Raw genomic sequence first — 113,451 nt, forward strand, 5'->3', positions numbered from 1 at the left:
GTGACGATCGCGCCGCTGAGCAGCAGCAGTGTTCCCGGCGACGACAACCACGAGAAGGTGTAGACCGCGCTGCTCGACGCGTCGCCGTTGCCTGTGAGCAGATTGCCGTACAGGCCGGGCCACTCGATCTTGACATCGGTGGCGGCGAGACGCTCCGGCAGATCGACACCGACGGTCCACAGCTTCGCAATACCGAACACGGTGATGACCAGCAGGTACGGGAACAGGGCCATGACGACGCGCGAGGTGGTCAGCGACTCGTCGGCGACGGGACGCTGCGGAGCACGAGCGGCTCCGGGTCCCTCCGTGCCGGCCTGGACCGCGATGGTATCGGTGCGGGTGCGCGAGAGCTGGTCCTCGGGGGTCCGCGGCTTCCAGACCTGCAGCATCAGTACGGCGGCGGTGAGACCGGCGAGCGAGGCGACGACATCGGTGAGTTCGTACGAGAAGTGGCTCGAGCACCAGAACTGGGCGAGCGCGAAGGTCGTGCCGGTGACCAGTGCGATCGGCCAGGCCTGCCGGACACCGCGACGACCGTCGACGAGGAAGAGCAGCAACAACGGCACGAAGAGAGCCAGGATCGGTGTCTGACGGCCGACGACGGCGGCGATCTCGGTGGCGGGGATGTCGGTCAGGGCGCCGGCGGTGGTGATCGGGATGGCCATGGCGCCGAAGGCGACCGGTGCGGTGTTGGCGATCAGGACCGTGACCGCGGCCCGCAGGGCGGGCATGCCGAGGGTGACAAGCATGGCGCCGGTGATAGCGACGGGCGCGCCGAATCCGGCGAGTGCTTCGAGCATGCCGCCGAAGCAGAAAGCGATGAGCATCGCCTGGATCCGCATGTCGCCGTGACCGATCGAGTTGAAGATGCGCCGCAGATCCTCGAACCGGCCACTGACGACGGTGAGTTCGTAGAACCAGATCGCAGTGATCACGATCCACATCACCGGGAAGAGCCCGAAGGTAATACCCTGCAGGGCGGACAGGCCGGCCAGCGGCGCGGGCATGTCGAAACCGATGATCGCGACGACGAGCGCGACGACGAGGGCGCCGAGTCCGGAATACCAGGCCTTGAGTTTGAAGCCGGCGAGCAGGACGAAGAAGGTCAGCAGCGGCGCAAGGCCCACGAGAGCCGATGCGGTGAGGCTGCCTGCGATGGCGTCAGTGGCGGGTGTGAATGTCACCGCCGATATCCGGGTTGCCACACGAAACTCCTGTGGTTGCGCCGCTGTTCGCGGCGGATCTGATTTCGACCGATGTGGTCAGACCACGTGAAAGTACACCATGGTCCGCGTCACAGTCGACCCGTGACGGAATTTGCGGTCACTGTCCGAAAATGTGCGGCGCATCTCCGGAACGTGTGGTTCAATGTGGTCAGACCACACCCCCGATGCGGAGATCTCCATGCGAATCGCCCTGTTCGCGACGTGCCTCGGCGACACGATGTTCCCGAAGGCCGTTTCGGCCACCGCCCTGCTCCTCACCCGGCTCGGGCACGACGTCGTCTTCCCCGAACGTCAGACCTGCTGCGGCCAGATGCACGTCAACACCGGCTACCAACCCGACGCGCTGCCGCTCGTCGAGAACTACGTCGACGCCTTCGACGACACCAGTATCGACGCCGTCGTCGCCCCCTCCGGATCGTGCGTCGGATCCGTTCGCCACCAGCACGAAATCGTCGCCTCCCGTTACGGTTCCGCGTCGTTGTGCGGGCGGGTCGACACCGTCAAGGCCAAGACGTACGAGTTGTCCGAATTCCTCGTCGACGTCCTCGGCGTCACCGACGTCGGCGCCTACTTCCCCCACCGGGTGACCTATCACCCCACCTGCCACTCGTTGCGGATGCTGCGGGTGGGGGAGAAACCGCTCCAGCTGTTGCGTGCCGTGCGCGAGATCGACCTCGTCGAACTGCCCGAGGCCGACTCGTGCTGCGGATTCGGAGGCACCTTCGCGATCAAGAACGCCGAGACCTCCACTGCGATGCTCGCCGACAAGCTGAGCAATGTCGCCGCCACCGGCGCCGAATACTGCAGCGCCGGCGACTCGTCGTGCCTGATGCACATCGGCGGCGGTCTCACGCGCCTGCGCACCGGCACCCGCACCATCCACCTCGCCGAGATCCTCGCCTCCGTGGAACCGGCCGTCGCCCCCAAGGGAGTGCCCGCGTGACCGCACTCGGTATGCCCGTCGTCCCGCCACGAGGATCCGGAAATCTGCGCGGTCTCGAGAAGTTTCCCGACGCAGCGCGCCAGGAACTCGCGAACCCGCAGTTGCGGCGCAACATCGGCAAGGCCACCCACACCATCCGTGCCAAGCGACTGAACGTCACCGGGGAACTGCCCGACTGGGAGCAGCTGCGCGACGCCGGAGCTGCCGTCAAGACCGACGTGCTCAACCGCCTCCCGGAGTTGCTCGTCCAACTCGAGGAGGCGGTGACAGCGCGCGGCGGCGTGGTGCACTGGGCGGCAGACGCCGCCGAGGCCAACGCCATCGTCACCGACCTGATCCGGAAGACGGGATCCGACGAGGTCATCAAGGTCAAATCGATGGCCACCCAGGAGATCGGACTCAACGAGCACCTCGAGGAACAAGGGATCGCCGCCTACGAGACCGACCTCGCCGAGCTCATCGTCCAACTCGGCCACGACAAGCCCTCGCACATCCTCGTGCCAGCCATCCACCGCAATCGCGCCGAGATCCGCGAGATCTTCCTGCGTGAGATGCCGGACGTCGACCCCGACCTCGACGACAACCCCCGCCATCTCGCCGCCGCGGCACGAAAGTTCCTGCGACACAAGTTCATGACGGTGCCGGTGGCGGTGTCGGGCGCGAACTTCGGCATCGCCGAGACCGGCACCCTCGCCGTCGTCGAATCCGAGGGCAACGGCCGCATGTGCCTGACGCTGCCGCAGACACTCATCACCGTCATGGGCATCGAGAAGCTGTTGCCCACCTTCCGCGACCTCGAGGTGTTCCTGCAGCTGCTGCCGCGCTCGTCGACGGGGGAGCGCATGAATCCCTACACGTCGATGTGGACCGGTGTCACCCCCGGCGACGGTCCGCAGGAATTCCACCTCGTACTGCTGGACAACGGCCGCACCGCCGCGCTCGCCGACGAGATCGGACGTGAAGCACTGCACTGCATCCGGTGTTCGGCCTGCCTGAACGTGTGCCCGGTCTACGAGCGCACCGGAGGCCACGCCTACGGCTCGACCTATCCGGGCCCGATCGGCGCCGTCCTCAGCCCGCAACTGGCCGGGATGGACGAACCCGACGACCCCAACGCCAGCCTGCCGTTCGCATCGAGCCTGTGCGGTGCCTGCTACGACGCATGCCCCGTCAAGATCGACATCCCCTCGTTGCTGGTGGAACTGCGCCACCAGAAGGTCGAACACGCCCGCTTCGGACCCGAGGCCGCGGCGATGAAGGCCGCGTCGCTGGCCATGTCGTCCTCTCGACGCTGGACGGCCGCGCAGAAGGCCGCCGCACTCGGCCGCGTCCTCGCCGGCAAGAAGGGGAGAATCACCAATCTGCCCGGTCCGCTCGCCGGCTGGACAGACGCCCGCGACATGCCGGCCCCGCCGAAACAGACCTTCCGGCAATGGTGGGCCTCCGACGAAGGACGTGCCGCACTCGCGAAGGCACGCGAGGAAGGACAGCAGCGATGAGCAGCCGCGACGCGATTCTCGGCCGGATCCGTTCGGCGCAGACCCTGGCACCGCCGACACCGGTCGAGGTACCGCGCGACTACCGTCTCGGACGCACCCTGCCGGACGCCGAACGCCGTGAGCTGCTGGTCGACCGACTGGTCGACTACAAGGCCCACGTGCACCAGAGCACGCCGGAGGATCTACCCGTCGTGCTGGCGAAGATCCTCACGGATCGCGGAGTGCGCCGCGTCGGGATCCCGGAGGGCCTGGATCGGTCGTGGCTGGCGGAATTCGGTGGCGAGGTGGTGGTCGACTCCACCGACCGACCCGCAGCCGACCTCGGTGATCTCGACGGGGTCGTCACCGCTTCGGCCGTCACCTGCGCCGAGACGGGCACGATCTTCCTCGACGGCAGCCCCGACCAGGGGCGACGCGCGCTCACGCTGGTGCCCGACCTGCACGTGTGCGTCGTGGCGATGAGCGACGTCGAGGTGGGAGTGCCCGAAGCGCTGGCCCGGCTCGTCCCGGAACGGCCTATCACCATGATCAGTGGACCGTCCGCGACGTCGGACATCGAACTCGAACGCGTCGAGGGCGTGCACGGCCCCCGCACCCTGGAGGTGGTGATGATCGGATGACCCTGCTGACCGAGCGTGTCCGGCCGCGACTCGGATGGCAACAGCATGCCAACTGCCGGACCTCCGACGAGTACTTCTTCTTCGCCCCGGAGGGCGAACCACCGAACATCCGCAGGCGGCGCGAGGTCGTCGCGAAACGCATTTGCGCGAGCTGCCGAGTGCTGGCCGAGTGTCGCACCCACGCGATGCTCAGCGGCGAACTGCACGGAGTGTGGGGTGGACTGTCGGAACACGAACGGCTGCAACATCTCAACCACTGACCGCACACGATCTTCGGTGTTTCCGACCTCGCTCGGCTCGGTCCGAGTCACCGAATTCGAGAACGAGTACGCACCGGGGGCGTGACCCGTCCCGTCGAAATGGGGTAGTCGTCTACGCAGGCGCCGGTATCGGCCGGTTCCCATACTGATCCCGCGGGGTCCTCCCGCATCTCTTGTCACCCTTCGGATCAGAGGAACTCATCATGATGACGGACGATGCCGACGGCCCCGTCGAGGCCGAGACCACGGGCCGGCAGATCATCACTTTCACCGAGGACAGCACCCACGAGGAACGGGTCGCCGCACTCGAATCGATCAGCGGCGTGACCTCGATCGCGTCCAGCGACGAGACGGGACCGGAAGCGGTCCCCGCCGACGAACTCGAATCCGCCGACGCGACCATCTTCGAACGACTCGGGGTGGCTGTCGCCGCGGTCGACGCGTCGCAGGTCGAATCGCTCGAGGAGGTCGCACGGCAGGATCCGGCGATCGTGGCCGTGGAACCCGAACATGTCGTCCATACCCTGGCGGCACCGCTGGCCATGGAGACACATCTGGCGGACGGCCGCAGGCACACCTGGGGTCTGCAGGCCACCCGTGCGCTCACGTCGCAGTTCGATGGCTCCGGCGTTCGGGTGGCCGTGCTCGACACCGGATTCGACCTGAACCATCCCGACTTCGCGGGCCGGACGATCATCAGCAAATCGTTCGTCGCAGGCCAGGCGGTCCAGGACGGGAACGGACACGGCACCCACTGTGTCGGCACGTCCTGCGGACCGAGGAATCTACCGAACGCGCGAGGCTACGGCGTCGCACCGAAGGCGGCGATCTTCGTCGGGAAGGTGCTGAGCAATCAGGGCAGTGGGTCCGACTCCACAATCCTTGCCGGGATCGAGTGGGCGTTGGCCAACGGGTGCCAGGTCGTCTCGATGTCTCTGGGCGCCAACGTTCCTCAACCGGTGATGGCCTACGAGGCCGTCGGACAGCGCGCACTGGCTGCCGGGACGCTGATCATCGCTGCTGCGGGGAACAACGCTCGTCGGCCGGCGGACCCCGGATTCGTCGGAAGTCCCGCGAACTCGCCGTCGATCATGGCGGTCGCGGCACTGGCGTCCGACCTGAGGATGGCGGCGTTCTCGGCCAGGGCCACCGTGGTTCCGGGCGGTGCGATCGACATCGCCGCACCCGGTGTCGACGTGTACTCGTCGTGGCCGATGCCGGACCGCTACAACACGATCAGCGGCACGTCCATGGCCACGCCGCACGTGGCCGGATTGGCGGCGCTCATCGTGCAGAGCGCAGCGAAGACCGGGAAGGAACTCTGGAAGACGCTGGTCGACGGGGCCGAGGTGCTGCCGTTGCCACAGACCGACGCAGGCGCGGGGTTGGCCACCGCACCGTGAGTCGGTGCCCGATGCGCAGGATCTCCGTCGTCCTGGCGGTGTTGTCGGTCGTAGTCCTGGTGTCGGCGACGGCCTGCTCGCACGACGCGACGAATCCGCAACGGGGAAGCACCTCGGAGGGCGGGGAGACATCCATGGTCGAAACACCGCGAGAGCACCTGGTCGTCCTTGCCTCCGAGCAGGCCGACGCGGCGGTTGCCGACATCGAGGCGATGGCCTCGGTGACCCAGTTGCTCCGGCCACGGCTGCTCCTCGTCCTCGCGGATCCTGATGTGAGGGAGGGTATTCGAAGAACTCCAGGAGTCCTCGGCGTCTACGACACTGCTCCCGACGGCGAGCCACTCGGCCTGTCGCTCGAGGAGCAGTTGTTCGTGGACGCCTGGGTGGCCCGACACGCGCCGAAGACGCGCCCCGGCGAGGGCTCGAACTGGGACACTCCCGGATTCGAACCGCCGGACATCCCCGGCCGGTGACTCGCACCGGACCGGTTTGCACACATTCTCGACATCAGGAGCATGACATGACCGGCGACCTGAACATCACGGAACGCGTCGTACGTGCAGACGACGTACGCGCAGCCGATCCGAGCGACGAGGCACAGGAACGAACGATCCACCGCTACGGGCGGATCTCCATCCTTGCCGCTCCGGGGGAGTCCGCGGAGGAATCCGTCCCGGAGATCAGAGACATGCGGGACCTCGTCGACGACCCCACCGAGGTCGAGACACTGGGCCTCGCGGCGCAACGGTTGCGGCAATCCGCCGACTACCGGCGGGCGAAGGAGAACCGGCCCCGCGACGGTCGAGAGTGGGACATGGGGGACTGCACGTCGGTCGTGCCCGTCCCGCCCCAGGTGGCAGAGAGCGACAGCGAGCAGGAAGCGGGCCCGACGAGTTCCTATCTCGAGGGGTCGGTGGCGGTCGGCATCGTCATCGTTCAGGGACCGACTGCGGCATTGAGCTTCACCGAGGCCGAGGTGGTGAAGGTGATCGCCGAGGTCCAGAACGGTCTGGGATGGCTCGCCACCGCAAACCCCTTGGCGGGCATCTCCTTCTCGTACGACATCCAGAACGTGAACCTGAGTGTGCAGGCGGACCCGTCCGCTGCCGACCTCGAGGCGCTCTGGCGTGATCCGGCGATGGGCGCGCTGGGCTACAGTGCCGACTGGAACGGCGTGGGTGCCTACGTCGAGGACATCCGCAGCCGTTACGGAACCCGCTGGACGTACTGCGCCTTCTTCACGAAGTATCCGCTCGGTCACTTCGCGTACGCGGGTGCGCCACGGGTCGTCATGGACTACAACAACGACGGCTGGGGCCCGGACAACATCGACCGGGTGTTCGCGCACGAGACCGGACACATCTTCGGCTGCCCGGACGAGTACGCGGACAGCAGGTGCACGTGCGGCGGTGCCTTCGGACGATACGGACTCGCCAACGGCAACTGCGAGAACTGCGCGGCCGAAGGTGGCGTCCCGTGCCTGATGAAGGGCAACACGTTCACCGTCTGCGGCTTCACTCCCGGACACCTCGGATGGGCGCCGCAGCTCGCCGTCAACAACTTCGGGTACAACGCCGGATCGTGGCGCACCGATCGGCATCCGCGGTTCCTCGCCGACACCACGGGCAACCGCCGGGCGGACATCGTCGGATTCGGTGATGCCGGTGTCTACGTGTCGCGCTCTCAGCCCAACGGACGCTTCGAGACACCACGCCTCGTCGTCAAGGACTTCGCCTACCAGGCCGGTGGATGGCGGGTGGACCGGCATCCGCGGTTCCTGGCGGATACGACCGGGGACGGCCGGGCGGACATCGTCGGGTTCGGCGACGCCGGGGTGTATGTCTCGCGGGCGCAAACGGACGGGTCGTTCGGTCCGGTGACGAGGGTGGTCGCCGATTTCGGCTACGTTGCCGGTGGGTGGCGGGTCGAGCGGCATCCGCGGTTCCTGGCGGATACGACCGGGGACGGCCGGGCCGATATCGTCGGTTTCGGTGATGCAGGGGTGTACGTGTCTCGGGCGCAGGCCGATGGGTCGTTCGGTCCGGTGACGAGGGTGGTCGCCGATTTCGGCTACGTTGCCGGTGGATGGCGGGTGGAGCGGCATCCGCGGTTCCTGGCCGACACCACGGGTGACGGCCGGGCGGACATCGTCGGATTCGGTGATGCCGGGGTGTACGTGTCCCGAGCGCAGGCGGACGGGACGTTCGGACCGGTCACGCGCGTCGTCGACGACTTCGGGTACAACGCGGGTGGTTGGCGCGTGGAGCGGCATCTACGGTTCCTAGCGGACACCACCGGGGACGGCCGGGCTGACATCGTCGGATTCGGCGAGGCGGGTGTGTATGTCTCTCTGGCTCGAGCCGATGGGACGTACGGGCCGGTCACGCGCGTCGTCGACAACTTCGCCTACAGCGCCGGAGGATGGCGGATCGAGCGGCATCCGCGGTTCCTGGCGGACACCACCGGGGACGGTCGTGCGGACATCGTCGGATTCGGCAATGCCGGCGTCTACGTGTCGCGGGCACTGGGCAACGGCGGGTTCGACGCGCCCGGATTGATCGTCACCAACTTCGGTTACGACGCCGGTGGGTGGCGGGTCGACCAGCATCCGCGGTTCCTGGCGGACACCACCGGTGACGGTCGCGCCGACATCATCGGGTTCGGCAGCGCCGGCGTGTGGTTGCACAGATCGTGACCGTACTCGAACGAGGGGTTCCGGCCGGTGCGTCGCATCGGCCGGAAACCCTCATCTCAGGTTCATGGTTGCCCCGATTCGAACGCGAGGACCTCGTCGTCGACGGAGAGAACCGTGCGCACCTGGGGATGCGGTGCGCAGCCATCGTTCTGCAGACCTTGCGGGTCGACGGGGAGTCCAGGTCGGTCATGACGGATCCTTTCCTGCGCCGAAAAGTGCTTCGAACGAAGCTTCACGCTCGGGTGCTGCGAAATCATGCGTAGCGGACTACTCGAAGAGCCTCCTTTCGGACGTGACGATCACGTGCGGGTTGTCGAATCGACCTCCACCGCCGGCTGCGGGAGCGCACGACTGTCGACGAGTTCCTGCCTGTTCAGCACACCCGGCAGACCGCGACCGTTGCGGGTGAACAGAGCCGTCACCACCGCGACACCCGCGAAGATCGTGACCAGGATGCTCCACTCCTCGGGGAGAAGATCGAGCAGACCGTATCCGCCGATGCCGGCGAGGAACCGCAGGAGCCGCGAGACCGCCACGGGCATCGAGCCTCCCACGTACCGCAGTCGCACGACGTGATCACCGGGAGACCTGCCCGTGGTGAGGATGACGAGCAACCACACCGCGAGGGTGACGCTGCCGCCGATGATCGTCGACACCGGACCTTCGACGGCGGTCGCGCGATCGTCGGCGAGGTAGATCAGGTAGGCCCGCACCGCGACCGCCACGGCGAAGGTCGTCAACGTGTAGCCGAGCCAGTCGCACAACATCGCGAGCAACCGGCGTGGGACGGTGACCGGGCGCGGTGCTCCCGGGTCGACGTCAGCGGAAGGATCCGACAATCCGCGCGGAACCACAAGTGCCAACAGCGAACCCAGCGCCGCGCCGACCGTGTTGGTGAGCAGATCGTCGACGTCGAACACCCGATACGCGCAGTCGTACGCACCCCACATCCCGGTCAGTTGGGCGAGTTCGACGAACAGCGACGTCGCGAACCCGGCCGCGATCGCCACGAGGATTCCGCGGCCCCCGAGCGCGCGGACGAAGAATCCGAGCGGAACGAACAGCAGCACGTTCAGCGCCAGTTGCAGGACCGCCGTGTCGCGGAGGAATGCGGTGGGACTGCCGGTGTTCGACCACGCACCCCACAGGTCGTCGACGAAGGCGAGCGGATCGGTGTTGGTCCCGGCGCACACCAGCGTCTGTGGATCGGGGAGTGGCAGCAGGGTGTAGGCCCACAGTGCCCAGAAGTAGACGAGGGCTGCGACGAACAGCGCCAGCCGTCCGAGCGAGAGGCGGCCGCGGCGTCGATAGCTCAACGCGACGAACGGCACGAACAACACCGCCCCGACGAGTAGGCCGGCGAAGACTGCGATGACTCCGAGTTCGACGCGACTGTCCACGAGGGGAGTCTGCCACCCGGACGGTCCGATTCCGGGGACGCTCGAGCGTGCCGATGTCGACCGACCCGACCTGCTTGTCCGTCCGCTATTCCACGCCGTATATTCGGCGCCGACTATTCGAAGCGAACCAGTCGCAGAATCGCAACGCCTCCCGACGATCGAAGGAAATCGAGACCGGTGTCCGATCAGCCCCGCAGCCCCGTCCTGACGCCTATGGCCGTCGCGGTACTCGGGCTGCTCGAGGAACGGCCGATGCATCCCTACGAGATGCACCAGCTTCTGCTCAAGCGGCGCGAGGACAACCTGATCAAGCTCCGGCCGAGCTCGCTGTACCACACTGTTTCCCGCCTCGCGGAAAGCGGACTGATCCGGCAGGAAGGCACAGAACGCGCAGGCAACAGGCCCGAGCGCACCACTTACAGCATCACCGAGGCCGGCGCCGCGGCCGTGCGGGCCCGCCTCGCCGAGATCATCCGACGGCCCGTCCGTGAATATCCGATCTTTCCCCTCGGTCTCGCCGAATCGCACAACCTTCCGGCCGACGAGGTCGTCGTTCTCCTCGGCGAGCGCATCGACCGGCTCGAGGAAGAACTTGTCGAATTCGACGCGATCCGCATGTGGGCCGCGGACAACGGCGTGCCGCGTCGCTACTGGGTGGCCGTCGACTTTCTCCGGGACAGGACCGCCCACGAAGCGGACTGGCTTCGCGGGCTGATCGAGGAGATCCGCGACGGCTCCCTCGCGTGGCAGAGCTTCGATGCCGCCGATCTACAACTTCCGGACCCGCCCCATGATCTCGGCCGCGACTGGGGTGCGGCGCTGACGGACGAGACTCTCGCCGAACTGCGGAGGAGCGGTGCGGGAAGTAGTGGTCCCGGTCGGCCGTAGTACATCGACCGAACCGGGACACCTTGACCCAATAGATCGCCGGTCGTGCTCGACCGGTGCGAACAGGAACGAAATCGATGAAAACCGAACGTAATCCGTGGTGGGGCCTGTCGGCCCTGGTGGTCGGGTTCTTCATGATCCTGCTGGACTTGACCATCGTCGCGGTGGCCAACCCGGCGATCATGGCCGACCTGCAGGCCGACATCAATCAGGTCGTCTGGGTGACCAGCGCCTATCTGCTCACCTATGCGGTGCCTCTGCTGTTCACCGGTCGTCTCGGCGACCGGTTCGGCCCCAAGCACATCTACCTTGCGGGCCTGGTGGTGTTCACCGCAGCGTCGCTGTGGTGCGCGACCTCCGGCACCATCGAGATGCTCATCGCCGCCCGCGCCGTCCAGGGACTCGGCGCGGCGCTGATGACGCCGCAGACGATGGCGATCATCACCCGCACCTTCGCGCCCGACAAGCGCGGCGCGGCCATGGGTCTGTGGGGCGCGGTCGCCGGTCTGGCCTCGCTGCTCGGGCCCCTCGTCGGTGGTGTGCTGGTCGATTGGCAGGGCTGGAACTGGATCTTCTACATCAACGTCCCGGTCGGCATCATTGCGTTCGTGCTGGCGGCGTGCCTGGTGCCCAGCCTCGAGACCCAACCGCACAAGTTCGACGTCGTCGGCGTGATCCTCAGTGGCGTCGGACTGTTCCTGCTCGTTTTCGGAATCCAGGAAGGTTCCAGCCGCGACTGGGACGTATGGACCTGGACGATGATCGTCGCAGGTATCGCGGTGATGGTGCTGTTCGTCTTCAACCAGGCGCGCAACAAGGGTGAACCCCTCGTGCCGCTGGCCCTGTTCCGCGACCGGAACTTCTCGATGTCGAACATCGCGATCTCGTCGATGGGCGCAGCCATGACCGCCCTGATGGTTCCGGCGTACTTCTATCTCGAGACGGTCCGCGGATTCTCACCCACGCGCGCCGCCCTGATCTTCGCCCCGATGGCGATCGTCACCGGTCTGACGGCACCGCTCGTCGGCAAGTTCTCCGACCGGATGCCGCCGCGGGTGTTGCCCACCGTCGGCTTCACGCTCTTCTCCGCGTCGATCTTCGGGTTCGCGGTGCTCATGACGCCGGACAGCCCCATCGTGCTGTTCCTGCTCATCGCCGGTATCGCCGGCGTGTCCAATTCGTGCATCTGGGCACCGCTGGCCTCCACCGCCACGCACAACCTGCCCATTCACCAGGCGGGTGCTGGTGCCGGCATCTACAACACCACCCGTCAGGTCGGTTCGGTGCTGGGCAGCGCTGCGATCGGTGCCTTGATCTCGTCTTTGATGGCCGCGCAGGGACTCGGTGAGGTGCAGGCCGGTGAAGGCGGCGGAGCCGCGATGGGAACCGCTCTCCCGGAGCAGATCGCCGAGAAGTTCAGCACCGCGCTGAGCCAGTCGATGCTCCTGCCCGCGTCGGTCCTGATCATCGGGATCGTGGCGTCGGCGATGTTCGTCGGCCACGCCTCGTCGCAGCGGAAGGCGCAGGCCGGCACTTCGGCTGATCGGGCAGAGGTCACCGGCTGAGCCGGGTTCGCGTGTAGGGCCCGGTCGCCACGAACGGAAGAACGCTCCCACCGAGCAGGACTCGGTGGGAGCGTTCTCGTTCGCTCGGGAGTGTGGTCAGCCGTAATGGCAGACGTAGCTGACGGCCTCGGTCACCTCGATGTCGAAGGACGAGTCGCCGGGCACCGAGAAGGAGTCGCCTGCACCGTAGGAGGTCCAGTCCTCGCTGCCGGCCAACCGGACGCGGCACGCGCCGCTGTGCAGCTCCATGACCTCGGGAGCAGCAGTGCCGAAGTTCAGGGTCGCGGGCAGGATCACGCCGGCCGACTTGCGGGTTCCATCCGCCAGATGGAAGTTGTGGCTGACGCACTTGCCGTCGAAGTAGACGTTGGCACGCGGGTCGAGCGTCACGTTGGCGTAGGTCGAAGTCGGCTCACTCATGAGCTGGAGCGTAGCGAGGCGGGTGCAGGTCGCCGGTCGCCGGGGTCGGTGTGCTCCCGTCCGTCGCGAGGTGCATCTCAGGCGCCCTTCACCGAGTCGACGATGTCGAGATAGTGCTGGTTGTACATCACCGCGAGCACGTTGCCGAACGGGTCGACGACCGAGGCGGTGACGAACCCGGGACCGCGTTCGGTGATGCCCTCGTGCGTGGTGGCTCCGAGCGACAGGAGCCGCTCGTAGGTGGCCTCGACGTCGTCGACCGCCCAGTAGGTGAGCGTCGCGCCGGTGTCCGAACCGGTCCGGTGCGGCGGCGCGAACCGGCGCTCGATGAATCCGAGCTCGTGCTGGAAGTCGCCGATCCGGAACTCGACGTACGCCGGAGCTCCGTCGACCTCCCGTACGAAATACGGCTCGACACCGAGCAGTTCGGTGTACCAGTCGATGGCGGCACGCAGGTCGTCGACGATGTAGTTGGTGGTGGTGAGTCCTCGCAACATGACGGTCGTTCCTCTCGTTGGTCTTCTGGGAACAACTCTCGCAGTCAAAGTGCTCATCGACTGAGCACTTTTTTCGGAATACTCGAGGCATGCGCGCAGACCGGCTCGTCGCGGCCCTGTTGTTCCTCCAACAGCGGGGACGGGTGACCGCTGCCGATCTCGCGGAGGAGCTCGAGGTGTCGGTGGCGACGGCGCGCCGCGACCTCGAAGCGTTGTCGGCGGCAGGCATCCCCGTCTATCCGCAGCCGGGACGCGGAGGCGGGTGGTCGCTCGTCGGCGGTGCCCGGACCGACCTCAGCGGACTGTCGGCCACCGAGACCCGGGCGCTGTTCCTGCTCGTCGGACCGGCGGCGTCCGTGTCGGCGGAGGCGAAGACCGCACTTCGCAAGCTCGTCCGCGCCCTGCCGCAGACCTTCCGGGCCGACGCCGAAGCGGCCGCCGGTGCGGTGATGAACGACCGGACGGGGTGGAGCGGGCTCGACCGCCCGCGACCCGAGATCGTCGACCTTCTGCAGACGGCGGTGGTGCGTCGACGGAAGGTCCGGTTCACCTACACGAACGCCATGCGGGAGCGATCGGAGCGCGTCGTCGATCCGTGGGGACTCGTCGACAAGGACGGCACCTGGTATCTGATCGCCGGCACCGAGCGAGGGCAGCGCACCTTCCGCGTCGACCGGATCAGCGGGGCCGAACCGACCGATGACGCCGCAGAACGACCCGACGACTTCGCGCTCGAGCAGGCGTGGGACGAGGTGGTCGGCCAGGTCGAGCAGAAGCGCTCGCGCACGTGGGCGACGGTTCTCATCGGAAGCCGATACGTCCCGATCCTGCGGAACCATTTCGGTCGGCACTGCCACGTCGACGACGAACTCGACGACGGACACAGTCGGGTGCGGATCGCCGCGCCGACGCTGCTCGACATCGCCCGGAATCTCGCCGGATGGGGCGCGCTGGTCGAGGTGCTCGATCCGGTCTCGGTGCGGGAAGAACTGGCGCGTATCGGAACCGAGCTCGCCGACCGTTACGCCCGCTGAGCGCAGAGTGCGTTCGGCGGGAAGCTCACAACGCTGAAGTGAGGCTCACAACCCGGAGGGTCGACCACCAGGGTTGTGAGCCTCACTTTTCGGTTGTGAGCCTTCTGCGGGATAGGTCTTGCAACCGGAAACGGGGCCTGCTGGACTCACCTGAGTCAGTCCGGGCCGCGCACAGTGCTGTCCGTCCCCATGCGTCCTATGGGGTGCGTATGCGAGGCCGTAGTGGTACGTGAGCGTGCCAAGCGCTCGGTCCGAGCGGGTGACCGACCGCAGTGACGGGGTCGGGGGTCCGAAAGATCCGACGCTGTCGGACGGCGGGAAGGAATGCGGCGTCGGCCCCGAGGCGCTCGCGAAGGTAGGAGCGGCGCAGGGGGCTGTGCATCGATCAGTCGGCGGCGCGCTTACGTGGCCGACCACGCCGCGCCGTCTTCTTGACCGGGGCTCTCCGTCGCGGCTCGGCCTGCTGTGGCTCGTCCTCGACCTCGCCCTCGTCTTCATCCGGGTCCTCGTCCGAACCTTCGGCGGTGTCCGCTTCCTCGTCCGGCTCCTCGTCTTCGTCCTCGTCCGCATCGGCTTGTGGACTGTCGGATGGGGCGTCCCGCCAACTGAATTCGACCTCGATCTCGACCTGGTCGCCGTCCACCTCGATCTCGAGTTCCCATTCGAGCCGGTCGGCGACGACGAGCGAAATGGAATCACCGCCCGAGTCCAGTTCCACCTCGGATCCCGTCGCCAAGGCACGACCGAGTGCAATCAGCCGGTCGGACGCCTGCTTGCGGGTAAGTTGGGCCTTCTGCTTGATCTCCAGCTTGGGCACGGCAACTCCTGACCTCGATGAAGTATGCATCCACGGTATCCGTCGCGGGGTAGACCGGAGTCGTGAACGAGGAGCCGTGACGAATTCGACGTTCGTCGTCCGGGCGAGTTACATGCGCGCAACCGATCGCGGCGAAAAGTTGCTCCGGGCGGGATTAGACTCACCGGTGTCGCAGGCCTGCCGATGATGTCGGGCCCGGTGCCTTGCCGGTGCCGGTTCGTGTGGCGGTGGTTCTGTTCGTGTTGCGACGGTCGACGGCGTGGTCGGTGGTTCTTCTGTCAGGAGTTGTCATGGCCCGTTCCGTTCGAGATGAAGAAGGCCGTTCGTCGGTAGATGAGGTGACCCTGCGCGACCTCGAGATGGTGGTTCAGGCACTGACCGGCCGAGGTGCGGACGCAGAGGCCGTCGAGTTCGGGAGCAGTCGAGGAGCTGCAGAGCCGGCCGGGCGGTCCGATGTGCCGGATGGGAGGCGTCGTCGCCGCACGCAGCGGTGATGCCACTCTCGGCCCGCCGGAGTACGGCTGGATGCTGCGCAGAACAGTCATGAGTGCTTGCTCCGAGAGCATCGACATGTGACGCTGACCACATGGTGGAGTCGCCCGAGGTTCTCGACGATCTACGCGCCGGAGGTCATGCCCTCGACGATCTCTGCCGGCTCGAAGCTCGGCGGACAGGTTGCCCGGTGCGGGAGCGGATCGCGTGAACCGCGTCGTGCGAGTCGGCAACTGCTCCGGCTTCTACGGCGACCGTCTGTCGGCGATGCGCGAGATGCTCGAAGGCGGGGAACTCGACTACCTGACCGGCGACTACCTCGCCGAACTGACGATGCTCATCCTCGGTCGCGACCGTCTGAAGAATCCGGATCTCGGGTACGCCAGGACCTTCCTGCGGCAGGCCGAGGACTGCATGGGGCTCGCCCTCGACAATGGCGTGCGGATCGTCGCGAACGCGGGAGGTCTCAACCCCGCGGGTCTGGCCGCGGCGCTGCGCACAGTTGCAGATCGGCTCGGTCTGTCGCCGCGCATCGCCCACGTCGAGGGCGACGATCTTCTCGCTCGCATCGACGAATTCGGTTTCGGCGCCGACCCGCGCCCGCTCACCGCGAACGCATATCTCGGTGCGTGGGGTATTACGCGGTGCCTCGATGCCGGAGCCGACATCGTCGTGACCGGACGTGTCACCGACGCATCGGTGATCGTCGGTCCCGCCGCCGCCCACTTCGGTTGGACTCCTGAAGACTTCGATGCACTCGCGGGTGCTGTTGTCGCCGGGCACGTCATCGAATGCGGCACCCAGGCGACCGGCGGAAACTATGCGTTCTTCACCGAACTCGATGACCTCGTCCGCCCCGGATTCCCCGTCGCCGAGATCGAGGCCGACGGCGCGGCGACGATCACCAAGCACCCGGGCACGGGAGGAGCCGTCACCGTCGGCACGATCACCGCACAACTGCTGTACGAGGTGACGGGCGGACGCTACGCGAACCCCGACGTCACCGCGCGTATCGACACCGCTCGGCTGAGCGAGGAAGCGCCCGATCGTGTCCGCATCACCGGGGTGAAGGGCGAACCACCCCCACCGACCCTGAAGGTGTGCCTCAACGCGCTCGCCGGGTTCTACAACGAGGTCGTCTTCGTCCTGACCGGACTGGACATCGACGCGAAGGCCCAGTTGGTGCGAGCTCAGATGGAATCGAACCTGCCGAGACGACCTGCCGAACTCGAGTGGACCCTCGCGCGCACCGACCATGCCGATGCCGACACGGAGGAAACCGCGAGCGCTCTGCTGCACTGCGCTGCGCGCGATCCCGACCCCGACGTCGTCGGACGCGCATTCACCTCCACGGCAGTCGAGTTCGCCCTTGCCGGCTATCCCGGGTTCTTCGTCACCGCCCCGCCCGGCTCGGGCACCGCCTACGGTGTCTACACGGCCGAGTACGTCGAGGCGACCCGCGTGCAGCACATTGCAGTGCTGCCCGACGGCACCCGCGTCGACATCCCGGCCGCGGCGACCACCCGGGCCCTCGAACCGTTGCCGGACCCGAGTGTGCCCGTGCCGTTGCCGCCCGGACATACTCGTCGCGTTCCGCTCGGCACGATCGCCGGTGCCCGCAGCGGCGACAAGGGCGGTGACGCCAACATCGGAGTGTGGGTCCGATCCGACGACGAATGGCAATGGATTGCAAACACTCTCACCGTCGAGACGCTGAAGGATCTGCTTCCCGAGGTCGAACCCTTGTCCGTCACGCGTCATCTGCTTCCGAATCTGCGGGCGGTGAACTTCGTGATCGAGGGAATCCTCGGTCGCGGCGTCGCCTCCCGCGCTCGCTTCGACCCGCAGGCCAAGGGGCTCGGTGAATGGTTGCGAGCCCGATACATCGACATCCCCACCGTCCTGCTGGAGAAACACACGTGAGCACCTTGATCTCGACCCTCGATCCCGGCTCCACCGAATACGGCGCGGCCGCCGAGACGATGCGTGCTCGCCTGGCCGAACTCGACATCGAACACGGCAGGGCCCTTGCCGGCGGAGGAGAGAAATACGTTCGGCGACACCACGACCGCGGCAAGTTGCTTGCGCGGGAGAGGATCGAACTGCTCCTCGACCCCGACTCGCCGTTCCTCGAGCTCTCACCGCTCGCGGCCTGGGGCACCGAGTTTCCCGTCGGAGGCAGCGTCGTCACCGGCATCGGTGTGATCGAAGGCGTCGAATGTGTCATCGCGGCTCACGACCCCACCGTCCGCGGCGGCACCAGCAATCCGTGGACACTGCGCAAGACGCTGCGTGCCGACGACATCGCTCTACAGAACCGGATGCCGCTGATCACCCTCGTCGAATCCGGTGGCGCGGATCTGCCCACACAGAAGGAAGTGTTCATCCCCGGCGGCCGACTCTTCCGTGATCTGACCCGGTTGTCGGCGGCAGGTATCCCGGCGATCGCGTTGGTGTTCGGCAATTCGACCGCCGGAGGCGCGTACATCCCTGGAATGTCCGACCACGTGGTGATGATCGAGAAGCGGTCGAAGGTGTTCCTCGCCGGTCCGCCGCTGGTGAAGATGGCCACCGGTGAGGAATCGGACGACGAGTCACTCGGCGGCGCCGAGATGCACGCCCGTATCTCGGGTCTGGCCGACCACTTCGCGGTCGACGAACAGGACGCGGTGCGCATCGGTCGCAGCATCGTGCGGCGTCTCAACCACCGCAAGGCCGGCCCGGCACCCCGGACGGAGGTACGCGACCCCCGGTACGACGCCGAGGAGCTGCTCGGGATCGTCCCCGAGGATCTTCGGCGGCCCTTCGATCCGCGGGAAGTCATCGCCCGCGTGGTCGACGATTCCGACTTCGACGAGTTCAAACCGCTCTACGGGTTGTCGCTCGTGACCGGATGGGCACAGGTGCACGGCTATCCGATCGGGATTCTCGCCAACGCGCGCGGCGTGCTGTTCAACGAGGAGTCCCAGAAGGCGACGCAGTTCATCCAACTCGCGAACCGTGCCGATACGCCGTTGTTGTTCCTGCACAACACCACCGGATACATGGTGGGACGGGAATACGAGGAACGCGGCATGATCAAACACGGGGCGATGATGATCAACGCGGTCGCCAACTCCACAGTGCCGCACATCTCCATCCTCATCGGCGCGTCCTACGGCGCCGGCCACTACGGCATGTGCGGACGTGCCTTCGATCCGCGGTTCCTGTTCGCGTGGCCCAGCGCCAAGTCTGCGGTCATGGGAGGCGCCCAACTGGCCGGGGTCATCTCTCTCGTGGGCCGTGCGGCCGCGCAGGCACGCGGCCAGGCCTTCGACGAAGCCGCCGACGAGGCGATGCGCGCGGCCGTGGAGAACCAGATCGAAGCCGAATCGCTGCCGATGTTCCTGTCCGGTCGTCTCTACGACGACGGCATCATCGACCCCCGCGATACCCGCACCGTGCTGGGACTGTGCCTGTCGGCCGTTGCCACCGCCCCGATCAGAGGCGCCGAATCCTTCGGCGTCTTCCGGATGTGAGGTTCCCGTGACCGAATCGACCATCACCTCGGTGCTCGTGGCGAATCGTGGGGAGATCGCCCGCCGCGTGTTCGCTTCGTGCCGTCGGGCCGGACTCGGCGCGATCGCGGTGTTCTCCGATGCCGACGCGGACAGTCCGCACGTCGACGACGCCGATGCCGCCGTGCGACTTGCGGGAGTCACCCCTGCCGAGACCTACCTCGACGGGAAGAAGATCGTCGCCGCTGCGCTGGCGGCCGGTGCCGACGCGGTCCATCCGGGTTACGGGTTCCTGTCCGAGAACGCCGGATTCGCGCGTACTGTGCTCGACGCGGGGTTGAACTGGATCGGACCGCGCCCGGACTCGATCGAACGGATGGGTTCGAAGGTCGCAGCCAAGAAGATGATGGCCGACGCCGGTGTCCCGGTTCTCGCCGAACTCGACCCCGCCGACATCACCGACGCCGACCTCCCGGTGCTCGTCAAGGCATCCGCAGGCGGCGGAGGACGCGGAATGCGGGTGGTGCGAACGTTGGCCGACCTGCAGGGGCAACTCGATGCTTCCCGCCGGGAGGCCGCGTCGGCGTTCGGCGACCCGACGGTGTTCTGCGAGCGGTACCTCGAGAACGGACGGCACGTCGAGGTCCAGATCCTCGCGGACCGACACGGCACGGTATGGGCAGTGGGCGAACGTGAATGCTCGATCCAACGGCGCCACCAGAAGGTGATCGAGGAGGCACCCTCACCACTCGTCGATGCGATCGAGGGGATGCGCCCGCGCCTGTTCGACGCCGCCAGGCGTGCCGCACAGGCCATCGGATACGAAGGCGCCGGCACCGTCGAGTTCCTCGCGGACGGCTCGGGGCAGTTCCACTTCCTGGAGATGAACACGCGGCTGCAGGTCGAGCACCCCGTCACCGAATGCACGACCGGCCTCGATCTCGTCGACCTCCAGTTCCGCATTGCCGACGGGGACCGACTCGACCCCGAACCACCACCGGTACACGGCCATTCCGTGGAAGCCAGGCTCTACGCCGAGGACCCGGCCCGGGACTGGCAACCGCAGTCCGGCACCGTGCACCGTTTCGTGCTGCCACAGGAGGCTCGTGAGTTCGGCGTGCTCCGGCACACCGGTCTGCGCGTCGACTCCGGTGTCGTCGCGGGAACGGAGGTCGGCGTCCACTACGACGCGATGCTCGCCAAGGTCATCTCGTACGCGCCGACCCGCGACCGCGCGGTGCGTCTACTGGCGTCGACGCTGACGCGCACCGAGATCCACGGCATCGTCACCAACCGCGATCTCCTCGTCGCGGTGCTGCGACATTCCGCCTTCTGTGCGGGGGAGACCGACACGGCCTTCTTCGACACCCATGGACTTGCGGAACTGTCGGCGCCGATCGCCTCCGCGCAGGCGGAAGCGATCTCCGCAATCGCCGCCGCTCTGGCGGAGTCGGCCGCCAACCGTGCCGCTGCCACGGTGAATGCGGGTCTGCCCTCGGGATGGCGGAATCTGCCGTCGCAGCCGCAGGTCAAACGATTCACAGGCGTTCACGACGACCACGAGGTGCACTACCGGATCACGCGCGACGGTGTCCGCATCGACGGCCGGGACGACCTCGGCGTCGTGGGGGTCACCCCGGATCGCGTCGTTCTGGATGTCGACGGTGTCCGCCGAGTTTTCGCAGTTGCGCGGTACGGCGACGCGGTGCACGTCGACTCGTCGCTGGGACCGGTGCGATTGACCGCAGTACCGCGCTTCGTCGACCCCACCGCCCGGATCGCTGCAGGATCACTGCTCGCACCCATGCCGGGATCGGTGACCAGGCTCGGTGCTGCCGTCGGCGACGTGGTGGACGCGGGCAGGCCGCTCGTGTGGATCGAAGCGATGAAGATGGAGCACACCGTCACCGCACCCACCGCCGGCACCCTCACGACACTCGCCGTCGAGGTCGGCGATCAGGTCGCCGTCGGCGCCGTCCTCGCTGTCGTCACGCCACACGACGAGGCCGCACCGGACGAGAGCCCCGACAACGAAGGGGGCCACCACCTCGAGGAGTTGTCATGACCGAACCCGATCCGGTGGTGGTGCGTCACGCCGTCGACCACGGCACTGCGACACTGACCCTCGACTCACCGCACAACCGCAACGCCCTGTCCGTCCCGCTGCTGACGCAACTGAGCCGCGGACTCGACGACGCGGCTTCCGACCCCGGCGTCCGCGCGGTCGTCCTCACTCATACCGGTGGAACATTCTGTGCTGGAGCGGATCTGAGTAGTTCATCCGGGTCCGCGCAGGAGACGGTTGCCGCACGCACCCGTGACATGACCGCCTTGCTCCGGCAGATCCTGGAACTCCCCAAACCGGTCCTGGCCCGCATCGACGGGCACGTCCGCGCCGGCGGCATGGGTCTGATCGGGGCCTGCGACATCGTCGTCGCCGGGCCCGCCTCTACATTCGCGCTCACCGAGGCACGGCTCGGTCTGGCCGCCTCCATCATCTCCTTGACCGTGCTCCCGCGGTTGTCGTCGCGCGCGGCTGCACGCTATTTCCTGACCGGCGAACGGTTCGGCCCCGAGGAGGCGTGCTCCGAGGGGCTCGTCACCCTGTCGGTAGCCGATACCGGAGCGGTGCTAGTGGAGTTGCTCGCGGAGATCCGTGCATGCTCACCGCAAGGCCTGGCCGAATCGAAACGTCTCGTCACGCAGCGCATCCTCGAGGACTTCGATCGCTACGGAGACGACCTGGCAGCACGTTCGGCACAGATGTTCGGTTCCGAGGAAGCCGCGGAAGGGATGACGGCGTTTCTGCAGAAGCGGCGCCCGTGGTGGGATATTCGGTGACGGCGTGTCACTCGAGGATCCCGTGTTCCGTCCATCGGAACCAGGGTGCGAGTCGGTAGTCGAGGCACGATGGGAGACGGTGTGGACCAGGTGACGTTCGCCGATGTGCAGGAAGCAGCCGATCGAATCGGCAACAGTGTCCGCCGCGCTACGGTGGCGCGTATCGGCATGGACACGAATGTCGAAGGTGCCTCCTACGATCTGTATTTCGCACTGGAGTTCATGCAGCACACCGGATCGTTCAAGGCCCGCGGCGCACAGAACTTCCTGCGGGCGCATCGGGAGCAGGGATCCCTGCCCGACGCCGGCGTCACGATCGCGTCCGGCGGTAATGCGGGACTGGCGTGTGCATGGGCAGCGCAGGAACACCGGGTTCCCGCTACCATGTTCCTCCCCGAGACGGCCCCGCAGATCAAGGTGGATCGGTTGCGCAGTTACGGGGCGGATGTGCGACTCGTCGGAGTGGAATACGCCGAGGCACAGTTCGCCTGTAGCGAGTTCGGGGCCGGCAGCGGAGCTCTCATCTCCCATGCCTACGACCACCCGCTGATCGCCGCCGGTGCCGGAACGGTGATGACGGACATCCTCTCCCAGGTTCCCGACCTGAACACAGTGGTGGTCGCGGTCGGTGGTGGGGGACTGTTCTCAGGGGTCGCTGCAGTTGCACACCACCACGGTGTGCAGACCGTTGCTGTCGAACCGGAGAACTGTCGAGCGCTCAACGCCGCACTCGGGACGGGAAGTCCGGTCGATGTTCCCGTCGACTCGGTGGCGGCGGATTCACTCGGTGCCCGCCGCGTGTCCGCTATGGCGCTCGCAACCGCGCAGAACGCCCTGGTGCGGTCGGTTACCGTGTCCGATCAGGCGATCGTGCAGGCACGGCAATCACTGTGGGACGAGTACCGCCTGGTTGTCGAGCATGCAGCCTCGACTGCCCTGGCCGGCGCCCGCGGTGCAGGAGACCATCTCCCTGCGCCCGGGGAGAAGGTCTGCGTCATTCTGTGCGGAGCGAATACCGATCCTGCCGACCTCGTACCGGGCAGATGAGCGCTCTTCGTGGGGAATCGCTTGCTGTCAGGAGTACCGACGCTGTCACGGTTGTAGGCCCGAGCGGATCGCGAACACGACCAGCTGTGCCCGGTCACGAGCGCCGAGTTTGAGCATCGCGCGCGAGACGTGCGTGCGCACGGTGTCGGGGCTGACGACCAGCTCGTCGGCGATCTCCTTGTTCGAGCGTCCCGTCGCGACCCAGGCGACGACCTCGCGTTCCCGCGCCGTGAGGTCCCCGATACGAGGGTGCGGTTGCGCGGTGTCCTGCGTGTGGACGAAGTGCTCGATCACGCGCCGGGTGACCGACGGCGCGAGCAGCGATCCGCCGTCGGCGACGACGCGCACAGCATCGAGCAGAGCCGTCGGCTCCGCGTCCTTCAGCAGGAATCCGCTCGCGCCGGCATGCAATGCCTCGAAGACGTATTCGTCCAGTTCGAAGGTCGTGAGCATCACGACGCGGACATCTCGCAGCGCAGGGTCGGCGGTGATCCGGCGCAAGACCTCGAGGCCGTCGGGTGCCGGCATGCGGATGTCGCACAGAACGACGTCGGGGCGGGTGTGCGCCACGACTGCGAGCGCCTCGATGCCGCCGGCCGCCTCACCGACGACCTCGATATCCGGTGCGGAGGCGAACAACGTCCGCAGTCCTACCCGGACGAGGGCCTGATCGTCGACGAGCACCACCCGCACGGTCACAGCGAGTCCTCCACACGCTCGGACGCACCGACGGGGAGCACTGCCCGCACGACGAATCCGCGTTCGGGTCCGGGCTCGGCGATGAGCGTTCCACCGAGGGCCGCCGCCCGATCCTCCATCGCGCGAAGCCCGAGTCCGCCGGTGGAGGCGCTCGTGGTGCGGCCACGTCCGTCGTCGGCGACCCGCACGGTCACGGCCCGTCCTTCGTCAGCTATTTCGACGATCACCGTGTCTGCCTGCGCATGCCGCAGAACGTTGGTCATCGCCTCCGCCACGATCGCATACGCGACATGATCGACGTCGGTGGGCAGCGGGTGTGCCGGCACCTGCACGTCGACGACGAGTCCGGCAGCCCGGATCCGGTCGACGAGGACCGGAAGGTCGGCGAGACCGCGCTGCGGGCGGCGTTCGGCGGTGTCTCCGGTGAGGGTCGTGAGTTCTGCACGCAGTTCACCGAGCGCATCGCGACTCGTGTCGCGGATGGCGACCAGCGCGGCCCGCACCGCGTCGGGATCGCGGTCGAGCACGTGCAGTGCGACGCCGGCCTGCATCGCGATCACCGCAAGTCCGTGCCCGACCCCGTCGTGCAGGTCGCGGGCGATCCGTAATTGTTCCTCGGTCGCAGCGCGGCGGACCCGTTCGGCGTTCGCATCCCGCCGTGCCGACCGCCAGAGACCCACCGCAGCGGCAGCGACGGCGATGGCCGCGGTGCCGAGCGTCTGCCACATCGCGACCCACGCGGGATACCCGGTGACGACGACCCGTGCCGTCATCCCGACGGCCAGCACGAGACCTGCAACAAGGCCCGGGACAGCGAGCTCGCGGACCGGCCTCGCACTCGACGCACCGAACGCCGCCAGGGCGGGTAGGAGGTAGATCGGCCCGTCGGCGCCGCCGGTCGCGAAGTACACCCCCAGGAGTGCAGGTACCGCGACCAGGGCTGTTCGCGGCCATCGCGTTGCGGTCAGCGCGACTCCGACGCACGCCGCTGCGAGTACACCCGCGCCGATCATCGCGGGCAGCGGTCGCATGCTGTTCGCCCCGAGCGTCGCCACCGTGGCCAGGGCAGCGAGAGTGACCGCGAACCCCACGCGGAGCATCACCGGCTCGGCGACCGCACGGCTGTGATCGATTTCCACATCTTCCGACGCTAGCCGCGCCGGCCTGTCGACGCGGCACGCATTCCGTACGCAATTCTGCGTAGCTCGATCACGCCCGTCGGCGGACGACCACGGTGCCTTTCCGGACCACGATCGGAGCATGACCGAAGACACCCGAATCACCACCACCGACCCACCCGGCCGAGTGCCCTCCACCGGGACCGACACCGTCGTGGAGACCTCGGCCCTGACCAAACGCTACGGCGATCGCGCAGCCGTCGATGCCGTCGACATGACGGTCCGACGCGGCGAGATCTACGGATTCCTCGGCCCCAACGGTGCGGGGAAGACCACGACGCTCCGCATGATCCTCGGCCTGATCCGCCCGACCTCCGGAACCGTCCGCGTCCTCGGCAGGCCGGCCGGATCCCGCGAAGCATCAGCGTCCACGGGCGCACTCATCGAAGGACCCGGTTTCTTCCCGTACCTGTCGGGACGCGCGAACCTCCGCACCCTCGCACGCCATCGCGGGCTGAGCGACCGATCCGTCGAGGAGGTGCTGGCTCGGGTCGGCCTCGTCGATCGAGGCGGTGACGCGTACAAGTCGTACTCGCTCGGGATGAAGCAACGTCTCGGAGTTGCTGCGGCCCTGCTCGGCGACCCGGAGCTGATCGTGCTCGACGAACCCACCAACGGACTCGACCCGAGCGGCATGGCCGATATGCGAGCCCTCATCGTCGAACTCGCCCGGTCCGGGCACACAGTGATTCTGTCGAGTCACCTGCTCGGCGAGGTCCAGGAGATCTGCGACCGTGTCGGCGTGATCGCGAACGGGCGCCTGGTTCGCGAATCGACCGTCTCCACCCTCCTCGGCGATGCGGTGCTGAAGGTTCGAGGCACGCCCGTGCACCGGGTGGTCTCGATCGCGTCGGATCTCGCCGGTGAGAACGGGTTCGAGATCGACGGTGACTCGGTGCTGCTGGATCTGCCGCCCGATCGCGCCCCCGAGGTCGTTCGCGCGCTCGTCGCCGAGGACGTGGACGTGTCGTCGATCGGACCGGCCGAACGCACCCTCGAGGATGTGTTCTTCGAAATGACCACTGCTTCCACACCCATGAAGGGGGCGTGACATGTCCGCCTCGACACTCCGTTCGCATTCCGTCTCCGACTCACTTGTCCTGCGACACAACACCGTTGCTCGGAGCTTGCGTGCCGAGCTGTACCGGTTGCGTGCATGGCCGGCGATGTGGGCGACCGTCGGCACGTGGTTCCTGCTCGCGATGGTTTTCGGCTACGTGTTCCCGTACGTCTCCTACACGACCGGGACGGCCGGGTTCTCCACGGAAGGGGAGCCGACCGAGGCGTTGCTGCGCAGCGTCCTGCCCGAATCGATCCCCGACGTCCTGGTCCAGGGCACACCGTTGTTCGGTGGCGCGCTCGTGCTCGTCCTGGGTGCCCTCATCGCCGGGAACGGATACAGCTGGGGGACGTGGAAGACCGTGTTCACCCATGGCCGTCTGCGCCCGACGATCGGCGCCCTGCTCGCTCTTGCGGTGATCGTTGCCGCGATGGTGGTCGTCACCGCTGTGCTGTGCACGATCGTGTCCGTCTCGCTCGCCGCGATCGAATCGCAACCGCTCACGATGCCGTCGGCCGACGCACTTCTTCGCTCCGCGGGTACGGCGTACCTCGTGTTCATGATGTGGGGAACGATCGGCTTCGCGCTCTGCACCTACGCCCGCAGCGCGGCGCTGTCGGTCGGCCTGGGCCTGGTGTGGACTCTCGTCGTCGAGAATCTGCTTCGAGGGGTCGGCTCCGCGCTGCAGCTCGTCGAGGACGTCACCGCCTTCCTCCCAGGAACCGCCGCCGGATCGCTCGTCGGCGCGGTGACCGGAGGAGGGGACGGCACACCCGGGGTGGTGGACGTGATCTCGGGACCGAGGGCACTCATCACCGTCACCGCCTACATCGTCGTCGCGGTGGTGACCACGGGAGTCCTGGTCCGGAGCAGGGATGTGAACTGACCGCAGGGATTCTCGAAGGGATAACCGGAACAGGAGAGGGGTACTCCGTCGAGCATGACGACCAGCTCGCGGGGCCCCGGTGATCCGAACCCCGACTACTCGCCGCCCGCGCGGCGTAGCGATACTCCGGTCCCACCATCCGGCGCGACACCGGATCCGGACGCTCCCAGCAGGTTGCATCCCGATGTCGCCCGGGGCAAAGGCATCAAGGGCACCCGCACCGGGGCGTTGTGGACCGCACTGCTGGTCGGTGTATTGATCCTGTTGTTGCTGTTGGTGTTCATCCTTCAGAACCTGGACAGCGTCACCCTCGAATTGTTCGCGTGGGACTTCTCGCTGCCGTTGGGCGTGGCATTGCTGTTCGCTGCGATCGCCGGAGCGGTGATCGTCGGACTCGCCGGGGGTCTGCGGATCCTGCAGCTCCGCCTCGCTGCCAACCGGCAGCGCGCACGCACCGTCCGGTAAGACGGATCCCGACTGCGGTACACCCCCGCCGGCCGCTCTTCCTTCGTAGAGTGAAAGATCTCGAGTGGGGAGAACGCCATGGCCGCCACAGGACCGATCGACACCTCTCCTGTGCGCGGTGGGACGGCGGCCACGATCGGCGTCGAAGAGGAATTCGTCCTGGTCGATCCCCGCACCGGCGATCCCATCCTGCGCAGTCTCGATGTGGTCGAGGCCGGACGCGCACTCGGCATCGAGCTCGAGGTCGAGCTTTCCCCGTGTCAGGTCGAGACCGCCACTGCGGTGTGCACTCACCCGCAGGACCTACGCGAACAGCTGCGCCGCTCCCGCGCGACGGCGGTGGAGGCCGCGGCGCGCGCAGGATGCCGGCTCGTCGCGGTCGGAACACCGATCTTCGAACCTCCGAGCGGTGCGGTCACCGGCACGCCTCGTTACCAACGCATGGCACAGCACTATCGTGGTGTCGCCGACGGCGTGATCTGCGGATGCCACGTGCATATCGGTGTCGACGACCGTGATCGTGCTGCTCGGATCATCAACTACCTACGACCGTGGCTTCCCACCCTGCTGGCATTGACCGCGAACTCCCCGATCGCCGACGGTCGGGACACCGGCCATGCCAGCTGGCGCTATCTACGATGGGGGCGCTGGCCGAGCGCGGGGGTGCCTCCGCAGTGCGCTTCGGCCGCGGACTACGACGCGGCGGTCGAATCACTACTTACCACCGGAACGATCCTGGATCCCCGAATGATCTATTGGGATGTGCGCATTTCCGCGCATCATCCGACCCTCGAGATCCGCATCGCGGATGTCCCTGCGACCGTCGAGGAGACCGTCACGCTGGCCACCTTGGTGTATGCATTGGTCGCCGATGCGACAGCGTCGATCGAACGCGGTGAGGCGGCGCCGTCGGTCGACCAGGAGCTGCTGCGCGCGGCGTGCTGGAGAGCCGCGCGGGACGGTTTGGCCGGGCACGGCGTCGATCTCGGCTCTGCGCAGTTGGTTCCGGCTGTCGACCTGATCCGCCGACTGCTCGTGCAGGTCCGGCCGGTCCTGGAGGAACTCGACGCCTATCGTCCCGTGCACGACTCTCTCTCAGTGACCCTGGACCGAGGCAACGGGGCGATCAGTCAACGTCGCATCATCGAGAGTGGAGGGTCCTTCACCGATGTGGTGACCGACGCAGCGCGGCGCACCGTGGAGGGCTGCGGGCCCGATCTGCGTCCGTCGTGACCGCCACGACGGCCGGAGCGCACTGCTTGCGCGCCGACAGGCCCATCGAGGAGCAGACCGTCCTAAGAGCACGTCTCATTTGGTGAGTTTCTTGAAGCAGGTCAGCGCAGCGGCGAGTTGGAGAAAGGAAGCAAAGTTCTCACCGTGACGTTCGTAGCGCATCGTCAGCCGGCGATAGCCGCTCAGCCAAGCCAGGGTGCGTTCGATCTTCCACCGGTAACGGCCGAGGCGTTCGCTGCTGTCGACGCCGCGGCGGGCGATCCGCGGAACGATGCCCCGGGCCCGCAGCCACCGGCGGTGCACGGGATAGTCGTAACCCTTGTCCGCCCGCAACCGGCCGGGTCGGCGGCGCCGCGGACCGCGAGGTGAGCGCACCGCCGGAATCGCAGCGACCATGGGTTGCAGCATGACACTGTCGTGGGTGTTCGCCGAGGTCACCGCCGTGACGAGGGGAATGCCGTCGGCATCGGAGAGGATGTGGATCTTCGAGCCGTTCTTGCCTCGATCGACCGGGCTGGGACCGGTCAAAGAGCCCCTTTTCGCCCGCACGTGCGCTGCGTCCAGGATCGCGGCGGACCAGTCCAGGTCCCCACCGGCACCGAGCCGATCGAGGACCCGGCGGTGCAGCTCGTCGAACACCCCGGCCCGAACCCAGGTGGTGAAGCGGCGGTGTGCGGTCGGAACGCTGACCCCGAACGACGGTGGCAGGTGCCGCCAGGCACAGCCGCTGGTGAGCACGTAGACGATCGCGGTGAACACCGCCCGATCATCGATCGCCGCCCGGCCGCCGCCTTGGGGCCGCGCCCGGAATCCGGGCAGCAACGGTTCGACGATCTCCCACAACGCATCCGGTACCAGCCGGGAAGACAACGCATCGACCACGGCAGTGCATTATGCCGCACAAACGATCTAGGCCATAAGAGACATGCTCTTAGCCTCGAAAGAGGAAGATTCCGTGCAGTAACACCACCGTGCATGGGAGCAGAGATGCCCGATCACACCGTTTCCTCGACCCCGGTCGCACCGCCGAACGATGCCTCCCGGACGCAACTCGTGCAGTGGGCGATCGGGCGCATCAGCGCCCAGGATCTCGACAGTCTGCGCAACTTCTGGACCGCCGACACCACCGTGCATTTCCCTACCGGGACATGTCACGGCCGCGCCGAGGTCGTGGCCTACTTCGAAGAGGTCTTCGCCGCTCTCGCCGACTTCACCCTCGAGATCGTCTCGGCCGCCGAGTCCGGACATTGTGTCCTCGTCCACTGGCATCTGACCGGGCAGCACGTCGGTACCTTCATGGGCATCGCCGGCACAGGGCGACATATCGACCTCGAGGGATTCGACCACTTCGTCATCGAGAACGGACACGTCGTCACCAACACCGTGCGCTACGACCAAATGGAGTTCGCCCGACAGATCACGTTGCTACCGGCCGACGGATCGATTGCCGATCGCGCATTGAAGGCGGCCTTCAATGCCACGACTCGTGTCAGGCACCTCGCCCGCAAGCGGTAGACGCACCGACGGTTTCCACGGCGTCACGACCGCTACCTGCGTGTGCGATCCACTGCGTCGATCACGAGAGCAATCCCGATGCCGAACATCCACACGTCCTTGGCGACGGCGGTGCCGTCCTGGGTGGGTCGGATCGAGCCGCGCTCGTGCATACCGGGGGTTTTCCAGTACATGGTCAACAACCCGCCACTGAAGGCGGCGAGTGCGGTTCCGGCAAGCGCTGAGGGTACGAAGGGTGCGAGGAGTGCTGCGCCGAGGGCGGTTTCGGCTGCAGAGATCGTCTTTCCGAAAGTTTCGGGACGCATCGTCCGTACAGCGGGAACAGCGTTGGCGGCCATGCCCTGTAACCCGGCGGCAGCCTCGGACGGCAGTGCTCGCTTACCGAGTCCCGAATTGAGAATGAACGCGCCGGTGGTCAGGCGCAGGGGAAGATGACTCACTCTCATAGCTTTCTCCTCTGTGCGTGAGGTCGAACGTCGGCTGAAGCATCGGAGCACTTCGATCATCTCGCGCTCGACCGGCAGCCGCCACCCTGTCGGTACCAGGACGTCGACGGCGGGTCGGGCTCCGGCCGCGCGACGAATACATTGGCGTCCACGTCGGTCTCGGCCACGATATCGACCCCGTCCACGTGGGGAACACTCCCCGGAACCAACGAACAGAGGATCGAGAATTGAACGCGAAGTTCGACAGCGAGATCCGTCAGCGCTACCTCGCTGTGGATACAGCCAACGTCGCCGACGTGCTCGACACACTGGGACTGACGAACCAGGGACTCGCCGCAGAATTCGCTGCCGTGTCGGGCACACGTCTGGCGGGCTGGGCCTACACCATCGCCGGCCGGATGCAGTACTACGAAGGCGGCGGTGACCCGATGAAGATGGAAGCCTGCAATGGCATCGGGCCTGACGAGATCTCGGTGTGGAGTGGAAACGGTGAGGGAATCTGCTACTTCGGTGAACTCATCGCGGTTGGTATGAAGGAGCAGGGATCTGTGGGGGCACTCGTCGACGGCGGTGTGCGCGATGTCCGGTGGTTGAACGAACATGAGATCCCCGTGTTCGCCCGGTATCACACGTCGGTGCAGTCGATCGGACGCTGGAAGGTCACTTCATATCAGGAATCCGTTTCGTTGAGGGGCGCGACCTCGACCTGGGTCACGGTCGATCCCGGTGACTTCGTCGTTGCAGACGAGGACGGAGCTGTGGTGATTCCGCAGCAATACATCGGACGGGTCCTCGAGGAGGCCGAGCGTTTGACGGCGACCGAAGTGAAGATCCGGGAGGCGTTGGCGGCAGGCGACTCGCTGAGCGAATGCCTGGCGAAGTTCGGCCACGTCTGATTCCCTGGCTCCTCTTTACCTGCTACTACCGTTGGTCAGGAGCCGAGCATTTCCTCGAGGTCATCGAGCACGAGCATCGCGCCTGTCGGACCCAGTGCGAGGAACCATGTTTCGTCGCTCACGCGCGTCGCCCGCCCGTCTTCGACCGCTGCGAGTTCATTCCAGAGTGGGCCTGCGATGACCGCCGCTTCGCCGGTGTCCTCAGGTCGGCCGTAACTGGTGTAGAAGATGCGGTCGCCCTCTGCCTGGGTGATGGTCTCGGGGCTGACCTCGACGGCCAGCTCGTCGACATCCTGCAGAGGCGGCCTGGGCAACCCCACGTCCTGAAGGATGACGCCGATGAACGAGAGGTTTCCGTACAGCCGGATCTTCCCGGACATGAACCGGACGAGGGAGATTGTCGGCGGCGTCCCGTCGAGCGAGGCACGGATGTCGTCGGCGCGTCGTTGGTAGTTGTTGAGCACCTCGACGGCTTCGTTCTCCTCGCCGACCGCGTCGGCGACGAGCAGGAAGTTCTCCTTCCACGGAAACCCGGGTCGGATGGCGAAGACGGTCGGTGCGATCTGCGAAAGTTGGGGGTAGAGCTGGTCCGCTCGGAGCTTCGAACCCAGGATCAGATCCGGCTCGAGCGCCGCGATCGCTTCGAGATCGAGGTTGTTGATCGTGCCGACATCGGCAACGCCATCGAGCTTGTCGGCCAGGTACGACGGTTGTCCGGCCGCGCTTTCGGGGTTCGCAAGACCGACCGGGGTGATACCGAGCGACAGAACATCGTCGAGTTCGCCACCATCGAGCACGACCACCCGGGTGGGTTTGCTCTCGAGAACCGTCTCGCCGAGCGCGTGGGTGACGGTGCGGGGGAAGACACCCGGATCGGCGTCGCTGCCGAGCTTTGCTGTTTCGGTGTCGGCCGTAGCGAAGAGTGCACCTCCCGTGGCCACGTCTGCGTTTCCGGCAGGTTGATTCTGGGGCTCCGACGTGCCGCAGGAGGCGAGAAACGTGATCGCTAGAGCTGCGGCACTCACACGGCGCCAGATCTTGTGCATGAGGGGAGGCTACCCTGTGTGCTTCGGCGGAGATAGCTCTCCACGGTCCCGTGATGGTGAACCCGTGCCTCTGGTAGAAGGCCGGCGCTGAGGGATTCTGCTCGTTGACATCCAAGGTGAGATCCGGTCATTCGCTGAGGCTGGGCTCAACATATGCGACAAGCAGGGCATCAGCACTCCGCTTCACGAGGCCGCAGGTACTGTCACGACGTGACCGATCGCCGAAAGATCCTCTACGTCGACCTCGACAACACGCTGGTCCACTTCAAGTCCGGAATCGATCGGCTCGGCGCTGACGACTTCCAGGAATACCAGGACCGCTATGACGAGGCGCCCGGGATCTTTGCGCTGATGGATCCCATCGACGGTGCCGTCGAAGCATTCACACTCCTGGCCGAACACTTCGATGCGTACATACTCTCGACTGCTCCGTGGAAGAACCCGTCGGCGTGGTCGGACAAGCTGCTGTGGGTGCAGAAGCATTTCGGCATCGAGCCCACCTCCGTCGCCTACAAGCGGTTGATCCTGTCGCACCATAAGAACCTCAATCACGGAGACTTCCTGGTCGACGACCGCGATCACAATGGCGCGAAGGATTTCACAGGTGAACTGGTCAAATTCGGCAGCGCCGAATTTCCCGACTGGGATTCGGTAACCGCCCATCTGCTGGCTGCAGTCGGAAACTAGCACGGTGAAAGTCACGAATGCGACCTCGGGGACGGCCAGGTGTCAGCTGTCCGTTCATGACGTGTCCGAGGCGGGCCGGCTCGAGCTGCGGGCGGCCGCGGTCAATGCACTCCTCGACATCGGTAGCGCGTCGAATGAGCTCGACAACGCTCGCGCCGAGGCAGCCGAGGGTGCCTCGAAGATCCTGTGGACCGACCACTCGATCGACAGGGACGGCTCGGTCCGGCTGTCAACGGCCGTGCACAGGTGTACACGGTGATCGGCTCGGGCAAGGGGCCCACCATGCTTGACCCCTCGGGTCCGAGCGTCGGCAGCGTCGAGAGTCTGTTGGGCCGCCTTGGGAATCTGCAGGGCGGTTCGTTCTCGAGCTGACGCCCGGTGTCGCCGAGACCCACCTCTCCGGGAGGCCCGTTCGATCACTCGGCGGACGTGAACCTCGTGAATCGCCGGCCGGGGAGAGTCCTGCCGGAAGTGGCATTGTCTCTGTCGGGAGTAAGCCGCGGGCGCGTATCGCCTACCGGGCGTCGACCCGTGAGAGCTCTTTCATATGCTTGGCGGTACGCACGCCGTAATCGGCGTCGGTCGCGTACGGTTCCACCGATCCGGACACCGACCGGCGAGTGACGTGCGTCTCGTCTGGGCTGCACCCAACAGCCTGCGACGTGTCAGACGAGCCGGAAAGGCAGAGGAGCGCAGTGAGCACCCCGGAATTGGCACAGTGGAACTCGCAAGAGGCTATTGCGGAAGCAATGATCCCGATCATCGGCGGTCTGCACCGTCGGCATTCGGTCACGATCTTGCTTCACAGCCGCTCCCTCGTGAACAAGTCGGTGATCGGCATTCTGCGGACGCACCGTTTCGCACGTCAGATCCGCGGCGACGAGCTGTCGGTCGAGGCAACCTTCCCGTTCCTCGAGGCGCTGACCGATCTCGACCTGCAGCCGTCGAAGATCGATCTCGGTCTACTGGTGACGGCTTATCAGGCCGAGGGCGCCGGACGGTCCATCCCGGAGTTCGTCGCCGAGACCCTCTCGGACCTGGTCGGTGGCGCTCAGACGAGCCCCGCGAAGCCGCAGGACGTCGTCCTCTACGGCTTCGGTCGGATCGGCCGCCTCGTCGCCCGTTTGCTCATCGAGAAGGCCGGCTCGGGCAACGGCCTGAACCTGCGCGCTGTGGTGGTGCGGAAGGGCAGTGGTGACGACCTGACCAAGCGTGCGTCTCTGCTGCGTCGCGACTCGGTCCACGGGCAGTTCAACGGCACGATCAAGGTCGACGCCGAGAACAATGCCCTGATCGCCAACGGCAACGTCATCAAGTTCATCTACAGCAACGATCCGGCGAGCGTCGACTACACCGAGTACGGCATCGACAACGCCATCCTGATCGACAACACCGGCATCTGGCGCGACCGCGACGGGCTGTCGAACCACCTTCGCCCCGGTATCGCCAAGGTGGTGCTCACCGCACCGGGTAAGGGCGACCTTCCGAACATCGTGCACGGCGTCAACCACCGCGCCATCGACCCGGACGAGAAGATCGTCTCGTGCGCGTCCTGCACCACCAATGCGATCGTGCCGCCGCTGAAGACCATGGACGACAAGTTCGGTGTGCTGCGTGGCCACGTCGAGACGGTGCACTCGTTCACCAACGACCAGAACCTGCTGGACAACTACCACAAGGCCGACCGTCGCGGTCGTTCCGCGCCGTTCAACCTGGTGCTCACCGAGACCGGCGCAGCTTCGGCGGTCGCGAAGGCGCTTCCCGATCTGAAGGCGAAGATCACCGGCAACTCGATCCGCGTTCCTACGCCGGATGTGTCCGTCGCGATCCTGCACCTGCAGCTGACTCGTGAGACCACCAAGGAAGAGGTGCTCGAGCACCTGCACCAGGAGTCGCTGACCGGTGCGCTGCGCCGCAACCTCGACTACACCTCGGCCACCGACGCAGTGTCGAGCGACTTCATCGGATCGCGCGCGGCGTGCATCATCGACGCCAACGCAGCGATCGTCGACGGCGACACCGCCATCCTCTACGTCTGGTACGACAACGAGTTCGGCTACTCGTGCCAGGTGGTGCGTACCGTCCAGTACCTGTCGGGTGTGGAGTACCCCGTCTATCCCATCACGGAAGCCGGCCCCGTGGAGCATGTCGAGGCGCCTGCCGCTGCACAGGCATAGCAGTCCTGTACGGATCGGACCAACGACAGTCCTCCAGCGACTCGTCGACGAGAGAACCCATCCTCACCTGAGGGTGGGTTCTCTCGTGCGTAGGGCCATTGGTGGCGTCGAGGAGGAGTAGCGGCCGTCGAAATCAGGGGAGGTTGTGTGCGGTTCCGGTGAAGAACTCGCACACAACCTCCCCTGGGTTCGCCACTCCGGCCCTGCTGTGCACCGACCCTCGCGGTCGGGGAACCGTCCGGCCCGACTCGGTCAGGGCTGGTAGTCGGGGTACTTCGTGTGCAGCTGGAAATACCCGGTCACGTTCTCCCGAAGCCAGTCCTTGCCGTCCTCGGGCGTACGACCGTCGCAGATCGCGTCGCCTTCGATGCAGACTCGTTCGACGTGGATCTCGCCGAAGTCGTTGCGGCCGCCGCCGAGCGTCACGCCGGGAACCACGGGACCCGGGAACAGGGTCTCGACGCCGCGGTCGTCGCGGGGGTCGGAGTAGAGAATGCCCGAGATCCGCTCGGGGGGAACGGATCCGTCGGCGGCGACCTCGGCGAGAACGTCGCCGGCGATCGAGGCGCCCTGCGAGTAGCCGAGAACCAGCAGGTCCGAGTCGGGGCAGGTGCTGTGCCGGACGGTGATGGTCTGGCGGAGTCGCTGATGCCCGATCTGCTTCGACCTGTCGTATGCGATGGTGCCGTCGTCGTCGATGCCGTCGAAATCGTCGTGCGAGCCGGTCCCCGGCAGCGGCACGACCACTGCGGGGTAGCGGATGTGTTCGACCACGGTGCCGGGAGCCTCGAACCGAGCGGAGATCTTCGCCAAGGGGGACTCGGGATCGATCGAGTCGAGGGTCTCGAAGCCTCGGGTTCCGTCGACGGCGAGGACATACCGTTCGGGGCAGTTGCGAACCGGGTCGGCGGACGCGGAACCGACGGGACCCGCGACGCTCAGTCCTGCAGTGAGCAGACCTGCGACGAGCAGGCCGACGGTACGTGTGCGTCTGCGATCGATCCGGGACATGCGCGATTCTCCTCGTGTGCCCCCGACAGACAACAATTGAGGTCGATGATATCGACGTCTCGTTTGTTCGGCATGTTAAAGATGCGCGCTTTCCGGTGATCATGCTCACCCCCGGTGGGGGAGTTCGGTGGCCATTCCGTCAGGCCTGCACAGCTGGGGTACGGGCGGCCAATTCGGTGATGAAGGCGGCAATCTCCCCGGGGTTCTCTTCGGCCATGAAGTGGCCGCTGGTAGTGGCCTGATAGGTGAAGTCGGGAGCCCACGCTTGCCAGAGGGCCGAGGCGTCGAAGCCCAGTTGCGAGCCCCAGTCCTGGGAGATGACCGCGACGGGCATGGTGAGCCGAGCGCCGCGTTCGCGGTCGGCGAGGTCCATGTCGAGGTCGATGCCGGCGGTGGCGCGGTAGTCGGCCACGATCGAGTCGATGGAGTTGATCGAGCGGGTGACGTAGTGGTCGCGCTCCTCGGGAGCGAAGGTGGATCCGGTGGGGTCCCACGCGTCGAGGAACGAGCCGAAGAATTCCGGGGCGACGGCGGCGATCATCTTCTCGGGCATCCCTGCGGGCTGGGCCATGAGGTAGAGGTGCCAGGCCACCTTCGCGTTCACGCCCTGGAGTACGGCCCAGGTGTCCATCGTGGGAAGGACATCGAGGATGCCGAGGTAATCGACGGCGTCGGGGTGGTCGAGTCCCGCGCGAACGGCGACGAGCGCGCCGCGGTCGTGACCGACGAGCCCGAAGTGGTCGAAACCGATCTCTCGGGCGACCGCGACGATGTCGTTCGCCATGATGCGCTTGGAATACGTCCCGGGGTTGTCGGCCGGGGGCTGGTCGCTGGCACCGTAACCGCGCAGGTCGGGGACGATCACGGTGTGGTCGTCGGCGAGTATGTGGGCGACGTGGCGCCACATGTAGTGGGTCTGCGGAAAACCGTGCAGCAGGACGACGGCCGGTCCCTGCCCGCCTACAGCGACGTTGAGATTCACCCCGCCGTCCCCGGTGATCGTGCGGTAGGCGAAGTCTTCGATGGTGCAGTCGGTCATGGGGTCTCCGTAGTCATAGGCGGGGTGGAGGTTTCGGGGTGGCCGGAGAAGATGCCGGCAGGCAGGTCCGTTCGGCCGGCCGACGCGGTGAGCGCGGGAATGATGACGGTGTCGACGAGGGCTTCGAGGTAGGTGTCGTCGACGGTGAGACCGTTCGCTCGTCGCAGGAGCAGGACGGTGCCCACGACTTCCTCGTACGCGAATGGTTGAGCGCCCGAAGGGAGTTCGCCTCGAGCAACGGCATCGTCGAGGACCGCATGGGGGAGACGTGCGCCGGTCGGGCCGACGGTCTCCTCGATGGCGTCGCACAACTCCGGGTCTTCGAGGCCCGCGTGGAGCAGCATGAAGGCGGCATTGCTGTCGGTTGCGGACATGGTGTGGCTGAGGCGTTGCGCAAGCAGGAGCAGATCGTCGCGGAGTGTCCCGCCGCGTCGGAGTGGAACCGCCGAGGGATGCGCAGGGGCGTCCTTCACGGCTGCGAGCACCATGTCGCGCTTGGACGGCCATCGTCGATACAGCGTTGCCTTCGACGCCTGGCATCGTCGAGCGACCGCCTCGAATGTCACGCCTTCGTAGCCCTCCTCGGCCAGAAGCTCGAGAACGGTTGTGGTGATCCGACGCTCCAGTTCGGCGTCGCGTGGACGACCGCGCTGCGCAGGTGACTCATTGAGATACGGCACGTTCCGTATCGTAAACTACGTTCCGCCTGTTCGGTCAATTCCGCGGTCGGCACCCGCGTCCTGCCGACCTCGACAGATTGTGATGCACTATCTCGGTGTCGACATAACGGACATCGGCGAGGAGATCGGTATGGGATTGAGGTATCACCATCTGGCGTTCGGCCCGGAGGCGGTCGCTCGTCAGGAAGCTGCGGGCAGCATCGTTGCCTATGGTGCCGACCTCGACGAACCCGACCGAGGACCTCAGCCGTTGGGCGACCGGGAACTCGCTCTCGTACGCGAAAGCTTCCAGTTCCACATGGCGACGGTGACCCCGAGCGGATGGCCCTATGTCCAGTACCGCAGCGGACCCGTCGGGTTCCTGCACCACCTCGGTGGGCAGACGATCGGGTTCGCGGACCACCGAGGCAATCAACAATTCGTCTCGGTCGGGAACATCGCGGACAACGGAAGGGTCGCGCTGTTCCTCGCGGACCTTCCGCTGAAGAGGCGGTTGAAGGTCTTCGGTACCGCGCGGGTGGTCGATGCGGACGACGACCCGCAGCTTCTCGACCGGCTGCGCGATCTCGGTGACGGTCGGAGAATCTCGGCGCGATGCGAGCGAAGCATCGTCATCGAGGTCGAGGCCTTCGACTGGAACTGCTCGCGGAGCTTGATCCCGCAGTACACCGACGAAGCGGTCCGCGCCCGGATCAGTCCCTACATCGACGAGATCAACGACCTCCGAGCCGAAGTGGATTCTCTTCGGGCACAGCTGAAGGCGGCGGGGGAGAACTGACAACGACCGGCGGTACGTGCCGGCTCAAGCCCGTTCGAGCTGTGCGACAACCAGATGCAGTGCCGCCGTGGTGGTGAGAGTCCGGACCCGTTCTCGGTCTCCGGGGAAGCGGCGGGTGACCGTGTACGTCGGTCGTCCCTCGATTGCGACGCCGAAGCACACCGTGCCCACCGGCTTGGCCTCGGTGCCGCCGTCGGGGCCGGCGATCCCCGTGGTGGAGACCGCGACGTCGACCTTCAGGCGACGTCGAGCACCCTCGGCCATGGCTGCGGCGACCTGTTCGCTCACTGCCCCGTGCTCCGCGATCATCTCCGCCGGGACGTCGATGAGATCGGACTTCGCATCGTTGGAATACGAGACGACGCCTCCCATGACATAGGCCGACGACCCGGGGCGGTCGGTGAGACGCGCGGCGACGAGCCCGCCGGTGCACGACTCCGCAGTCGCGATCGTACGGCCGTCGAGGGCGGCGATCAGATGATCGTCGATGGTGGAACCGTCGGTCGAGAAGATCTGGCGGCCATGGTGTTCGGTGAGGACATCGAGAAGGCGGTGATAGATGTCCGCGTCACCGGAGGCAACTCGCGTCACCATGTCGAGTTCGCCGTGACGAAGGCATGTGGTGATCTCGAGGCGTTCGAGGCCGGCGATCTCTGCTTCGGCCCGGCGCAGCGTCTCGGCGAGCTGTGCCTCGTGCAATCCGTAGGCGCGCACGGTGTGCTGCTGCAGGTCGTCGGCTCGCGCCAACACGTCGGCGACCGCGGGGGAGGCGACCGCGCTCGGCCACATCGCCTGCAGCTCACCGGGCGGGCCGGGCAGGATGACGATGGTCGGTACCGGCCGATCGCCGGCGACCGCGGGGATGACCACGCCCGGCGCTGTACCGGTGGGCGGCAGGGCGGTGGCACCGGCGGGCACGTGCGCCTGCTTCCGGATCCCGATACGCGTCGGCCCGGCGTCGAGATCGGGGGTGTCCGGGCGGAACCGGCGGATGACACCTGCGATGTGTTCTTCGAGTTCGGGGTCGAGCAGCAGTTCGCGATCGCAGTACTCGGCGACGGTGGGGACGGTGAGGTCGTCGGCGGTGGGACCGAGACCCCCGCTGGTGACGATGAGATCGACGCGCTGCTCGGTGAGGAAACGCAACTGTGCGGTCAGGTCGGCGGGCCGGTCACCGCAGATCGTGATGTGGGCGACGTCGACGCCGAGTTTCAGGAGTTGGTCGGACAACCACGGTCCGTTCAGGTCGGAGATCCTCCCGGTCAGCACTTCGGTCCCGGTCACGATGATTCCTGCACGCACGCTCACGGAGCCGAGCCTAGTCGGCGACGATCATCGTGGACGCCTCGCTGCTCTGTTGCGACGGTCTGCGAGGCGGGCGAGCTCACGAAGCATGCCGGGAGCCCGGCGCGCCATGGTCAATACTGCCCGGTCCGAGACGGTCGGGCGTGGCGGCAGCGGAGGCTGTGCAGGCCGGGCCCCGACCGTCGCCCTGAACACCTGCACTTGACCGGGCACACCTTTGAGTCGATGCCTGCCCAGGTCGGTGAAATCGAAATCTCCGCCGACCGCAAGGTCGCGCACCGCCTGTGAGCATCGCACCTCGCCAGGCCCGGCGGAGGCAGCGATCCGCGCGCCGATGTGGACCGTCATTCCGGTCAACCCGGGCCCGGCGCGGGTCACCGACCCGACATGCACGCCGGAGCGCACGGAAAATCCGAGAGTCGATGTCGATCGGATGATCCGGTGCGCGCACTGCAGTGCGGCCACCGGACCGTCGAACACACTGAGGGTCCCATCGCCCGCGATGCCCACCAGCGTGCCTCCGCCGGCCTCGACCTCCGCACGCACGAGTCGGTCGTGCGCGCCCAGCAACCTCGCGAACCGGTTGTCACCGACCTCCGCGAGCAGATCGGTGGAGCGGACGACATCGGTGAACAGAACCGCGCCCAGGAACCGATCGGCGTCGACCGGATGGTCCGTGCCGCTGACGAGTTCCTCCACGTGGTCGAGAACAGGGATCAGCACTTCACCCAGCGTTGCACCGAGGGGGATCGGTGGCAGTTCGTAGAAGCGGCCGTTCGGAATCTGCGCGGCCATCCTGCGGCCGGCCTCTCGAGCGAACAGAGTCTCCGGCTGATGCAGCACCTTCGTCGGGCATTGGATTGCCGGCAGAATCAAGGAGTAGTTCGCGCGGAGAGCCCACTCGAGATGTTTCTGGGCAGTTCTCGGTGTGGCGGAGCAGCGTTCGAGCAGCGCCATGATGCGTCGATTGTGCGGGACATCGAGGGTCGGGTGCGTCAGAGGTGTGAGTTTCCCGTGACCCCAGCATGCGTACGCATCCCGATACGACTCGACGAACCGGTCTCGCTCGTCGGCAGTCCATCCCGGTGGCAGATCGCCGTCCTCGGGCAACAGGGTGTCGGACCAGGCTTGGGCGAGGACCAGTCCGGAAACACGGTCGGGATACCGAGCGGCCACCAAGGCGAGGGGCCCGCAGGTGCTGGCCACGCCGACGAGCGCGGCGTGAGCGACCTCGGCGTCGTCGAGCACCGCGACGACGTCGTCGGCCTGCTCCTCGAGCGTGGGGACGTGGTCGACGGGATCGGAGAGTCCGAATCCGCGGCGCTGGAAGAACAGCGAACGCGCGAAGCCGGCGCAACGTTCGAAGTTGTAGTGGAGATGCGGATCGGTCCACATCAGGTCCGGATGCATCATGTCTTCGCAGAACCATGCGATCGGATGAGGCCCCTCGCCCACGGCCTGATACGCCAGTGCGTTGCCGTCGCGCTGGATGTACCGCGTCACGGGCGGATCCATGGGAACAACGATAGGCGCCGGGTCGACAGCGCGACGAGTGTCGACACTGTCGAAACCGACCGGCGTCGGAAACCGGCCTCTATCGTGAGGTTGGTGAGGAACGCGTGGTCTTCACGGCGCGTCTCGCGGGAGACGGGTGGACGCCGGAGCAGGGGTGCGCTGCTTTCTGTGGTCGCTGCAGCGCTGCTCCTGGGTATCTTCGCATCCGGGTGCGCTTCGATGCGCGGCGGGGTGGAAGGCGATTTCGGTCGGGCAGCGCAGCAGCTCGGTTCGGCGGCAGTCTCGGCTCAACTGAGCCTGCAGGTTTTCGCCGCCGGTCGCAACACCACCGCCGCCACGGACACCGCCCTGTCGGACATGCTCGAGGAGGTCGACCAGGCGGTCTCGGCAACCGCGGATCGTGAGGTGGACAACCCCGACCAGGGAGCCCTACGCGCCGAGGTCCTGCAGGCGGCCAACACGGTTACCGGACAGATCATCCGGGGTCGAGACATCGTTGCGGGGGTCGGCGAGCAGACCGAGCTGACTGCGGTTGCGGCCGAGCTCGGACGTACGGGTACGGAGTTGCTCGATCTCGGAGACCGTCTCGACGTGGGCGGATGAAAAGTCTCTTCGCCGTCGCTCTCGGCATCCTCACCGCGATCGGTGGGTTTCTCGACATCGGTGATCTGGTCACCAATGCAGTGGTGGGCGCGCGTTTCGGGTTGTCGTTGGCCTGGGTTGTGCCGGTAGGGGTGCTGGGAATCTGCGTGTTCGCGCAGATGTCCGGTCGTGTCGCTGCGGTCAGCGGCCGAGCCACCTTCGAGATCATTCGCGAACGCCTCGGGCCGCGCATGGCAGTGGCGAATCTGTGCGCGTCGTTTCTGATCAACCTGTTGACGTTGACCGCCGAGGTCGGCGGTATCGCGCTGGCGTTGCAATTGGCGAGCAGTGTGAACCCGAAGCTGTGGATTCCGGTAGCCGCTCTGGCGGTGTGGTTGGTGATCTGGCGGGTGAAGTTCTCGGTGATGGAGAACGTCACCGGGGTGGTCGGACTGTGCCAGGTCATGTTCGCGGTGGCGGTGTTCCTTCTCGGCCCGGATTGGGGGCAGCTCGCAGACCAGGTGTTCACCCCGTCGCTGTCGGACGGTGAAAACCTGGCGGCGTACTGGTATTACGCGATCGCGCTGTTCGGTGCGGCAATGACTCCGTACGAGGTGTTCTTCTTCTCCTCCGGTGCCGTGGAAGAGAAGTGGACGGTGCGGGATCTGGCGAAGTCCCGGCTCAACGTTCTGGTCGGATTTCCCCTCGGCGGCATCCTCTCGGTGGCAATCGCCGCACTGTCGGCGATCGTGCTGATGCCGGGTGGGGTAGAGGTGTCCAGCCTGTCGCAGGTGCTGATTCCGGTGGCCGAGGCGGGAGGGAAACTGGCGGTGGCGGTGATCATCCTCGGGATCGTGGCGGCCACGTTCGGCGCGGCGCTCGAAACCGCACTGTCCGGGGGCTACACCCTGGCGCAGTTCCTGGGGTGGTCGTGGGGCAAGTTCCGACGCCCGGTGGAGGCGGCACGCTTCCACCTGACCATGCTGGTGTTGTTGATCGTCGCGGTCGGTGTGCTGATGACGGGGGTGGACCCGATCCTGGTCACCGAGTACTCGGTCGTGTTCTCCGCAATCGCCCTGCCCTTGACGTATCTACCGGTTCTGATCATCTCCAACGACCCGCAGTACATGGGCGAGCATGTCAACGGCCCGGTCGTCAACGCGATCGGTACCGTCTACCTGATCATCATCGTCGCCGCCTCGGCAGCGGCGATACCGTTGATGATCGTCACCGGAGCAGGACAATGAGCACATCTGAACACCCATCCACTGGCACCGACCGAGGCGGTCGGTTGATCGATGCCCGCCTGCACCTGTTGGATCGGCAGATCCTCGACTGCGACGGCGTACCGGTCGCCACGGTCGACGACATCGAACTCGGCGGCATCGAATCCGACGGCGACACCTCGTCAGCACCGCGCATCGAAGCGATCCTCACCGGATCGACCTTGATGACCCGGATCTTCGGGGGCCGTCTGCCCCGAAGCCGCTTGCATCGCATCACGTGGGACGATGTCGCCGAGGTCGGTATCACCCTCGTGCTACGAGTGCGGTCCGAGGCCTTGGATGCGACGTGGCCCGAGCGATGGGTGCGGGATCAGATCATCGGCCGCATTCCCGGAGGCCGTCATGCTCCTGACTGATCTGCTCGACCTGCCCGTCCACGATCACAACGGCGACCGCGTCGGATGGGTGTCCGATATGCGCTTCCGCATCCCTGCCCGTCCCACCGCGTCGGACGATGGGGGAGTGCCGTCGCCGGAGGTGGTCGGCATCCTCCTCGGTCCGCGTCGTCGCGGGTCGTACCTCGGATTCGAACGCACCGACGTGCACGCCCCGGTGTTGCTCGCGAGGTGGATCCGGTGGCGGCACCGCGGCACCTGTCTGGTGCCGTGGTCCGATGTCGATCACGTCGAGGACGAGGCAGTCGTCCTGGACGCGCACTATCGTCGGGAATCGCCGCTACTGAGTCGCTGACCGATCACGCCGCAGCCTCGACGATGCGGGGCGGAGTCACCACGCTCCGACGGAAGCACGCCGCTGCTGCCGACGCCCACCTTTTCCCTCGTGACGTCGCCGCCCCGGTATCCGCTGCGCGCGCCGACGCAGCGCGAGCTCGTGCTGCAAGCGCTCCGCAGAAAGCTTGCCCGGACCGTGAATGCTCGTACCGTCCGGTCGTTCGATCGTGGTGGCCATCGCCGTGTTTCTCCCTCGAAGATCTCGAAATGCGCCGGCGATCAGTAGTACTCCTCGGCGAGTATCGGGGCAACGGAGTTTTCGCCTCACCGCTTGAGGACGCACGAACACCGAGCCGACGATCGCCGGATCATCACGAGTGCCGGCGCACCACATCGTCGACGATCGCAGCCAGCTCCGCAGGATGAGTCATCGGCACGTTGTGGTTGGCTGAAATCTCCACCAGTTCTCGGTTCGCAGCGGCGTCGACCAGCGTCTGCACCTCGTCGCGGCGCTGTGCGTAGAACCCTCTGTCGGGCAGGACGAACGTGATCGGGCACCGAAGGTGCGTATACAAGTCCACACTCGGATAGATGGCTGCGTGTGAGTCGGGAGCACTGACGACGGCGATCTCGTCGAGGCTCGGCCGTCGCTCGTAGAGCGTATCGCTACAGCGGAGGAAGGTCCGTCGCATCACCGCACGGACGAGCTCCGGGCGGGATCCGGCGTTGAGCCAGTCGGTTTCCGCCTCGCGCACACACTGCTCGATGTACGAGAGCAACTGCTGTTCGGTCGCCCGCCAGCCGTAGCGAAACGTCTCCTTCACTTGCTCGATGGCCCGAGGGTTCTGCCACTGTGCCTGGGCAGCTACTGCTGCAGCTCGATCGTCCAGAACCATGCCGTCGACCACGCACAATGCCGCCGCATCCACCAGTCCGGCTGCGACCGTTGCCGTGACCGCGTACCCACCTGTGGAATGCCCCACCAGCACCGGCCGGTCCCAGCCGAGTGCCTCGATGACAGCGCCGAGATCACGCCAGTACTGCTCGGCTGTACTCGAGGTGAGCGCGCTCTGCCCGTGTCCACGCAGATCCACCGCCACCGGATGGCAGTGCGCCACCAGATGCGCTGCCACGTCGGTCCATACCGCGGCGTTGTGTCCGCTGCCATGGACCAACAGCACATCCGGCCCACGGCCATCGAAAACGAGTCCCGACAGCACGCCGTCGTCGACGGGCACTTCGATAGGGATTCCGGACACCGTCACCATCCCTCGCCGTCGATAGCTCAGCGAGACTGTCTACCGCAGAACATCACCTACCTCTCATGAGACAACCGATCCGTCCGATCGGTCAACGGAATTCGGCTGAGGCCCGCCGCAGTGGATCTCAGGCCGCAACCGGCGCGCGACACCCGCACCGCACGGCCCGCCCGTGCTCGTCGTCGGGAAGCCACCCGTACTCGTCGCAATCGCCGCACTTCGGTTGGAGGACACGGGGCGTCGACAGCGACCGCCACAACGGCAACCATCCGTGCGCCAGTCGCATCGGATTGCCCGGTCTGTGCACGGATTTCGCTGCCGCAACCAGAGCCGGCACGCCGTGTGTAGCGACGAGTGCTTCGATCGCCGCTGCCGCATCGGGTTTGAGGTAGACGAAGGTCGCGGTGAGCCCGGCCTTCCTGCAGGCTGCCGCAAGCTCGACCACCGCCGGACCGAGCGGTGCTGTCGCGACGCGCGGTGTGCGGTTGGTTTCCGTCCTTGGTGTATCGGTACTTGAAAGAGCGCCTGAGTCTGCGATGTCCGCGCTGCCGTGGGTCGGGTTCTCAGGCGCCGGGTCGGTGACGGGACGTTCGTAGATGGTCTGGATGGTGATCCACTGGCCGAGCTCGTTCTGGATCTTCTCGCGCACCAGATAGCCGAGGTCGGCGAGCTCGCGCAATGCGGACCGGATCGCGTCGCGACCTTCTTTCGGTGACTGCGCTGCGATCGAGTCGGCGCGGGTGCGCCAGTCGTCGGGCTTGGACAGCAACCAGACGAGCACGCCCCGCGCGCGGAAGGACAGCCGCTCGTCGGTGATGACGGCGTTGCTGAGGACGGTGAAGTTGGCGGCAAGGCGCGGTCCACGACGCACGCCGCCGGCCAGGGTATTCTGACCCACGTTCGACTCCTACTCAGTCGGACATCCGGCCCGTCGGGAGTTGCAGCTCCTGGCGGGCCTTATTCGATTGTGGCCGCGCGGTTCGGCGGCGTGCTGGCATCGTGCCACCGTCTGTACGAGGCGCGCAAGGAATCGAACGGGGGTCCGCGAAGTTCGGTGTTCCGGACCTCGCTGAGCGGGATCCGGAACACCGAAGTTTCACAGGCGTATGAGGGCAGGACGTCGGCAACGCCTTCGCGCAAGACGTAACGCCGGCGGGTGACCGCTGTCAGGGCTCGATCTCTTCGATGAGCGATGCGTGCGTCGCGGTCGGGCTCAGGTGAGTCACGCGATGCGTTCGGCGGTGTGGTCGCCCGTGTCGGCCCGCATGCTCTCGAAGACTCGGGCGAAGCCTTCGGAGCCGTGACCAGCGGCAATCTCCCGAGTGATAAGTCCCTGCAGGGCAACGAGTGTCGCCGGATCGACACACTGTTCCTCGCTGGCGCTCACAATGTGGCCGAGGTCGGAGAACTCCAAGCTCTGTTGCCCGGGAGCGGTGTAGTCGCCGGCATCGATGACTGCCGCAAATTCTCTCAATCCGCTGGTCATTGCGCTGAGGAATGGGGTTGCGCGGCGCGCGAGTTCGTCGGCGGTCATGCCTTCGGATCCCACCATGGCAGCGCCGTGGAAGAATCCCGCGAACATCTGGTACATGCCCGAAAGCATCGCCAAGTCGATCAGCGATGCCATCCCAGGGTCCGCGCCGTCGTACGTGCTGGTCGCCCATGTGTCGAGGAGTTCGTGGTGCTGCTCGTAAACGGACTGCGGGCCGCTGTAGAAGATCTGTGCTGCGGGGGTGCCGATCATGGCCGGGACTGCCAAGATTGCGCCGTCCAGGTAGGCGATGCCGTGCCGATCGGCCCAATCGGCGAGTTCGCGGGCCTCATTCGGAGTGGTGGTCGTGAGATTGATCAAGGTGCGACCCCGCAACTGCTCGACCACCGGGGTGAGGGTCTCGTAAACCGACGCCGCCCGGAGCAGGCAGACGACGATGAGTGGGTTCGCCCCAGCCGCATCGGCCACGGTCTCGGCGGGGTGGGCGCCGCTCTCGACCAGAACGGTGTCGCGACCAGGGGTCCGATTCCAGACCGTCACGTCGTAGCCGATGTCGAGGAGTCGTGCGGCGAGGGCACTGCCCATGGCGCCCAGACCGAGGACCGTGACATCTGTGCGTGGGTACGAGGTTGCGAAATGTGTTGTCATACATCCATGCTGGACAACGACCTACGGACATGAAAGTACCCACTATCTACTGCGGTACTTACCGAGATGTAAGTGAGGAGTCCGAGATGGCGAAGAGACCGCGCTCCGGACCGTACATCTGCGGAATCGACGCCGCACTGGATGTCGTCAGCGGTAAGTGGAAGGGCCTGATCCTGTGGGAGCTCCATGACCATGGCAAACGTCGATTCGCTGAGCTTCGCAGGGCACTCCCTGGTGTCAGCGAGAAGATGCTCACCCAACATCTGCGGCAGATGGAAGAAGACGGTCTCATCTATCGCAAGGTCTACGCGGAGGTGCCCCCGAGGGTCGAGTACTCCCTCACCGACGAAGGTATCTCCCTCAACGCGGCACTGGAGCCACTCGGCGAGTGGGGACGACACCGACTCGAGCGCGAGGGTCTCACGGTCGACGCGACCCCACCGCACGCGTCAACAATCGCCTGACCCGCAACAGCCAGGACATGTCCGACAATCTCGTCGAGCCGTGTCGAGGGCCTCGATACCGGAAGCACGCTCGGCATTTGTCGGACACGCCCTACAGGGAAGCTTCGAACCGCGCCTCGACGTCGGCGGTGAGGGTGACGCGGTCGGGTTCGAAGACCAGCTCGGGTTCCGCCGACTCGGACGCGGTCATCGCATCCGAGCGCAGCATCGCGGTGCGCATCATGGGAGCGCCGCCCGCGTGGACAGGGGAGGGCTGGGAGCCGAGCATGCCCGGATCGGCGATGGCCACCGCACGAACGGTCTCGAGACCCAGTGACGTCGTGTACGCCTTCGCCTTGCCGAGAGCATCACGGACGGCGAGGTCGCGGACCTGAGCGAGTCGCTTCTTCCTGGCCTTGCGCGTGATCCACCACTGGAGATCGGCGACGGTGACCGCCTCGAGTTCCGCGACCTGCTCGACGAACGCACCCACAGCGTCGAACTCGTGGAAGGTGACGGTGATCGATGCCGACGAGTTGTACACCCACGGCCGGTTCTTGCCCTCGCGATTGAACGGGCGACGCCGACTGTGGCGCACCCGATCGAAGGTCCACCGCTTCACCGGGCTCCGGGTGCGCTTGCGCAGTTCGGTCACGAGATCGGTGATGGTGGCGACGGCCGCGGTCACCGGTTCGGCGGCCTGCTTGCGCGACGAGCCGTCCGCATGCACCCGCAGGACCACGGTGCACCGATTGGGTGCGACCGTGCGCTCGGCGTGACCGGTGACGGTGATCGTGACGGGAGGCTGGGTCATGCGCACGAGTGTGCCAGTGCGAGCCGTCCCCGTCGGGCAGACGGCACGTGCCGCGGAACCGCCGAATCCGACCTTCCGGACGTCGCAAACGTGCCACTCTGAACTTGTCAGAAGTGAGAGGTGTGGCTGGTGGGACGACTGGGTATCTGAGTTGAGTCGAACTAGCCAGTGTTCACGAAAGGACTGCACATGCTCGGACTCGGAATCCTCGGTTGGATCATCATCGGTGGTCTCGCCGGTTGGATCGGCAGCAAGATCATGGGCACCGACGCCCAGCAGGGCATTCTCCTCAACATCGTCGTCGGCGTCATCGGCGGCCTCATCGGTGGTTTCCTGCTGAAGGTCTTCGGCGTGGACGTCGAAGGCGGCGGACTGATCTTCAGCTTCCTGACCTGCCTCCTCGGCGCGGTCATCCTGCTGTTCCTCGTCAAGGCCGTCACCGGCCGGGGCGCGCGCCGCTGACCGCTCTGCATCAACGAGGTCCCGGATCCACACGGATCCGGGACCTCGTTCGTGTCGGAGTCGGTTCGTCAGACGAGTTGACCGCGGAGCCAACGGGGGTCGGGATTGGTATGCGACACATCGCCGACGAACACCGTCGGCACCGTCTCGTTCCCGCCGTTGACTTCCCGCACCCGAGCGGCCGCGGCCGGATCCCGCCAGATGTTCACCCAGACCGCGCGACGCGCGCGGGTGCGCACAGTGGCGCGCAACCGGATGCAGAACGTGCACCCGGGGCGCCAGTAAACCACCGGAACACCGCGGGCAGCGGCGTCGCGACGCGCGGTCGCGTCGTCGACGTGATGAGGGAAGAACAGGGGAGAGACGACCCAGGCGAGGGCGAGCAGCAGTACTGCCGTCACCACCGAGGTCACGTCGAATGCACCGGTGAGCAGAACGACGGCCGCGACGGCCACCATCGCTGCGGAGAGGATCCAGGTTCGCCACACGCCTGCGAGCCTATCGCCCGGTGGGGAGGCAGAGGCCGCTTCATCCGCCGGCCTGCAGTCGTCTCGGAACGGGAAGCGCCGCAGGCTCGAAGCTCCTCGTCACCCCGCCCTACCTGCCGGTCTGCAGCCGGTGAAGGTGGCGCGATAGCGTATTCGGTCATGGTCGTCACCGAGAGTTCACCTCCTGTATCCCCGCGGTTGGTCCGCTCGATGTTCATCCCTGCCGTAGGGGTGGCGCTCGTGCTGACTCTGCTCGCGGCGGCGACGGTGCCGATGCGCGACCGCCTGTACCTGACCGTCGCCCAGACCGTCGAGGGATCCTTCCTCGGACCGCTTGCAGGTCTCGTCGCCGACAAGGGACTGCTCGTCCTCGTCGCCTTCACCGGCGTGCTCGCGGCGTGGCTGTGGCGGAACGATCGACGCAGCTTCGGCACCCTCGCCGTCGGCGGTATCGGTGTCGTGGGTGCCTACCTGTCGAGCGAACTCGTCAAACTCGTGGTGACGGAACCGCGACCGTGCCGCGCACTCGGCATCGAGACGGTGCTGGAATGCCCCGAGGTGGGTGACTGGTCCTGGCCGTCGAACCACTCCGTCATCGCAGCGTCGTTCGCCACGGCGTGTGTCCTCGCGGCTCCGCGTCTGATCTGGCTGGTCGCGCCGCTCGCCGCGGTGCTCGCCTTCTCCCGGGTCACGGTGGGCGTGCATTACGTCCACGACGTGCTGTCGGGCATGGCGCTCGGTGTATTGGTGGTCGCGCTGGTCGTCGTGGTGCTTCTGCCGTTCGCGTCGCGGCTTCCCATCCTTGCGCGCGAGGCACCGGCCGTCCCGCCCACCGCGTAGGCGAACCGAATACAGCACACCGAATCCGGCTGTCGGCAGAGCGAATCTGCAGGCAGCCGGATTTTCTGTTCGCGGGGCGGGCGTGGTTCCTTACCGAGGTCCCTCGACCGCTGCAGGGGGACCCGGTTGGAACGCGACCTTCGGCACTACATCGACAGGCGCGCACGATCGACACTCGGGAAAGGAGTTCGATGTCCGGAGAGTGCGATGATCCGCGAAGACACCCTGGCGGCGCGGTGGTGGCGTCTGCGGCCGTGGAGCGCGAATCCGCTCATGCGCGGAATCGACCGCGTCGAAGCTGTCGCGTTCATGCTCCTGGTGGGTCTGATGCTCCTGGTGGTGCCCGTTGCCGGTGTCGTCGGGACCGTGTCGTATGCGCAGTTCAGCGAACAGTCACATCAGCAGGTGACCGAAGGGCGGCAGGTGCAGGCGGTCGTTCTCGACGACGATCCGGACGACGCGCCGGTCCCCAACCCGTTGGCCGAGTCCTCGTCGTCGCCCGGCCCGGCACTCGCCCGGTGGGAGGTCGACGGCGTCGAGCACATCGGCCGCGTGGGGCTCGAAACACGCGGGCACACAGGGGAGACGGTACGCATCTGGGTCGACGCGACCGGCAACTACATGCCGGTTCCCCGCAGCGGAACCGAGAACGCGCTCGCGGCCCTCGGTGCGGCTCTGGCGATTGTCGTCCTCGGAACCGTGACATGCGCGCTCACGCTGTTCGGCATCCACGTCGTGATGAACAGGCAGAGATTCTCCCGGTGGGACCGCAAGTGGCAGGAAACGGGGCGACTCCCGGGGTGGCCCATCGCTTGATCATCGCGCGGCACTCGCCGCAGTGATCATCGCTGTAGACCTCCACATCAGGGATACTCGATGAGTATGAAGGATCAGGCCTGGGATCTTGCGTACGCCGCCGGTTGGTGGACGGTATGCGCGCTACCGGAAAAGCCGGCGAGGCGCCTGTTCGAGATGGCTGCGGATCGAGCGGCCCGAAACGGCGGGCCGATCCAATTACGACGCAACCTCGCTCGGGTGTTGTCCACCTCTCCCTCTGAGGTGCCCGACGAACTCGTGCGCGCGAGTCTACGTTCGTACGCGCGGTATTGGTGCGAAGCGTTCCGGTTGCCGTCGATGGATCCCCTACGGCTGGCCGAGACCATCGACTCCGCGGCCACCGGTCTCGAACACATCCACGAGGCCGTCGCGCGTGGGCGCGGCGCAGTGCTGGCGCTTCCGCACAGCGGGAACTGGGACCTGGCGGGAGTGTGGATCGTACAGCGGATCGGCACACCGACCGTCGTCGCCGAGCGGCTGCAACCGGAATCGTTGTTCCGCCGCTTCGTCCGGTTCCGGGAAGGCCTGGGTTTCGAGATCATCCCGCTCACCGGTGGCACAGTTCCACCGTTCGAACAGCTGACCGCCCGGATCCGGGAGGGACGGTTCGTCGGACTCCTCGGTGAGCGTGACCTGACCGGAGCGGGCGTGCCGGTAACCTTCTTCGGCGAACCGGCCTGCATGCCTGCCGGCCCGGCCAAACTCGCGATCGATACGGGTGCGCCGCTGCTGCCGGTGCACTGCTGGTTCACTCCGGGCGGTTGGGGGTTCCACATCGACGCCCCGATCGATACCACAGGCGGCGTAGAAGCCACGACCCAGTTACTGGCCGACCGGTTCGCCGCCGGTATCGCCGCGCATCCCGCCGACTGGCACATGCTGCAATCGGTGTGGACGGCCGACCGGCGGGACCGCACACAGACACCCGGCAGACAGTGACGACGTCGGTTTCCGCGGCAGGCCTCGTGGACCGTCAGAAGAAGTCGGCAGAGGTGATCTCGGCGCGGAAGAACTCGCCGTCCGTGCCGGTGCCCGTGTCCCAGCTCGCGCGGATCCGTGAGGCGATGGTCATGCCACCGAACCGGTGTTCGGCCTCGACCGCGACGATGAACGGATACCGGCCGAACTCGTGATTGTCGGGGTTGCCCCACCGCAGCATCCGCATACCGCACAACGCCCCGTCCTCGGCGACATCCAGACGCACGGTTTCCTTGCGGCCGGCCACCGTCCAGGTCGCCGCGGCGACGAATTCGTCGCCGCGCCACCGTGCGAGGGGAAACGACGTCGGCACGAAGATGCTCTCCCCGGCCAGGCGGCCGGCCGCGCTGTCGCTGACATCAGGGCCGTCCGCGGACATCACCGGAATGATTCCCCCTATCCGCCAACGCATCTCACCACAACCGTCGGTGAAGCGGTCGTACCCCGACACTGATACCGGGCCGATCCGAGTGGTCGCAGCCCACACGAATCCCGACGTCGGGGCGAGGAGTTGGACAGCGGTGAACGGTCGCCAGGATCCGAGCCGGATCTGCCCGGACATCTCGAGTCGTGCGGCTGCGGCCATCGGCGTGCCCTCGGCCACCGCATGGTTGATCCAACGCCGCGCAGCAGGCGGCAGGGGTTCGGTCAGGGCCGGGACGAACCGCTCACCGGTGCCCCTGATCTCGGACAGAGCACGCCAGTGTGCGCCGACATGATGAGCGGCGCGCGGAATAATCGGTGCACGGCCCATGCGCACGAATCCTCCACCGGTCGATTCGGCCCTTCACGATGCTTCGCTCGGACTCGGTGCTTCATCGATGGGGTGGGCCGATACTCGCTGATTCGAGCAAATTATGCCTGGGCACCGTGTCCTTGCCGACGGAATCGTCGATCATCGCGTTATAGGTAACCCTGCCGAGTCGGTCGGTGGTGACGTCCCTGGGTACCCGGTCGCCGGGACGGAAGAGGTACACATGAGCGTAACGAGTAGAGGACGGTGCCGACGCGGGGGTTCGGTTCGATGTTGACGGCCCTGTGGTACGGACTGGGGACCGCCGTGCCCTTGTTCCTCGGAGCTGCGATCGGCCTGCTCTACAACCTGCCCCGCCCGGTGCTCGCGGGGTTGATGGCCTTCGGCGCCGGTGCCATGGTGGCGGCGGTCTCCACAGAACTGTTCGCCCCGGCCTTCGCCGACCAGGGGTTGTGGGCGGCCGGCGGGGCCTTGATGCTGGGAACCGTCGTCTATGTCGTTGCCGATCGCGTGATCGAGAACATGCTCGGCCCTGCAGCCCTGGGTTGGGCGCTGATGCTCGGGGCCCTCCTCGACGGCGTTCCGGAGAATGCTGCGTTGGGGACCACTCTCGCAGCCGGCAGCGGTGGAATCGTGTTGCTGGTGGCCGTGGCGGTTGGCAACATCCCCGAGGCGGTGGCGGGTGCGGCGTCGATGCGGTCGGCTCTGTCGCATCGCTCTGCTCTGCTCATCTGGGGCGTGACGGCCGTTCTGCTGGTGGCGGTGGTTGTGGTGGTCACTGCGTTCGCCGATTCTCTGCCGGAAGCGGGAATTCCGCTGATCCAGGCATTCGCCGGAGGCGCCACCATTGCGGTGATCGCCGACTCGTTGATGCCGGAAGCCTATCGAGAAGGCGGATGGTGGGTCGGTATCTGCACTTCGCTGGGATTCCTGGTCGCCTTCGCTCTCGGTGCATGAGAAGCCCACCCTCATCGGATCCGGCCGAAAGTTCGGACCCCCGATACTCTTCAGAACGGATTTGCCGTTGACCCAACGAGATCCGCAACGGAATTGATGACGCGGGTCGGGCGGTAGGGGAACCGCTCGACGGACTCGCGGGTCGAAATGCCGGTCAGGACCAGCAGTGTCTGCAGACCGGCCTCGAGGCCGCAGACGATGTCGGTGTCCATGCGATCACCGATCATCAGCGTGTGTGCGGAGTGCGCACCGATCGCACGCAGGGCCGACCGCATCATCAGGGCGTTCGGCTTGCCCACGAAATACGGCTCACGGCCGGTCGCGCGGGTGATGAGCGCTGCGACTGCCCCGGTGGCAGGAAGCGAACCCTCTCGTGACGGGCCGGTCGGGTCCGGATTGGTCGCGATGAACCGGGCGCCGCGTTCGACCAGTCGGATCGCGGTGGTGATCGCCTCGAAGGAATACGTGCGTGTCTCACCGAGGACGACGTAGTCCGGGTCGCTGTCCGTGAGGACGTAGCCGATGTCGTGCAGCGCGGTGGTCAATCCGGATTCACCCACCACGTAAGCGCTGCCACCGGGACGTTGATTGGCGAGGAACGTCGCCGTCGCCAGCGCGGAGGTCCAGATCGATCTCTCGGGCACGTCGAGGCCGGAGCGCAGCAGGCGCGCCCGCAGGTCTCGGGGTGTGCGGATGGAATTGTTGGTGAGCACCATGAACGGCGTACCGGTGTCGCGGAGCTCGGTCAGGAACGCGTCGGCACCGGGGATCAGGTGATCCTCGTGCACGAGAACACCATCCATGTCCATCAGGTAGTTCCAGACCGGCGCGGATGTGGGTTCTTCGCTCATTCTCCGAGTGTGTCACCTACTGTTCCGGTCGGCAGCCGATACAAGGCGATCACCCGCCGAGGTTCGCGACGGTCGAGCCGAGCACGCCCGCCTGTAGCTCCAGATCGCTCTCGTCGTGGTCCCGATCCTGCGGTAGCTGCTTGCGGAGGTCTTCCCTGGTGACCACGAGGAACGCTCGGTTCTCATCCGTGAGCTCCTGACCTCCGACCACGCGGAAGCGTCCCTCCTCCAGAACGAGTGCCGGGTCATCGAGCGTCGAATCGAGGAGTTCTCGAAGGTCGGTGGCGGTCAAGTTGGTGGGCACATGTCCTCCTGCACTTGCTGTTCTTTCGAACCTGTCGGTGTCTCCCGGAGGTACCCGGTGGAGCGGTGGCCGAACCCGGTGGTATTCGGTCGCCGGGGCGGGTCGGCCACATCCGTGCGGGAAGCGCATCCGGTGGCGAAGGCTCGCGTGGCGGAGTGCGCCGACTCGCGTTACGAAATGTGAAGGGATCGGGTGCGTTCGGTCGCCTCTCGGCGAAAGGCGCAACACGGCTCCAGTCGAACGGAACTTCCGTGAAGGCAAAGGGTTGAGCCCGGGGGACACGAATATGCACCCGATCCGCCCAGCACAACGCGACCAGATCCCCGTCTATTCCCCGCGGGAGGTAAGCGCGTGCGGAAGCCGATTGCGTGCGCGACAGGCTGTGACGAACGATACGCCGGTTGATGCTTCAACCGGCGTACGCTCGACACCACTCATGTACACAGACTTCGCCACACTCGGCGGAACTCTCATCTGGTTCGCCGCCCTCATCGCTCTCACCCACATCCTCGGCCACACCCTCTGATCTCCGGACCTGGTCGGCACCCCCTAGTCCTGAGATCTCCGCAGGACGCCCAGCAGGTGTTCCTCACCCCACGTCGGCAATCACGAGTAGCGTGGGCGGTACGGGCATCTTGCCCGACACTTTCTCGCCTTGACACGCGGCATCGTGAAACAGGCGGAAGAGGCTGCATTTCATGGCCGAATCGATCGAAATCTTGATCAAGGCCCTTGGAGATCTATGAAGACCGCCGAGCGGACGGCACGATTTCGGCGAAGCGTTGCGCGCAGTAACCGCGGCTGCGGCTGCCACGATCGCGGGGGTCGAGTGCGCCGACATCGTCCTCATCGGCAAGGACACATTCGAATCCCACGGAGCGACCTCGTCGTTGTCCCGGGAACTCGGTCGGATCCAACGCGACGCCGGTGGCCCCTGTATCGATGCGGCCGGAGTTACGAGCGTGGTCTACAGCAGCGACCTCCGATCCGAGATGCGCTGGCCGCAGTTCACGGAAGAAGCCCTGATGGTCGGGGTCGGCAGCGTGTTGTCCTTCCAACTCCACACCCGCACCGACATTGCCGGTTCGCTGAACCTGTTCGCATCGAAACCGCAGGCCTTCGACGGTGCCGCGGTAGCGCTGGGCATCGCACTGGCGGCGCAGGCGGCCGCCGAGCGCACGGCTGCACGCGCGGAGCTGCATCTGCGCTCGGCGTTGGGCACCCGAGACACCATCGGCCAGGCCAAAGGTCTTCTGATGCAGCGCTGCGGTGTCGATGCCGCCCGCGCCTTCGTGATGCTGCGGACGCTGTCGCAGGATCTCAACGTCACCGTCGCTCGAATTGCCGAGCGAATCGTGGAGGACCACACCGCTTCTCTGTGATCGTTTGTCCGATCACGCACAGTCCGTCCGTCGGGCGGTCCACAGCGGTTCCCTCGAGATCGATGTAGGCACAAGAGGTGCATTCGACTGCCTACGAACCGTGGGGGTGTCTATCGCCCTCGAGTGCTGCGACGACGCTTCTGGCATGCGAAACCCATGCAGCGACCGTCGCGCCGGTGCTCCGAAGCGGGAGTTGAGCCAGACGCAAAGTCGAGGTGCAGCGGCCTTCCGGATCGCGTACAGGGAAGACGAGGGACCCGACATCGTAGCGACCGTCAGAATCGAGCTCCTCAACGCGATAGTCGACGTCCGACCCAGGGATCACGGTCCGGATGTCACGTTCCTCCATGGGTGTGAGCAGACCTGATTCGTAGCGTCGCGTCGCTTCGCACATCGTCTCGTAGGCGGTGCGGCCTTCTCGAGGAAGAAGCGAGAGCGCGTATCCGTGGGCGCGTACGAAACCGAGTCGCCGGCGGTAGACCCCCTTCGTGTCCTCGTCGATTCCGATGGCCCTGGACAGCCAGCGTTCCTGTTCGTCCTCGGACAGGTCGAAGACGATACTGTCGCCGATCGGAGGCACGATCGGGATACGTCGTGCGAGTCCGTTCGTCTGTTCCACGCCGGGACCGAAGGCCGACAGCACTCGGACCATCTCGTCCCGGCCGATCGTCGTATACAGCGCGATCTCGCAACCGATCGAGTGGGCGAGCGCTTCCACCTCCGGGCGGAGGGCCTCCGCCGCGCTGATCGAATCGGTGATCTCGTGCTGCAGCCGAGCGATCAGCGACGTACTCACGAAGCTGCCGTAACCGCCCTGGAAGTAGATCAGAGGCGCCACGGGGTTGGTGACCGCCAGATCGCTCACGGCGCAGAGTACGATCCAATGGTCGCCGGCATCGACCGTGTTCGTCACGCGTGCGTCGATCCAGGCGACCGATTGTTCGAGAACCGGGTTGCCGGACGGAGAGGTGGACCATTCGATGCCGTCGAGCTTGTTCTCCCAGCGCCGGGCGATCGTGGCGACAAGATCCTCCTGCTCGCCCCCGATGACATTGATGCATATCGACTCGCACCGCCGGAGTTTGTCGAAGGTCTGGGACGTCTTCATCGGCATGAACGAGACCAGGGGAGGATCGAGGGACACCGAACTGAAGGTCCCGACGACGAGGGCGAGCAGTTCGCCGTCGGCCGCGCGTCCGGTGATCACTGCAACGCCCGTGGGATAGTGGCCCATCACCTCGCGGAACAGGCCCTTGTTGATACTGGCGGTGTCGAGGGACATAAGCACTCCTTGGTCGGAACGACGATCGATCCGGCTCGGTTCAGCCTTTGCGGTGACGCGCCTGGAGGGTGCGTCCGAGGGCTTCGGGGCGGAGGAAGAGGATGCACAGCACGCCGCCGACGAGCAGGACGACACCGGTGATCGTGAAGGCTTGATGTACGCCTACGGCCATGTTGTTCGCCATCTCGGGGGTGAGGGGCGTGCCCGAGGGCGGCGAGACGTACCCCGCGCGCGTCATCAGCCATCCGACGAGGGTGGGGGAGATGATTGCGCCGATCGACGCGACACCGCCCAGCGTGGCCATCATGATCGGACGCTGCCGTGCGCCAACCGCGAATGCCAGCGCTGAGGCGGTCATCGGGTAGGCGAGGCTGCAACCTGCGGCGATGCAGAGCAACGCGACGGCGGCGACACCGGAGGCCGCCTGGACCAGGATGAAGCACACACCGGCAACGAGTGCTGCGATACCGAAGGGGATCGCGATGGACCGATGCGCGTTGTATCCCCGCTGCATCAGTCGGTGACCGAGGAATCCGAGGAAGAGAAGCACGAGCGCTCCCAGGATCCAGGGAATCGTGGTGACCGTCCCGACCTGGGACAACGAAAGTCCGACCACGGTCCCCAGGTACTGGGGTAGCCAGGTGGTCACGAACCCCTGCACCCAGAAGTTCGAACCTCCGCCGATGACCGCCGCGAGGAAAGTCAAGCTCGCGAATGCCCGCCAGAGCGAGACGGCCGGTTGTTTGTCGACATCATCCGTGGCGATTTCGTGAGCGGACTCGGCATCCGCCTCGGGGGCATCCTTGCCAGCGGAATCCTTCTTCCCGTGGCCCGCGTAGGGTCCGTCGCCGGCCAGGATCAACCAGGCGATCACCCAGACCAGACCGACGATACCGAGGACACCGAACGCCCAGCGCCATCCCCAAGCACCGATGACCCAGGCCAGGGCAGGTGCGGCGAGGACCGGACCGAGGGTCGAGCCCGCAGCGACAAGATTGGAGGGAAGCGCGCGACGTCGGGGTTCGAACCAGGAGTGGGCGGAGGTCAGTGACATCGCGGTGGCCGGGCCCTCGGCGCCGCCGAGAACGATGCGGGTGACCAGAAGAATCGCGGCGCCGCCACCGAGCAGCATGGGGAACTGCATCACGGCCCACACGACGCCCATCGTCAGGATGATCCACCGCACCGAGAACCGCGCTGCGAGAAATCCGGTAACGACCGAGACCACGGCGTAGAGGAAGAAGAACGCACTGCCGATGAAACCGAACTCGACGGCCGAGATTCCCAGGTCCGGGATCGCCTCTGACGCAACGAGTCCGAGTACGGCCTTGTCGGCGAACGCGACGATCTGAAAAAGAACGAGGAGTGCAGTGATCAACCAGGCCTTGCGGTTCATTCTGCCGAAGTCGATCTTCTTCGATGCCTTCGGATCGGAAGGATCGATGATCTTGTCCGGCGCCACGGTCGAAGCCATGAGAGGCCGCCTTTCTTGTGGGCTGGGAATGGGGCTGGAGTGAGCGGCGAGTGCTCCGTTGGTGATCGGAAGCCCAACGGTGTGGAAAACCTATGTCGCCTTGCGTCACTCGGGTAGGAGGGAAACCTTTACTGTCGGTACGTCCTTTTCCTGGGCAGAATGGGGAGGTCAGCGACTGCAGGAGGATGATGTGAACGCGCCCGTGGTTGACGTGTCCATCGAAGATCAGGTGAGGTCGGTCCGGACCGGTTCGACGACGGCGACGGAACTCGTGTCCCGAGCCAGAACGGCAATCGACGCTCAGGAACCCGTACTGCAGGCGTGGGTGCAAATGTCGAGCACTACTGCCGAGGACGTCGCGACGATCGATGCCGACCGCCGAGACCTGCCTTTGCGAGGGATTTCCGTCGGTGTGAAGGACCTGATCGACGTCGCCGGCATGCCGACCCGTGCGGGATCGCCGGTCACATCCGCCGCGGCAGCTGTCGCGGACGCGCCCTGCGTGGAACGATTGCGTTCGCTCGGCGCCGTCGTCCAAGGTAAGACCGTCACGACCGAGTTCGGTTACTTCCGTCCGGGTCCCACACGCAATCCTCATGCACCCGAGCACACGCCCGGAGGATCGTCGAGCGGGTCCGCCGCCGCGGTCGGTGCTGGCACCGTGCCGTTGGCGCTCGGTACCCAGACCGCGGGTTCCCTGACCCGACCGGCGTCCTATTGCGGCACGGCCGGACTGGTTCTCGCCCACGGCAGTACCGAGATGGCAGGAATTGTCGGCCTGAGCGACTCCCTCGATTCCCTGGGGCTGCTCACCCGCACCGTCGCCGATCTGCGTTACGTCCACGATGCGTTCCTCGGCTCAGCCGCCGCTGTTCAGTCCGGTCTTCCGGAATGTGCGTTCGTCTGGGGCGGAAGCTATCTCGGATATCTCGACCCTCCGATGATCGCTCTGCTGGGCCGTCTTCCGTCTGTTCTGGCCGGACTGGGCCTGCATTCGGAAATGCTCGACTGGGACGACCACGTGCAGACTCTCGCCGAGGACCACGCGACGATCATGGCCTTCGAGGCCGCACGCACCCGAGCTCGTGAGTTCGAACGGCAGCGGGACGATCTGAGCCCGCAGATCCGAGATCTGCTGCAGCAGGGACAGACAATCTCGGTCTCCGACCACACGGCTGCGTTGATCCGACGGGATCGCTCGCGGGAGTTGTTGGGCGAGATACTCGACGGATCATCCCTCATCGTCGGTCCTGCCGCGACCGGACCTGCACCGAAGGGATTGTCGGCGACCGGTTCGCCGATCCTCAGCCGCCCGTGGCAGTTGCTGGGCCTACCCGTGGTGATTGTGCCCGGAGCGCGCACCACTGCGGGACTGCCGCTCGGAATACAGCTCGTCGGCCTGCCGGGTAGGGAGGATGACCTGTTCGAGGTCGGGGAGAGACTCGAAGCAATTCTCCGCGAAAGTCCCCCGCTGGACGAGTAATTCGAAGACCATGCCCCTGATGACGACTGGAGAATTCTCGATGCTGAAACCGCGCCCGGTCAATCACCATCGGATGTTCCTCACCTGCTACGAGGACACCTTCAACTACGGATGGCATCACGTCGACCTGTTCGTCCACGACGAGTACGGACGCGAGGTCAACTGGGTGCATTGGACCGTGGATGCGGATGGACCGGAAGCGGCCGACGTATCGATCCGTCGTGAAGAACCCCTGCTCCGCCGCACCACCGACTGGGAGCCGAAGACAAGCGCAGTCGGGGCTCCGTACTGGACTGCCGAAGCAGCGTGGGATGCGGACAGCTGACATGGCCGAGCATGTGACCGGCAACGATGCGCCGGCGTCCGAGGCCACCGTGTACGTCGTCGACGACGATCCAGCGTTGTGCGATTCCGTCGACTGGATTCTGGAGAGCATCGGCATCCGACCGGTCATCTGCCACAGTGCCGATGTCTTCCTCGATGCCTACGACGGCACGCATCCCGCTTGCATCGTGCTCGATGTGCGCATGCCGGGCATGAGCGGCACGAGGTTGCAGGAGCGGATCAACGAGTTCGCGCCGCATGTGGTGATCATCTTCGTCTCGGCGCACGGCGACATCAGGATGTCCGTCTCGACGCTACAGAAGGGCGCCATGGATTTCCTGGAGAAGCCGTACGATCCGCAACGGCTGCTCGACGCGGTTCAGTCCGGCGTCGAGCGCGCTCGGACGCGTTTCGCGGAGCATGCTGCACGCGTAGCGCTGCGGGAGAAACTCCAGGGGCTGACGCCGCGTGAGCGGCAGATCCTGGCCTTGGTCGTCGAAGGCCTGCCGAGCCAGAATATCGCCCGCAAGCTGGGGATGAGCGTGAAGACCGTCGATGTCCATCGGGCTCGGATCAAGAGCAAGACCGACTCCGACAGCATCGGCACCTTCGTTCGGGACCTCCTCCGCTACGGCGTAGAGGTCCCGAACGAAGCCTGACCACGGTCGATCAGTAGTAGTCGAGGACGAGTCGCTGCCCTCTCGTGCGCGACACGCACACTGCCATGACTTCCCCGGATTCCTTCTCGGCACGGGTGAGCACGTTGTCGCGGTGTTCGGGCGAACCCTCCAGGACCTGCATGATGCACGTTCCGCAGATGCCTTCCTGGCAGGAGGTGTCGACGTCGCAACCGTTGTCCTGGAGGACCTCGACGATGCTCTTATCGGCCGGAATCCGATAGGTCTCTCCGTCCAGCTCGACTTCGAATGCGGCGTTCGCCGACGCGTCGGGTTGCTCCGAGGCGTGGAAGTTCTCGATGTGGATGGCGTCGGGGGAGACGTGCTCACGCGCGACGGCAACGACCTTGTCCATGAACCCCGCCGGTCCGCACGTATAGATGTGAGTGTGTGGAGGCAATTCGGCGAATTCGTCCTTCAGGACATGCTCCTGGGCCTCGCGCGTCACTCCGAGATGCTGATGCAGCTTGTCCGGGCAGCGGTCGTTCAGCAGCGGCAGGAATGCCGCTTCGGATTCGGTGCGGGCGAAGTAGTGCAGTTCGAAGCTGATGCCGTGAACGTCCATGTAGCGGGCCATACTCAGCATCGGAGTGATGCCGATGCCGGCGGCGACGAGCACGTGGTGCTGTGCCTCTTCGGCGATGGCGAGCAGGTTCCGAGGTGTGCTGATGCGGAGGGTGTCGCCGACAGAGAGTTCGTGCAGGGCAGCGGATCCACCGCGTGAGTTCGCCTCCTTCTTGACGGCGAAGACGAACGAGTCCGGTGCGTCCGGGGTGCTGCACAGCGAGTACTGACGTGTGATCGCTGTCGGGCCCTCGACGTCGATGTGTGCGCCCGGCAGGTACGGACCCAGCGGTGACCCGTCCGCCTTCACGAGCGTGATCGACTTGACGGTCGGTGTTTCCTGGGTGATGTCGGAGACGATGACGTCGATGAGTGTCATGTCAGGTTCTCCTCGTGTAGCGACGGGTGCGGGCCGATAGGGATGGAACGCTCAGCGCAGGTACAGGCCGCCGTTGATGTCCCAGCAGGCACCGGTGACGAAGAAAGCGTCGTCGGAGATCAACAGCGCGACGGTGTCAGCGACGAACGATGCACTGCCGAGTCGCCCGACCGGAATGCCGGCAACGATGCCGTCGAGTTTGTCGGCCGGAACCGTCTTGCGGACGACCGGCAGATCGTGTGGGCCCGGGGAGATCGCGTTGACCGTCACGCCTCGCGCGGCGAGTTCTCGCGCGAAGATCTTGGTGGCGGTCAGGATCGCGCCCTTCGACGCCGCGTAGTGCCCGCCGGTGGCGGTGCCGCCGTTCTGGCCCGCGAGCGAAGCCATGTTGACGATGCGACCGAATCCCTTGTCGGCCATCGCCGCTCCGAACACCTGACAGCCGAAGAAGACGCTGTTGACGTTCGTGGTGAGCACGTCCGTGAACTCGTCTTCACCGAGTGTCATCAGGTCGGCCGCGCGGGTGACCGCTGCGTTGTTGACGACGATGGTGGGCGTGCCCCACAGGTCTTCACAGACTGCGAGGCCTTCCTCGAAGGCCGCCTTGCGGCCGACGTCCAACTTGATGCCGCGGGCTGTGGACCCGTCGGGGGACAGTTCCGCCGCGAGGGCGTCGACCGCGGCGGTGTCGAGGTCGGCGAGGAGCACCCGCCGGCCGTCGGTATGCAGTTTACGGGCGATGGCGGTGCCCATTCCGCCGGCGGCTCCGGTGACGACCGCGATACGCGGGGCATGAGGATTCATGGTGGCCTCTCAGAGCAGATAACCGGACGCACTGACCGCGTCCTCACTGTCGATCAGACGGACCACCTTGAGCGCGATCTTGTCGTCGCCCTCGTCGTCGAACACGATCGTGTGCGTCAGATCCGCGCCGAGGGTCAAGAACTCGTTGCGTTTGAAGGCATTGACGATCTGCGCCGAGCGGAGGGTGACCGAGGTATCGGTGCGCTCCTGCACGGTGAAGCGGGAGATCACGCGGACGGTGCGTGCTGCGGCGACCGCGGACGGCGAGTAACCCTGGAGCATGCGTTGGACGCGCAGTCGGCGCATCCGTGCATCGTCGTAGACCATGTTGAGCGAGGACGCGAAGTCATCCGTGTCCGGGTCGATGGGGATCACGTAGATGCCATCATCGGTGTACATCTGTTCCCAGGACTTGTAGTCCTTCGCGTCGAGGGCTTCGGCCTCCTTCCACACCAGTTCTATGGCACGCAACACGCGGGGATCGGTCAGGCTCAGGTCAGTCATCGCTCATCAGCTTCTTCCACATTGCGTAGGCCTCGCGCATTCCTGTCTCGTCGGTGACATGTGAAGTGGGCCAACCTTCTTCGGTGAGGTATTCGCGCCCCTCGCCGCGGTTGACGAGGATGGGCATGTCGGGATTGCCACCGGCGCCGATCTGGACCCGGGTCCAACCCTCCGCATCGTCGGGGCTGCCGAAGCCGAACGGGCCCTGGAAGTGCTCGTGAATACGCAGACGCTCCCGGTTGACGGATTCAGGGCCGCCGTCCATGCCGATGGCCATGTGCCAGATCTCGGTCTCGTCGACGGAGATGGGAATCAAGACCCGGAAGAACGACGAGGACATCGCCACATTCGGAAAAGTGTTGAGGTTGAACCCGCAGCCGTGCATCGAGCGCATGTAGCGACGGATCCGCTCCGGACTCTCCCCGGCCTCGGTGAGTTCGTCGACGAGATGCTGGAAGCGCGGCTGGATTTCCTCGGTGCCGTCGTCGATATCGAGGTCGACGTGGGCAGCGGCCATGATCGCGACGCTGTGTCCGTTGCCGAGCGAATGTGTCTCGGCGGCCGGATCGTCCATGAACGACATCATGTCGGCGGTTTCCGCGTCGACGGAGGCCATCCATGACTTGTGCACCATCGGGAAGTGGTAGCCGTCCGTGGTGTTCTCCAGTTGGATCTTCCAGTTGCCTTTGAAGCGGAACTTGTGGACGCCGAGCACCTTGGTCGGCAGTCCGTTGCTCTGCTTGAAGAAACGCTCCATCCAGAGCTTGGCGTCACCGAGGAAATCCTCGAGGGGTTCGGCGTCCTGGTTGAAGGTCGCCCAGATCATGCCCAGGTAGCTCTCGGTGCGCAGCGTCTGGAGGGGGAAGTCCTTCTTGTCGATGACTCCCTCGTAGCCGTCCGGATAGGGGATACCGCGCAATCGACCGTCGAGAGCGTAGGACCAGTTGTGGTACGGGCACGTGAAGCCGTTGGCCTTGCCGCTGCGCTGGTCGCAGACGGTCGCGCCGCGGTGCCGGCAGCGGTTCAGGAGAGTGTTGAAGTTTCCCTTGCGGTCACGAGTGACGATCACCGGCTGATCCCCGACCTGAGTGGTCTTGAACGAACCGGGCTCGGGGATCTCGCTCTCGTGCGCGACCCACACCCACGTGCGGTAGAAGATCTTCTCCATCTCGACACGGAAGATCTCCGGGTCCGTGTAGAGCCGTCCGGCGACCCGATCGGTGCCGACGAGATCCCCGTAATTGTTCTGGATCGAATGTTCGATCGTCGTCATGTGTTTGCTTCCTTCGAACTCGTCACGTGCGGGTATCCGCATCAGTGCAGATGACTCATCGCGTCGATGGGCAGGGGTGCCGCGAACATGCGCTGGGTGCGGAATCGGTGTATGCGGGCCGTGATGTCCGCCGAGCGGGTGATCTCGAAATCGATCTCGAGTCGGGCACACAGCAGTTCGGCCGTGCCGTCCGTGTACAGCGACAGTTGTTGCATGATCCATCGACCGTGAGCAGTGTCGCGCTCGGCCCGGATCCGTTCGCTGCCGAGCAGATGCGTGTTGCGAACGAAATGTTCGGCTGGTGGAAGATATCGAGAGACCAGAGCGACGATGTCCTCGCGCCCGTGAGCGATCCCGAACTTGTCTGTGTACTCCGATCCGATGCCTTCCCAAGTCGCATCGCCGGTGAACAGCGAGCCGATCTGTTCGGGATGCTCCAGGGAACCGGGGACGTCGCACAGGTCCATGTAGCGCATCAGGCATGACCGGGCGGCGTCCTTGACTTCGAGCGCGGAAAGTCGGTCCGACATGTCGGTCACGTCTACACGTCCACGTCGTCCCGAATGGTCAGCTCACGACCCATACGAGCTTCGATCTTGAAATACCTCCACAATGCAAACTCACCGATCATGGTGGTGCGTAACAGGTTGCACGCGTTCTTCACTGTCTCCTGGTCTTTGACGTCCGCGAGGACGTAGCACGTCCACGGCCACCCATCGGACGGTCCGACCATGTGGGCGTCGTCGTCGAAGGTGCCGATGATGTCGACGCCGTCCATGCGCTTGAGATCGGAGAGCATAGTGGAGATGCCGACCCAGACCGGGCCGATCTCCGCCTTGGGGAGATCGAAGAAGTTCTGGTTGTTGCCGATGCAGAACAAGGTGCGCAATGGTTCGGGCACGACAGGTGTCCTTTCGGTCGGGTGAGCCTTGCGGGCTCGCACGGTCGGAGAGGCGATCAGGGGAAGCTGGGGATACCGGAGTCGAGACCGAGCAGAATCGAACCGGCGGCCTCGAACGTGTTGGTCTGCAACATGGCGTGCTGGGCAGGAACGAGCGCATCCTGCAGATATCGCTGGAGAGGATGACTGTCGTAGATCGCGCCGGTGCCGGCGAGATCGAAGGCCGACAGCACCACGGTGCGACCGACATGCGCGGCATGTGTCGCTGCCAAGCGGAGCATCGCCCTGTGTTCGTCGGAGATCGGATCGCCCGCAAGCGCAAGACTCCACACTTCGTCGGTGACCTCGTAGAAGAATGCACGTGCCGACCGCAGATCGGCCTCGGCCCTGGCCAGACCGATCTTGTAGGCGGGACGGTTGCCCTTGGCGGCACCGCCGGTGATGCTGGAGCGCGCTGCACCGACCTCCTGCACGTAGTCGAGGGCACCGCGCGCTGCTCCGAGCGTGACCACCGCGAGCACCTGCGCGGCGTAGGGAAGCATCGGATAGCGGGTGATCGGTTCGTCGACTTTCGGTGCGCCGCCGCGGACGAAGGTCATCTCCTCGGGCACGAAGAGTTGGTCAGCGCGTATCGAGTGGGAGCCGGTGGCTGCCATGCCCGCCACGTCCCAGTTCTCGACGATCTCGACGTCCGCTGGATTCACCAGCGCGGTGAGAGGCATGCCGTTGGTGTCCGGGCCGCCGGCGAGACCGATCCCGAGGATGTCGGCGCCTCGGCAGCCGCTCGCGAACTGCCACAGCCCGCTGCACAGATAGCCACCGTCGACCTTCTCGGCTTCCTGCATGGGGAACAAGCCGCCGGCGTAGGCGATGTCGGGGCCGTCGGCGTAAATCTTCGCCTGGGTCGCGACCGGGAGAGCGGAGAAGTACACCAGCGACGATCCGAAGCTGGCGACCCAGCCCGTGGCCGGATCGATCGCAGAGATCCGTTCGACGAGGTGCATGAAGGACGACGGCGCCATCGGTTCGCCACCGAACTGTGCCGGCGTGGATGCCCGGTACAGTCCGGCCCGTTTGAGCAATGCGATGTAGTCGGGGGGTACGAAGCGTTGCTGGTCGAACTCGTCGCGCCGGTCGCGGAGCACTTCGAGCGCGTGCTCGAACGCGCGATCCCGCGCCGGACCCGCCGGCGCTGCCTCGATCCGTTCGGTCGTGCTGGGGATGGTCATGCCGTCTCCGTTTCGGTACGTGTTCGCGCTGATGAACACGCTATGGACGAGCCGGTTACGGCGGTATCGGGACTTTCTCCCGAGGCCATAAAGTAATTCCCAATGGCGGTGACGACGTTGCGCGTCGGACGATGGACCGTCCTGCTCCCGGAGGTGTTGATCGATGTTCCCTACCCGACGTGACTTCCAGGCGATGGCGGAGCGAACGCAGACCGGCATCCTGATCCACGAGGCTGCGTCGAAGAACATCCTGTGGGCCAATCCCGCTGCGTGCCGGATGTTCGGTTTCACGCTCGAGGAGTTGCGGCCGCTCAAAGCGCACCACATGAGCAGTCAGGAACGTCAGTATCGCCGGGCACTGGGAGTGGCGTGGCTGCAGTCCGCGGTCGTACATGGATCGAGTCGGCGGCAGTGGAAATATCGAACCAAGGACGGAGTGGACTTCCTCACCGACGCCAACGCGTCCCTGGTGCAGTTCCAGGACGGTCCGGTGGTGATGGTCGAGTTCCGCAACATTTCCGAGGAGGTGGAGATCCAGCAGGAACTCAGCTGGGTGTCGCAGTCGTTGCAGCGGATCATGACGCACACCTCGGCCGGCATCCTGGTGCTCGACGACGGCAACTGCATCGACGACATCTCACCACTCGCGGCGCGGTTGTTCGGCTCGACCACCGAACGGTTGATGGGGGCCCACCTCGAGGACCTGGGTCGATGCGATCCGTCGCTGGATTCCGAGCAGGTGGTGTCGAAGCTGGCGTCGGGCACCGGATCGGTGAAGATCCGGCAGAAGATCGAGAGGCCGGACGGCCGCGTCACCTGGCTCGCCGGTGAGCTCGAGGACGTGGTGCACGACGGCATGGTCTCGCGGGTGCTCGTGATCCGGGACGTGACCGACCGCGTCGAGTTGGAGCAGCGCCACGAATACCAGGTAGCGAACCTGCAGTATCTGAGCCGCTACAACGCGATGGGTGACATGGCGATGATCCTGGCCCATGAACTCGGGCAACCGCTGGCGGCGTCGTCGAACTACCTGCGTGGTCTCCAAAGGCGCGTTGCCGGTGGCACTCTCGACCGCGATCAACTCTCCTACGGTCTGGACATGGCGGAGAAGCAGTTGAGCCGTGCTGCGGAAATCGTGGCGTCGGTCAAACGGTATGTGCGGCGCATCGAATCGACGTCGTCGGCCATCGATCTCAACGACGTGATGGAGGAGAGCCTGTATTTCGTTCGGTTGCGCGCGGCTGAACGGGGCGTGCGGGTGGTGGTCGATCGGACCGTCGAGAGCTTGCCTGTGCAGGGGGAGAGCGTGTTGATCGGTCAGGTCATCATCAATCTGTGCTTCAACGCGATCGACGAGATCGTCCTGCCCACAACGGAGACGAAGGAATTGAGGGTCACGACCTGCCGCGATGGGGACTGGGCATGCATCCGGGTGGCCGACGAGGGCCGAGGCATGGAACGAGCCCCGCGAAATCAACTCGTCTCAGGGGCGTTCTCCGCGAAGCAGGACGGCTCCGGGCTCGGCTTGATCGTGTCGGAGCACATCGTCGAGCGTCACGGCGGCGACATCGAGTTCTCTCCGAACGAGCCGCAGGGAACCGAGGTTCGTCTGCGGCTTCCGATCGCCGGTGGCACGCGGTTGGTAGGTGTGTAGCGCCGTTCCTCGATCGCGACAAGCACCGGTTTGCCACGCGTTCTTCAGTCCAGACAGAACTCGTTGCCTTCGATGTCCTGCATGACGATGCAGGACTCGTCGACGCCATCGGCGTGCAGAACCTTCACCTGCGCAGCGCCGAGCGCCACCAGTCGGTCGGACTCCGCTTGTAGAGCAGACAGTCGCTCGTCACCCTCCAAGTCTGTGCCGACGCGCACATCGAGATGCACCCGATTCTTCACAACCTTCTCCTCGGATACCCGCTGGAAGTGCAACCGCGGACCGGCGCCGGTCGGATCGGCGCACACGAACGCGCGGCCCTGCGACTCTGCGGGCAGGCTTGCGTCGTAGTCGGTCCATGGCGCGAACCCGTCGGGTGGCGTGGGCACCTCGTAGCCGAGAACCTCGCACCAGAAATACGCGAGTCGCTCGGGTTCGACGGAATCGAAGGTGACCTGTACCTGCCTGACCGACGCCATGCGGGTCACCCTAGGGAGCAGCATCGGACCGAGCAACCGCATTCTCGGACGCGAAATCGCACTCGGTCGTCGAATCCGAAGGGTGATGGTGAGCCTCGGTTGTCACCATCACGGGTGTGGACACCGGAAACCGACGTACGTCTTTGCAGTCTCAGCGCTCGTTCACCGGGTAGGCGAGGGTCTCGCGAGTCAGATGGAACAAGCCGGGCAGCAAGAGCGCAACAACTACTACCACGACCACCTTGTCCATGGTCGGCAGGAGCATGATCGCCAGACTCGGAGCTCCGACGACCAGCCCGACGACCGCAACATTTCGGCCGGTTTTCAACCGGGTACGCCCCGTGGCCGAGAGCGGGCCCTCGGATCGGCGCACGACACTTCGATGAGCCCGGTACACCACCGAGGCGCCCCATCCGAACGCGGCCGCAGCCACGATCGACACCGCCAGCAGCAGCGCAGTCACTTCGAATCCTCCACGTGTCGTCGGTTGGTAGGGAACCGCCCGCAGGCTACCCACTGCAGTTCGGGTATTCGCGGTTGGACCGTCCGAGGCGCTGACGACACGGCCGGGATCCGTGCGAGCGGATCGACCCATTCCATTACAGGCCCGCAACGGAGCTGCAACAGTCCTTTCCGATACTCGAGAAACGAACAGACACCCTGTTCGCCCGGGAGGATGCTGGATCATCCGAGTTACACGGCTGCACTACATCTCGTTGCGCGATCCTCCACGAGCCCCCGGGGGGGGAGCTCATGAACACCGGCAGCGGCTCGCGTGACGTTCCACCACCTCGGCAGCGTGACGCCGCCGTACGAACCGATCGCCTCAGGGAGACGGAATGTCAGTCGTAGAACCATCGAAGAGTTCGAGGACCCGTAAGCACCATGACGGCGCCGACTTCCACGCTGAGAAGAGCGAATACCTCGAAAAACGTTCACTTCGTAGAGGAACCGCAGGGTGGGTGCTCCTTGCGGGACTCGGTGTCAGTTACGTCATCTCCGGTGACTACGCGGGATGGAACAACGGACTCGCCGAAGGTGGATTCGGCGGCCTGCTGATCGCAGGCGTGGTCATCGCGGGCATGTACTTCGCGATGGTGCTCGGAATGGCGGAATTGTCGTCGGCCCTTCCGGCCGCAGGGGGCGGATACACCTTCGCTCGCCGGGCGCTCGGACCATGGGGTGGATTCGCGACCGGCACGGCCATTCTCATCGAGTACGCTATCGCACCTGCGGCCATCGCGACGTTCATCGGCAGTTATGTCGAATCGTTGAACATCTTCGGGATCACCGACGGATGGTGGATCTACCTCGCTGTCTATGCCATTTTCATCGGCATCCACCTCACCGGTGCGGGCGAAGCGCTCAAGGCGATGTTCGTCATCACCGCCATCGCACTCGTCGGAGTCGTGATCTTCGCAATCTCCGCGGTGGGACTGTTCGAGTCCGACAATCTCACGGACATCACGCCGACCGATGCCGTCGGTGCCTCGGGCTTCCTGCCGTTCGGCTACTTCGGTATCTGGGCCGCAGTTCCGTTCGCGATCTGGTTCTTCCTGGCGATCGAGGGCGTTCCTCTCGCTGCGGAGGAAGCGCGCGAGCCGGAGAAGAACGTGCCCCGCGGCATCATCTCCAGCATGCTGGTGCTCCTGGTGACCGGAGCGACCGTGCTGTTCCTGGCGACCGGTGCGTTGGGTGCCGAGGGATTGTCGACCTCGGGCAACCCCCTCGTCGAGGCGCTGGGCGACGGGACCTCGGCCAAGGTCGTCAACTACATCGGGCTCGCCGGGCTGATCGCCAGCTTCTTCTCCATCATGTACGCGTATTCGCGGCAGACCTTCGCGTTGTCCCGCGCCGGCTACCTGCCGACGAGCCTGTCGGTGACGAATTCGCGCAAGGCCCCCATACTCGCGTTGATCGTGCCCGGCGTGATCGGCTTCGTCCTGTCGCTGACCGGTGAGGGCGCGATGCTCCTCAACATGGCGGTCTTCGGTGCCGCCGTCAGCTACGTGCTCATGATGGTCAGCCACATCGTGCTGCGCGTGCGTGAGCCCGAGATGCCGCGTCCGTACCGCACGCCCGGTGGTGTCGTCACGACATCGTTCGCGTTGGTGATCGCTGCCGCCGCTGTGGTGGCGACCTTCCTCGTCGATCCCGTCGCGGCTCTGTGGACGTTCGCCGCGTTTGCGGCATTCATGGCCTACTTCGGTCTCTACAGCCGTCACCACCTCGTCGCGAACTCCCCGGACGAGGAGTTCGCGGCCCTCGCGAAGGCAGAGGAAGAGCTGGGGTGACGATCTGAAGCCGTCCGCGCGGCCGTGTGCTCACAGCGTGCGGACCGAGGTGGGTTCATAGACCATGACCGAAGCCGTCGGCGCTCCACGGCAGGTCAATCGGCACGGGGGAGTGCGATGGGCCCGCAGTTCGACGTCGACACGCTCCGGGTGTGGTGCACGACCGGCGAGCCGGATCCGCCAGAGATCACCCTCGCGGACACTCTCGGCGACCGTGTAATCACTGCGCCCGGCCGGACCGAAGCGTCGGAGCGTGGCAGCGAGCGCGGCCTGCTGAGGCGGAGACATGTCGGTGTAGCCGCGTAGATGGTGGTGGTGGATCCGGTCGAAGAAGTGTTCTTCGATCGTGAGGACGGACGATGCGGCGTCGAGACCGCCGTAGTAGACACCGTCGGGTACGACGACGACGTTGGCGGCGAACCGGTCTCCGCCTACGTGCGAGCATTCCCACACCTGGTCGGGCCAGCGCTCGGCCAGGGCGCGCGCGACCGGCCGTCCACGCACGGCGCAGCACGGATCGTGGTGACCGTGAGCGCAGACCAGGAGGATGGAGGGGCCGCCGAGGTCGCCGGGAGTCTCGAGGGCGGTGACGATCTGTGTCAGATCCTCCTCGCGATCCCACGTTCCCCATTGCTGACGCACCGTGCCCGAGGTCTCGCGGCGGAGCACCGCCCAATGGTCGTGTCCTCCGCGGCGACGACGGCCCGGGCGCTTGACCAGCAGTATGCGTGCGCGGGCCGCCTGCGCGGCGGAGAACACGGCCGTCTTGGTCGCGGCGTCGAGATCGAGCCCCTCGAACCCGTTCACCGGCCATCTGCCCCGGTATTCGACGAGGACCCAGACGAATCCGCGCGGGGCCGTGCCGGCCATCGGATCACCCCGCAGGCGGGCACTGTCTGCGCAGAAGAAGCGTTCGGCTGAGGCCACAGTGCACCGTCACTGTTCCGCGGGGACGAGGATCCCTGCGCGCAACAGCCGTTCGACCAGGTCGGTCCCGAGAGTTTTCGTCGGGTGGGATCCGCCGTCGAGCAGGCGCGTGACAGACGGCAGTTCCTCGTCCGCCACGGCGACACGGCCGACACGCGTGACCAGGTGTGAACCTTCCAGGCGCGCATACAGTGCGCTGCGGAGTTTCACCGTGGTGTCGGGGCCGAGATAGTGGACGGCGGCGAATTGGGCGAGCGGCCCCAGCGGTGCCGGACGGGCCTGCTCCCGCCGGGCACGACGGAACATGGAGGTGACGTCCGCCTCGGCCAGTGCGGCGATGAGATGCTCACGGACAGAAGCGATCTCGGCTTCCGGGTCATCGATTCCCATGGGCAGCGCGCCGCGCATCTCGGGATCGTCGCCGAGCGTAGCGAGCGCTGCTCGGGTCAGATGCTCGGCAAGTGCATGGCGCGTCCACGTATGGATGCCGACGGTGAGGTGGATGGAGATTTCCCCTCGGGCCTCGGCGGCATGGATCCAACCGCGCGGCAGATAGAGGCAGTCGCCGGGTTCGAGCACCGTGTCGATGCACGCCGGCTCCGCCGCGGCTCGGGCGACAGCGGCGCGGTGATCGGTCCAGGGTTGATTGCGCAGCGGCGCCGGGTGGACGGGCTCGTGGATCACCCACCTCTTGGTTCCCTCGATCTGCACGACGAAGACGTCGTGGACGTCGTAGTGGTGGCGGAACCCTTGGTTCCGAGGTGGTGTGATGTACGCGTTGACCTGGACGGGATGTCCGAGTTCGTCGCTCAGAGCGGTGCCGAACTGCGAGATCGGTTCCCATGTGCGGTGCAGTGCCTGCAGGACGAGGGTGGCGCCGTCGGCGAGGTTGCGCCAGAGCATCGTGTCGTCGAGTTGGTCGGAGATGGTCGCTCCGACCCCGCCGGGGGAGGTGAACGACGAGTCCGGCAGTGTCGTCCCGTCCTTGGCGACGCGAAGGAAGGGCGTGCGGAGTCCTCGGCGCGAGATGAGTTCGTCGACCGCCTCGGCGGAGAACAGGTCGGTGAATGTGCCGGTGCGACGCGTCAGCAGTGGTGCACGTCCCCAGATTTCGGACGCGAACTTCTCCCGACCGATGTCGATCAGGCGTGTTTCCAGGACTCCGGCGTCCGCTTCGACGCCGGAGTCCTGGATGCGATATGAGGAGTCCTCACCCTCAACTGCCTCCGTCGGCTCCGCCATCGGCACCTCCATCAGCCCCGCCGTCGGCTCCACCATCGGCGCCGCCGTCGCCACCGCTGTCGGCACCTCCGTCGGCACCTCCGTCGGCGCCGCCATCGTGAACGCCCGGGACGCCGACTGCACCGCCGTCCGCCGGGCCTTCCTGGCCTTCGTCCTTGTTCGGATCCTGCTGTGGGTCGGTCATGATTCCTCCCGAGGTCAAAAGGCTTGGGAGCAGCGGTGTTACCGGCTCCCGGAGCCTGCAGCGGTGTATTGTTCGGCCGTTGTCAGCTTATCCCGGCGTATCGGCGGCCACGTCGATTCCGGGATCATCGAACCGTTGTCCCAGTCGTTGTACCCCGCGCACTCGCAGGTGCGGCGCTGCGAAGAAGAAAAGTCGAGGCGTTGCTCGTCGATAATCGGGTACAGGAGAGTATGGCTGACGAGAATCCCGACGCGTCCAAGTTCGACCCGCAGAACCCTGATCCCGCGAACACTCCTGGTCTCGAACCCGGAGGCGGGATGGCGCCCGGAGATACTCCGCCCGCCGAGACTGCTGTGGGCGGTCCGCAACACGAACCGCCGCAGCGCCGCAGTGCCGGGGCCCTCATCGCCATCGCGATCGTGGTGATCGTGGTCCTGGTGGTGGCTGTCGGTCTGATCATCCGAGCAGTCGGGCTGTTCTGAGCGCGCGACGAAATGAAGGTGAAGAGGTAACGGAAAAGCGAACTGCCTCGCGGTAGTAGAGAGGGGCGTGGACCGGTCGCACCACGCCACGAAGGCGATATGACGCCGCCGTATCAGTCGCCTCGATGCGACGGCGGGTTCGGCGCAACCCATGTTCCGAGCCAGACCGTCTTCACGTTGGCCAGCATCCGTCTCGACTCGGCTTCGGACGGCCTGAGTGATCGGTCCTTGAAGAAGGCCATGACGATCATGTCGGTCAGGGTCGTGACGAGGCCTTCGTGGTCGTCCGACAGCGGAGTGATCTCCCCGGCGTCGGCGTCCCTACTCATCTGCGCGGCCAGTCGGCCGTTGAGATCGGTGACCAGCGCTGTCCACCGCGCGCTGAGCTTGTCGTCGTAGTTGACCGCCTGCAGGCCGGCGACCATCACGCGGTCGCGCTCGACCCAGGCGCGATAGGACGTGCCGAAGAGCCGGTCGAAATAGTCGGCGTGGGACTCGCCGGCGCTGGATCGTCACAGCCGCACGCGCAGCGGGACTGTCGTCGCCGATCCAGAGTGTCTGGACCGCCGTGAGCGACCTGGACGGGCTCGCGGAATCGTCCCGAGCCGGCCGCATCCAAGGATTCTTCGGACGCTCCGTCGTCCACCCGAAGCAGATCGACATTGTCAACGAGGCCTACACGCCCTCGGCCGAGGAACGAGAGCGCGCGCAGCGCATCGTCGACGACGCGTCCGCGTCCTCGGCAGCGGGGGAGTCCGCGGTTCTCGACGAGAACGGCAGATTCATCGACCCGGCGGTCGTTGCGAATGCTCGCGTCGTACTCGACCGGGCCCAGGCCATCACAGTACGAGGAGCCACATCATGACCGAACAAACCATCGCCGGTCCCGACGCACTGCTGAATGCGGTCGTCGACACCGACGTCGACATCGTCGAGCTGGGACATCCCCACACGACCGGTATGCCTTGCTCACCGAACCACCCCGGATTCCGGATGACGCTCATCCGCCGGCACGGCGACATGGTGCGACCCGACGGCGGATCGGCATCGAACGAGATCATCGTGACCGGCGGACACGTCGGCACCCACGTCGACGCGCTCTCCCACGTCAGCCACGAGGGCAAGCTGCACGGCGGCATCGACGCCGAGGAAGCCCAGCGCGGTGGAAAATTCTCCCAGCTCGGCGCGGAGTCCATTCCCTTCATGCTTCGCCGTGGACTGCTCCTCGATGTCGCACGGGTCCGCGGCGTCGACTCCCTCGACGCGGGGCAGGCGGTCACCGAACAGGACCTGCGCGACGCGGCCGACGCCGCCGGTGTGACACCGCGCCGCGGTGATGTCGTGCTGATCCGTACGGGATGGGCCCGGTACTTCGACGATCCGCAACGCTATCTCGGCCAGCAGGACGGTGTTCCGGGCGCCGATGTCGGTGCGGGCCGGTGGCTCGCGGCCAGCGGCATCGCGGCCGCCGGCGCAGACACGACCGCCTTCGAACACATCCCGGCGGGCAAGGGGCACAGTGTTCTTCCGGTTCACCGAGTGCTGCTGGTGGAGAACGGAATCCACATCATCGAGCACCTCGACCTCGAGGATGCAAGCGCCCGCGGCCTGACCGAATTCACGTTCGTCATGGCACCGCTGCGCATCACCGGCGGCACCGGTTCGCCCGTGCGCCCCGTCGCGGTGGTGGCTTCGTGACCAGCACCGAGACCCGACATGACCTGACCGGAACGGTCGTCGGCCGGCTCGCCGCCCTCGCCGCCGAGATCCGCACCACGGGACTGCCCGCAGAACTGCGCAAGGACGTCGCGCGCCGGGTGCTCGACCTGCTCGGAAACTCCCTCGCGGCGCACGACCAGCCGTCCGCTCGCGCCGTCACGGAGGTGGCACGCAACTGGTCGGGCGCAGCCGCGGCCACCGGCATCGGCACCGGAGAGCGGTTCCCGGCGGCCACCGCCGCGCTCGTCAACGGAACACTCGCCCATTCGATGGATTCCGACGACACCCATCTGCCGTCGGTGCTGCACCCGTCCGCTTCGGTGATCCCGGCGGCGCTCGCCGTCGGTGAAGCAGTGGGAGGCTCCGGTGCAGCCGTTCTCGACGCTGCGGGTGTGGGTATCGAGATCGTGGTCCGCCTGGGAATGGGCGGCTACGACGAGGAACTCGGCAACTCCGAATTCTTCGAACGTGGCCAGCACGCAACTTCCATCTGCGGTGCCGTCGGTTCGGCTGCCGCCGCAGCGGTGCTCTACGGACTCGAGGCCGAAGGCATCGCGGACGCCATGGGCATCGCCGCGAGCTTCGGTGCCGGATTGCTCGAAGCCAACCGCACCGGCGGCACGGTCAAGCGGACGCACTGCGGATGGGCCGCACATTCCGGTGTCACCTCGGCAGAATTCGCTCGCGCCGGGCTCACCGGACCGCCGACCGTGATCGAAGGACGCTTCGGATTCCTGCACGCGTTCTGCGGCGATCGGGCCGACACCGCGAAGGTGCTGGACGGACTGGGCGAGCACTGGGAACTGCCGGGCATCTTCTTCAAGCCCTACCCGTGCAACCACTTCACCCACGCCGGCATCGACGCCGCGCGGGCGCTCGTCCGCGACGGTCTGGACCCGGCCGACATCGTGGAGATCCAACTCGGCGTACCGAAGCCGGTACTGCGCACGATCGCCGAGCCCCCGGCGTCGAAGGCTGCTCCCGAATCCGGTTACCACGCGGCCTTCTCGGGCCCGTTCACCGTCGCACGGGCACTGCTCGGTGGCTCGGGACTCGGTGTGGGGCATGCCGATTTCACCGACGCTGCCGCGAAGGATCCGCGCACACTCGAACTCGCGCGGCTGGTCACGAGTTACAGCGACGACCGCTGCGACGAGATCTACCCCCACCAGTTCCCGGCGGTCCTCCGGGTACGTACCCGGGACGGTTCCTGGCACGAAGCTCGCGTCGACCACAACCGAGGTGGTCCGGCGAACCCGCTCTCCGACGACGAGCTCACGATGAAGTTCGATCTCAACGTCGAAGGACGGTTGTCACCGGAGAGTGCCGCAGAGGTCGCGGGAACCGCGCTCGCACTTCCTGCCGCCGAGTCACTCGATGCCCTGATGGCGACCGTGCGCGGTTGATCCGCGCACTGTGCGGGTCGTGATGGTGTGCCGTCCGGTCGCACGCGAGAAGGCGGGTCTTCTCCGGTAGCTCTGTACCGAAGAAGACCCGCCTTCGTCGCAGCGCCTACGGAGTGCGCATGCGGGCGAGAAACTCTGCGACCATCGTCAGGACTGGGTCGCCGTTCGTAGCTCGCGGCGCAGCAGTTTGCCCGTCGCCGTCTTGGGGATGTCGGAGATGATCTCGACGAAGCGTGGGCACTTGTAGGCCGCCAGTCGCTTCTTCGTGAACGCGATCAGCTCATCGGGCGTGACCGTGGCTCCGGGGCGGAGGCTGACGAAAGCTTTGACAGTCTCCCCTCGGTACTCGTCGGGTACACCCACCACCGCTGCTTCGCGAACGGCGTCGTGTTCGTAGAGCACGTCCTCGACCTCGCGAGGCCAGACCTTGTAGCCACTGGCGTTGATCTGGTCCTTCTTGCGGTCGATGATGTAGAACCAGCCGTCGCTGTCCATGTAGCCGACATCGCCGGTGTGCAGCACGCCGTTCGGGATCGAGTTCGCCGTGGCCTCGGGGTTGTTCCAGTACCCCGCCACCACCTGCGGTCCCGCCGTCACGAGCTCCCCGACCTCGCCCGGGGGAAGATCGTTGCCGTTGTCGTCGACGATCCGCACGACGGTGTCGTAGACCGGCACGCCCACGGAGGTCGCTCCGGTCAGCTCGTCGACCGGAGCCCGCCTGCCGAGCGGCACCCCGTGTGACGGGGAGGTCGTCTCGGTGAGGCCGTAGATGTTGTGGATGTAGTGACCGAACCTCTCCTCGAACGCCGCGATGGTGCTCGGCGGGATCGGCGCGCCACCCGAATAGATCTTGGTCAGGCTCGCCAGGGCCTCCTTGCTCGCGTTCGGAGCGTTCATCAACGCGATGAACACCGTGATCGACCCCACGGTGAACGTGGCGCGTTGCTTCTCGATGGTGTCGATGGTGTCGGCCGCATCCATGCGGTACATCAGCACCAGCGGTGCACCGGTCAGCAGCGACAGGGCGATGTGGCCGACGAGCCCGGTGATGTGGAACAGCGGTGCGACGCCGAGGACGACGTCGTCTGGACCGATGTCGATCCAGTCCCGGTAGGTCTGCGCGTTGAACGCCACGTTGCGGTGGGTGGTCATCGCGCCCTTCGGTGGGCCGGTGGTCCCGGAGGTGTACGTCAGGAAAGCGACCGTGTCGGGGCCGATCTCAGCAGGCGGCACGGTCCGGCCACGGAAGGCCATGAGCATCTCCGTCATGTCCGTGGTGCCCGCGCACTCGATGCGTTCGACACCGCCGAGGGTGCCGCTGTTCGCACTCTGGTACTCGAGTTCCGACGTCGTGATCACGGTGCGCACGGCGGTCGACTCGACGACCTTCGCTGCTACATCGGTGTAGAGGGATTGCAGCGCGACCAGGACCGTGGCACCGGAGTCGCGCAGGATCTCCTCGAGTTCGCGTTCGCGGTACATCGGATTGGCGGACACGGCGATGCCGCCGGCCTTCCACGTTCCGAGTTGGGCGATGACGAACTGGGGCACGTTCTGTGCATAGATCGCGACCCGTTCACCCGGCCGGAACCCTGCGTCGAGGATTCCGGCGGCGAATGCGTCGCTCAGTTCGTCGAGTTCACCTGCGGTGATCCGGCCGTCGAAGTAGCGGATGATGTCGGCGTCCGGATCGCGTTCGACGGTCGCCCGGAACATCGCCAGCGCGTCGTCGAATTCGATCGTGCGTGGTTGCCGCTGCGCAGCGTCGTACTGCGACAACCACACCTTGTCGTCATAGATGGTCATGGTTCGCCTCAGCGGATGACGATGGGATTCACCGGGGCGCCGGTGCCGTTGACGATCTTCAGCGGGGCGGCGGTGTAGAGGAAACTCCAGCGGCCGTCCGCGGCGCAGGCGTCGGCGAGGTCGTCGAGCCAGGCGATCTCCGTCAGCGTGACACCGAGATTGCGCATCAGGGCGCAGTGCAACGGCAGCGCGACGCCGCTCTGCGGGTCGTAGGTCACCTCGTTGGCGATCGTGTCGGTCACCAGGTTCGGAATCTCCTTGTCCTGGAACCACTCGACGAGCTCGGGCGAATAGGTGAGGCCGGGCTCGCAGAATCCGTCGTAGAACTGTTCGGGGTTGTTCAACTCGTACCAGTACTTGAGCCACCCGGTGCGGATGATCAGGATGTCGTGCGGCTCGATGGTCACGCCCTGGGCGGTCGCAGCTTCCTCGAGATCGCGGTGGTCGAACGTTTCACCCTTGTCGAGATAGGGCTTCCCGCGATGGCGGGCCATGTCGATGAGGACGCCGCGGCCGACGATGCCCTTCTCTGCGATCGGGAGGACGGAGGCCTTGTCCATTCCTCCGACGGTGCTGCGGGCGTCGTACCCGTTCCAGAGTTTGCCGTCGTACCAGACGTGTCCGAGTGCGTCGTACTGGGTCGATCCCTGGAGAAAGACCAAGGCGGTGTCGTCGGCGTAGTGCAGGCCGCCCGGGAAGGCCGGAGCCCCGTCGCCGTCCCAGGAACTCTCATCGAGCACGTTCTGCCGCTTGATCCCCTCACGACCCGGCCACAGCGGGTCGCCGGGGCTCTCGGCGCGTCCCATGTGGATCTGGAGCGTGAAGGTCTCGCCCGACTTGACGTGCTGGACGCCGCGCAGAACCTCCGCTGCGTCGAGGTAGTTCAGTGCACCCAGCTCGTCGTCGGGTCCCCACTTGCCCCAATTGCTCGGCGCGTTCTCTCCGAGCAGTTCGCGCATTGCGGGAGCGTCGACCTCGGTCATGTTGTCCTCCATCGGGTAAACAGCGGAAGCGAGCACACGCTCGGTGTCCACTATGGTGCACGTCACACCTGTCGACGTCAACGGTTCGATATTCTCGCGAAAATCCCTGCGAGACAGCCGTGCAAGTGGATACGCTGCCCGGAACGGTCGAGGGCCGGATGGTCAGTGTTCAGCTATTTCAAACACAGGAGTTGTCGGTGAGTGCGGTTTCGGTCGACAGGTCGGCGTCGGTCGGGGCCGGTTTGCGCCAGGTACGGATCGCGCGCGGCATGACGCTGCGAGGCCTGGCCCGGTGCATCGACGTCAGCCCGGCCACCCTGAGCCAGATCGAGAACGACAAGACCGGACTGACCGTCGATCGCTTGAACCGCATCGCCGATGCACTCGGGGTGAGGCCGGCGGAGATCCTCGAAGCCGGTCGGGCGGCGCTCACGGCACCCGCAGAGGAACCGGAAACCCTCGTTGCGACCCGGTCCGACCCACCCGGGCAGGTCGAAGCGTGTCGGCAGTGGCGGGAGTACGAACCGTTGTCGCTGGCACCCGTGCTCCAGGCCGCGCTCGAGGAGATCCTCGCCGTGGGGTATCACGGCACGAGCATGCGCGAGATCTCCAAGCGATGCGGCCTGTCGGTTCCCGGGATATACAACTACTTCACCAGCAAGCAGGACATCCTGATGACGATCTATCAGGCGACGATGGACGATCTGGAGCAGCGCACACGCGGCGCACTCGCCGAAGGGGCCGGCCGGGATCCCGTCACGGTCTTCACGTTGCTGATCGAGAACCTGGCGCTGTACCACACGCACCGCCGCGAACTCGGGTTCATCGGTGCCAGTGAGATGCGTTCTCTCACAACGGAGAACCGGCGGATCATCGCTAACAAGAGGAACTGGCAGCAGGCGGTCGTCGACGAGAAGGTGCTGGCCGCCGTGCGCGCCGGATCGTTCCGGGTCCGAAACCCCGAAGACGCCGCTCGCGCCGTGGTCTCGATGTGTACCGCTCTCCCCACCTGGTGGCGACCGGGCGGGCGGATGAGCCCGGAAGAAGTCGCGAACCTCTACGTGGAGTACGCCCTCGATCTCATGCAGTACCGAGGCACAGACCTCGACCGCGGTCCCTGACCGAACCTCGACCCCATGTCACGACGTCCCCGACCGAACCTTCGAGGGAGAAACCGTATGACCGACGTAGCCAACAGCATGCTCACCGCGCAGACGAACACCGGATCACTGGATCTTCGACCGTCTCCCAGGGCGCTCGAACTCGAACAGGCGCTCGTGGAGTTCATGCACAGCCACGTGTTCCCCGCCGAACACGAATACGAGGCCTACCGGCGCAACGTCGGTCCCGACGACCACACCGTCCCACCCGTCATCGAGACCCTCAAGCAGGAGGCCCGCAAGCGCGGTCTGTGGAATCTGTTCCTCCCCTCCGAATCCGGTATCGGGCAGCTCGACTACGCCGGGCTCGCCGAGATCACCGGCTGGAGCCTGCATCTCGCGCCGGAAGCCACCAACGGGCAGGCTCCCGATACCGGCAACATGGAACTGCTCCACCTGTTCGGCACCGATGACCAGAAGAAGCGGTGGCTCGATCCTCTACTGAACGGGGAGATCCGGTCCGCCTTCTCGATGACCGAGATCGCCGTGGCCAGCTCCGACGCCACCAACATCGAGACCAGGATCGAGCGCGACGGCGACAGCTACATCATCAACGGTCGCAAGTGGTGGACCAGCGGCGCCGCGGATCCTCGCTGCAAGTTGCTGATCGTCATGGGCAAGACCGACCCCGCCGCCGACACCCACCGTCAGCAGTCCATGATCCTGGTGCCGATCGACACTCCGGGTGTCACGATCGTCCGCGACCTGCCGGTGTTCGGACGACACGACCAGCACGGTCACTGCGAAGTCGTCTACGACGACGTCCGCGTGCCCGCCGAGAACCTCCTCGGGGAGGAAGGTGGTGGATTCGCCATGGCGCAGGCACGTCTCGGCCCCGGCCGCATCCACCACTGCATGCGCGCACTCGGTGCCGCCGAACGGGCCCTGGCGCTGATGACCACGCGCGCGCAAGGGCGTGTCGCCTTCGGCAAGACACTGGCCGAGCAGGGTGTCGTGCAGCATCAGATCGCCGAATCGCGCGTCGCGATCGAACAGGCCCGGCTGCTGTGTCGTCTTGCGGCCAAGACCATCGACGAACACGGCAACAAGGCCGCCGCCCCGTACGTGTCCGCCGCGAAGGTCGCAGTGCCGCGCATGACCCTCGAGGTCATCGACCGGGCGATCCAGGTGCACGGCGGAGCGGGTATGAGCGACGACGTTCCCTTGGCCGCGATGTACGGCTGGCACCGCGCCATGCGTATCTACGACGGCCCGGACGAAGTGCACCTGCGCACGATCGCCAAGAACGAACTGCGCAAGTACCCGAAGTGACCGCGTTCCTCATGCGAGGGGTGACTCGACCGAGCGTAGGAAGCGGCGCAACTCGCGGGTGACGTCGTTCGGGGCCTCGACGGTGCTGACGTGACCGGGTCCGGCGAGTACGACAAGTTCCGACCCGGGCACTTCGCGGTGGATGTCCTCACCGAGGGAGACGGGAGCGCGTACATCGCGGTCGGAGTACACCAGGAGCGTCGGAACATCGACCTCGGCCAGGACATACCGCTGGTCGGCGTAGCTGGCGCGCGCCATCGCCCGGAAGCCGTCGGGATGGAACGCGCGGACGCTGTCGAGGAACGGCGCCACGAGTCGACTGTCTGCGGAGTCGGAGAACATCGACGGCGCCATCGTGGCAACGAACTCGTCGGGATGCAGCCGTGATGCCTCCAGCGATCGGGTCAGCCTCTGCTCCGACTCCTCGAGGCCGAGCGATCCGAGCCATCCGGCATACCCGCCCACCAGGGTGAGCGACGAGATGAGCCTGCGGTGCCGGTGGAACACTAGGGCCTCGATCTGGTGACCCCACGTCGAGCGGGCATCACCGACGAAGCCGTGCGCCAGGACTACCGCCGGCCCGGTCCCAGTGCGTTCGAAAGCGATGTCGAGCCCACACACGTCGACGTGCACGGTCCGATCGTAAGCCGGGCACCGTAGGCCGATCACGACCGTGCGTCGGACTTTCCCTCCACTCGACATACTGTCTGCCTATGGCCGCCGGTTTCGATTTCTCCTGGGCTCAATTCCTGTGGATCGTGCTCATCCTCGTGGGCGTGCCGACCCTGATCGGCGTGAGCATGGTGTGGGTTGCCTGGCAGCGGGAGCGTGCCGGTGGCCGGAGACCGTCGAGCGACCACGAGCAGACCGGTGATCGACTCGTGGGTCTCGGCCGGCGCGGCCTGTGGGCGACCGGTGCAACCGCATTCGCACTCGGATTCTTGTCCTGCGCGGGATGGTTGACTTGGTCGGCCGAGTACGACGGCGAGTTCCGAGGTCCCGGCCTGCCCGCACCGAACGAGTTCCCCACCTGGCAGGTGATCGCCTGTGGAGTGACCGTCGTGCTGGCGTGCTTCCTTTCCGCTCGTCGATCCCGCTGGGTGGTGAGCGGCGGACTGGCCGCCGCAATCGGCACGGCGGCAGGGTTCACCACCGCATTCAGCGTGGTTGCCAGTACCGACGACACCGGCCAGGCGGGAGTGGGTGTGATGCTGTCGGAGATCGGATGGGGCATCGGACTGTGCCTGCTGATGCTCGTCAGGGCCGCTCGGATCAGAGGTGCGCGTCGCAGAGTGGTGGGAAGGTCGTAGCTCATCGATGCGGTGGTGGGGAACGATCGGCGTCGAACCGCTTCGCGTGCGCTGTCGAGGTCGCGCCGAGTCCGCGCAATGTCGAGATCCGCGCACCGGCTCCGTCCCAGTAGCAAACGGACGAGACAATATCGAAGGATGGATCCCATGGCACACGTACGACGTTTCGATCATGTCGGCCTGACCGTCTCGGACCTCGACGTCGCGACGGCGTTCTTCGTGGGCCTCGGCTTCGAGGTCGAAGGCACCGGCGCTGTGCAGGGCGACTTTCCCGCGACCGTCTGCGGCCTTCCCGGCACGCACTGCGACATCGTGATGCTCCGACCCCCGGACGGAGGAGCTCGGCTCGAACTCTCGAGGTTCATCGCACCCGACCACCTTCCCGGCTCGCCGACGGCGATGCCCAACGAGCTCGGGATCCGCAATGTGTCCTTCGAGGTCGGCGACCTCCACGCTGCCGTCGAGGCTGTCGCCGAGCGGGGATACGGCCTCGTCGGGGGCATCGGTGAGTACGAGAACAGTGTGCGAATGGCGTACGTACGGGGACCCGACGGGATCATCGTCTCGCTGTTCGAGCAGCTCGTTTGACACTCGTCCCCACCCGCGGAGATCGACACCGAAGGTCTGAGTACATGCGTGCGCAGACTGCTAGGGTGCCGGGGTGCAGATCGCTATCGTCGTCTTCCCGGGTCTGACCGCACTGGATGTCGTCGGACCGTACGAAGTGCTCCGGTATCTCCCCGAGGCGGACGTGCGCTTCGTCTGGCACGAGACCGGACCGGTCGTCACCGACAGCGGGATGCTCGCGCTCGGGGCGACGCACACTTTCGACGAGACGCCGTCCCCGGACATCGTGCTCGTACCCGGATCGGGGACAGCCATCGCCGTCGCCGCCGAGGACGAACTCCTCCGCAAATGGCTGCGCAGCGCACACCGGACCTCGACGTGGACCGTCTCCGTATGCGGCGGGGCGCTGGTTCTCGCCGCGGCGGGACTCCTCGAGGGCAGGCGCGCGGCGTCGCACTGGCAAGCGCTGACGGCGCTGCGCGCCTTCGGTGCCGTGCCGTGCGGTGACGAACGGGTGGTCTTCGACGGCAAAGTCGTCACCTGCGCCGGCGTCTCCGCCGGAATCGACCTGGCACTGTCGCTCGCGGCCCGGATCGCGGGGGAGGAACGCGCGAAGGCGATCCAGCTGATGATCGAGTACGACCCCGCCCCGCCGTTCGACAGCGGTCACACCAGTTCGGCGTCGCGGCATACGAAAGTGCTGGCCAACGCACTTCTCACCCGCGACGCCGTTCGCGTTTCCACTATGACTGCGGCAAGTCATTTGGCGTGGTCGACGGTGATCGACGGAGTGCGCGCTCGCCGATCGCGGACACGCGCTCGATGATCGGCCGGTCGGTTCAGCTCGTCCCGGCCGTTCTCGCTGCATCCAGTTCGGCGCGGAGAGAGGCCGATTCGGTTCTCAGCGTCAGATTCTCCGACTGAAGCGTCTTCGTCTCGTCGCGCAAGGCGATGATCTCCTCGCGCAGTGCCGACAGTTCGGCCCGGAGTTCGTCGCCGCGTGCTCGCGCCGCGGTCTCCGCTGCCTGGGCCGTCGCGGCGGTGATGCGGGATTCCTCGAGTCGGCTCCGTAGCTCGGAGGTGCGGTCGCGCTCGGTGGTGAGCTCGGTGTCGAGGCGCTCGCGGGTTGCGACCTCCCGGTCGAGTGCGGCCTGCAGGCGCGCGATCTCGGCTCGCAGGTCGGTGATCTCGACGGTCGCGCGCTCACGCTGGGTTGCTGCGTCGTCGAGTTCGCGTCGCTGTGCGGTGAGGGACTCGTCCTGCTGGACGATCGTCGCACGCAGGTCGCCGACTACCCGTGTGTGCTCGGCGGTCGCGGCCTCGAACTCGTCCTTCCACCGCTGCAGTGTTGCGGCGTGCTCGTCCTTCAGGCGCGTCAACTCGGCGTGATGCGCCTCGTCGAGTCGGCGCACCTGTTCGGTGTGTGCGGTGCGAGCGTCGGCGAGTTCGGCGTCGACGGCGGCCACTGCCGCGTCGGCGTTGTCGCGGTCCTCGAGTGCCTGGGCGAGCTGTTCGCGTAGCCGGACGATCTTCGCGTCGGCGTCGGCTTTGACCTTCGCGAGTTCGGCGGCGGACCGCGTCATCTGCGCCTCGAGAGCCTCGGCGTCGGTGAGCTTGTCGACCGCGGTGGTGATCCGTTCGGCGATCGCCGAGTACTGCTCGACGCTGTTGGTGGCGAGGGCACGTAGGGCAGTGGTGGCGGCCGTGAGCGCGGAGACCGCATCGTCCGGGCTCTCGACGACCGCCGGGGCCGTGCCGGCGGCTTCTTTCTTGGCGCGTTCGCGTTCGCGATAGGCGCGCACACGGTCGGCTGCCGTGGCGTACTTCCGAGGGCGTCCCACCCGGGGTTTGCTCGCGTCGTCCTCGTCGGTGGTCGCTTCGGGGGTGGGGGAGTGTGCGTCGGTCATGGAGGTCCTCGTCGTGGCGCGTCGAAATCCCGGGTCGCAGGTATCGTACCGCATTCAGTTACGTAATTAAGCAACAGTAATGTAATGAAACGAAACGATATGAAACGCTGTGAACTGGGTAAGAACCGCACGATGGGTCGTTTCGTAACGAAGGTCGCAGTAGAAACAACTCGATCTCATCCGTGATCGAGTGTGCGTACTGATCGTCATAATCCCCACTTATGACGATCATGTGCCGACACGGGTCGAAAACTGTGCACCCCTCCGATCCGGGGATCGGGGAGCCGGCAGAAAAGTGGGACCCTCGGCTCCGGCGCCGGTCGTCAGGTGCGCGGAACGCGAGTCGTCCACTGTGTGCCCGGGCCTGCGGAGGCGATGAAAGGCATTGCAGCGCTGGAATTCTGCGCTCGGTCGAGCGTGCATGTCGAGGAAGGAGGGATAGTCGAACGGGCTCTGCATACGAAGGGTGATCTCAGGTGCAGGACAAAGGGGGTACAGGGATGAGACATGTCGGAATCCTGGGCCACAGCTGGGAAGGTGCCTCGCTGTGCTGGCGCGAGGTGTGTCAGCACAGCACCCGTCTCGGGCATCCGGCACATCCGGACGTCACCATGGACTGCATCTCCTTCGAGCGCTGCATGCCCGCGTGGGAGCGCGGGGACCACGAGGCGGTGCGCGCCGTACTTGCGACCAGCGTCGATCGTCTGGCCAGGGCCGGATGCGACTTCTTCGTGTGTCCGGACAACACCGCCCATCTTGCGCTCGAAGCGCCCGGCGATCCCCTCGCGATTCCCGGGCTGCACCTGATCGACGTTGTCGCCGACGCGTCGCAGCGCGCCGGGCACCGACGCGTCGGCATCCTGGGAACGCGGTTCACCATGCAGGGCCCTCTGTACCCCCGCGAACTGGCGGCACGAGGAATCGAGGCCGTCATCCCGACGGACGACGATCAGGCCCTGGTGCACGCGGCGATCTTCGACGAATTGGTGCACGGCGTCTTCCGGGACGAGACCCGGGCGTCCTTCATGGACCTCATCGGCAGACTCGCGGACTCCGGGTGCGACGCGGTCGCGCTGGTGTGCACCGAGATCCCGCTGCTGGTCTCCCCGGACGACTCGCCGTTACCGGTACTGGACTCGACACGGCTGTCCGGACGAGCGGCCCTCGAGGTGGCACTGGGAACGCGCGACCTGCCGACCTGGCGCGGCGGACAGTTCCGGTGATAACAGGCAGGTAGCCACAGCGGGTCGTAGCATCGACCACATGGTCCTCTTCTACGAGATCGCCCTCGTGATCGCGTCGGTGCTCATCGCGTGGTTCGCGGTATACGTGCTGTATCGCCTCGTCACCGACGAGTCCGCCGACCGGCGCTGACAGGTCGCCGCCCGACCGGCCACATGCGGACATGTCGGCCACACTGCCCCGGCTCAGCGAGCCCGGGGTACGTCGGCTGTCGGCGTCCCGGCTTGTCGAGCACGGGCCGCGGGCCTTCGGGGTTGCGTGGCCGGGGTGGGGGCGGACGATGACCGACAGTTCGTTCCGCCCCGAGCGCACGTACCGACCGAGCCGGTGGCGGCACCTCGAGAACGCCGTGATGAGCGCTCTCACCCGCGCGGGGTTGGTGCCGCACTCCAATCTGTTGACCACGCGCGGCAGGCGCACCGGGAAGATCCGCCGCAACCCCGTGCTGATCGTCGATCTGCACGGAAAACGTTGGCTCGTGGCCCCGTACGGATCGGTGGGGTGGGTGCACAACGCGCGTGCTGCCGGTGAGGTCGAGCTCAGCAGGCGGCGGGACACGCACCGCTACTCGATCCGTGAGGTGTCGGCGGAGGAGGCCGGGCCGGTCCTGCAGCGGTACGTCGAGTTGGCGTCCGCCACCCGACGGTATTTCGAGGCGAGCAGGAACGACCCGGTGGAGCGGTTCGTCGCGGAGGCCGATCATCATCCGGTCTTCGAACTGCTGCCACCGACGTAGTCGACGGACATCTCTCGTACGAGATTCGGGTAGCGCACTACGCGTGTGCCTGGTGCCGACGGTGAGCACCATGATCCTCGTCGATTCGATTCGAATCGACGACCCTCCACACCACCGAGGCACGGTCATGGTTACGAAATACGAAGTCGTCGCAGGCGACACCCTCTCGAAGCTGGCACAGAGGTTCTACGGTGACGCGACGTTGTACCCCGTCATCGCTGTTCCGAACGGCATCGTCGACCCGGACGACATCACCGTCGGACAGGAACTGCTCATCCCGTACGTCACCGACCGGCACACCGTTGCGCCCGGCGAGACACTGTCGGGATTGGCGCAACACTTCTACGGCGACGGGACCCTGTTCCCGGTGCTCGCGGCGGCCAACCACATCACCGACCCGAACGTCGTCCGGGTCGGCCGCTCACTGCTGGTTCCCGAACTCGGGGACGTGGGGCACCACACCGTGGTCACCGGTGAGACCCTCTCGGGGCTCGCACGTCGCTGGTACGGCGAGGCGCAACTGTATCCGGTGATCTCGTTTCCGAACCACATCACCGACCCCGACCACGTCGAGGTCGGACGGGTGCTGATCCGTCCCGGGCTCAACTACCGGCACACCGTCGTCGCCGGCGATACCCTGCGGGCTCTGGCGGAGGACCACTACGGGAACGCGGAGATGTTCGCCATGATCGCGGCTGCCAACCACATCGCCGATCCGGACAGGATCACCGTCGGGCAGGTGTTGTTCTTCCCGAACCTCACCGACTTCTGAGGAGGGATGCCGTGGGGCCGGTGCGGGTCAGGGGCCGACGGGGTAGTGGCTCCGGACGGCGATGCGGTTCCACGCGTTCATGACGATCGCAAGCCACGTGACGGCGGAAACCTGCTCGTCGCTGAGCGAACCGTTGTCCCACTCGTGCCGACCGGGTTCCATGGGGTGCGTGACCTCTTCCGCCAGGGCGAGCGCGGCCCGCTCCTGGTCGGAGAAGTACTGCGACTCCCACCAGGCCGCGAGGACCGCGAGACGATCGGTGGTCTCGCCCTTCTCCAGGGCGTCCCGCGTGTGCATGCGCAGGCAGAACGCGCACCCGTTGAGCTGCGACGTGCGGATCTTCACCAGTTCGGCGAGCTTCGCATCGAGACCGGCCTGCGCGACGGCCTCCTCGACCTCCTTGTTCAATGCCAGCACGCTCTTGTAGGCGGCCGGGTGCTGCTTACCGAGATTGACGTGCGCCATCGTGGATGTCCTTCCGGCGAGCGACACCGGCCGGAACGACCGGCCGCTCCATTCTGTCAGCCGCATCCGGGCCGGTGGGGGCGGTTCGCACTGCCGGATCAGTGGCCGCGGTCGTACTCGTTCTGCGCGGCGACGATCTCGGGCATCGACTCCTCCACGACGTCGATGAGCGTCAGGAGGGGCGCGGTGATGCGGCGTCCGAGGTCGGTGAGCGAGTACTCGACGTGCGGAGGGATCGTCCCCAGGACGGCTCGGTGGATCAGGCCGTCGCGTTCGAGGGTCTGCAGGGTCTGCGACAGCATGCGTTCGCTCACGCCGTCGACCCGGCGACGCAGTTCCGAGAACCGACGCGTGTCGTCGACGAGGGCCGCCAGCACCAGCACACCCCAACGCCCGGTGATGCTCTGCAGCACCGGACGCGACGGGCACTCGCGCGCGAAGACATCGGCTTCGGGGAGGCGATCGGTGCTCATGAATGCCGAGTATACGGCGGCTATGCGAACGATGGGTACCGACTCGAACGGTTGCACTTACTAAAAGTAAGTGATGAGATGGTGGGGTTCCCGAGCCCGCTCGACCACTTCGAGGAGTCCCATGACCATCGCTGTCACCGGCGCCGCCGGCCACCTCGGCCGCCTGACCATCACCGCCCTCCGCGCCCGCGGAATCGCCGCAGGCGACATCGTCGCCATCGTGCGCGACGCGGCGAAGGCCGCAGACCTGGCCGCCGACGGGGTGCAGGTCCGTGTCGCGGACTACGCCGATGCGGCGGCCCTGCGCGAGGCGCTGGCCGGTGTCGACAAGCTGCTCCTCATCTCCGGCAGCGAAGTGGGACAGCGACTGCCCCAGCACACCAACATCATCGACGCCGCCAAGGCCGGCGGCGTCGCGTTCATCGCCTACACCTCGATCCTGCGCGCGGCCACGAGCCCGCTGATCCTCGCCGGCGAACACAAGGCCACCGAGCAACTGCTCGCCGCCTCCGGCATCGAGCACACCCTCCTGCGCAACGGCTGGTACTGGGAGAACTACGACAACTCGGTCACCGCAGCCGCTGCCACCGGGGCGCTGTTCGGCTCGGCCGGCACAGGCCGCGTCGCCGGAGCGGCCCGCAAGGACTTCGCCGAAGCCGCCGCCGCGGTCGTCACGACCGAGGGACACGCCGGTGCCGTCTACGAACTCGGCGGTCAGCGACTGACCTACGCCGACCTGGCGGAGGTCCTCTCCGGCATCGTCGGCGTACCCGTGACCTACAAGGATCTGCCGAAGGAGGAGTACGCGACGATCCTCGAGAACGCCGGTGTGCCCGCACAGTTCGCGGCAGTGCTCGCCGACTCCGACGCGGGCATCGCCGTCGGCGCGCTCGACACCGACAGTGGAGATCTCGAACGCCTCATCGGACGCCCCGCCACGTCGGCAGCCGAAGCGATCGGTGCCTGACACCCGCTAATCCCGTCGAGTCCGGGCGCGTGATGGCAGGATCGGGACTCGTGAGCTCCGCGAATCTGACCCGTGCCGAAACCGCCGCGCGCGCCCGCGCACTCGACGTGCACTCCTACCGCGTCGAACTAGACCTTCGGGGTGCCGTCGACGCCCGACGCACCGGATTCCCCACGGTCACGACGCTCGAATTCACCGCCTCCACCGACGAGGCCTGGCTCGATTTCATCGGCGATTCCGTCGAGTCGGTGACGATCAACGGCGAACTCGTGCCCGTCGTCTACGACGGCGCGGGAATCACCATCGGTGGTCTGAAGGAGATCAACGTCGTCACCGTCGTCGCGACCGGCCGGTACAGCCGGTCGGGGGAGGGGCTGCATCGCTTCGTCGACCCCGTCGACGGCGAAACCTACCTCTACACCCAGTACGAACCGGCCGATGCCCGACGCGTGTTCGCGTGCTTCGAACAGCCGGATCTCAAGGCGCCGTTCACCTTCGTGGTCACCGCCCCGCGGCGCTGGCAGGTGCTCTCGAACGAGGCCGCCGAGCGCACGGTGCAGCGCGACGACACCCAGACCGTGACGTTCGCGCCGACCCAGCCGATCTCCACCTACATCACCGCGATCGTCGCCGGCCCGTACCACCGGGTCGACGCGTCGTGGAGCCGCGACGAGCTGACGGTGCCGCTGGGGGTGCTGTGCCGCGGCTCGCTCGCCGAGCATCTCGACGCCGACGAGATCGTTGAGGTGACCCGGCAGGGCATGGACTTCTACGCCGAACACTTCGACTATCCGTATCCGTTCGGCAAGTACGACCAGGTGTTCGTGCCCGAATACAACCTCGGCGCCATGGAGAACCCCGGCTGCGTCACCTTCACCGAGGCGTACGTCTTCCGCGGTGCCGCGACCGCCGCCCAGCATCAGGGTCGCGCGAACACGATCCTCCACGAGATGGCCCACATGTGGTTCGGCGATCTGGTGACCATGAAGTGGTGGGACGACCTGTGGCTGAAGGAGTCGTTCGCCGACTTCATGGGTGCCTTCACCAGCGCCGAGGCCACCAAGTTCACCGACGCGTGGGTGGCCTTCGCGAACCGCCGCAAGGCCTGGGCGTATCTGCAGGACCAGCTGCCGACGACGCATCCGATCGTCGCCGACATCGTCGACCTCGAGGCCGCGAAGCTGAACTTCGACGGCATCACCTACGCCAAGGGCGCGAGCGTGCTCAAGCAGCTCGTCGCCTATGTCGGCCGCGACGCCTTCTTCGAAGGTGCCCGCCGGTACTTCCGCAAGCACGCCTTCGGCAACACCACCCTCGACGATCTGCTCGTCGAACTGTCGAGCACCTCCGGCCGCGACCTGTCGTCCTGGGCGCAGGCCTGGCTGCAGACCACCGGCGTGTCCACCCTGCATCTCGACGAGAGCGAGGACGGGTACGAGATCGTCCAGAGCGATCCGCGCCCGCACCGCCTCGCTGTCGGTTGTTACGACCCCGACGACTCCGGCGACCTCGTCCGTGCTCACCGCGTCGAGGTCGACCTCGCCGACGAACGCACCCCCGTCGACCTGCCCGAGGCGGCGCTGGTGTTGCTCAACGACGACGACCTCACCTACGCGAAGATCCGTCTCGACGCGCGGTCGCTCGCCACGGTCGAGTCGTCGCTGGACCGGGTCCGCGAACCGCTCGCGCGCGGCCTGCTGTGGTCGGCGCTGTGGAACGCGACCCGCGACGGGGAACTCGCCGTCGACCGCTATCTGTCGATGGCCGCCCGATTCGCCCCGCACGAGGCGGACGTCGCGCTGCTCACCGCGGTGCTCGCCAACGCCGCCCAGGCCGTCGAACACTATGTGCCCGACTCGGCGCGCACCGATGCGCGGCGTCGCTGGCTCGACGCGGTCTGGGACGGGATGCACGGTGCCGCACCCGGCAGCGACGCCCAGTTGGCGTTCGCCCGCGCCGTCGGTGTCGCGGCGGGCGTCGACGACCGGCACGCAGCCGACCTCCGGTCGATCCTGTGCGGCACCGTCGCACCGCCGGAGGGCCTGCGTCTCGACCCCGACCTGCGGTGGAGTTGGTGGGCGGCGTTGACGACCACCGGCGACGCCGACGAGGCCGACCTCGACGAGGAACTGCGCAACGACGACACCGCCTCGGGACGCACCGCTCATCTGCGCGCGCTCGCCTCTCGTCCTCGCGCGGAGGTCAAGGCGCATGCGTGGGCGACGATCCTCGCCGACCACACCCTCACCAACGACCATCTCGACGCGACCATCGCCGGGTTCCGCGCCGGGGCGCGCCGCGACCTGATCTCCGCCTACGACGCGGACTACTTCGCGGTACTCCACGGGACCTGGACAAGCCGCAGCATCGAGATCGCCCGCCGCATCGTCGTCGGGTTGTTCCCCGCGGCCGACAGCCTCGAACCCGTCGACACCTGGCTCGAGGCCCACACCGACGCCCCGGCCGCGCTGCGGCGGCTGGTGATCGAACAACGCGACCATCTCGCCCGCGACCTGCGTGTCCAGAGGATCAACACGCCGTGACCAGCCCGGATCTGCCCCGTCCCGAGGTGCCCGCGGTACCGGACACGGTCGCCACCGCGATGCGGCGGCTGCGGGAGAAGGCGACCTCGGAGAACACCCGCGCCGCCCAGATCGGCGACTGGACGATCTTCACCCGCTGGTGCGAACGCACCGGGCACAGTCCGATGCCGGCCACCGCCGAGCAACTGAGCTGGTTCCTCACCGAGAAGGCCGCCGAAGTGCGCCCCGACGGACGCTGGGCGTACGCGCCGTCGACGCTGTCGCGGTGGGTGTCGACCATCAACAAGATGCACGCCCTGGCGGGCCTACCGAAACCCGGTGGGCACGAATCGGTCCGGGACCTGCTGCGGGGCATCCGACGCGATCGGGCCACCCCGCCGGCGCGCCGGACCCCGCTGCTCACCGACGACATCCGCACCATCCTCACCGCGATGCGCGCCGAGGCGGCCGACGGCGGGTGGGCCGAACGCGTCGCCGAACGTCGCGACGCGGCGCTGCTGCTCATGGGATTGGCCGGGGCGCTGCGTCGCTCGGAGCTCACCGGTCTCGTCGTCTCCGACGTCGTCCCGCACCGCGCCGACGGGCTCTACGTGACGGTCCGCCGGTCCAAGACCGACCGCAGTGCGCGCGGCCGCACGGTCACCCTGCCGTACGGATCCGATCCGCACACCTGCCCGGTGTGCGCCTATCGACGCTGGCGGGAGGTGCTCGACGCCTGGGACGAATCCGGACGCGAGGCCGTCGTCGACCTGCTCGGTACCGGCACCGCCGACCCGGCCGAGCACTGCTGCCGTGGTCTGGCGGCCGGGCGCACACAGGACGGCGACCGCCCCCTGTTCCGGCCCGTGCACCACAGCGGCACGGTGGGAACGACCGCGCTGTCGGGGCAGTCCGTGCACTCGATGATCCAGCGCCGCGCCCGCCGCGCCGGATTCAGCGACGACCTCGTCGCCACCCTGGGCGGGCACAGCCTGCGGGCCGGGTTCGTCACCCAGGCGGTGCGCGGCGGCGCGACCACGCAGACGATCATGACGCAGACCGGGCACGCGGACGAACGGATGGTCGCGCTGTACAGCCGCCACCACGCCGGTCTCGTCGGCAACGCGGTCACCCAACTCGGCTTGTGAACGGCCCAGGCCGTCGCCCGACGCTCGTAGGCTGAGGCGCGACCGACACACGGACAGGAGATCGCGGTGGCACAGACGAAAACGGACGCTCCGACCGTCGACGAGTTGCTCACCGAACTCGCCGCACTCGACGACCCGAAGATCCGCGCGGTGAACGAGAAACACGGCGACGACCACGGCGTGAACCTCAGCGCCCTGCGCACCGTCGCCAAGCGGGTGAAGACGCAGCACGATCTCGCGCTGCAACTGTGGGCCACCGGCGACACCGCCGCCCGGCTGCTCGCGCTGCTGATCTGCCGCCCCAAGGCGTTCACCGCCGACGAACTCGACACGATGGTCCGGGAGACCGGCACCCCGAAGGTGCACGACTGGTTCGTGAACTACGTCGTGAAGAAGAACCCGCACGCGGAGGAGCTGCGCGGGCGATGGATGAGCGATCCCGATCCGATCGTCGCGAGCGCGGGATGGGCGCTCACCGCCGAGCGCGTCGTCAAGAACGCCGACGGACTCGACCTGCCCGGACTGCTCGACACCATCGACGCGCAGATGCGCGATGCCCCCGAGCGTCTGCAGTGGGCGATGAACACCTGCCTGGCGCAGATCGGCATCGAACACCCCGACCACCGCGCCCGGGCGCTCGACATCGGCGAACGCCTCGAAGTGCTGAAGGACTATCCGACGTCCCCGGGCTGCACGTCACCGTACGCACCGGCCTGGATCGGCGAGATGGTGCGACGGAAGAACGAGGCGACGGCCACCCGCTCGTAGCTCACGCCACGTCGAGTGTGCGGATCTCCTGCTAGATCTCGTTCCACCCGGTGGTCCGTCCCGTCAGCAACCACACCCGGGCGTCGATGTCGTCGCCCATAGGTCCGCGCACCTCACGGACGTCGGTGAAATACGGTTCGAGGTCGGACGGATCGGTACCGGTGAACAGCACATCGGTGCTCGACTCGTCGGGAAGTGGGAAATAGCCGTACGCGCGGTTGGGGCTGTGCGCGGGCGGAAGATCGAAGCGCTCGGAGTAGCCGTCGAGGTAGGCCGCGAGAATGTACGACTCGCCGAACAGCACCGTGCGGCGCTGCTCGTCCGCCGACAGATCCCCGTACGCGCCCGCGGTGCTCGCGGCGATGCGTTCCCCGACATCGCTGTTGGATATCGGCACCGCGACGGACAGCACGAGCGCGGCGAGCACCACACCGAGCGCGAGGCCGGGCCACACCGCGGCACCCCACCGCCGGACGCCGCCTTCGCGCCGGAGCTGGAATCCCACGGTGCCGGCCGCGACGAGCGCACCGTGGAAACCCGCCAGATAGTAGGGCCGGCTCCCGGTGAGCACGAACACCACCAGCACGACCAGGAACGCAACCGCCACGAACCGATACGGCCGAAGCTCCTCGGCGCGCAGCAGACACCACAATCCGTATGCCATCAGCAGCGTGCCCAGCACCCCTGCCCACAGGAGCATCTGCAGCGACGCCCCGAGACGACCGCCGTAGAGCACCTCCATCTCCGCGACCACCACCTCCGACATCGCCCACTGGGGCCGGCCGTGCGCCGCCTGCCAGATCAGTGTCGGCACCGCGAGCAACGCGGCGACCACCGCACCCACCCACAACAGGGAACGACCGAAGATCTGCCGCGGACCGCACACCACGAGACCGATCACCACCCCGGCGCACAGCAGCGCCACCTGGAACTTCGTCTCGGCCGCGATTCCCACGACCAGGCCGGCGAGCAGCAGCAACCGGTCGTCGCGCACCCGCACCCACCGCACCAGCAACCACAGCAGCACGAGCCACTGCACGGGCTCGAGCGCGTACGGCGTGAGCCAGTGCCCGAACAGCGCCGCCGACACCGAGGTGGCCTGCGCAGCCGCGGCGATCCACTGGGCGCGCCCATCACCGCCCAACTCGCGGGCGATCAGCGCGACCACCACGACCGCAGCCACCGTCGCCACGATCGCCGGTAGCCGCAGCGCGACGATCGATCCGGGCGCGACCGCGTCGGCCGTCCACGCGATCAGCGGCGCGACCGGCGGCTGGTCGGCCGATCCCCAATCGAGGTGATTACGGCCGACGGCCAGCATGTACATCTCGTCGAACCAGTAGCCGCGGCCACCGGCCACGGCCGCGACCAGGTGCGCGACCGCCACGAGCGTCGCGATCACCCCCACCGCGCGGCCCGCGAACGGATGGATCACCCGCCGCTGCGGTGCTTCGTGATCGACTGTGCGTTCCTGTGCGGTCCTGGCCCAGGCCATACGCATTCGACTTCCGACGTCGGATCGTTCCGGTCGGTACCGGGAGTGGGTACCTCCCCGAATGGGTACCGTTCCGAGCGAGGGTACGCGGCAGGCCGGGCCCCGCATGCGCATTCGCGGGAAAGCCCTGGCCGGCGCCGGATATCAGCGACGACGAGGAGAACGATGCAGCTCCCCACCACCGACACCGACTTCGACACCCTCGACGCGTGGTGGCGGGCCGCGAACTATCTGTCCGTCGGCCAGATCTATCTCATGGACAATCCGCTGCTTCGCGAACCGCTGCGGCCCGAACACATCAAACCGCGGCTGCTCGGACACTGGGGCACCACACCGGGATTGAACTTCGTCTACGCGCACCTCAACCGCGCCATCACCACCCGCGACCTGGACATGATGTACGTCATGGGTCCCGGTCACGGCGGACCCGGACCGGTGGCCGCGGCGTGGCTCGAAGGCACCTACAGCGAGGTCTACCCGGACATCTCCCGCGACGAGGACGGCATGCGGCGCCTGTTCCGCCAGTTCTCGTTCCCCGGCGGCATTCCCAGCCACGTCGCCCCCGAGACCCCCGGATCGATCCACGAGGGCGGTGAACTCGGCTACTCCCTCTCGCACGCCTACGGCGCCGCCTTCGACAATCCCGATCTGATCGTCGCCGCGGTCGTCGGCGACGGCGAAGCCGAGACGGGGCCGTTGGCCGCGAGCTGGCATTCGACGAAATTCGTCGACCCGCGCCGCGACGGGGCGGTACTGCCGATCCTGCACCTCAACGGCTTCAAGATCGCCAACCCGACGGTGCTCGCCCGCATCGACGAGGACGAACTCATCTCGCTGCTGCGCGGCTACGGGCACGAACCGATCGTCGTCGCCGGTGACGATCCCGCCGACATGCACCGGCGCTTCGCCGCCGCCCTCGACGCGGCGCTCGACCGCATCTCCGAGATCCAGCAGACCGCCCGCAGCACCGGAAACGCGACCCGCCCGGCCTGGCCGATGATCGTGCTGCGCTCCCCGAAGGGCTGGACCGGCCCGGTCGAGGTCGACGACATCCCGGTCGAGGGCACCTGGCGCGCCCACCAGGTGCCGATCGGCGATCCGCGCGGCGACGACGAGCACCGCCGACTCCTCGAGGAGTGGCTGCGCAGCTACCGGCCCGAGGAACTGTTCGACGACGACGGCGTTCCCGTCGCCTCCCTGCGCGATCTCGCGCCCCGCGGCACCCGGCGGATGAGCGCCAACCCGCACGCCAACGGGGGAGCAGTACTGCGCGACCTGATCCTGCCGGACTTCCGCGACTACGCCGTCGACGTACCCGAACCGGCCACCACCACCGGCGAGGCCACCCGCATCCTCGGCGCCTTCCTGCGCGACGTCATGCGGAACAACGCCACGAACTTCCGGGTGTTCGCGCCCGACGAGAACAACTCCAACCGTCTCGACGCGATCCTCGACGCCACCGACCGCACCTGGAACGCGCGCATCGACCCGGGCGACGACCGGGTCGCCCCCGACGGGCGGGTCATGGAGATCCTGTCCGAACACACCTGCCAGGGCTGGCTCGAGGGCTACCTGCTCACCGGCCGGCACGGATTGTTCTCCAGCTACGAGGCTTTCGCGCACCTCGTCGACTCGATGGTCAACCAGCACGCCAAATGGCTGCTCACCACGAACCGGATCCGCTGGCGCCGCCCCGTCCCGTCGCTGAACTACCTGCTCACCTCCCACGTGTGGCGGCAGGACCACAATGGCTTCTCGCACCAGGACCCCGGATTCATCGACCACGTCGTCAACAAGAAACCCGAGGTCGTGCGCGTCTACCTGCCGCCGGACGCCAACACCCTGCTCTCGGTGGCCGACCACTGCCTGCGCACCCGCCAGTACATCAACGTGATCGTCGCCGGAAAGCAACCCGCCGTGCAGTTCCTGGACATCGACGACGCAATGACACACTGCCGCAAGGGTATCGGGATCTGGCAATGGGCCTCGACCGACCGCGACACCGAACCGGATGTGGTGCTCGCCTGCGCCGGCGACATCCCCACGATGGAGACCCTCGCGGCCGTCGACATCCTGCACCGCCGCTTCCCCGACCTGCGGATCCGGGTGGTCAACGTCGTCGACCTCATGCGACTGCAGGACGACCGGGCGCATCCGCACGGGCTGCCGGACGCGCACTTCGACGCGCTGTTCACCACCGACACGCCGGTGGTCTTCGCCTACCACGGCTATCCGTGGCTGATCCACCGTCTCGTCTACCGGCGCACCAACCACGAGAACTTCCACGTCCACGGCTACATCGAGGAGGGCACGACCACCACACCGTTCGACATGTGCGTGCTCAACCGCATCGACCGCTACCACCTCGCGCTCGACGTCCTCGACCGCGTCGATCGGATCCGGCCGATCGCCGGGCATGCCCGCGAGGAACTCGAGAACATCCTCGCCGAACACACCCGCTACGTGCGCGCCCACGGCGAGGACATGCCGGTGATCACCGACTGGCACTGGCAGGGCGTCGGAATCGACTGAGGGTCACACCGATCCGCGGCGGGCCAGTCGCCCGGCGGTGAAGGCGTCGACGTCGACCTCGTCGAGGGAGGTCACCACCAGATCGGCGCCCGCGTCCTCGAGGTCGGCGGCGTCGTCGAACCGGGCGACACCGAGCGCCCACATGCCGCCGGCCTTCGCCGCCCGGATCCCGCTGATCGCGTCCTCGACGACCACGCACGCCTGCGCGGGCACCCCGAGTTCGTCGGCGGCGGTGAGGAACAGTTCCGGGTCGGGTTTGCCGTGGGCGACCGGGCGGCCGGACAGATCCGCGTCGAACCGGTCGAGCAGCGTCTCGCCGGGACGATCGTGGGCGGGGATCGCCCGCAGGAACAGCCCGGCGTTCTTCGACGAGGACGCCGCGGCCACCGCGATCCCCGCCGCCTGCACGGCCGCGACGAAGCGCACCCCGTCGTCGTAGGCGCGGAACCGGCGCTCGTCGATCAACCGCAGCAACCGGGCCTGCTTGCGCTCGGCGTAGTCGACCGCGCGACGCTCGGCGTCGGGCACCGCGAAGTATTCGAGGGCGGCGCGGGCACCGTCCATCCGCGGCCGGCCCGACAGCACCTGCCGGTACACCTCCGCGGTGAACGTGTCCTCCTGCCAGGAGGTCTCGGGCTGCAGGTCGCGCCAGTCACCGGTCATCAACTCCGCCAGCGCCTCCCGCCACGCCGTATCGTGCGGTGAATCGACGAGCACCCCGTCGACGTCGAAGATCACCGCCCGGAACCGCGACTGCGTTTCGGCCACGATGTCCTCCTCGCGGTCAGGCCGGGACGGCGGCGAGCCGGAACTCGTGCGAGTCGCCGGCACCGAGTTCGACGAGTTCGCCGTCGACCGCGACCTGCACCGGCACCCGGAAGCCTTCGGTCTCGGCGCGCACCGACAGCTTGTGGCCGTCGATCCGCACCCGCAGGGGAGTGCCGCGGTACCGCATGGAGAACGACACCCCGTCGAGGTGCGAGACCAGCTTGGGCCGGAAGACGAGCACGTCGCCGTACGCGCGGGCACCGACGTAGTAGCGCTGCAGCAGATCGAGGGTGCCGCCCATGACCCCCATGTGGATGCCTTCCTTGGTGGTGCCGCCCTGCAGGTCGCTGACATCGCTCTCGAGCGCGAGCTTGAACCGCAGCCACGACGATTGCGGGTCGAAGGTGGCGAGCACACCGGCGAACGTCACGTGACTGAGCGTCGACCCGTGCGAGGTGCGCTGGTCGTAGTAGTCGACGGTGCGGCGCACGAGGTCGCGATCGTAGGGATAACCGAGCTGCTCGAACACCTGGCGCAACTCGGCATCGTCGAACAGGAAGAACAACATCACGGTGTCGGCCTGCTTGGCGACCTTGTAGGCATCCGGGTCGCGGCCCTCGGCACGCAGGATGCGGTCCATCCGACCGATGTTGCCGTACTTCGTGCGGTAGTGCTCCCAGTCGAGTTCCTCGAGATCCTCGTAGCCCTCGAACTGGCTGATCACCCCGTCGTGGTAGGGCACGAACATCTTCCGGCTCATCTCCGACCAGGTCCGCAGTTCCTCGTCGGTGACGCGCAACCGGGCCCGCAGGGCCGTCCGCCGGCTCTTCGACAGCACCTCGAAGACGTCCAGGGCGCGCGCGGAGATCCACGCGACCATCACGTTCGTGTATGCGTTGTTGCGCAGCCCGGCCTCGGTGGACCCCGGATACCGTTCGTGGAACTCGTCCGGACCCATCACCCCGTGGATCTCGTAGCGGTCCCGCTCGGGGTTGTAGTGCGCGATCGACGCCCAGAACCGCGCGATCTCGAGCATCATCTCGGCGCCGTAGTCGGCCAGGAAGTCGACGTCGTCGGTGGCCTGGTAGTAGTGCCACACGTTGTAGAAGATCGCGGCGCTGACATGGCGCTGGTTCCGGCTCAGGTCCGGATCCCATTGCCCCGACATCGGGTTGAGATGGACCGTCTGGGTCTCCTCGGTGCCGTCGCTGCCGCTCTGCCAGGGGAACATCGCGCCGCGGTAACCGGCCTCGCTCGCCGCGGCCTGCGCCTCGCCCAATCGGCGGTAGCGGTAGAGGATCAGTCCCTTGGTGATCTCGGGGACCCGCATGTTCAGGAAGGGATAGACGAACAACTCGTCCCAGAACACGTGCCCGCGATAGGCCTCGCCGTTGAGTCCGCGTGCCGGCACGCCGGCGTCGAGGCGCGCGGTGTGCCGGGAACAGACCTGCAGCACATGCGAGACGTGCAGACGCAACAGCAACTGCGCGCGCGGCTCCCGCGGCAGCCGGATGTCGCAGATGTCCCACAACTCGTCCCACGCCGCGACGTGCTCGTCGTACGCCTCGGCGAAATCCGGATAGCGCAACACGTGCCGGCCCGCCGACGCGAGGGGCTCGGTGATCGCATCGTCGCGGGAGGTGAACATCGCCACCATCTTCTCGATGCGCACCGTCGAGCCTTCGGCGATGTCGAAGGAGAGGACCTGCTGGATGTAGTCCTCCATCTGGTACAGATCGCGGTCGACGAGCATCGCCCCGTCCGAGCCCTCCCGGAACACCCGGGTGCGGGCGGCCTGGGCGATGTAGGTGTCGGACTGACGGATCTGCACCTTCAGTGCGATCGTCTCGGGACCGTAGGTGCGCGGCGAGACCGGATCGAGGTGTCGCGCCTCGAGATCGCGGTAGCGGGCCACGGCGCGGTTGGAGACCCGGCCGTCGAGGGCGGTGACGATCTCGACCCGCCCCGACCAGTTCTCCGGGGTCAGCGACCATTCGAGCGCCCCCTGGTTCGGATGCTCCATGCTCACGAACCGTCTGCTGCGCAGCGACGTCTCGCGGCCGTGCCGATCCCGGAACCGCAGTTCGCGGACCACCGTGGCGGTGCGGATGTCGTAGACGTGCCGGTAGTCGAGGATCTCCACGTGCGCCAGGCGGATCGCCTCACCGCCGTCGATGCGCAACTTCAGCACGAGCCAGTTCGGGAGATTGACCAGATCCTCGTTCAGGACCGGGCTGCCGCCCATGATGGTGGTCTCGCGGTTGTAGCAGCGATGCGCGTAGGTCCCCGGATAGTGGACCTCGCCCATGTCCTCCCACTCGGCGGTGCCCCGCGAACAGAAGTAGCCGTTGCCCGTCGACGTCAGGGCCTCGCGCAGGGGTTCGTCGTCGGGGTCGAAACCGTCGTAGTCGAGGGTGAACTCCGGGTCGTACACGCGAACCTCCTGGCGGGTCGTAGGCGACACGAACTATCCGGCGGCGCTGTCACCTGGCGGCGCCGTCATCTGCCCAGGGCCGACAGAAAACGTTCGACGTCGTCGACCGACGCGAGGACGAACTCGGCGTCGGTGCGGCGCCCGGCCATCTCCGGGTCGTCGGGACTGCCGACCAGGATCCCGATGCCACGACCCCGCAACGCCCGGAAGGCATCCTCGTCGGTGATGTCGTCGCCGAGATAGAGCGGCACGACGTCGTCGGAGGCGAGACCGAGGACATCGATCAGGTGCAGGACCGCCTTGCCCTTGTTCCAGTCCACGGCCGGCTTGAGTTCGTAGACCATCTTTCCCGGCACCACGGCGAGTCGGTCGGCGTTCTCCTGCAGCAGGGTCTCGACGATCGCGCCCACCCGGTCGTGGACCTCGGGGGAGGCCTGCCGGTAGTGCACGGCGACCGACGCGCGCTTCGGTTCGATGCCGACGCCGTCGAGACCGTCCAGGCGGGTGCGCAAGGTCTCGGTGGTCTCGGCGATCAGATCGGTGAAGTCGGCGAGGACGTCGTGGGCGATCTGCCCGTCGGTGGGGCTCCAGATGTCGAAACCGTGGCTGCCGGCGACGACGAGATCGTCGACCCCCATGAGCTGTTGGACGACGTCGCGGTCGCGTCCGGTGACGATGCACACCGACACGCGGTCGGCGAGTTCACGGACGGTGCGGCGCATGGAATCCGACCACACCGCGTCCTCGGGGCGAGCGACGATCGGGGTGAGCACACCGTCGTAGTCGAGGAAGACCGCGGGCCGGCGACCGGCGAGACGGTCGGACAGGGCGGCGCCGTCGAGTGCCGACGGTAGGTCCTCCACGGTGCGCGGCGCGGTCATCTGATCGGTACTCCTGTCGTCGCGGCGACCCGTCATGGTTCGCACCGTACACAAAGATCGAAAGGCTCGGCCGAGGATCCGGGGAGGGGGATCGGCCGGATCCGGCGGTCAGCGGACCGGGCGCCGCCAATGCTCGTCCGCGGTGAGCCGGGAGCGGACGTGTTCGGCGGCATCGTCGTTGCGGAACGGGCCCGCCAGCAGGTCGGCGTAGACGTGCGAGGCGGCGGCATGGCGCAGTCCGCCGCGACGGTCCATCCGTTCGAAGACCACCGGTGACCAGGGGATCGCCACCACGACGTCGCCGCCGTGCTCGACCGGGCGCAGACCGAGACTGTCGGCGAAGTCGTCGGGGTCGTCGGCGTAGACCTCGAGCAGAGCCGGAGCCGCGTAGTCGGTGGCGCCGACCCCGGTGAGCGCGTAGGGAATGTCGATGCGTTCGGCCAGTCGCGCGCGGGTCGCGGTGACGCCCTCGGGGGCGGTGAACCGCCGGACCGCGCACACCTTCCGCTCGGCGGCCCAGGCCCGCAGCATCGGTTCCCAGCGCACCTCGACGATCGGGCCGCGCGGGACCCGGCGCACGAGCTCGCGTTCGACGAGCACCTCCACGACGCGGTAGGTCGCGCCGGTGGACGCGCCGGACAGCTTGATCAGTTCCGGGACGGAGATCTCCCCGACGTGATCGGCGAGCGCACGCACCACTCGGTCGGACGGTTCGCCGGTGAGCACCCCCGACGGTCGGCCCGGGCCGCGCCACGGGTCGGCGTCGGCGCCGCGGTCGCGTACCCACACCGCCGGGCGGTTCGCGACGAGCGAGAGGTTGCCGGTCGCGTCGGCGTAGGAGATGCCGTGCCGGTCGAGCTGGCGCCGCACCGGATCGGACAGATAGTGGGCGCACACGAAGCCGCGGTCGGAGTCGGACAGGTCGGCGGCGATGCGCGCGACGTCGCCGGAGAGTACGCCGCGGGAGGCGACCACGGAGAAGGACACGGTGTCGCCGTCGGGGGCGGTGACGAGCATCCGCGTGGGTGCCTCGGGGGAGCGGGGACGGTCGCTCGACAGCGACCAGCCGAGCGGCAGGCACGACTCGAGTCGGGCGGTGGCGCGGCGGTAGATGTCGATGTACCGCTCGGGGCGGGGACCGACGGTGTTCTCGGGGGCGGGAGCCGGTTGTGTCACATCCACCACCGTAGTCACTCTGTGCCTGACGGAAAAGAGAAATAAACGAAATCTCATAGGCCGGAACAACGCCCCTCCCGCACCGCAAACTATGACGGGGCATGCGCTAGTTTCGTGACCATGACCGACATCACCGGGCGCATCGCGTTCGTACAGGCGACCTGGCACCGCAACATCGTCGACCAGGCACGCACAGGCTTCACCGACGAGATCACCCGCCTCGGCGTCTCGCAGGACGCACTGGACTTCTTCGAGGTCCCCGGCGCCTTCGAGATCCCGCTGCACGCGAAGCAGCTGGCGAAGACCGGGCGCTACGACGCGATCGTGGCGGCGGGGCTGGTCGTCGACGGCGGCATCTACCGGCACGACTTCGTCGCCACCGCGGTGATCGACGGCCTCATGCGGGTCCAGCTCGACACCGATGTGCCGGTCTTCTCCGTCGTGCTCACCCCGCACAACTTCCACGAGCACGACGAGCACGTCGAGTACTTCACGCGGCACTTCGTCAAGAAGGGCGCCGAGGCGGCTCGTGCCGTCGACGCCACGGTGCGCTCGCTGCGCGCGCTGCCGACCGGAGACTGAGCCCCGACCGGCAGCGTGCGTGTCGGATCAGCGTGCGCTGCCGGAGGGATCCTTCGCCACCGAATTCTCGCCGGCCCCCACCGGGTTCGGAGCCTCGGTGCGCCGACGGTAGGCAGCCCGTGCGGTCTCGTCGGTGTTCAGTGCGAGCGACTGCAGGCCGAACGCCGCGGAGATGCGGTGACGGGTCGCCTCCGGCACCGCCTTCAGTGCTCCGAGGATCGCTCCCGCCGTGCGCGGCACGTACCGCAGGCCGGGACGGGCTGTCGCGATCACCTGCACGATCGCGGCAGCGACCTCCTCGGGGCCGACCATCGCGAGCTTCTCGATGAGTGCGTTCGGCTTCATACCCGCGATCAGTTCGGTGCGCACGAAGCCCGGGGCGATCGTGGAGACCACGATGTTCGAGCCGGCGAGCTCCTGGCGCAGCACCGATCCGAGGCCGATCACCGCGTGCTTGGTCGCGGAGTACACCGCGAGGCCGGGGGCGCCTTCGATGCCCACGACGGAGCCGAGATTGACGATGTGCCCGTAGCCCTGGTCGGTGAAGCGCGCGGCGGCCAGCTTCGACCCCAGGATCACGCCGCGGACATTGACGTCGATCTGCCGGTCGGTGACCGCGTCGGTCTCCTCGAGGAACGCGCCGGTGGGCATGATGCCGGCGTTGTTGACGAGCACGTCGATCCCGCCGAACTCCATGTTCGCCAGGCTGAGGAACTCGTCGAAGGATCCCCGGTCGGTGACGTCGAGGGGCAGTCCGAGCACCGTGGTGCCGAAGCGCGCACCGATCCGGGCGGCGGTGTCCTGCACGAGATCCTTGTCGATGTCGCCGATGGCCACGCGCGCGCCGGCCGCGACGAGGGCTTCGGCCGTCGCCTGTCCGATGCCGCGTGCTCCGCCGGTGATCACAACCCTCTTGCCGTGCACGTTCGGGCTCATGTCGTGTCGTCCTTTCCTCGCTGGGCTTGTGGGAACGACGCTACGAACGGAGAGCTCCGTGATCCATGCCACTATCGGCAAGTTCTTGTGAATTTCGGCCACGCTGCCGAGGATGGAGCCTCGTGAACCCCTGGACCTCCCGCCGTGCGGCGACGAGCGCGGCCCTGATGGTGGCGTTCGGACGTGAGCGCGGGATCGACGCTGCCACGCTGCTAGCGGGTACCGGGCTGGGGGAGGAGCAGATCACCGATCCGGGCGGGGAGATCACCGACGACCGGGAATTGGCCGTCATCGCGAATCTCGTGGCGGCGCTGGACGACCGGCCCGGGGAGGGGTTCGCCCTCGGCCTGCGGTACCAGGCGGCGGTGCACGGGATCTTCGGTTACGCCCTGATGAGCTGTGCGACGGTGCGCGACGGCATCGAGGTGGGTACCCGATTCTTCGACCTCACCTTTGCCTTCTCGCGCGCCGCCCTGGAATATGCGGGCGACGAGGTCCGCTTCTGCCTCGACGACCGGCACGTGCCGGCACAGCTCCGGGGCTTCCTGCTGGAACGGGACGTCTCGGGGATCCTCGCCCACTGGAGTGCGCTGTGGGGGCAGCCGTCGGAGGTGCGTCGCATCGAGGTGGCCGAATCGCTCGGTGAGCGGGTTGCGCCCGTGTTCCGCGACCGGGGTCTGCGGGTGGAGACGACGGCGTCGACGCATGCGGTGGTGGTGGACGCGCGGGCATTGGATCGGCCCATGCCGACCGCGAGCCCCGAGGCGGCCGCCGTGCTGCTGCGGGAGTGCGCGGATCTGCTGCAGCGCAGACAGAATCACGGCGAGCTCGGTGCCCGCGTGCGTGAGGTGTTGTTGCGCCGGGCCGCCGAGGGCCCCACCCAGGACCAGGTGGCGGCGGAGCTGGGGTCGAGCGTGCGTACCCTCCGGCGGCAGCTGGGGGAGGAGGGGACCTCGTACCGGGCGATCGTGGCCGAGACACTGGGGACGATGGCGGGGGAGCTGCTGGATGCGGGCCTGCCGGTGGAGAGGGCGGCGCACCGTCTGGGCTACGCCGACGCCTCGAGTTTCTCGGTGGCGTTCAAGCGGTGGACCGGCCGCACGCCGGGTGGGCGACGACGGGAGAGACGCTCGGTCTGATGTCACGACGCGACCGCTTCGAGAGCCTCTTGGAATTATTCTGAACAATACGGAAACCCTGGAAAAAACGAACTCATCCTCCTCCCAATGTGGTCACCACTCATCAAGGCATCAGCGATCGACAACATCCACCGCCAAGAAGGCCAGGGATCGGATCAGCCGCTCGATGGCTCCGGACGTCGAGTCATGGCCAGGGGAACGAGCACACCGAGCAGCGCAGCTGGCAGCAGGAACGCGAGAATCGGATCGGCGCCGTACACCGGTGTCAGCAGGAGAGGGGAGAAGGCCGCACCGCCGAAGCGGAAGGCCTGCACCACGGACACCGCGCCACCGCGGTTGCCGCCCGGCCCGCCGAGTACTGCGGCGTTGACCCCGACGAGGATGAACTGCGAAGCGATACCCGCCACGAACCACGCGACGCCGAGCACGACGAGCCACGGGACGGTACCGACGACCACGACCAGCGCTGCGCCGCTCACCGCACCGATGAGCACGATCGCCCGGGCACCGACGCGGTCGATGAGCATCCCGACCGGCCGGGAACTGAGGATGCCGGCGAGACCGAACACGGTGAGTACCACGCCGCGTTCGGACGGGGACAACCCGAAGTCGTCCTCGACCCGGAAGGCGAGGAGGAATCCGAGCCCACCGAGAGCACCCCAACCGAGCAACGCGACCAGCCCGATACGCAGGACACGCGGGGTCAGCGCGTCACGCAGACGGGCCCGGGTGGTACCGGACGGGTCGTCGCGCACCGATTCGGGTAGGCCGGCGAGCGCCAGGAGCAGCGCGGCGCCGGCGAGCACGACGAACGCCCATCGCCAGCTCACCTCGGCGGCGAGACCGCCGATCAGTGGGGCGACGGTCTGACCGGCGGCCTGCATCGCCCCGAACAATCCGAGCGCGCGGCCGAGCCTGTCCTTCGGCGTGATGACGGCCAGCGCCGCGAGCAGCAGTGGTGTGGTGAACGCATTGGCGGCGCCCTGCAGCATGCGGGTGCCGATGAGCACCGAGAAGGTCGGCGCCAGCGCCGCGGCGATCGAGACCGCCGCGTAGACGAGATAGGCGGTGCGCACGGTGCGGACGCGCCCCCACCTCGCACCGAGGGTGCCGGAGAACAGCATTGCGGCCGCGAACACACCGAGATAGGCGGTGACCGTCGTCGCGGCCGTGCCGGTGGACACACCGGTGTCGGCGCCGATCTCCGGCAGCATCGACACGACGACACTGCCGCCGAAGGGCCCGAGGAATCCTCCCGCGTACAGCGCCGTGCGCTGCAGCGGTTCGCGCAGATCCCTCACTTGTTGAAGCCGCCGGGGCCCCGTCGCCGCAGATAGCGTTCGAACTCGGCGGCGAGGGCGTCGCCGTCGATCTTGGCGATGACCTCGGAGATGTCCTCCTCGGCCTCGGCGTCGCCGCGCTCCTCGAGGGTGCGCACGTACTCGGCGATCTCCTCGTCGTCCTCGATCATGTCGGTGACGGTCTGTTCCCACTCCTCGGCGAGGAGGGGGAGTTCGCCGAGGGGTACCTCGAGGTCGAGGACGTCCTCGACCCGGCGCAGCAGCGCGACGGTGGCCTTGGGGTTCGGTGGGTTCGACACGTAGTGGGGGATCGCCGCCCAGAACGACACCGCGGGGATGCCCGCGCGCACGAAGGCGTCCTGCAGCACACCGGTGATGCCGGTGGGTCCTTCGTAGCGGGAGGTCTGCAGCTTGAACCGTTCGGCAGCCTCGGAGCTGTAGGCGGTGCCGGTCACCGGGACCGGGCGGGTGTGCGGGGTGTCGGCGAGCAGCGCGCCGAGGAGGACGACGGTGTGGACCTCGAACTCGTCGACGAGTTCGATGATGGCGTCGCAGAAGCTGCGCCAGCGCATGCTCGGCTCGATGCCGTGCAGCAGGACGACGTCGCGGTCGCTACCGGGCGGGGAGCACAGCGACAGTCTGGTGGTGGGCCAGTCGATCTCGCGGGTGACGCCGTCCACGAGTCGGACCTGTGGCCGGTTGACCTGGTAGTCGTAGTACTCCTCGGAGTCCAGCTCGGCGAAGGGCTCGGCGTCCCAGATCAGCTCGAGGTGCTCGACGGCGCCGCTGGCGGCGTCGCCGGCGTCGTTCCACCCCTCGAAGGCGGCGACGAGCACCGGATCTCGCAGGACGGGGACGTCCTGGTCCGGGGTCTCGGGATACTCGGGTGTACTCACTCGTCCAGCCTACGACCCGGGCCGATCCGGGCGCCCACTAGTCTGAAGGGCATGTCCACCCCACTTCATTCTGTCCTGCTCGATGCGCTGACCCAGCGCGTTGTCATCGGAGACGGGGCGATGGGCACCATGTTGCAGGCCGCGGATCTGTCGCTCGACGACTTCCGCGGTTTGGAGGGGTGCAACGAGATCCTCAACGAATCTCGTCCCGATGTGATCCGGGGGATCCACCGGGCGTACTTCGAGGCCGGCGCCGACGTCGTCTCGACGAACACCTTCGGCTGCAACCTGCCCAACCTCGCCGACTACGACATCGCCGACCGCATCCGTGAGCTGTCCGAGCTCGGTACCCGCCTCGCCCGCGAGGTCGCCGACGAGATGGGTCCCGGCGCCGACGGCATGGCCCGCATGGTGATCGGGTCGATGGGTCCGGGCACGAAGCTGCCCACCCTCGGGCACGCGCCGTTCGCTGCGCTGCGCGACGCCTACGGTGAGGCGGCGCTGGGCATGCTCGACGGGGGCGCCGACGCGATCCTCGTGGAGACCTGCCAGGACCTGCTACAGGCGAAGGCCGCGATCATCGGCAGCAAGCGGGCGATGGAGCAGGCCGGTCGCCGGATCCCGATCGTCACCCACGTGACGGTGGAGACCACCGGCACGATGCTGCTCGGCTCCGAGATCGGTGCCGCGCTGACCGCCCTCGAACCGCTCGGCATCGACCTGATCGGGTTGAACTGCGCGACCGGTCCGGCGGAGATGAGCGAGCACCTGCGGTACCTGTCGCAGCACGCCACGATCCCGGTGTCGGTGATGCCGAACGCCGGTCTGCCGGTGCTGGGCGCGAACGGCGCCGAGTACCCGCTGCAGCCGGAGGAACTCGCCGAGGCGCTGGCCGGCTTCGTCTCCGACTATGGACTGACTTTCGTCGGTGGCTGCTGCGGCACCACCCCCGAGCACATCCGGCAGGTCGCCGAGGCGGTGCGCGGGCTGCAGCCGGCGCCGCGCGCCGCGCATCCGGAGCCGGGTGTGTCGTCGCTGTACACCTCGGTGCCGTTCGAGCAGGACGCGTCGATCCTGATGATCGGTGAGCGCACCAACACGAACGGGTCCAAGGCGTTCCGCGAGGCGATGCTGGCCGCGGATTGGCAGAAGTGCCTGGACATCGCGAAGGATCAGATCCGCGACGGCGCACACATGCTGGACCTGAACGTCGACTATGTCGGGCGTGACGGGGCGGCGGACATGGCGGAGTTGGCGTCGCGGTTCGCGACGTCGTCGACGTTGCCGATCATGATCGACTCGACGGAGCCGGATGTGATCAAGGCGGGCCTCGAGCATCTCGGTGGCCGTTGCGCGGTGAACTCGGTGAACTACGAGGACGGTGACGGCCCGGGTTCGCGGTTCGAGCGGATCATGGAGCACGTCGTCGAGCACGGCGCGGCGGTGGTCGCGCTGACCATCGACGAGGAGGGCCAGGCCCGCACCGCCGAGCACAAGGTGCGCATCGCCGAGCGGCTGATCACCGATCTGACCGGCAAGTGGGGGCTGTCGCCGCAGGACATCATCGTCGATGCGTTGACCTTCCCGATCTCCACGGGCCAGGAGGAGGTGCGGCGCGATGCGATCGAGACGATCGAGGCGATCCGCCGCATCCACGAGGCGCACCCGGAGGTGCACTTCACCCTCGGTATCTCGAATGTGTCGTTCGGTCTGAATCCGGCGGCGCGGCAGGTGCTGAACTCGGTGTTCCTGCACGAGTGCACCGAGGCGGGGCTGGACACGGCGATCGTGCACGCGTCGAAGATCCTGCCGATGGCGCGGATCCCGGAGGAGCAGCGGCAGGTCGCGCTGGATCTGGTGTACGACCGGCGCCGCGAGGGGTACGACCCGCTGCAGAAGCTGATGGAGCTGTTCGAGGGTGTGTCGGCGGCGTCGGCACGCGAGTCGCGCGCGCAGGAACTGGCCGCGTTGCCGCTGTTCGAGCGGCTCGAGCGGCGCATCGTCGACGGGGAGCGCAACGGTCTCGAGGACGATCTGACCGAGGCGATGAAGACCACGCCGCCGCTGGCGATCATCAACGACACGCTGCTGTCGGGCATGAAGACGGTCGGTGAGCTGTTCGGGTCGGGACAGATGCAGTTGCCGTTCGTGCTGCAGTCCGCCGAGGTGATGAAGACCGCGGTGGCGTTCCTGGAGCCGCACATGGAGTCGACCGGCGACGAGGGCAAGGGCCGGATCGTGCTGGCGACGGTCAAGGGCGATGTGCACGACATCGGCAAGAATCTCGTGGACATCATCCTGTCGAACAACGGCTACGAGGTGGTCAACCTCGGTATCAAGCAGCCGATCGCGACGATCCTCGACGCGGCGGTGGACAAGCGCGCCGATGTGATCGGCATGTCGGGTCTGCTGGTGAAGTCGACCGTGGTGATGAAGGAGAACCTCGAGGAGCTCAACGCTCGCGGGGTCGCCGAGCAGTTCCCGGTGTTGCTCGGTGGTGCGGCGCTGACCCGCAGCTACGTCGAGAACGATCTGGCGGAGGTCTACGAGGGCAAGGTCTCCTACGCACGCGATGCGTTCGAGGGTCTGTCGTTGATGGACCGGGTCATGGCGGAGAAGCGTGGTGAGGGTCCGGCGCCGGACAGCCCGGAGGCGATCGAGGCTGCCCGCAAGGCCGCCGAGCGCAAGGAGCGGCACGAGCGCAGCAAGCGGATCGCGGAGAAGCGCAAGGCCGCGGAGACGCCGGTGGAGATCCCCGAGCGCAGTGATGTCGCGAAGGATCTGCCGGTGCCGACGCCGCCGTTCTGGGGCACCCGGGTGATCAAGGGCATCCCGCTGGCCGACTATGCGGCGCTGATCGACGAGCGTGCGCTGTTCCTGGGGCAGTGGGGGTTGCGTGGGCAGCGCGGCGGCGACGGCCCGACCTACGAGGAACTCGTGGAGACCGAGGGCCGGCCACGGTTGCGGTACTGGCTGGACCGGTTGGCTACCGAGGGCATCCTGCAGCACGCGGCGGTGGTGTACGGCTACTTCCCGGCGGTATCCGAGGGTGACGACGTGGTGGTGCTGACCGAGCCGCGTCCGGATGCGCCCGAGCGCTACCGGTTCACCTTCCCGCGGCAGC

The 113,451-nt window shown here is 66.7% G+C and carries 112 protein-coding genes (2 of these 112 only partly in view); 60 read left to right on the forward strand and 52 right to left on the reverse strand.

Annotated elements, in window-relative coordinates:
• Positions 1–1,184 carry the 5' portion of an L-lactate permease gene (locus U9J23_RS12155; RefSeq protein ID WP_372462923.1) on the reverse strand. 535 nt of this gene lie to the left of the window's left edge, so the window shows 1,184 of its 1,719 coding nt (coding positions 1–1,184); its start codon is at positions 1,182–1,184; its stop codon lies beyond the left edge, outside the window.
• Positions 1,185–1,404: 220 nt separating this feature from the next.
• On the opposite strand from U9J23_RS12155, the gene U9J23_RS12160 reads away from it, so the two are divergent.
• The 7 genes from U9J23_RS12160 (at position 1,405) to U9J23_RS12190 (ending at position 8,646) form a co-directional block, all read left to right on the forward strand.
• Positions 1,405–2,169 carry a (Fe-S)-binding protein gene (locus tag U9J23_RS12160; RefSeq protein WP_085468316.1) on the forward strand — a complete coding sequence of 255 codons (765 nt, stop codon included), beginning with the start codon at positions 1,405–1,407 and terminating at the stop codon, positions 2,167–2,169.
• Positions 2,166–3,668, forward strand: a complete 1,503-nt coding sequence (locus tag U9J23_RS12165; RefSeq protein ID WP_326602799.1) for a LutB/LldF family L-lactate oxidation iron-sulfur protein — start codon at positions 2,166–2,168, stop codon at positions 3,666–3,668. Before U9J23_RS12160 ends, U9J23_RS12165 begins: the two co-directional genes overlap by 4 nt.
• On the forward strand, positions 3,665–4,288 hold the full coding sequence (locus tag U9J23_RS12170) for a LutC/YkgG family protein (protein ID WP_326602801.1): 624 nt from the start codon (positions 3,665–3,667) through the stop codon (positions 4,286–4,288). Before U9J23_RS12165 ends, U9J23_RS12170 begins: the two co-directional genes overlap by 4 nt.
• Positions 4,285–4,548 carry a WhiB family transcriptional regulator gene (locus tag U9J23_RS12175; RefSeq protein ID WP_059383449.1) on the forward strand — a complete coding sequence of 88 codons (264 nt, stop codon included), beginning with the start codon at positions 4,285–4,287 and terminating at the stop codon, positions 4,546–4,548. Before U9J23_RS12170 ends, U9J23_RS12175 begins: the two co-directional genes overlap by 4 nt.
• A gap of 203 nt (positions 4,549–4,751) precedes the next feature.
• Positions 4,752–5,951 (forward strand): S8 family peptidase, encoded by a 1,200-nt coding sequence (locus U9J23_RS12180; RefSeq protein ID WP_326602804.1) that lies wholly within the window; start codon positions 4,752–4,754, stop codon positions 5,949–5,951.
• 11 nt (positions 5,952–5,962) lie between these two features.
• Positions 5,963–6,424, forward strand: a complete 462-nt coding sequence (locus U9J23_RS12185) for a hypothetical protein (protein ID WP_147414423.1) — start codon at positions 5,963–5,965, stop codon at positions 6,422–6,424.
• Between the two features lie 47 nt (positions 6,425–6,471).
• Positions 6,472–8,646, forward strand: a complete 2,175-nt coding sequence (locus U9J23_RS12190; RefSeq protein WP_326602807.1) for an FG-GAP repeat domain-containing protein — start codon at positions 6,472–6,474, stop codon at positions 8,644–8,646.
• Positions 8,647–8,945: 299 nt separating this feature from the next.
• On the opposite strand, the gene U9J23_RS12195 is transcribed toward U9J23_RS12190, so the two are convergent.
• The gene (locus U9J23_RS12195) at positions 8,946–10,046 is read right to left on the reverse strand and encodes a VanZ family protein (protein ID WP_085468250.1); all 1,101 of its coding nucleotides are present in this window, start codon (positions 10,044–10,046) and stop codon (positions 8,946–8,948) included.
• A 177-nt stretch (positions 10,047–10,223) separates the two neighbouring features.
• Here U9J23_RS12195 and U9J23_RS12200 point away from each other — a divergent pair, with 177 nt between their 5' ends.
• Positions 10,224–10,934: a PadR family transcriptional regulator gene (locus U9J23_RS12200; protein WP_064059863.1), complete on the forward strand. Its 711-nt coding sequence runs from the start codon at positions 10,224–10,226 to the stop codon at positions 10,932–10,934.
• 77 nt (positions 10,935–11,011) lie between these two features.
• A complete protein-coding gene (locus U9J23_RS12205) occupies positions 11,012–12,499 on the forward strand; it encodes a DHA2 family efflux MFS transporter permease subunit (RefSeq protein ID WP_059383443.1) in 1,488 nt (495 codons plus the stop codon).
• Positions 12,500–12,595: 96 nt separating this feature from the next.
• Here U9J23_RS12205 and ppnP read toward each other — a convergent pair whose 3' ends face one another.
• A complete protein-coding gene (ppnP, locus tag U9J23_RS12210) occupies positions 12,596–12,919 on the reverse strand; it encodes a pyrimidine/purine nucleoside phosphorylase (protein ID WP_059383442.1) in 324 nt (107 codons plus the stop codon).
• Positions 12,920–12,996: 77 nt separating this feature from the next.
• Positions 12,997–13,416, reverse strand: a complete 420-nt coding sequence (locus U9J23_RS12215) for a VOC family protein (protein WP_059383441.1) — start codon at positions 13,414–13,416, stop codon at positions 12,997–12,999.
• Positions 13,417–13,505: 89 nt separating this feature from the next.
• Between U9J23_RS12215 and U9J23_RS12220 the strand changes: the two genes are divergently transcribed.
• Positions 13,506–14,450 carry a helix-turn-helix transcriptional regulator gene (locus U9J23_RS12220; RefSeq protein ID WP_272267401.1) on the forward strand — a complete coding sequence of 315 codons (945 nt, stop codon included), beginning with the start codon at positions 13,506–13,508 and terminating at the stop codon, positions 14,448–14,450.
• Positions 14,451–14,835: 385 nt separating this feature from the next.
• Here U9J23_RS12220 and U9J23_RS12225 read toward each other — a convergent pair whose 3' ends face one another.
• Positions 14,836–15,267, reverse strand: coding sequence for an amphi-Trp domain-containing protein (locus tag U9J23_RS12225; protein ID WP_059383439.1), 432 nt, complete (start codon positions 15,265–15,267; stop codon positions 14,836–14,838).
• Between the two features lie 278 nt (positions 15,268–15,545).
• The gene (locus U9J23_RS12230) at positions 15,546–15,812 is read right to left on the reverse strand and encodes a hypothetical protein (RefSeq protein WP_143533334.1); all 267 of its coding nucleotides are present in this window, start codon (positions 15,810–15,812) and stop codon (positions 15,546–15,548) included.
• Positions 15,813–16,026: 214 nt separating this feature from the next.
• Here U9J23_RS12230 and U9J23_RS12235 point away from each other — a divergent pair, with 214 nt between their 5' ends.
• The 5 genes from U9J23_RS12235 to U9J23_RS12255 all read left to right on the forward strand — a co-directional run bounded on the left by U9J23_RS12235 (position 16,027) and on the right by U9J23_RS12255 (position 23,144).
• Positions 16,027–17,682: an acyclic terpene utilization AtuA family protein gene (locus tag U9J23_RS12235; RefSeq protein ID WP_442802290.1), complete on the forward strand. Its 1,656-nt coding sequence runs from the start codon at positions 16,027–16,029 to the stop codon at positions 17,680–17,682.
• Complete coding sequence (locus U9J23_RS12240; RefSeq protein ID WP_326598030.1) at positions 17,679–19,277, forward strand: acyl-CoA carboxylase subunit beta; 1,599 nt, start codon at positions 17,679–17,681, stop codon at positions 19,275–19,277. Before U9J23_RS12235 ends, U9J23_RS12240 begins: the two co-directional genes overlap by 4 nt.
• A 7-nt stretch (positions 19,278–19,284) precedes the next feature.
• The gene (locus tag U9J23_RS12245; RefSeq protein ID WP_272267405.1) at positions 19,285–21,321 is read left to right on the forward strand and encodes an acetyl/propionyl/methylcrotonyl-CoA carboxylase subunit alpha; all 2,037 of its coding nucleotides are present in this window, start codon (positions 19,285–19,287) and stop codon (positions 21,319–21,321) included.
• Positions 21,318–22,097 (forward strand): enoyl-CoA hydratase family protein, encoded by a 780-nt coding sequence (locus U9J23_RS12250; RefSeq protein WP_326598031.1) that lies wholly within the window; start codon positions 21,318–21,320, stop codon positions 22,095–22,097. Before U9J23_RS12245 ends, U9J23_RS12250 begins: the two co-directional genes overlap by 4 nt.
• A gap of 69 nt (positions 22,098–22,166) precedes the next feature.
• Entirely contained in the window at positions 22,167–23,144 is a 978-nt protein-coding gene (locus U9J23_RS12255; protein WP_272267408.1) for a threonine/serine dehydratase, read from the forward strand.
• Between the two features lie 45 nt (positions 23,145–23,189).
• Here the strand turns inward: U9J23_RS12255 and U9J23_RS12260 are convergent, their stop codons facing one another.
• A complete protein-coding gene (locus U9J23_RS12260) occupies positions 23,190–23,843 on the reverse strand; it encodes a response regulator transcription factor (protein ID WP_326598032.1) in 654 nt (217 codons plus the stop codon).
• Entirely contained in the window at positions 23,840–24,982 is a 1,143-nt protein-coding gene (locus U9J23_RS12265; RefSeq protein WP_229582007.1) for a sensor histidine kinase, read from the reverse strand. Before U9J23_RS12265 ends, U9J23_RS12260 begins: the two co-directional genes overlap by 4 nt.
• A gap of 121 nt (positions 24,983–25,103) precedes the next feature.
• On the opposite strand from U9J23_RS12265, the gene U9J23_RS12270 reads away from it, so the two are divergent.
• The 4 genes from U9J23_RS12270 (at position 25,104) to U9J23_RS12285 (ending at position 28,665) form a co-directional block, all read left to right on the forward strand.
• Positions 25,104–26,072, forward strand: coding sequence for an ABC transporter ATP-binding protein (locus U9J23_RS12270; protein ID WP_085468257.1), 969 nt, complete (start codon positions 25,104–25,106; stop codon positions 26,070–26,072).
• A gap of 76 nt (positions 26,073–26,148) precedes the next feature.
• A complete protein-coding gene (locus U9J23_RS12275; protein WP_226949829.1) occupies positions 26,149–26,967 on the forward strand; it encodes an ABC transporter permease in 819 nt (272 codons plus the stop codon).
• A 54-nt stretch (positions 26,968–27,021) separates the two neighbouring features.
• Positions 27,022–27,432: a LapA family protein gene (locus tag U9J23_RS12280; RefSeq protein WP_080968336.1), complete on the forward strand. Its 411-nt coding sequence runs from the start codon at positions 27,022–27,024 to the stop codon at positions 27,430–27,432.
• 78 nt (positions 27,433–27,510) lie between these two features.
• Entirely contained in the window at positions 27,511–28,665 is a 1,155-nt protein-coding gene (locus U9J23_RS12285) for a carboxylate-amine ligase (protein WP_059383428.1), read from the forward strand.
• 75 nt (positions 28,666–28,740) lie between these two features.
• Here U9J23_RS12285 and U9J23_RS12290 read toward each other — a convergent pair whose 3' ends face one another.
• On the reverse strand, positions 28,741–29,535 hold the full coding sequence (locus tag U9J23_RS12290) for an IS5 family transposase (RefSeq protein WP_226950078.1): 795 nt from the start codon (positions 29,533–29,535) through the stop codon (positions 28,741–28,743).
• 117 nt (positions 29,536–29,652) lie between these two features.
• On the opposite strand from U9J23_RS12290, the gene U9J23_RS12295 reads away from it, so the two are divergent.
• The gene (locus U9J23_RS12295; RefSeq protein ID WP_272267414.1) at positions 29,653–30,180 is read left to right on the forward strand and encodes an ester cyclase; all 528 of its coding nucleotides are present in this window, start codon (positions 29,653–29,655) and stop codon (positions 30,178–30,180) included.
• 32 nt (positions 30,181–30,212) lie between these two features.
• Here U9J23_RS12295 and U9J23_RS12300 read toward each other — a convergent pair whose 3' ends face one another.
• Positions 30,213–30,626 (reverse strand): hypothetical protein, encoded by a 414-nt coding sequence (locus tag U9J23_RS12300; RefSeq protein ID WP_059384831.1) that lies wholly within the window; start codon positions 30,624–30,626, stop codon positions 30,213–30,215.
• Between the two features lie 227 nt (positions 30,627–30,853).
• Here U9J23_RS12300 and U9J23_RS12305 point away from each other — a divergent pair, with 227 nt between their 5' ends.
• Positions 30,854–31,522, forward strand: a complete 669-nt coding sequence (locus U9J23_RS12305; RefSeq protein ID WP_230825842.1) for an RraA family protein — start codon at positions 30,854–30,856, stop codon at positions 31,520–31,522.
• A gap of 35 nt (positions 31,523–31,557) precedes the next feature.
• Here U9J23_RS12305 and U9J23_RS12310 read toward each other — a convergent pair whose 3' ends face one another.
• Positions 31,558–32,568, reverse strand: coding sequence for an ABC transporter substrate-binding protein (locus U9J23_RS12310; protein ID WP_059384830.1), 1,011 nt, complete (start codon positions 32,566–32,568; stop codon positions 31,558–31,560).
• A 210-nt stretch (positions 32,569–32,778) separates the two neighbouring features.
• Here U9J23_RS12310 and U9J23_RS12315 point away from each other — a divergent pair, with 210 nt between their 5' ends.
• Positions 32,779–33,255: a 5' nucleotidase, NT5C type gene (locus tag U9J23_RS12315; protein WP_272267416.1), complete on the forward strand. Its 477-nt coding sequence runs from the start codon at positions 32,779–32,781 to the stop codon at positions 33,253–33,255.
• A gap of 695 nt (positions 33,256–33,950) precedes the next feature.
• A complete protein-coding gene (locus U9J23_RS12320; protein WP_080968472.1) occupies positions 33,951–35,432 on the forward strand; it encodes a glyceraldehyde-3-phosphate dehydrogenase in 1,482 nt (493 codons plus the stop codon).
• A 252-nt stretch (positions 35,433–35,684) separates the two neighbouring features.
• Here the strand turns inward: U9J23_RS12320 and U9J23_RS12325 are convergent, their stop codons facing one another.
• From U9J23_RS12325 to U9J23_RS12335, 3 genes are all read right to left on the reverse strand, one after another.
• On the reverse strand, positions 35,685–36,443 hold the full coding sequence (locus U9J23_RS12325; RefSeq protein WP_059384842.1) for a cutinase family protein: 759 nt from the start codon (positions 36,441–36,443) through the stop codon (positions 35,685–35,687).
• A gap of 139 nt (positions 36,444–36,582) precedes the next feature.
• Entirely contained in the window at positions 36,583–37,482 is a 900-nt protein-coding gene (locus U9J23_RS12330; protein WP_272267419.1) for an alpha/beta fold hydrolase, read from the reverse strand.
• Positions 37,479–38,162, reverse strand: a complete 684-nt coding sequence (locus U9J23_RS12335; protein ID WP_106199668.1) for a TetR/AcrR family transcriptional regulator — start codon at positions 38,160–38,162, stop codon at positions 37,479–37,481. Before U9J23_RS12335 ends, U9J23_RS12330 begins: the two co-directional genes overlap by 4 nt.
• Positions 38,163–38,244: 82 nt before the next feature.
• Here U9J23_RS12335 and U9J23_RS12340 point away from each other — a divergent pair, with 82 nt between their 5' ends.
• Positions 38,245–38,940 carry a pyridoxamine 5'-phosphate oxidase family protein gene (locus tag U9J23_RS12340; RefSeq protein ID WP_326602913.1) on the forward strand — a complete coding sequence of 232 codons (696 nt, stop codon included), beginning with the start codon at positions 38,245–38,247 and terminating at the stop codon, positions 38,938–38,940.
• A 24-nt stretch (positions 38,941–38,964) separates the two neighbouring features.
• Here U9J23_RS12340 and U9J23_RS12345 read toward each other — a convergent pair whose 3' ends face one another.
• Both U9J23_RS12345 and U9J23_RS12350 read right to left on the reverse strand, forming a co-directional pair.
• The gene (locus U9J23_RS12345; protein ID WP_326598047.1) at positions 38,965–40,248 is read right to left on the reverse strand and encodes a competence/damage-inducible protein A; all 1,284 of its coding nucleotides are present in this window, start codon (positions 40,246–40,248) and stop codon (positions 38,965–38,967) included.
• 24 nt (positions 40,249–40,272) lie between these two features.
• Positions 40,273–41,760: an adenylate/guanylate cyclase domain-containing protein gene (locus U9J23_RS12350; RefSeq protein WP_326598049.1), complete on the reverse strand. Its 1,488-nt coding sequence runs from the start codon at positions 41,758–41,760 to the stop codon at positions 40,273–40,275.
• 93 nt (positions 41,761–41,853) lie between these two features.
• Between U9J23_RS12350 and U9J23_RS12355 the strand changes: the two genes are divergently transcribed.
• From U9J23_RS12355 to U9J23_RS12370, 4 genes are read left to right on the forward strand one after another with little or no spacing between them, the layout of a single operon-like run.
• Positions 41,854–42,363 carry a hypothetical protein gene (locus U9J23_RS12355; protein WP_326598051.1) on the forward strand — a complete coding sequence of 170 codons (510 nt, stop codon included), beginning with the start codon at positions 41,854–41,856 and terminating at the stop codon, positions 42,361–42,363.
• Positions 42,360–43,589, forward strand: a complete 1,230-nt coding sequence (locus U9J23_RS12360; protein WP_326598053.1) for an NRAMP family divalent metal transporter — start codon at positions 42,360–42,362, stop codon at positions 43,587–43,589. The genes U9J23_RS12355 and U9J23_RS12360 overlap by 4 nt, the downstream gene beginning before the upstream one ends.
• Positions 43,586–43,984, forward strand: coding sequence for a hypothetical protein (locus tag U9J23_RS12365; protein WP_326598055.1), 399 nt, complete (start codon positions 43,586–43,588; stop codon positions 43,982–43,984). Before U9J23_RS12360 ends, U9J23_RS12365 begins: the two co-directional genes overlap by 4 nt.
• A complete protein-coding gene (locus tag U9J23_RS12370; protein ID WP_326598057.1) occupies positions 43,971–44,318 on the forward strand; it encodes a PRC-barrel domain-containing protein in 348 nt (115 codons plus the stop codon). The genes U9J23_RS12365 and U9J23_RS12370 overlap by 14 nt, the downstream gene beginning before the upstream one ends.
• Positions 44,319–44,670: 352 nt before the next feature.
• On the opposite strand, the gene U9J23_RS12375 is transcribed toward U9J23_RS12370, so the two are convergent.
• From U9J23_RS12375 to U9J23_RS12385, 3 genes are all read right to left on the reverse strand, one after another.
• Positions 44,671–45,567: an alpha/beta fold hydrolase gene (locus U9J23_RS12375; RefSeq protein ID WP_326598059.1), complete on the reverse strand. Its 897-nt coding sequence runs from the start codon at positions 45,565–45,567 to the stop codon at positions 44,671–44,673.
• A gap of 118 nt (positions 45,568–45,685) precedes the next feature.
• Entirely contained in the window at positions 45,686–46,456 is a 771-nt protein-coding gene (locus U9J23_RS12380) for a helix-turn-helix domain-containing protein (protein ID WP_272267424.1), read from the reverse strand.
• Between the two features lie 324 nt (positions 46,457–46,780).
• On the reverse strand, positions 46,781–47,698 hold the full coding sequence (locus U9J23_RS12385; protein ID WP_283480579.1) for an NAD(P)-dependent oxidoreductase: 918 nt from the start codon (positions 47,696–47,698) through the stop codon (positions 46,781–46,783).
• 86 nt (positions 47,699–47,784) lie between these two features.
• Here U9J23_RS12385 and U9J23_RS12390 point away from each other — a divergent pair, with 86 nt between their 5' ends.
• Positions 47,785–48,162 (forward strand): winged helix-turn-helix transcriptional regulator, encoded by a 378-nt coding sequence (locus U9J23_RS12390; protein ID WP_272267427.1) that lies wholly within the window; start codon positions 47,785–47,787, stop codon positions 48,160–48,162.
• A gap of 91 nt (positions 48,163–48,253) precedes the next feature.
• On the opposite strand, the gene U9J23_RS12395 is transcribed toward U9J23_RS12390, so the two are convergent.
• A complete protein-coding gene (locus U9J23_RS12395) occupies positions 48,254–48,955 on the reverse strand; it encodes an SIMPL domain-containing protein (protein WP_272267428.1) in 702 nt (233 codons plus the stop codon).
• A gap of 189 nt (positions 48,956–49,144) precedes the next feature.
• Between U9J23_RS12395 and U9J23_RS12400 the strand changes: the two genes are divergently transcribed.
• Positions 49,145–49,417, forward strand: a complete 273-nt coding sequence (locus tag U9J23_RS12400; RefSeq protein ID WP_179161691.1) for a GlsB/YeaQ/YmgE family stress response membrane protein — start codon at positions 49,145–49,147, stop codon at positions 49,415–49,417.
• 68 nt (positions 49,418–49,485) lie between these two features.
• Here U9J23_RS12400 and U9J23_RS12405 read toward each other — a convergent pair whose 3' ends face one another.
• Positions 49,486–49,905, reverse strand: a complete 420-nt coding sequence (locus U9J23_RS12405) for a glutaredoxin domain-containing protein (RefSeq protein WP_085468272.1) — start codon at positions 49,903–49,905, stop codon at positions 49,486–49,488.
• A gap of 210 nt (positions 49,906–50,115) precedes the next feature.
• On the opposite strand from U9J23_RS12405, the gene U9J23_RS12410 reads away from it, so the two are divergent.
• The 3 genes from U9J23_RS12410 (at position 50,116) to U9J23_RS12420 (ending at position 52,521) form a co-directional block, all read left to right on the forward strand.
• Entirely contained in the window at positions 50,116–50,745 is a 630-nt protein-coding gene (locus U9J23_RS12410; RefSeq protein WP_326598065.1) for a phosphatase PAP2 family protein, read from the forward strand.
• Between the two features lie 207 nt (positions 50,746–50,952).
• Positions 50,953–51,561, forward strand: coding sequence for an Rv1733c family protein (locus U9J23_RS12415; RefSeq protein ID WP_145708910.1), 609 nt, complete (start codon positions 50,953–50,955; stop codon positions 51,559–51,561).
• Between the two features lie 60 nt (positions 51,562–51,621).
• Positions 51,622–52,521: a phosphatidylinositol mannoside acyltransferase gene (locus tag U9J23_RS12420; protein WP_145708909.1), complete on the forward strand. Its 900-nt coding sequence runs from the start codon at positions 51,622–51,624 to the stop codon at positions 52,519–52,521.
• 34 nt (positions 52,522–52,555) lie between these two features.
• On the opposite strand, the gene U9J23_RS12425 is transcribed toward U9J23_RS12420, so the two are convergent.
• Positions 52,556–53,314, reverse strand: coding sequence for a DUF6920 family protein (locus U9J23_RS12425; RefSeq protein WP_272267431.1), 759 nt, complete (start codon positions 53,312–53,314; stop codon positions 52,556–52,558).
• 270 nt (positions 53,315–53,584) lie between these two features.
• Between U9J23_RS12425 and U9J23_RS12430 the strand changes: the two genes are divergently transcribed.
• Positions 53,585–54,271: a ZIP family metal transporter gene (locus tag U9J23_RS12430; RefSeq protein WP_064255697.1), complete on the forward strand. Its 687-nt coding sequence runs from the start codon at positions 53,585–53,587 to the stop codon at positions 54,269–54,271.
• A 50-nt stretch (positions 54,272–54,321) separates the two neighbouring features.
• Here U9J23_RS12430 and U9J23_RS12435 read toward each other — a convergent pair whose 3' ends face one another.
• Both U9J23_RS12435 and U9J23_RS12440 read right to left on the reverse strand, forming a co-directional pair.
• Positions 54,322–55,122, reverse strand: coding sequence for an HAD-IIA family hydrolase (locus U9J23_RS12435; protein ID WP_024100990.1), 801 nt, complete (start codon positions 55,120–55,122; stop codon positions 54,322–54,324).
• A 49-nt stretch (positions 55,123–55,171) separates the two neighbouring features.
• Entirely contained in the window at positions 55,172–55,426 is a 255-nt protein-coding gene (locus tag U9J23_RS12440; protein WP_019289459.1) for a hypothetical protein, read from the reverse strand.
• A 782-nt stretch (positions 55,427–56,208) separates the two neighbouring features.
• Between U9J23_RS12440 and U9J23_RS27740 the strand changes: the two genes are divergently transcribed.
• Entirely contained in the window at positions 56,209–56,808 is a 600-nt protein-coding gene (locus tag U9J23_RS27740) for an ANTAR domain-containing protein (protein WP_016690739.1), read from the forward strand.
• Between the two features lie 91 nt (positions 56,809–56,899).
• Here the strand turns inward: U9J23_RS27740 and U9J23_RS12455 are convergent, their stop codons facing one another.
• Both U9J23_RS12455 and U9J23_RS12460 read right to left on the reverse strand, forming a co-directional pair.
• On the reverse strand, positions 56,900–58,090 hold the full coding sequence (locus U9J23_RS12455; protein ID WP_326598089.1) for a flavin reductase family protein: 1,191 nt from the start codon (positions 58,088–58,090) through the stop codon (positions 56,900–56,902).
• 40 nt (positions 58,091–58,130) lie between these two features.
• A complete protein-coding gene (locus tag U9J23_RS12460) occupies positions 58,131–59,564 on the reverse strand; it encodes an MFS transporter (RefSeq protein ID WP_120282741.1) in 1,434 nt (477 codons plus the stop codon).
• A gap of 190 nt (positions 59,565–59,754) precedes the next feature.
• On the opposite strand from U9J23_RS12460, the gene U9J23_RS12465 reads away from it, so the two are divergent.
• Genes U9J23_RS12465 through U9J23_RS12475 form a run of 3 tightly spaced genes read left to right on the forward strand, consistent with a single transcriptional unit; the run spans position 59,755 to position 62,030 of the window.
• Positions 59,755–61,047 (forward strand): amidase, encoded by a 1,293-nt coding sequence (locus tag U9J23_RS12465; RefSeq protein WP_145708906.1) that lies wholly within the window; start codon positions 59,755–59,757, stop codon positions 61,045–61,047.
• A 40-nt stretch (positions 61,048–61,087) separates the two neighbouring features.
• Positions 61,088–61,372, forward strand: coding sequence for a hypothetical protein (locus U9J23_RS12470; protein ID WP_145708919.1), 285 nt, complete (start codon positions 61,088–61,090; stop codon positions 61,370–61,372).
• Between the two features lies 1 nt (position 61,373).
• Positions 61,374–62,030 carry a response regulator transcription factor gene (locus U9J23_RS12475; RefSeq protein ID WP_229579238.1) on the forward strand — a complete coding sequence of 219 codons (657 nt, stop codon included), beginning with the start codon at positions 61,374–61,376 and terminating at the stop codon, positions 62,028–62,030.
• 10 nt (positions 62,031–62,040) lie between these two features.
• On the opposite strand, the gene U9J23_RS12480 is transcribed toward U9J23_RS12475, so the two are convergent.
• Genes U9J23_RS12480 through U9J23_RS12510 form a run of 7 tightly spaced genes read right to left on the reverse strand, consistent with a single transcriptional unit; the run spans position 62,041 to position 67,702 of the window.
• Positions 62,041–62,991, reverse strand: a complete 951-nt coding sequence (locus tag U9J23_RS12480; protein ID WP_016690745.1) for a PDR/VanB family oxidoreductase — start codon at positions 62,989–62,991, stop codon at positions 62,041–62,043.
• Positions 62,992–63,042: 51 nt separating this feature from the next.
• Positions 63,043–63,795: an SDR family NAD(P)-dependent oxidoreductase gene (locus U9J23_RS12485; RefSeq protein WP_145708904.1), complete on the reverse strand. Its 753-nt coding sequence runs from the start codon at positions 63,793–63,795 to the stop codon at positions 63,043–63,045.
• A gap of 9 nt (positions 63,796–63,804) precedes the next feature.
• Positions 63,805–64,299, reverse strand: coding sequence for an aromatic-ring-hydroxylating dioxygenase subunit beta (locus U9J23_RS12490; RefSeq protein WP_145708903.1), 495 nt, complete (start codon positions 64,297–64,299; stop codon positions 63,805–63,807).
• Complete coding sequence (locus U9J23_RS12495) at positions 64,292–65,572, reverse strand: aromatic ring-hydroxylating oxygenase subunit alpha (protein WP_024100997.1); 1,281 nt, start codon at positions 65,570–65,572, stop codon at positions 64,292–64,294. The genes U9J23_RS12490 and U9J23_RS12495 overlap by 8 nt, the downstream gene beginning before the upstream one ends.
• Positions 65,573–65,613: 41 nt before the next feature.
• Positions 65,614–66,111 carry a nuclear transport factor 2 family protein gene (locus U9J23_RS12500; RefSeq protein WP_064255639.1) on the reverse strand — a complete coding sequence of 166 codons (498 nt, stop codon included), beginning with the start codon at positions 66,109–66,111 and terminating at the stop codon, positions 65,614–65,616.
• Positions 66,112–66,113: 2 nt separating this feature from the next.
• A complete protein-coding gene (locus U9J23_RS12505; RefSeq protein WP_006552110.1) occupies positions 66,114–66,473 on the reverse strand; it encodes a hypothetical protein in 360 nt (119 codons plus the stop codon).
• Positions 66,474–66,529: 56 nt separating this feature from the next.
• Positions 66,530–67,702: an acyl-CoA dehydrogenase family protein gene (locus U9J23_RS12510; RefSeq protein ID WP_024100999.1), complete on the reverse strand. Its 1,173-nt coding sequence runs from the start codon at positions 67,700–67,702 to the stop codon at positions 66,530–66,532.
• Between the two features lie 163 nt (positions 67,703–67,865).
• On the opposite strand from U9J23_RS12510, the gene U9J23_RS12515 reads away from it, so the two are divergent.
• Positions 67,866–69,356 carry a PAS domain S-box protein gene (locus tag U9J23_RS12515; RefSeq protein WP_024101000.1) on the forward strand — a complete coding sequence of 497 codons (1,491 nt, stop codon included), beginning with the start codon at positions 67,866–67,868 and terminating at the stop codon, positions 69,354–69,356.
• 44 nt (positions 69,357–69,400) lie between these two features.
• On the opposite strand, the gene U9J23_RS12520 is transcribed toward U9J23_RS12515, so the two are convergent.
• Both U9J23_RS12520 and U9J23_RS12525 read right to left on the reverse strand, forming a co-directional pair.
• Entirely contained in the window at positions 69,401–69,877 is a 477-nt protein-coding gene (locus tag U9J23_RS12520) for a VOC family protein (protein ID WP_222430829.1), read from the reverse strand.
• A gap of 109 nt (positions 69,878–69,986) precedes the next feature.
• Positions 69,987–70,298 carry a hypothetical protein gene (locus U9J23_RS12525; RefSeq protein ID WP_059384445.1) on the reverse strand — a complete coding sequence of 104 codons (312 nt, stop codon included), beginning with the start codon at positions 70,296–70,298 and terminating at the stop codon, positions 69,987–69,989.
• Positions 70,299–70,674: 376 nt separating this feature from the next.
• On the opposite strand from U9J23_RS12525, the gene eat reads away from it, so the two are divergent.
• Positions 70,675–72,129 (forward strand): ethanolamine permease, encoded by a 1,455-nt coding sequence (gene eat, locus U9J23_RS12530; RefSeq protein ID WP_059384446.1) that lies wholly within the window; start codon positions 70,675–70,677, stop codon positions 72,127–72,129.
• A 30-nt stretch (positions 72,130–72,159) separates the two neighbouring features.
• Here the strand turns inward: eat and U9J23_RS12535 are convergent, their stop codons facing one another.
• Together U9J23_RS12535 and U9J23_RS12540 are read right to left on the reverse strand one after the other, a co-directional pair.
• Positions 72,160–73,056 carry a sucrase ferredoxin gene (locus U9J23_RS12535; protein ID WP_095092030.1) on the reverse strand — a complete coding sequence of 299 codons (897 nt, stop codon included), beginning with the start codon at positions 73,054–73,056 and terminating at the stop codon, positions 72,160–72,162.
• Positions 73,057–73,065: 9 nt separating this feature from the next.
• Positions 73,066–74,421: a cupin domain-containing protein gene (locus U9J23_RS12540; RefSeq protein ID WP_272267447.1), complete on the reverse strand. Its 1,356-nt coding sequence runs from the start codon at positions 74,419–74,421 to the stop codon at positions 73,066–73,068.
• Positions 74,422–74,712: 291 nt separating this feature from the next.
• Here U9J23_RS12540 and U9J23_RS12545 point away from each other — a divergent pair, with 291 nt between their 5' ends.
• On the forward strand, positions 74,713–74,964 hold the full coding sequence (locus tag U9J23_RS12545) for a DUF6480 family protein (protein WP_272267448.1): 252 nt from the start codon (positions 74,713–74,715) through the stop codon (positions 74,962–74,964).
• Between the two features lie 113 nt (positions 74,965–75,077).
• Here U9J23_RS12545 and U9J23_RS12550 read toward each other — a convergent pair whose 3' ends face one another.
• Complete coding sequence (locus U9J23_RS12550) at positions 75,078–75,392, reverse strand: hypothetical protein (RefSeq protein WP_143533474.1); 315 nt, start codon at positions 75,390–75,392, stop codon at positions 75,078–75,080.
• Between the two features lie 140 nt (positions 75,393–75,532).
• On the opposite strand from U9J23_RS12550, the gene U9J23_RS12555 reads away from it, so the two are divergent.
• From U9J23_RS12555 to U9J23_RS12565, 3 genes are read left to right on the forward strand one after another with little or no spacing between them, the layout of a single operon-like run.
• A complete protein-coding gene (locus U9J23_RS12555; protein ID WP_229579244.1) occupies positions 75,533–75,829 on the forward strand; it encodes an HpcH/HpaI aldolase/citrate lyase family protein in 297 nt (98 codons plus the stop codon).
• A complete protein-coding gene (locus tag U9J23_RS12560) occupies positions 75,826–76,662 on the forward strand; it encodes a cyclase family protein (RefSeq protein WP_085470824.1) in 837 nt (278 codons plus the stop codon). Before U9J23_RS12555 ends, U9J23_RS12560 begins: the two co-directional genes overlap by 4 nt.
• Positions 76,659–78,089 carry an MmgE/PrpD family protein gene (locus U9J23_RS12565; protein ID WP_272267451.1) on the forward strand — a complete coding sequence of 477 codons (1,431 nt, stop codon included), beginning with the start codon at positions 76,659–76,661 and terminating at the stop codon, positions 78,087–78,089. The genes U9J23_RS12560 and U9J23_RS12565 overlap by 4 nt, the downstream gene beginning before the upstream one ends.
• A gap of 147 nt (positions 78,090–78,236) precedes the next feature.
• Here U9J23_RS12565 and U9J23_RS12570 read toward each other — a convergent pair whose 3' ends face one another.
• Together U9J23_RS12570 and U9J23_RS12575 are read right to left on the reverse strand one after the other, a co-directional pair.
• Entirely contained in the window at positions 78,237–79,895 is a 1,659-nt protein-coding gene (locus tag U9J23_RS12570) for a class I adenylate-forming enzyme family protein (protein ID WP_272267452.1), read from the reverse strand.
• Between the two features lie 8 nt (positions 79,896–79,903).
• Complete coding sequence (locus U9J23_RS12575) at positions 79,904–80,878, reverse strand: cyclase family protein (protein ID WP_024101012.1); 975 nt, start codon at positions 80,876–80,878, stop codon at positions 79,904–79,906.
• Positions 80,879–81,075: 197 nt separating this feature from the next.
• Between U9J23_RS12575 and U9J23_RS12580 the strand changes: the two genes are divergently transcribed.
• Together U9J23_RS12580 and U9J23_RS12585 are read left to right on the forward strand one after the other, a co-directional pair.
• On the forward strand, positions 81,076–81,999 hold the full coding sequence (locus tag U9J23_RS12580; RefSeq protein WP_326598132.1) for a helix-turn-helix domain-containing protein: 924 nt from the start codon (positions 81,076–81,078) through the stop codon (positions 81,997–81,999).
• Positions 82,000–82,056: 57 nt separating this feature from the next.
• Positions 82,057–83,310 (forward strand): acyl-CoA dehydrogenase family protein, encoded by a 1,254-nt coding sequence (locus U9J23_RS12585; RefSeq protein ID WP_272267454.1) that lies wholly within the window; start codon positions 82,057–82,059, stop codon positions 83,308–83,310.
• A gap of 9 nt (positions 83,311–83,319) precedes the next feature.
• Here the strand turns inward: U9J23_RS12585 and U9J23_RS12590 are convergent, their stop codons facing one another.
• The gene (locus U9J23_RS12590; RefSeq protein WP_272267456.1) at positions 83,320–83,943 is read right to left on the reverse strand and encodes an alpha/beta fold hydrolase; all 624 of its coding nucleotides are present in this window, start codon (positions 83,941–83,943) and stop codon (positions 83,320–83,322) included.
• 80 nt (positions 83,944–84,023) lie between these two features.
• Between U9J23_RS12590 and U9J23_RS12595 the strand changes: the two genes are divergently transcribed.
• From U9J23_RS12595 to U9J23_RS12605, 3 genes are all read left to right on the forward strand, one after another.
• Positions 84,024–84,620, forward strand: coding sequence for a hypothetical protein (locus U9J23_RS12595; RefSeq protein WP_272267458.1), 597 nt, complete (start codon positions 84,024–84,026; stop codon positions 84,618–84,620).
• A gap of 147 nt (positions 84,621–84,767) precedes the next feature.
• Entirely contained in the window at positions 84,768–85,208 is a 441-nt protein-coding gene (locus U9J23_RS12600; protein WP_272267460.1) for a VOC family protein, read from the forward strand.
• A 73-nt stretch (positions 85,209–85,281) separates the two neighbouring features.
• Positions 85,282–86,013: a DJ-1/PfpI family protein gene (locus U9J23_RS12605; protein WP_272267462.1), complete on the forward strand. Its 732-nt coding sequence runs from the start codon at positions 85,282–85,284 to the stop codon at positions 86,011–86,013.
• Between the two features lie 13 nt (positions 86,014–86,026).
• On the opposite strand, the gene U9J23_RS12610 is transcribed toward U9J23_RS12605, so the two are convergent.
• Positions 86,027–87,094, reverse strand: coding sequence for a hypothetical protein (locus tag U9J23_RS12610; protein ID WP_272267464.1), 1,068 nt, complete (start codon positions 87,092–87,094; stop codon positions 86,027–86,029).
• A 500-nt stretch (positions 87,095–87,594) separates the two neighbouring features.
• On the opposite strand from U9J23_RS12610, the gene U9J23_RS12615 reads away from it, so the two are divergent.
• The 3 genes from U9J23_RS12615 to U9J23_RS12625 all read left to right on the forward strand — a co-directional run bounded on the left by U9J23_RS12615 (position 87,595) and on the right by U9J23_RS12625 (position 89,844).
• Complete coding sequence (locus tag U9J23_RS12615) at positions 87,595–88,317, forward strand: aspartate/glutamate racemase family protein (protein WP_272267466.1); 723 nt, start codon at positions 87,595–87,597, stop codon at positions 88,315–88,317.
• Positions 88,318–88,616: 299 nt separating this feature from the next.
• Positions 88,617–89,072, forward strand: a complete 456-nt coding sequence (locus tag U9J23_RS12620; protein ID WP_059384457.1) for a nitroreductase family deazaflavin-dependent oxidoreductase — start codon at positions 88,617–88,619, stop codon at positions 89,070–89,072.
• Positions 89,073–89,142: 70 nt separating this feature from the next.
• The gene (locus U9J23_RS12625; protein WP_326602917.1) at positions 89,143–89,844 is read left to right on the forward strand and encodes a LysM peptidoglycan-binding domain-containing protein; all 702 of its coding nucleotides are present in this window, start codon (positions 89,143–89,145) and stop codon (positions 89,842–89,844) included.
• Between the two features lie 27 nt (positions 89,845–89,871).
• Here U9J23_RS12625 and U9J23_RS12630 read toward each other — a convergent pair whose 3' ends face one another.
• Complete coding sequence (locus U9J23_RS12630) at positions 89,872–90,309, reverse strand: carboxymuconolactone decarboxylase family protein (protein ID WP_272267471.1); 438 nt, start codon at positions 90,307–90,309, stop codon at positions 89,872–89,874.
• Between the two features lie 98 nt (positions 90,310–90,407).
• On the reverse strand, positions 90,408–90,782 hold the full coding sequence (locus U9J23_RS12635) for a winged helix-turn-helix transcriptional regulator (RefSeq protein WP_272267473.1): 375 nt from the start codon (positions 90,780–90,782) through the stop codon (positions 90,408–90,410).
• 121 nt (positions 90,783–90,903) lie between these two features.
• Here U9J23_RS12635 and U9J23_RS12640 point away from each other — a divergent pair, with 121 nt between their 5' ends.
• The 4 genes from U9J23_RS12640 (at position 90,904) to U9J23_RS12655 (ending at position 96,187) form a co-directional block, all read left to right on the forward strand.
• On the forward strand, positions 90,904–91,749 hold the full coding sequence (locus tag U9J23_RS12640; RefSeq protein ID WP_272267475.1) for an SDR family oxidoreductase: 846 nt from the start codon (positions 90,904–90,906) through the stop codon (positions 91,747–91,749).
• A 50-nt stretch (positions 91,750–91,799) separates the two neighbouring features.
• On the forward strand, positions 91,800–94,292 hold the full coding sequence (pepN, locus tag U9J23_RS12645) for an aminopeptidase N (RefSeq protein ID WP_326598146.1): 2,493 nt from the start codon (positions 91,800–91,802) through the stop codon (positions 94,290–94,292).
• Complete coding sequence (locus tag U9J23_RS12650) at positions 94,289–95,419, forward strand: integrase (protein ID WP_326598148.1); 1,131 nt, start codon at positions 94,289–94,291, stop codon at positions 95,417–95,419. Before pepN ends, U9J23_RS12650 begins: the two co-directional genes overlap by 4 nt.
• A 66-nt stretch (positions 95,420–95,485) precedes the next feature.
• On the forward strand, positions 95,486–96,187 hold the full coding sequence (locus U9J23_RS12655) for a DNA alkylation repair protein (RefSeq protein WP_272267482.1): 702 nt from the start codon (positions 95,486–95,488) through the stop codon (positions 96,185–96,187).
• Positions 96,188–96,218: 31 nt separating this feature from the next.
• Here U9J23_RS12655 and U9J23_RS12660 read toward each other — a convergent pair whose 3' ends face one another.
• Positions 96,219–97,688: a glycosyltransferase family 39 protein gene (locus U9J23_RS12660; RefSeq protein ID WP_272267484.1), complete on the reverse strand. Its 1,470-nt coding sequence runs from the start codon at positions 97,686–97,688 to the stop codon at positions 96,219–96,221.
• A gap of 159 nt (positions 97,689–97,847) precedes the next feature.
• Here U9J23_RS12660 and U9J23_RS12665 point away from each other — a divergent pair, with 159 nt between their 5' ends.
• A complete protein-coding gene (locus tag U9J23_RS12665) occupies positions 97,848–100,214 on the forward strand; it encodes a phosphoketolase family protein (RefSeq protein ID WP_272267486.1) in 2,367 nt (788 codons plus the stop codon).
• Between the two features lie 3 nt (positions 100,215–100,217).
• Here the strand turns inward: U9J23_RS12665 and U9J23_RS12670 are convergent, their stop codons facing one another.
• The 4 genes from U9J23_RS12670 to U9J23_RS12685 form a co-directional block, all read right to left on the reverse strand.
• Positions 100,218–100,982, reverse strand: coding sequence for an HAD family hydrolase (locus tag U9J23_RS12670; protein ID WP_272267489.1), 765 nt, complete (start codon positions 100,980–100,982; stop codon positions 100,218–100,220).
• Between the two features lie 16 nt (positions 100,983–100,998).
• Entirely contained in the window at positions 100,999–103,416 is a 2,418-nt protein-coding gene (locus U9J23_RS12675; RefSeq protein WP_326598152.1) for a glycoside hydrolase family 65 protein, read from the reverse strand.
• Between the two features lie 65 nt (positions 103,417–103,481).
• Positions 103,482–104,333, reverse strand: a complete 852-nt coding sequence (otsB, locus tag U9J23_RS12680; protein ID WP_272267493.1) for a trehalose-phosphatase — start codon at positions 104,331–104,333, stop codon at positions 103,482–103,484.
• Between the two features lie 72 nt (positions 104,334–104,405).
• Positions 104,406–105,473 carry a helix-turn-helix domain-containing protein gene (locus U9J23_RS12685; protein WP_272267495.1) on the reverse strand — a complete coding sequence of 356 codons (1,068 nt, stop codon included), beginning with the start codon at positions 105,471–105,473 and terminating at the stop codon, positions 104,406–104,408.
• Between the two features lie 120 nt (positions 105,474–105,593).
• Here U9J23_RS12685 and U9J23_RS12690 point away from each other — a divergent pair, with 120 nt between their 5' ends.
• Positions 105,594–106,055, forward strand: a complete 462-nt coding sequence (locus U9J23_RS12690; protein WP_272267497.1) for a 6,7-dimethyl-8-ribityllumazine synthase — start codon at positions 105,594–105,596, stop codon at positions 106,053–106,055.
• 27 nt (positions 106,056–106,082) lie between these two features.
• Here U9J23_RS12690 and U9J23_RS12695 read toward each other — a convergent pair whose 3' ends face one another.
• Positions 106,083–106,991 (reverse strand): SDR family oxidoreductase, encoded by a 909-nt coding sequence (locus U9J23_RS12695; protein WP_272267499.1) that lies wholly within the window; start codon positions 106,989–106,991, stop codon positions 106,083–106,085.
• Positions 106,992–107,113: 122 nt separating this feature from the next.
• Between U9J23_RS12695 and U9J23_RS12700 the strand changes: the two genes are divergently transcribed.
• Entirely contained in the window at positions 107,114–108,130 is a 1,017-nt protein-coding gene (locus U9J23_RS12700; RefSeq protein ID WP_272267501.1) for an AraC family transcriptional regulator, read from the forward strand.
• Positions 108,131–108,285: 155 nt separating this feature from the next.
• On the opposite strand, the gene U9J23_RS12705 is transcribed toward U9J23_RS12700, so the two are convergent.
• Both U9J23_RS12705 and U9J23_RS12710 read right to left on the reverse strand, forming a co-directional pair.
• Positions 108,286–109,431 carry an MFS transporter gene (locus U9J23_RS12705; protein ID WP_059384468.1) on the reverse strand — a complete coding sequence of 382 codons (1,146 nt, stop codon included), beginning with the start codon at positions 109,429–109,431 and terminating at the stop codon, positions 108,286–108,288.
• Positions 109,428–110,327, reverse strand: coding sequence for a PAC2 family protein (locus U9J23_RS12710; RefSeq protein ID WP_059384469.1), 900 nt, complete (start codon positions 110,325–110,327; stop codon positions 109,428–109,430). Before U9J23_RS12710 ends, U9J23_RS12705 begins: the two co-directional genes overlap by 4 nt.
• A gap of 51 nt (positions 110,328–110,378) precedes the next feature.
• On the opposite strand from U9J23_RS12710, the gene metH reads away from it, so the two are divergent.
• Positions 110,379–113,451: the 5' portion of a methionine synthase gene (gene metH / locus U9J23_RS12715; RefSeq protein ID WP_272267505.1), read on the forward strand. The gene runs 497 nt beyond the window's last position; the window shows 3,073 of its 3,570 coding nt (coding positions 1–3,073); it begins with the start codon at positions 110,379–110,381; its stop codon lies off the right edge, out of view.

This window comes from Rhodococcus sp. PD04, from assembly GCF_035918275.1.
Lineage (GTDB): Bacteria > Actinomycetota > Actinomycetes > Mycobacteriales > Mycobacteriaceae > Rhodococcus > Rhodococcus rhodochrous.

What these genes read in the sequence shown, in the direction of transcription:
- otsB (WP_272267493.1), bottom strand. Translation starts at nt 104,333, where the DNA reads ATGACGGGTCGCCGCGACGACAGGAGTACCGATCAGATGACCGCGCCG.
- U9J23_RS12300 (WP_059384831.1), bottom strand. Translation starts at nt 30,626, where the DNA reads ATGAGAGTGAGTCATCTTCCCCTGCGCCTGACCACCGGCGCGTTCATT.
- U9J23_RS12180 (WP_326602804.1), top strand. Translation starts at nt 4,752, where the DNA reads ATGATGACGGACGATGCCGACGGCCCCGTCGAGGCCGAGACCACGGGC.
- U9J23_RS12295 (WP_272267414.1), top strand. Translation starts at nt 29,653, where the DNA reads ATGCCCGATCACACCGTTTCCTCGACCCCGGTCGCACCGCCGAACGAT.
- U9J23_RS12170 (WP_326602801.1), top strand. Translation starts at nt 3,665, where the DNA reads ATGAGCAGCCGCGACGCGATTCTCGGCCGGATCCGTTCGGCGCAGACC.
- U9J23_RS12395 (WP_272267428.1), bottom strand. Translation starts at nt 48,955, where the DNA reads ATGACCCAGCCTCCCGTCACGATCACCGTCACCGGTCACGCCGAGCGC.
- U9J23_RS12495 (WP_024100997.1), bottom strand. Translation starts at nt 65,572, where the DNA reads ATGACGACGATCGAACATTCGATCCAGAACAATTACGGGGATCTCGTC.
- U9J23_RS12620 (WP_059384457.1), top strand. Translation starts at nt 88,617, where the DNA reads ATGACCGACAGTTCGTTCCGCCCCGAGCGCACGTACCGACCGAGCCGG.
- U9J23_RS12385 (WP_283480579.1), bottom strand. Translation starts at nt 47,698, where the DNA reads ATGACAACACATTTCGCAACCTCGTACCCACGCACAGATGTCACGGTC.
- U9J23_RS12570 (WP_272267452.1), bottom strand. Translation starts at nt 79,895, where the DNA reads ATGACCATCTATGACGACAAGGTGTGGTTGTCGCAGTACGACGCTGCG.
- U9J23_RS12185 (WP_147414423.1), top strand. Translation starts at nt 5,963, where the DNA reads ATGCGCAGGATCTCCGTCGTCCTGGCGGTGTTGTCGGTCGTAGTCCTG.
- U9J23_RS12250 (WP_326598031.1), top strand. Translation starts at nt 21,318, where the DNA reads ATGACCGAACCCGATCCGGTGGTGGTGCGTCACGCCGTCGACCACGGC.
- U9J23_RS12690 (WP_272267497.1), top strand. Translation starts at nt 105,594, where the DNA reads ATGACCGACATCACCGGGCGCATCGCGTTCGTACAGGCGACCTGGCAC.
- U9J23_RS12235 (WP_442802290.1), top strand. Translation starts at nt 16,027, where the DNA reads ATGCGCGAGATGCTCGAAGGCGGGGAACTCGACTACCTGACCGGCGAC.
- U9J23_RS12470 (WP_145708919.1), top strand. Translation starts at nt 61,088, where the DNA reads ATGCTGAAACCGCGCCCGGTCAATCACCATCGGATGTTCCTCACCTGC.
- U9J23_RS12370 (WP_326598057.1), top strand. Translation starts at nt 43,971, where the DNA reads ATGCTCCTGACTGATCTGCTCGACCTGCCCGTCCACGATCACAACGGC.
- U9J23_RS12205 (WP_059383443.1), top strand. Translation starts at nt 11,012, where the DNA reads ATGAAAACCGAACGTAATCCGTGGTGGGGCCTGTCGGCCCTGGTGGTC.
- U9J23_RS12455 (WP_326598089.1), bottom strand. Translation starts at nt 58,090, where the DNA reads ATGTCCCTCGACACCGCCAGTATCAACAAGGGCCTGTTCCGCGAGGTG.
- U9J23_RS12435 (WP_024100990.1), bottom strand. Translation starts at nt 55,122, where the DNA reads ATGAGCGAAGAACCCACATCCGCGCCGGTCTGGAACTACCTGATGGAC.
- U9J23_RS12350 (WP_326598049.1), bottom strand. Translation starts at nt 41,760, where the DNA reads ATGGATCCGCCCGTGACGCGGTACATCCAGCGCGACGGCAACGCACTG.
- U9J23_RS12375 (WP_326598059.1), bottom strand. Translation starts at nt 45,567, where the DNA reads ATGGTGACGGTGTCCGGAATCCCTATCGAAGTGCCCGTCGACGACGGC.
- U9J23_RS12340 (WP_326602913.1), top strand. Translation starts at nt 38,245, where the DNA reads ATGCACTATCTCGGTGTCGACATAACGGACATCGGCGAGGAGATCGGT.
- U9J23_RS12325 (WP_059384842.1), bottom strand. Translation starts at nt 36,443, where the DNA reads ATGTCCCGGATCGATCGCAGACGCACACGTACCGTCGGCCTGCTCGTC.
- U9J23_RS12660 (WP_272267484.1), bottom strand. Translation starts at nt 97,688, where the DNA reads ATGCGTATGGCCTGGGCCAGGACCGCACAGGAACGCACAGTCGATCAC.
- U9J23_RS12285 (WP_059383428.1), top strand. Translation starts at nt 27,511, where the DNA reads ATGGCCGCCACAGGACCGATCGACACCTCTCCTGTGCGCGGTGGGACG.
- U9J23_RS12610 (WP_272267464.1), bottom strand. Translation starts at nt 87,094, where the DNA reads ATGACCGACGCACACTCCCCCACCCCCGAAGCGACCACCGACGAGGAC.
- U9J23_RS12160 (WP_085468316.1), top strand. Translation starts at nt 1,405, where the DNA reads ATGCGAATCGCCCTGTTCGCGACGTGCCTCGGCGACACGATGTTCCCG.
- U9J23_RS12230 (WP_143533334.1), bottom strand. Translation starts at nt 15,812, where the DNA reads ATGACTGTTCTGCGCAGCATCCAGCCGTACTCCGGCGGGCCGAGAGTG.
- U9J23_RS12560 (WP_085470824.1), top strand. Translation starts at nt 75,826, where the DNA reads ATGACCGAACAAACCATCGCCGGTCCCGACGCACTGCTGAATGCGGTC.
- U9J23_RS12330 (WP_272267419.1), bottom strand. Translation starts at nt 37,482, where the DNA reads ATGACCGACTGCACCATCGAAGACTTCGCCTACCGCACGATCACCGGG.
- U9J23_RS12615 (WP_272267466.1), top strand. Translation starts at nt 87,595, where the DNA reads ATGAGACATGTCGGAATCCTGGGCCACAGCTGGGAAGGTGCCTCGCTG.
- U9J23_RS12175 (WP_059383449.1), top strand. Translation starts at nt 4,285, where the DNA reads ATGACCCTGCTGACCGAGCGTGTCCGGCCGCGACTCGGATGGCAACAG.
- U9J23_RS12215 (WP_059383441.1), bottom strand. Translation starts at nt 13,416, where the DNA reads ATGTTGCGAGGACTCACCACCACCAACTACATCGTCGACGACCTGCGT.
- U9J23_RS12190 (WP_326602807.1), top strand. Translation starts at nt 6,472, where the DNA reads ATGACCGGCGACCTGAACATCACGGAACGCGTCGTACGTGCAGACGAC.
- U9J23_RS12420 (WP_145708909.1), top strand. Translation starts at nt 51,622, where the DNA reads ATGAGTATGAAGGATCAGGCCTGGGATCTTGCGTACGCCGCCGGTTGG.
- U9J23_RS12545 (WP_272267448.1), top strand. Translation starts at nt 74,713, where the DNA reads ATGGCTGACGAGAATCCCGACGCGTCCAAGTTCGACCCGCAGAACCCT.
- U9J23_RS12430 (WP_064255697.1), top strand. Translation starts at nt 53,585, where the DNA reads ATGTTGACGGCCCTGTGGTACGGACTGGGGACCGCCGTGCCCTTGTTC.
- U9J23_RS12475 (WP_229579238.1), top strand. Translation starts at nt 61,374, where the DNA reads ATGGCCGAGCATGTGACCGGCAACGATGCGCCGGCGTCCGAGGCCACC.
- U9J23_RS12365 (WP_326598055.1), top strand. Translation starts at nt 43,586, where the DNA reads ATGAGCACATCTGAACACCCATCCACTGGCACCGACCGAGGCGGTCGG.
- U9J23_RS12600 (WP_272267460.1), top strand. Translation starts at nt 84,768, where the DNA reads ATGGCACACGTACGACGTTTCGATCATGTCGGCCTGACCGTCTCGGAC.
- U9J23_RS12415 (WP_145708910.1), top strand. Translation starts at nt 50,953, where the DNA reads ATGATCCGCGAAGACACCCTGGCGGCGCGGTGGTGGCGTCTGCGGCCG.
- U9J23_RS12630 (WP_272267471.1), bottom strand. Translation starts at nt 90,309, where the DNA reads ATGGCGCACGTCAATCTCGGTAAGCAGCACCCGGCCGCCTACAAGAGC.
- U9J23_RS12640 (WP_272267475.1), top strand. Translation starts at nt 90,904, where the DNA reads ATGACCATCGCTGTCACCGGCGCCGCCGGCCACCTCGGCCGCCTGACC.
- U9J23_RS12515 (WP_024101000.1), top strand. Translation starts at nt 67,866, where the DNA reads ATGTTCCCTACCCGACGTGACTTCCAGGCGATGGCGGAGCGAACGCAG.
- U9J23_RS12625 (WP_326602917.1), top strand. Translation starts at nt 89,143, where the DNA reads ATGATCCTCGTCGATTCGATTCGAATCGACGACCCTCCACACCACCGA.
- U9J23_RS12310 (WP_059384830.1), bottom strand. Translation starts at nt 32,568, where the DNA reads ATGCACAAGATCTGGCGCCGTGTGAGTGCCGCAGCTCTAGCGATCACG.
- eat (WP_059384446.1), top strand. Translation starts at nt 70,675, where the DNA reads ATGTCAGTCGTAGAACCATCGAAGAGTTCGAGGACCCGTAAGCACCAT.
- U9J23_RS12280 (WP_080968336.1), top strand. Translation starts at nt 27,022, where the DNA reads ATGACGACCAGCTCGCGGGGCCCCGGTGATCCGAACCCCGACTACTCG.
- U9J23_RS12575 (WP_024101012.1), bottom strand. Translation starts at nt 80,878, where the DNA reads ATGACCGAGGTCGACGCTCCCGCAATGCGCGAACTGCTCGGAGAGAAC.
- U9J23_RS12490 (WP_145708903.1), bottom strand. Translation starts at nt 64,299, where the DNA reads ATGACTGACCTGAGCCTGACCGATCCCCGCGTGTTGCGTGCCATAGAA.
- ppnP (WP_059383442.1), bottom strand. Translation starts at nt 12,919, where the DNA reads ATGAGTGAGCCGACTTCGACCTACGCCAACGTGACGCTCGACCCGCGT.
- U9J23_RS12220 (WP_272267401.1), top strand. Translation starts at nt 13,506, where the DNA reads ATGCGCGCAGACCGGCTCGTCGCGGCCCTGTTGTTCCTCCAACAGCGG.
- U9J23_RS12595 (WP_272267458.1), top strand. Translation starts at nt 84,024, where the DNA reads ATGGCCGCCGGTTTCGATTTCTCCTGGGCTCAATTCCTGTGGATCGTG.
- U9J23_RS12425 (WP_272267431.1), bottom strand. Translation starts at nt 53,314, where the DNA reads ATGGGCCGTGCACCGATTATTCCGCGCGCCGCTCATCATGTCGGCGCA.
- U9J23_RS12665 (WP_272267486.1), top strand. Translation starts at nt 97,848, where the DNA reads ATGCAGCTCCCCACCACCGACACCGACTTCGACACCCTCGACGCGTGG.
- U9J23_RS12460 (WP_120282741.1), bottom strand. Translation starts at nt 59,564, where the DNA reads ATGGCTTCGACCGTGGCGCCGGACAAGATCATCGATCCTTCCGATCCG.
- U9J23_RS12485 (WP_145708904.1), bottom strand. Translation starts at nt 63,795, where the DNA reads ATGAATCCTCATGCCCCGCGTATCGCGGTCGTCACCGGAGCCGCCGGC.
- U9J23_RS12480 (WP_016690745.1), bottom strand. Translation starts at nt 62,991, where the DNA reads ATGACACTCATCGACGTCATCGTCTCCGACATCACCCAGGAAACACCG.
- U9J23_RS12255 (WP_272267408.1), top strand. Translation starts at nt 22,167, where the DNA reads ATGGGAGACGGTGTGGACCAGGTGACGTTCGCCGATGTGCAGGAAGCA.
- U9J23_RS12390 (WP_272267427.1), top strand. Translation starts at nt 47,785, where the DNA reads ATGGCGAAGAGACCGCGCTCCGGACCGTACATCTGCGGAATCGACGCC.
- U9J23_RS12360 (WP_326598053.1), top strand. Translation starts at nt 42,360, where the DNA reads ATGAAAAGTCTCTTCGCCGTCGCTCTCGGCATCCTCACCGCGATCGGT.
- U9J23_RS12510 (WP_024100999.1), bottom strand. Translation starts at nt 67,702, where the DNA reads ATGACCATCCCCAGCACGACCGAACGGATCGAGGCAGCGCCGGCGGGT.
- U9J23_RS12695 (WP_272267499.1), bottom strand. Translation starts at nt 106,991, where the DNA reads ATGAGCCCGAACGTGCACGGCAAGAGGGTTGTGATCACCGGCGGAGCA.
- U9J23_RS12520 (WP_222430829.1), bottom strand. Translation starts at nt 69,877, where the DNA reads ATGCGGTTGCTCGGTCCGATGCTGCTCCCTAGGGTGACCCGCATGGCG.
- U9J23_RS12635 (WP_272267473.1), bottom strand. Translation starts at nt 90,782, where the DNA reads ATGAGCACCGATCGCCTCCCCGAAGCCGATGTCTTCGCGCGCGAGTGC.
- U9J23_RS12585 (WP_272267454.1), top strand. Translation starts at nt 82,057, where the DNA reads ATGACCGACGTAGCCAACAGCATGCTCACCGCGCAGACGAACACCGGA.
- U9J23_RS12410 (WP_326598065.1), top strand. Translation starts at nt 50,116, where the DNA reads ATGTTCATCCCTGCCGTAGGGGTGGCGCTCGTGCTGACTCTGCTCGCG.
- U9J23_RS12400 (WP_179161691.1), top strand. Translation starts at nt 49,145, where the DNA reads ATGCTCGGACTCGGAATCCTCGGTTGGATCATCATCGGTGGTCTCGCC.
- U9J23_RS12270 (WP_085468257.1), top strand. Translation starts at nt 25,104, where the DNA reads ATGACCGAAGACACCCGAATCACCACCACCGACCCACCCGGCCGAGTG.